Here is a 114,900-nt window from a genome sequence, read left to right as displayed (position 1 = left end):
CAGACCCCTCCTGATCCAGGCGTTCCGCAACTTCGCCCGCAAGACCCGCCGCTATCTCCTGGTCTCGACCGTGTTCGGGTTGATCTGCGCGGCGCTGGACGTGGGCGCCCTGTGGTTCCTCGGCGTGCCGCTCCCCCTGCTCTGGGGAGTCCTGGCGCTGATCACGAACTACATCCCCAACGTCGGTTTCGTCCTGGGCCTCGTCCCTCCTGCCCTGCTCGCCCTCCTGGAGGGAGGGATCCAGACCATGATCTTCGTGATCGTGGCCTACATGGTGATCAATTTCGTGGTGCAGTCCCTGATCCAGCCCAAGTTCCTCGGGGATGCCGTCGGCCTGTCCACCACCGTGACCCTGCTGTCCCTCATCCTGTGGGCGACCCTCCTCGGCCCTCTGGGCGCGCTGCTGGCCATCCCGCTCAGCCTGCTGGTCCGTGCCCTGCTGATCGACAGCGATCCCGACGGCGACTGGGCCGCCGCCCTGGTCTCGGGCGAGGTGCCCGGCGACGGGCGATCGGCCTCCGACGAGGACGAGGGCGGGGACGACGACGAGGACGGGGGGAAGGCCCCCGGCGGGGACGGCGGCACGGACGACGGTCCCGGACGGGAAGGGAAGCCGGCGCCCGTACTCTGAGGGCATGTACCGCGAGTGGGCGCCCGACCAGCGGGTCAGCGGGTGGGTGACCTGCGCGTGGGTCAGCGAGGCGAGCTCCGTCACCACGAAGCTGGTCGTGCCCGACGGCTGCGTGGATCTCATCCTGGGTCCCCGGGGGGTGCAGGTGGCAGGGCCCGACACCGGCCCCAAGCCCGTCTCGATGTCGTCGGACGAGCGTTACGTCGGGCTCCGCTTCCGGCCCGGCTCGGCGGGTGACGTCTTCGGCGTGCCGCTCGCCGACCTGCGTGACCTTCGGCTGCCCCTGCCGGAGCTGGGCCCGCTCACCGGCCTGTCCCCCCTGGAGACGCTCGTCGCCGGGGCCGGGGACCGGTCGCCGACGGCGGTCGCGACGACCATGCAGCGAGCCCTGGCCGTACGGCTGCGTTCGGTGCCCGCGCCCGACCCGGCCGCGCCGGTGATCGCCCGGGCGCTGCTGGCGGGGCGGAGCGTCGCGGAGGTGGCCTGGGACCTGGGACTCGGCGAACGGCAGTTCCTGCGCCGGACGCTGCGGATCTTCGGGTACGGTCCCAAGGTGCTGCAGCGGGTGGTGCGGTTCCAGCGGGCGCTACGGCTCGCCAGGAACGGCATGCCCGCGTCCGAGGTCGCCGCCGTGAGCGGTTACGCCGACCAGTCACACATGGCCAACGAGGTACGGAGGCTGGCGGGGGTGCCGCTGGGCCGGTTGGTCGGCCCCTCCGGCGACGGGGCCGGCTGACGCGACGTCCGGGGACGTGCCGGGAGCGCGGACGAGGCCGGGTCGAGGGCCGGGTTCAGAGAAGCAGCCGGGTGCGACCGAACTCGGCGAACCGGGCGCGCAGCTCCGAGCGCGCCTCCTCGGTCAGCGGTACGAAGGACAGGTCGCGGGCCGGACGCCACCACACCGGGTCGGCGCACTCCCAGCGTTCCCGGCGCAGGCCGTTCCTGTCCACCTTGTTGGTGGCGGTGAGCGGCATCCGCCGTGTCACCCGCACGAAGCGGGGCGCCCACTTGGTGCCGAGGTCGGGCTGGGCGCTCAGGAAGGCGGCGAACCCGTCCGGGTCGAGGCCGCCGCCGAGTTCCAGGGTGGCCATGACCTGGTCGCCGGTACGGGGGTCGGGCACCGCGTAGACGGCGCACATGACCGTGCCGGGGTAGCGGGCCAGGATGCGCTCGACGGGGGCGGCGGCGAAGTTCTCGCTGTCCACCCGGAGCCGGTCGGCGTCCCTGCCCGCGAAGTAGAAGTAGCCGGCCTGGTCGCGGTAGCCGAGGTCGCCGCTCCAGTACAGGCCGTCGCGCAACCGCCGGGCGTCGGCCTCCGGGTCGGCGTAGTAACCCTCGAAGGAGGCGTCACGCCGGACGATCTCACCGATCGCCCGGTCGGCGTTGACCAGTCCTCCGGCCGCGTCGAACAGCGCCCGGGGGCACTCGCGGCCGGTCCCGGGATCGTGGACGGCCACGTCCGCCCCTTCCGGGGGCAGGCCGAGCGCGTCGGGCGGGGTCCCCGGCACCTTGTTGATCGTGATGGCGCCCTCGGACGAGCCGTACCCCTCGATGATCTCGGCGTCGAACCTGCGGGCGAACTCGGCCAGGTCGCGGGCGGAGGCCTCGGTCCCGAACGCGGCCCGCAGCGGGTTGCGGGCGTCGTCCTCACGCTCGGGGGTGGCGAGGATGTACGCGAGGGCGCGGCCGACGTAGTTGAAGTAGGTGACGCCGTGGCGGCGGACGTCTGCGAGGAACTCCGAGGCGCTGAAGCGGCGGCGCATGGCGACCGTGGCTCCGGCGGCGGTGGCCATCGCCAGGTTCGCCATGACGGCGTTGCCGTGGAAGAGCGGCATGGCCAGGTAGGTGACCGCGTCCCGGCCGATCCCGAACGCGCTCCCCCGCGCGGCGATGGCGGCCAGCCGCCCCTGGCCGCAGATCACCGCCTTCGGCCTGCCGGTGGACCCCGAGGTGAAGAGCAGCAGCAGCACGTCCTGCGGGCGGGGGGCCGGCCGGGCGGCGACGATCGCCCCGGCCTCGGCCGCGCAGAGGCGGGCCCGCGCGTCACGGTGGGCGGCGGTGTCGGTGAGCAGGACGCGACCGGCCGGCAGGCCGAGGTCGAGACCGTCGAGCAGCGCGGAGTGCGCGGTGTCGGTGACGATCGACCGGCAGTCGGTGTGCCGGATGTCCGCGGCGAGTTCCCCGCCCCGGCGGGTGGGGTTGATGCCGACCACGGCAGCGCCGGACAGCGCCGCGGCGAAGATCCAGAAGATGTACTCGGGGACGTTCTCCAGCAGGACGCCGAGGTGGAACGGCCGGTCGGGCTCCCGCGTCTCCAGGGCCAGGGCGGCGCGCAGCTCGGCCTCGCGGACGATCCGCGCCCAGCTGTACTCCTGGTCCTCGAAGCGCAGGCCGGGGTGCTCGTCGCCGGCTCGCGCCCGGATCAGGTCCGCGAATGTCGCCACACCCGGATCTTGAGCAAGTGCTTGGTCAAAGTCAAGGGCCCGGTCCCGGCCCTCGGCGGCCCCCGGCTCCGGGAGCGGGAACCGGAGATCGGGGCCGAGAGCCGCTGCCGGACGCCGGAGCCGGGATCAGGACCGGGACCCGGACGCCGGGGCCGGGCGCCTTGGTCAGGCGGTCTCCAGGGCCACCGCTCCGCCGCTCACCCGGCTCCGGCCGTCGGGGTCGGCGATCGAGACCTTCAACGTGCTGGGCCGTCCCATGTCCACCCCCTGCAGGACCGTGAACTCCGCGGAGCCCGTGCCCAGGACCCTCAGGTAGCCGCCGAAGGCCGCGGCCGCGGCTCCGGTGGCCGGGTCCTCCACCACGCCGCCGATCGGGAAGGGGTTGCGGGCGTGGAAGCGCTCGTCGCTCTCCCGCCAGAACAGGTTGACCGTGGTCCAGCCCTCGCGGGTCATCACCGCCTTGAGCCGCTCGAAGTCGTAGTCGAGGCCGGCCAGCCGTTCGCGCGAGGCCGCGGCGAGCACGAGGTGCTGGACGCCGCCGAACGCGACGTGCGGCGGGAAGGCCGGGTCGAGCTCGTCCCGGGACCAGCCCAGGGCGGCGAGGGTCTCCTCCAGCGCCTCCTCCGCGGCGGGAGCAGAGCGCGTGGGAACGCTGGTGAGCGTGGCCCGCAGCGCGTCGTCGACGACCTCGGTGTCCACGGCGATCTCACCGGCACCGGTGTCGAAGAGCAGCCGCCCGGTCCCCAGCCGTTCGGCCAGGGCCACCGCGGTGGCGATGGTGGCGTGCCCGCAGAACGCCACCTCCGCAGTGGGGGCGAAGTACCGGACCTCGAAGGCGCGCCGCTCGTCGTCCCGGGCGGTCACGAACGCCGTCTCGGAGTAGCCGACCTCGGCCGCGACGGCGAGCATCTCGGCGTCGGAGAGGGAAGCCGCCTCCAGGACGATCCCGGCCGGGTTCCCGCCCCCGGGATCATGGGTGAAAGCGGTGTAACGCAGGATTTCCACGGTGTTCTTCACAGACATCGGAACCTACCAGCCCGTCCCGATCGGCCCGGACGGCCCGTCATCCGTGGATGAGGGCCGTCCGGGGCGGAAGGAGCGTCCGAACCCGACGGGGCCGTCCTGACCCACGAGGCCGCGTCCGGGCCGTTCCGGGAGAGGACGCGGGCCGCGTGGCCGGGCGGGATCAGGCGGGGGCGGTGACGGGCTCGCGCGGCGGTGCCCCTCCGGGGGTCCCGGCGGGCCGGGAGACGATGCGCTCCCACGGCATGGCGAGCGCGAGGATCGGCAGGAGCACCACGGAGCACTGCGCCCAGACGGAGTGCAGGTTCCACCAGGTGGTGGTGTCGAACTGGGTCATGTAGAGGTAGCCGTACCCGGCCCACAGCGAGACGCCGATGATGGCGGGCCAGGCGAAGCGGGTGGGCCGGGCGACCAGGAACGGCATGAACCACAGCAGGTACTGCGCGCCGAGCCTGGGGGTGACGACCATGAAGGCCAGCAGCAGCGCGGTGGTGAGGTCGACCGGGTCGGCGCGGCGCCACAGCAGGGCCGTGAGCAGCAGGGTGACGTAGATCAGGCGGGTGCCGAAGGTGGCGATCTCTGGGGACAGGGTCCAGTCCCCGCCGACCAGGATGGCGCTGTAGCCCCACTCCCCGACGATCGGGCGGATGTCCTGGATCACCCTGATGACCTCGGGGATCTGGTTCAGCGAGGTACCGGCGAAGATCGGCAGGGTGACCAGGAAGAAGATCGGCGCGACGGCCGTCGCCACGAGCGCCACCACGCGTGCCCGGACGGTGGGCAGCAGCAGGAGCATGCCGGGGATGAGCCAGATCGGCCAGCTCTTGGCGCAGAGCGCCAGTCCCATCAGCAGCCCGCCGAGCACGGCGCGGCGCAGCACCTGCCGGTCGTCGGGACGCGGCGCGAGCGCCCGCCTGAGCGCGCCCGCGGGGCCGGCGGCGTGCCGTACGGCGCCGCCGAGGCCGCGGAACGCGACGCTTCGGCGGACCAGCCCGACCACGTCCGTCGTCATGCCCGGCCGGTTCGGGTCTCCGGGGCCGCGGGCGACCACGAAGGCGGCGACCCCGAAGACCAGGGCGACCGGCTCGACCTGCCCGTGGACGGAGGCGACGAGGATGGCCAGCGGGTTGCAGGCGTACTGGAAGGCCCGCAGCGAGGCGGCAGGGCCACCGGCGAGCCTGCCGACCAGCGGGATCAGCACGATGTCGGCGACCACGGTGACCAGTCGCCCGCCCACCTCCCACGGGATGCCCAGCCAGAGCAGCAGGCCGTACACGTAGGGGATGGTCGGCAGGAAGTGCCAGCCGCCCTCGCTGCCCAGGACGGGATCCTGCCGGTTCAGGATCGCCTCTCCGGCCGGTTTGAAGCTCTCCATGAAGTCGACCGGTTGCCAGCTGTCCATCGCCGAGGTGCTCATGATGAGCACCCTGAAGACGACTCCGACCGCCAGCACGACGAGGAGGGAGGGCCGCCAGCCCTTCCACTGCGCCACCAGGGCGAGCACGACACCTGAGACGAGGACGAGCCCCGTGAGAATTGCGTAGTCCATGACGGCCCCTAGCCTGCCGGACACCGGAACCTTCCAGCGACCCGGTCCCGGAAACGAGACCACTCTGCCAGCTTTCGCGACCTTCGGAACCGGGACCGTCACGCCGAGCGACCGCGCCGGGACGCGGAGCGGCGGCGTCCGGGTCCACGAGGAACGGACGGCGGAACGCGGGCGGGGGGACGCGGGCGGCGGGACGCGGGCGGGGGTGGGGCCTCGCCGCCGGAAGTCCGTCTCTTCCGGCGGCGAGGGGTTCGTCAGCCCAGGGCGTCGAGGTAGGCCCGGTGGCTGCGGGAGAACTCGAGGGCGTTGTACCTGTCCCAGTTGATCGACCAGGACATCAGGCCGCGGAGGTTCGGATAGACCCCCCTGGGCCGGTACGGGCCGCAGTTCGTCCCCTTCGCCAGGCAGTCGAAGGCCTTCTGGACCTCGGCAGGCGTGGTGAAGCCGTTGCCCGCGAACGCGGCGGCGGGCAGGCCGATGGCGACCTGCTCCTGGCGCAGCGCGGGGAAGACGTTGTTCGGGTTGCCCGCGATCGGGAAGCCCGCCAGCAGCATGTCGGTCATGGCCACGTGGAAGTCGTGCGTGCCCATGGTGTGGTACTGGCCGTCCAGCCCGACGATCGGGCCGGAGTTGTAGTCCTGCACGTGCAGCAGGGTCAGGTCGCCGCGCAGGGCGTGGATGACGGGGAGGTAGGAGGCGGCCCGCCGGTCGGCCGAGCCGTTCGGGCCGGGGCCGTAGAACTGGTGGCCGAGTTGGACGAAGAACGTCTCGGGCGCCATGGTCAGGACGAACCGGGCGCCGTACCTGGCCTTGAGGGTCCGCAGGGCGGAGATCAGGTTGACGATGACCGGGGTGGTGGGGGCGGACAGGTTGGTGTCGCCGGCGTCGAGGTAGAGGGAGTGGCCCTCGAAGTCGATGTCCAGCCCGTCGAGGCCGTACTTGTCGATGACGGCGCCCACCGAGCGGACGAACGCGTCGCGCGCGGCCGTGGTGGCGAGCTGGACCTGGCCGTTCTGGCCGCCGATCGAGATCAGCACCTTCTTGCCCAGGGCCTGCTTGGCGCGGATCCCGGCGATGAACTCGGCCTCGGACTCGACGTTGGGGCACTCGGCGACCGGGCACTGCGTGAAGCGGATGTCCCCGGAGGTGACCGAGGTGGGCTCGCCGAAGGACAGGTTGATGACGTCCCACTCGTTGGGTACGTCGGCCATGCGGATGTAGCCGGAGCCGTTGGCGAAGGAGGCGTGCAGGTAGCCGACCATCACCCGCTTGGGCAGGCCGCCCGCCGGCGGGGTGCCGGTGACCGTGGCGGAGACCTCGCCGGAGCGGGCGGACTCCCCGGCGGCGTTGACGGCGGCGACCCGGTAGACGTGGGTGCCCGCGCCCGGGGTGTCGGTGTGGGAGGTGCCGGTCGGCGTGGCGACCCTGGTTCCGCCGCGGTAGACGGCGTAGCCGGTCGCCCCCGCCGAGGCGGTCCAGCGCAGCGAGACCGTGGCGCCGCTCACCGTGGCGGCCAGGCCCGACGGTACGGGGGGCAGCGGCGGCTGGCCGGTGCCGACCGTCACGGAGACCGTGGCGGACCTGGCCGACTCGCCCGCCGCGTTGGTCGCGCTCACCTGGTAGGCGTGGGTGCCCGTGCCGGGGGTCTCGGAGAAGGTGGTCCCGGTCGCGGTGCCGACCCTGGTGCCGTTGCGGTAGACGTTATAACCGGTCGCCCCCGGGGAGGCGGTCCAGCTCAGCGAGGCGGCGGTGGCGTTGCCGGTGCCGGTGAGCCCGGTGGGCGCGGCGGGGGGCTGTCCCTGGCCGGGGGCGCCGTCCAGCACGACGTCGTCCGCCTGGTAGGCGCCCTGGCCGTACCAGCCGTTGACGTGGATCGTCACCGAGGTCGTGGAGGGGCCGGTGGTGAACGAGGTGGACAGCCGGGTGTAGGCGTTCGGGGAGGAGGCCCACGTGCTGGGGTCGGTCCCGCCGGTGCCGGTCGCGCCGAGGAAGACGTACCCTCCCCTGACCCAGGCCGACAGCGTGTACGCCGAGGACGGCCTGACGGCGACCGTCTGGCCGCAGCGGGCGGTGTCGCTCCCGGCGGGCGTGGCCCGCAGGGCCCGGGTTCCGGCGTGCACCGGCGAGGTGACCGCCTCGGCTCCCGAGGACTGCGTGCAGCTCCAGCCGATCAGTCCGCTCTCGAATCCGGGGTTGACCGCGATGTTGGCGGCGTGGGCGGGCGTCGCGGCGAGCGTCGCGCCGCCGAGCGCCAGCACGACGGCCGCCGCGAGTTTCCTGAGGTTCATCCGATGTACCCCGCAGAGATCATTGGAAGGTGGGGGACGGTCCGCGCCCCGAGGAGGACGCGGACCGTGGGTGGTGCGAGCCGGCCGGTGATCGCCCCGGACCGAGCGGGGACCGGGCGGTCCCGGCCGGGGACCGACCGGGGCCGGACGGGGACCGCCGGGCAGGGCCGGCCGGGATCGGTCAGAAACCGGCGGTGACGCGGGTGAAGTCCCAGTCCGCCTGGGCGATGCCGCTGCAGTTGGAGGTCACACCGCCGCCGGGGCAGGGACGGTCGCGGTTGACCGACCAGTAGGCGAAGCGGGTCAGGCCCTTGGACCTGGCCCAGTCGCGGATCTGGGTCCAGGCCGCCACCGTGGTCAGTTCCTGCTGGTCGGACAGGCCGTTCATGCCCGAGATGCCCATCCGCGCGTACGCCTGCGCGTCGGTCCAGCCGTTGGCGGCCTTGAGCGCGTTCTTCAGGCCCTCGGAGGCGTTGACGGTGTCGGTGTAGATGTTGGAGCTGCCGAAGTCGAACGGCATGATCGTGTAGTTGTCGATCGGCACGGCCAGCGCCTTGGCCTGGTTGATCAGGCGGATGCCGTGGGTGTTCGGGCCGGTGGTCGTGGTGCCGAAGGTGACGGCGATCTTGACGCTCGGGTTGTTCTGCTTGACGATCTTCAGGCCGTTGAGGATGCGGTCCTGGACCGTGTAGTTCTCGAACTCGTCGGAGTTCTCGATGTCGAAGTCCACGACCGCCGGGCCGACGGCGTTGATGACCTGCTGCACGGCTCCGGCGAAGGCGGCCGGGGTGGAGCAGTTCGGGCCGAGCTTGTTGCCCGACCAGCCGCCGAAGGAGATCTGCACGCTGCCGCCCGCGGCCTTGATCTGGTTGATCGCGGTCTGGTCGACGCCTCCGGTCAGCGGACGGTTGCCGTCCCAGGCCGGGGTGCAGCCGCCGCTGGAGAGGATGAACGCCATGGTGAAGGACTTCACGCCGGTCGCGCTCATGACCGCGGCGGGGTTGGGCGGGTTGCCCCAGCCCATGTAGAGGTACGGCGCTCCGGGCATCTTGCCGACCGGGTCGGGGTTGGTGCAGCCGGTGGTGGTGGCGCTCACCGGGCCGCTGGCGGCCGACTCGCCCTGGGCGTTGTAGGCCTTGACGGTGTAGGTGTGCGAGGTGCAGGTGCCCAGAGAGCCGATGGTGGCGCTCGTCCCGGTGACCTGGGCGCGCTGCGTGCCGCCCTCGTAGACGCGGTAGCCCGTGACGGTGCCGCCGGAGGCGCCCCAGGACAGGGAGATCGAGGAGTTGGTGGTGCCGGTCACCGACGGGGTGCCGGGCGTCCCCGGGGTGCCGGGGCCGCTGCCCCCGCCGCAGGGTGTGCCGTTGAGGGTGCAGTTGGACGGGGTGGCGCCGCCGGGGGTGCCGTTGAAGCCGAAGCTGGCGGTGGCGCCGGGGGCGAGGGTGCCGTTCCAGCCGACGTTGGTGAAGGTGAAGCGCTGCCCGCTGCGGCTCAGGGCCGCGTCCCAGGAGGAGCCGATGTTGGCGCCCGCGGGCAGGTCGAAGGCGACCGACCAGCCGTTGACGGTGGTGGTGCCGGCGTTGGTGATCGTGTACTTGCCCTCGAAGCCGCTGCCCCAGTTGGAGACCTTGGTGAAGACGGCGGTGGGGGACGCGGCGAGGGCCGGGGGCGCGACCGTCGACAGGCCGGCGGACATGCCGAGCGCGGCGATGACCGCGATCAGCGTTCGACGAAATCTCATGGCTCTTCCTCGGGTGGGGAGGTGCGGGGGGTGCGAGGTGGGGGCGTCGGGTGAGCGGTACCGGGGTGGGCCCGGGGTGGACCGGGGGTGGGCCCGGGCCGGGATCAGGGCCGGCCCGGGTCGGGAGGTCGAGGGATCAGAAGGGCAAGGAGGTCAGGGGGTCAGGGGGTCAGGGCAGGGTCGCGAGGTGGGGCTTGACGGTCCGCGAGAAGTTCCAGCCGTTGCTGGCGTCCCAGTTGATGGACCAGGTCATGGCGCCGCGGATCCCGGGGTACGCGCGCGGCGGCACGAAGCTGCCGCAGCCGGTCCGGGTGGCCAGGCAGGTGAGGGCCTGGTTCACCAGCGCCGGGGAGACGATCCCGCCGCCCGCCGCGCCGGGTCCGGCCGGCAGGCCGAGCGCCACCTGGTCGGGGCGCAGGCCGTTCTCCAGCTGGATGCAGGCCAGCGCGGTCATGAAGTTGACCGTGCCTTGCGAGTAGGCGGCCATCTGGTCGCAGCCGAGCATGGAACCGGAGTTGTAGAACTGGGTGTGGACGACGGTGAGGATGTCCTTGATGGCCAGCGCCAGCTTGAAGTACTCGGCGCCGGTGGACTGCATGTCGATGGTCTGCGGCGCCATCGTGATGATCAGGTCGGCGCCGGCCTTGGCGCGCAGCTGCCGCAGGGCCTGGCCCATGTAGGTGGCGTTGAGCCCGTTCTCCAGGTCGATGTCGACGCCGTCGAAGCCGTACCTCTGCATCAGGGCGTACACGGTGTCGGCGAAGAGGGTCGCGGCGGCGGCGCTCGCCACCTGGACGCGGCCGGCCTCGCCGCCGACCGAGAGGATGACCTTCTTGCCGCGCGCGTGCAGGGTCTGCACGTCGGCCCTGAACTGGGCGTCGGTGTAGCCGCCCAGGGAGGCGGACAGGCCCGGGTCCACGCCGAAGACGACCTCGCCCGGCGTGGCGGTGGCCTCGCCGAAGGAGACCGCGATCAGGTCGTACTCGTCGGGCACGGCCGAGAGGCGGAGCTCGACGGCCGGGTTGTCGAAGTTGTGCCAGTAGCCGGTCAGGAAGTGCTTGGGCAGCGGGCCGCCGCCGGTGCAGCCGGTCGTGGTGGCGGTCACCGGGTCGCTCTTGGGACCCTCACCGGCGGAGTTGTAGGCCGCGACCGTGTACGTGTGCGCCTCACACGCCCCCAGCCCCGACACCGTCGCGCTCCTGCCCGTCACGGTCGCCCGGACCGACGAGCCCTCGTACACCCGGTACCCCGTCACCGAACCCGACGACGCACCCCACGACAGGGACACACTGCTCGCCGCCGCCGTCGCCGACACCGCACCCGGCTTGCCGGGAACGGTGGGACCGCTGCCGCCGCCGCAGGGCGCGCCGTTGAGGGTGCAGCCGGCCGGGGTGGCGCCGCCGGGGCTCGCGATGAAGCCGAAGCTCACGCTCGCGCCGGGGGCCAGGGTGCCGTTCCAGCCGAGGTTGGTGAAGGTGAAGCGCTGCCCGCTGCGGCTCGACGTCGCGTCCCAGGAGGAGCTGACACTTCCCCCGGCCGGGAGGTCGAAGGCGACCGACCAGCCGTTGACGGTGGTGGTGCCGCCGTTGGTGATCGTGTACTTGCCCTCGAACGCCGAGCCCCATTCCGAGGTCTTGACGAAGACGGCGGTGGCCGAGGCGGCCTGGGCGGGTGGCGCGACCACCATCGCCAGGACGAGGGCCGCCAGGGCGACGAGGGAACGAGCGATGACGCGTGGTTTCACGATGGACCTCATGTGTTCGGTGGGGGGTGACCGTACGGCCGCGCCACGCGGGGGGTGCGCGGGCGCGGACGTGGGCGCGGGCCGTACGGCGAGGTGGGCGCCGGTCCCCCGGCAGGGACCGTGCCGTGGATCAGCGGGGAGCGGCGGACGTCACGGTGGAAACCCTGCCGGGCAGGACGGGCGCGACGGGCGCGGCCGGCACGTCGGGTAGGGCGGCCGGAGCGGGCACGGCCGGAGCGGGCACGGCGAGCACGGGGGCTGGAGCGGTGACCCGGAGAACGGGCGGGGCGGCGACGGCCCGCCGGGCGGTCGTCACGGGGCCCGCCACGGGGCCCGTCACGGGTTTCGTCACCGGGTTCTTCGCGGGACCTGTCGTGGAGCCTGTCACGGGGTCCGTCGCGGGACGTGCCGTGGGACGTGTCGCGTGGCCCGTCGCGTACGGAGCGCGGTGAGGGCTTGCAGCCGATGTCAGGACGAGTAAGGGAAAGGTGCGCCGCATGATCGCTCCCATGGACAGGGGAACCTGGGGGGTGAGGCGTCCGGACGGTCGGACCTTCTGTGGGCGACGGTTGCCGTCACCGGGTTTTCGCAGCTCGCGGTAGGGCCTGAGGAGGCGGTCGGGCCATCTCCCCTCCCATCCGTCACTTCTTTTAGGAAAGTTTCCTAAGAGTTGTCGTGATCGTAGCCTTGACAGGGACCGGCCACAAGGCCCAAAAGCCGCATGACGGATTAATACCAGCAGTAAGGACTCTCGGGCGATACGGTGGTGTCCCCTTTAACAACGCCCCTGGAGCGGCACCATGTTCTTCGGCATCGTCGACATCTGGACCTTTGTGGCCGGCGCCTTCTTCATCGTCCTGTTACCGGGCCCGAATTCGCTGTACATCCTGAGCCTCGCCGCGCAGCACGGGGTGCGGCAGGGGTACCGGGGAGCCATGGGGGTCCTCCTCGGCGACACCGTCCTGATGGTGCTCGTGGCGGCGGGAGCGGCCTCACTACTGAACTCGACGCCACTCCTGTTCAACATCGTCAAGTACGCCGGAGCGGCCTATCTGGTCTGGATCGGGCTCCAGATGCTCCGGTCGGCCTGGCACGCGTGGCGCTCCCCGGCGTCCCCGGCGTCCCCGGCTCCCTCGACCCCTGCGGCCCCGTCCGGGACCGCGGAGGCCGTGGAAGCCGAGGAGACCGTGGAGACCGTGGAGACCGTGGAGACCGTGGAGGCTGGGAAGGCGGCGAGGGCCGTACCGGGTCAGGGGAGCCCCCCGCAGAACCCCTTCTTCAGGGCCCTGCTGATCAGCCTGATGAATCCCAAGGCGATCCTGTTCTTCGTCTCGTTCTTCATCCAGTTCGTGGACCCGGGCTACTCCGCCCCGGCGCTGTCCTTCCTGATCCTGGGCGTGATCTGCCAGGTGTTCAGCGTCCTCTACCTCTCGACCCTCATCTACGGTGGAACGTTCCTGGCGATGCGCCTCCGGGCCCGCCACAGGCTGTCGGCCGGGATGAGGGCGGGCGTGGGCGCGCTGTTCATCGGCTTCGGAGCGAGGCTGGCCAGCGGACCCCTCGGCTGAGAGGCCGGCCGTCGCGGCCACCGTGGCCCTCACTGAACTTGATCGCGACGCTGACCAGCGAGAGGAACAGCTCGGCGTCGGCCCGGCCCTCGATCGTCATCGACACCCACCCGGCGTCGGCGCCGGGGGTGATCCGATGGCAGTCGGTGAGCACCCGGGCCCACCGGTCGATCACCGGGGTGGTCAGGAGCAGCTCGGCGGTGTGGTCACCCCGCATCCTGACGATCTCCCGCCCGTGGGTCCGGAACCCCAGCCCTTTGCGGGTGCGTTTCAGTGCGAGGTCGGGCCAGCCCATGAGCTGGGCCGCCACATTCGCGACGCCCTCGGTGGAACGGCCGGACGCGCGCGTGCGCAGCACTGGCATGCCCCAATCGTCGCGGACCGGCTCGGAGGAGGAAAGCTTCCGTTTCCCAACCGTTATCGACAAAACAATGCTCTTCCTGAATCGTAATGATCTGTACACCTCCCAGATTGCTTGGGGTGATATCAGAGGATTTTCGCGAGGGGATGGGAACGGGTCAGGTACGGTGAGGCGCCGATGAACAACGGAGACCGCCTCCGCGCACGCCTCGCCGCCTGTCTCCGCGACGGACCTGGAGAGCTCGTCGCGTGCCGTGATGGTCGCCAACGTCCAGTGCCCGCCGCCGCACCGTCCCGTGGAGCGTCATGAGCCACCAGCCCATCGTCGTCCTCCCCCGCCTCGCCGCACTGGCCAGACAGGCGGCACCGAAGATCCTGGAGGGCGTCATCGCCCCCCTCGCCGTCTTCTACGCGGCCCTGGCCGTCCTCGGCCTCAAGGGCGCGCTCATCGCGGCGGTCACCTGGGTGTACGCGGGGGTGGGCTGGCGGCTGGTCCGCCGCGTCCCGGTTCCGGGAACCATGATCCTCGCCGTCATCGCGATCACCGTCCGCGCCCTGCTGGGGTTCTGGACCGGAAGCGCGGTGATCTACTTCCTCCAGCCCGAGCTGGGCACCATCTGCATCAGCATGGTCTTCCTCGCCTCGGTGCGGTTGAACCGGCCGCTGGTGCAGAAGCTGACCCTGGACTACATCCACCTGCCCTCGGCGGTGCTGAAGCACGAGCGGGTCCGCCGGTTCTTCGCCCGCATCACCCTGCTGTGGGCCTTCGTGCTGCTGGTCAACTCCTCGGTGAGCATCTGGCTCCTGCTCCACCAGTCGATCGGCACCTACCTGCTGGTCCGCACCGCGACGGTGGCCGCGATCAGCGGTCTGGCGGTGCTCTTCTCGGTGATCGCCTTCCGCCGGGTGCTCGGCCGCCTGCACCAGGACCCGGTCCCCGCCCCGTCGGCCTGACCCCCGCGGCCCGCTCTCCCCGGCCTGACGCGTCCGGCCCGTTCCCTCAGTGATGGCCTGCTGGCTCGATCTCTGCGGCCGGGCCCCTCGTCCCGGCGTTCCCCGGGGGGCGCCGCCCCCGGCGGGGAACCACCGGGCGGTAGAGGCGCGGATGAGGGGGCAGGAGGTCTGTATGGTCATGGCACACCAACACCCGAAACGCTGGGCCGGGCTCCCGGTCTTCATCGTGATCCTCGCCCTGGTGGCTGTGGTGGGATCGCTGGCGGCCGTCAACGCCGGAGGCGAGTACCTGTCGCTGGAGCGGCCTGCCTGGGCGCCTCCGCAGTGGCTGTTCGGCCCCGCCTGGACGGTCCTCTACATCATGATCGCCCTGTCCGGCTGGCTCGCCTGGTCGGCGCGCGGCCTGACGCCGGCGCTGGGCGTGTACGCGGTCCAGCTTGTCCTCAACGCGGCCTGGACACCGCTCTTCTTCGGCGCGGGCCGGTACGGCCTGGCGTTCGCGGAGATCGTCGTCCTCTGGCTCGCGATCGTGCTGAACATCGTGATGTTCCGACGGATCAGCCGCCCGGCCGCCTGGCTCCTGGTGCCCTACCTGCTCTGGGTGACGTACGCGGCCGCGCTGAACTTCGCCATCTGGCAGCTCAACTGACCTCGCCGTCCGCCCGGCTCGACCGAGCCGGGCGGACCCCGGCGGTCCCGGACGGCCTCGGCGACCCCCGGCGGCCTCGGCGGTTCCGAGCGGCCGGCGGCCCCGGGCGGTCCCTCTCGGACGAGGGGCGCCGCCCGCGCCGATCCTTCGGGGCCATCGCCGGAGCGGGCCGGAAGGCCCGCCGCGACGGCACCGCCACGAGCCCTCCGGCCCGGGACGCGGATCTCCTGGTGATCTCAGGGATGTGAGCGGGAACTTCGGGGTTCGTCCCGGATGTGTCCGGGACGACGGGACGCGAGCGTGTTGCGCGAGAGAACTCTCTCCGTGATCACGCCCGTCCCCGACTCCGGAGCCCCCCATGACGCAGACCGTTCTCGACCTTCTGCACGACGTGATGACGTCTCCCTGGATCTACCTGGCGCTGTTCGCGCTGGCGCTGCTCGACGGCTTCTTCCCCGTGGTCCCGGCGGAGACCGCCGTCATCACGGCCGGCGTGTTCGCCGCCGCCACCGGCGCGCCCGACCTGCTCCCGGTGATCGCGGTCTCCGCGCTGGGCGCGTTCGTCGGCGACCATGTCTCGTACCTCATCGGGCGTGGCGCCAATGACCGGCTGCGCAACGGCAGGCGTAGCCGCAGGGCGTTCGTCTGGGCCGAGAGGGCGCTCGCCGAGCGGGGCGGACTGGTCCTGGTGGTGGCCCGCTACATCCCCGGCGGGCGGACCGCCTGCACCCTGACCATGGGCGCGGTCGCCTATCCCCGGCGTTCCTTCGCCTTCTTCGACGCGGTGGCGGTGCTGTCCTGGGCGATCTACTCCGGGCTGATCGGCTACGTGGGCGGCGCCGCGTTCGAGAACGACCCGATCAAGGGCCTCCTGCTCGGCCTGGGCATCGCCGTGACGATCACCGTCATCGTCGAGGTCGTCCGCCACCTGCGGCGCCGCGGCGCCGTGGCGGAGGCGGGGACGGGGACGGGGACGGGGACGGAGGAGAGCCTGGCCGCTCGCCTTCCCCGCTGACCTTCCGCGGGGCGCCCCGGTCACGCGGCCGGTGATCGGCGCCCGGCCTCACGACCTTCGCCAGATCATGGTGTGCCAGCACCCCCGCTCCGAGGCGGCCAGGACCAGGCGGTCGCCGTTGATGTTCAGCTCGCGGACCTGGACCACGCCCGCCATGGACCGGTCGAACGACACCTCGACGTCGTGGGCGATCTGGCCCTCGCGGACCTCGTACCGGCCCGCGTAGGAGTAGAAGGAGGCGGACGCCTCCCCCGGTGCCCCGGCCACCGCCGCCTGCGCCTGCGCCGCCAGGGCCACCACCGGTGTCCTCGTGGGCGCGTCCCGCGAGCTCCCCGAGCTCCCCGAGCTCCGGGAGCTCCGGGTGGGCGACGGGGCGTGTGCGGCCCGCGAGACGGTCATGCTCATGTACCCGTCGGGGGTGTAGCAGAGCAGGCCCACCGCGTCCCTGCCGAAGGGATGCGAGAACGCGCTCCCGGGAGCCCCGATTCGCCACTCGACCAGGCGCCAGGCGCCCACGAGATCCATTCCGCGAAACTACGGCGGGCGGAGCGGGCGGGTCAACAGCCCCGACGCGAAACTCGGGGAATCCCCACGGAAGTCAGGGTGATCCCCTATGGATCCCGTCGCGCGGCCGGGGCACGCTTCCACTGTTCACCACAAGACCTCCGCCGGACGCCTCCGCGAGGTGATCCGGTCATTTCGCCGTGTCTTCATCTGTCTGTGAGGAGTGCGCATGACCGTGCTGGCGGCAGGCCTGGCACTGCTGGGGTCCCTGTTCTTCGCCCTCGGTGCCGCCCTGCAGCAGTTCGAGGCCGCGCGCACCTCACCGGCCGTGCTCACGCGGCTGATCAGGCGTCCCCGCTGGCTGCTGGGCGGCCTGGCCATCGCGGCCGGCACCGCCCTGCACATCGTCGCGTTGAAGTACGGCCCGCTCACCCTGGTCCAGCCGATGGGCGTGGCCAGCCTGCTGTTCGCCCTGCCCTGCGCCGCCGCCCTGCAGCGGCGCAGACCGGCCAGGGGCGAGCTGGTCTCCGCCGCCGTGATCGCCGTCGGCCTGGTCGGCCTGGTGCTGGTCGTGCCCGTCCACGGCGGCGAGCCCCGCCTGACGACCGCTGAGGCGGTGGTCCTGCTCGCCGGGGCGGCGGCCGTCGCCCTGGCGCTGTGCGCCGGCGCCAGGCGCGCCTCGCCCGCCGCGCGGGCCTGCCTGCTCGCGACGGGCGCGGGCGTGCTCTACGGGGCGACCGCCACGCTCACCCGCGTCCTGGTCGACGGCGAGTGGGAGTTCTGGTTCCTGCTCGCCGTCCCGATGCCCGCCCTCATCGCGCTGGTCCTGCTCCAGCGCGCCTACGCCGTCGGCCACTTCGGCGTCGCCTTCGCGGCGCTGCAGGTGGCCGACCCGCTCACGGCCGTCGCCTTCGGCGCCCTGCTGCTCGGCGAACCGCTGCCGACCGGCCCGGTGAGCGTGATCACCGCGCTGGTCGCCGCGGCGCTCACCGCCGCCGGAACCGCCGCGCTGGCCCGTACCACCCCGATGTCCCCGTCGCACGAGGCGACGGCACGATGAACGGAGCACCGATGGTCATGTCACCCCCCGCCCTCGCCTCTGCCCTCGCCCCCGCCCCGGCGCCGCCCCCCGTCGCCACCCGGCCCCGCCGGGTCCTGATCGGGACGGACACCTACCCGCCGGACGTGAACGGCGCCGCCTACTTCACCCACCGGCTGGCCCGGGGGCTGGCCGGGCGCGGCAACGAGGTGCACGTGGTGTGCGCCTCGGACGACGGGCCCGCCAGGACCGAGCGGGTGGAGGGGGTGACCGTGCACCGGCTGCGCTCGGCGCCGGTGCTCGTCCACCCGACCATGCGGATCTCGGTGCCGGCCCGGCTGGACCGGCTGGTCGGCGAGATCGCCCCCGACGTCGTGCACGTGCAGGGACACTTCGTCGTGGGCCGTGCCGCGATCTCCGCCGCCCGCCGCGGCGGCGTCCCCGTGGTGGCGACCAACCACTTCATGCCGGACAACCTCTTCCAGTTCGCGCGCGTCCCCGAGCCGCTCCGGGACCGGGCGGGCGCCCTGGCCTGGAAGGACTTCAACCGCGTCTTCTCCCGGGCCGACCACGTCACCACGCCGACCGGGATCGCGGCGGGCCTGCTCGTCGGCAAGGGCTTCGGCCTGCCCGTGGAGGCCGTCTCCTGCGGCATCGACCTGACGCGGTTCCGGCCGCGCTCCGGGCCGGGCGCGCGGGCGCGGGCGCGGCGGGCCTTCGGGCTGCCCGATCGGGACACGATCCTGTTCGTCGGCAGGCTGGACGAGGAGAAGCGGCTGGACGAGCTCGTCCGCGCCCTGCCGCGCGTGCTGGACGACGCCGACGCGCAGGTCGTGCTGGCGGGCACCGGCGGGCAGCGGGCGGCACTGGCCGCGCTGGCCGACCGGATCGGGGTCGGCGACCGGGTCGTCCTGCCGGGGTTCGTACCCGACGAGACGCTTCCCGAGCTGTACGGGGCCGCCGACGTCTTCGCCATGCCGGGCGTCGCGGAGCTGCAGAGCATCGCCACGCTGGAGGCCATGGCCACCGGCCTGCCGGTCGTCGCCGCGGACGCGATGGCCCTGCCCCACCTGGTACGGCCCGGCCGCAACGGCCGGCTCTTCCAGCCGGGCGACGTGGCGGAACTGGCGTGGCACCTGGGCGGCCTGCTCGCCTCCCCCGAGGCGCGCGCCGCGATGGGCGCGGCGAGCCGGGCCATCGCGATGACCCACGACGACCGGTTCTCCCTGGCCAGGTTCGAGGCGATCTACGAGGGGGTGGAGCGGAACGGCCCGGCGTGACCGGCCGTCTTGCCCACAGGGCTACCAATCGCCCATAGGCTTCCAAAGGTGATATGTCGCCCGTACACGCGCCGGGCCTACCTACGCTAACGTAGGTTACGGTTGCGTAGTCTCTGAGGGAGAAGCCTGATGCGAACGTTCAGTGAGACCGAGCTGCTGCTCGAGCTTGAACCCGTCGTCGCGGGGGAGCTGGATCGGCACCACAGGATGGCCAAGGAGTGGTTCCCGCACGAGTACGTGCCCTGGTCGCAGGGGCGTGACTACGACGGCGTCTTCGGTGGCGAGGCCTGGGCCGAGAGCGACAGCCGCATCCCCGAGGACGCGCGCGTCTCCCTCATCGTCAACCTGCTGACCGAGGACAACCTCCCCAGCTACCACCACGAGATCGCCACCACGCTGGGCCGCGACGCCGCGTGGGGCACGTGGGTGCACCGCTGGACCGCCGAGGAGGGCCGTCACGCCACCGCCATCCGCGACTACCTGACGGTCACCCGGGCGGTCGACCCGGTCGCGCTGGAGCGGGCCCGGATGGTGCACATGGGCGAGGGCTTCACCAACTCCTACGAGGGTGTGCTCGCCTCGGTGGCCTACGTCTCCTTCCAGGAACTCGCCACCCGCATCTCGCACCGCAACACCGGCATGGCCTCCCAGGACCCGGACTGCGAGCGGCTGCTCGCCCGGATCGCCGCCGACGAGAACCTGCACATGCTCTTCTACCGCAACCTGCTCGCCTCGGCCTTCAAGCTCGCCCCCGACCAGACCATGCGCGCCGTGACCGACGTCGTCACCACGTTCCAGATGCCCGGCACCGGCATCGAGGGCTTCACCCGCAAGGCCATGATCATCGCCAACGCGGGGATCTACGACCTCCGCCTGCACCTGGACGACGTGCTCCAGCCGGTCCTGCGCCAGTGGGACGTGTTCGACATCAAGGGTCTCGGCCCCGAGGGCGAGAAGGCCCGCGAGGAGCTCGCCGAGTTCCTGGAGCGCCTGGAGGTCACCGCCTCCCGCTACGTCGAGCGCCGCGAGGCCCGCCGCGCCCGCCAGGCCGCCAACGCCTGAGCCCGTCCTGCCGGGGACCGGAGAACGGTCCCCGGCGGACGGCGGGTCCCGGCCTCGCCCGTGTCGCGGCGGGCCCGCCGCTCGATCCACCGTCCGAGCCCCTGCCTGACCCCACCTGCCCGCCGCCCGGATTCACCCCGGACCCGGCCTGGGATCCCCGCCCCGGACACGGCCCCCGAGTCTCAGGCGGCGCCGACCAGCTCCCGGGCCGGTTCGCGCTCCGCCCCCGGAAGAAGGCGGCGCAGGAAGACCAGCGCGAGCAGCGCGGCCAGACCGGTCGTGACCGGCGGGACGAGGAAGGCGAGGGCCGGGCCGGAGACGTCCACGAGCCGGCCCGCGACGGTCGCCCCGGCGGCGATGCCCAGCCCGATGGCGCCGCTGAGCCAGGTGAAGGCCTCGGTCCTGACCTCGGCCGGGACGAGGCCCTCGACGAGGGTGTAACCGGTGATGACCGCGGGGGCGATGACGAACCCCGCCAGGGCGGCCCCGCCGTACAGCAGCGGGAGGGACCCGGCGAACATCAGGGCGACGGTGGCCGCCGACAGCAGCCCCAGGGTGACGACCAGCCTGACCGGGGCGCCGACCCTCCAGCGGACGACGCCGTACAGGATGCCCCCGACGAAGCTCGCGCCGGAGAAGCTCGCGTAGATCGGCCCCGCCGCGGCGGCCTGCCCGAGGGCGGCGGTGGAGGAGGTGATGCCGACCTGGAGGCTGCCGAAGACGGTGCCCAGGGCGACGAACGCCCCCGCGAGCACGGCCACGCCGCGCAACCTCAGCACGCCGCGCCCCGAGCGGACCCGGACCGGGATCGGCTCGGGGGCGCCCTGGCGGACCCCGGCGAACGCGAGCGTCCCGGCCACGATCATGACCAGGGCCACCAGCAGCGCCCACACCGGTGAGAACCCGGTCGAGACGGCCACCAGGATGACCGGCGCGAGGGTGAAGGTCAGCTCGTCGGTGATGGACTCCAGGGCGAAGGCCGTACCGAGCCTGCCCGACCCGCCGAGGACGTGCGCCCAGCGGGCACGGACCATCGAGCCGATCTGCGGCACCGTGGCCCCGGTCAGCGCCGAGGCGAGCACCAGCCAGACCACCGGCGCGTGCGCCGAGGCGAGCACCAGCAGGGCGCCCAGCGCGGCGGCGTGCACGGCGACCTGCGGGAGGAGCACCCTGGCCTGGCCGTAGCGGTCGGCGAGCCGCCCGGTGCGCGGGCCGATCAGCGCGGACGCCACGGCGGCGGCGGCCGAGGCGACACCGGCCGCGCCGTACGAGCCGGTGGACCAGTGCACGAGCAGCAGCACGCCGAGCTGGAGCATCGCGTTCGGCAGGCGCGCGACGAACGCGGGAACGAGGAAGCGCCAGGCTCCGGGCGACCTGAGCACGGCGAGGTACGACGTCAAGGGATCTCCGTCCATCGTCCAGACGGAGGTTCCGCCCGGTTCGGGGCCCGCCTGGGGTGGCGGGCTTCGACCGGGGTGATACCGCGTGTCGCGGCCGCCGAGCGGTCATGGCATGCGTCCGTTCCGAACGCACCAGCCGGTCAGCTTATGCCATGACGTCCCTTACGTCACATTCGAGGGGCGGGCGTGCCCCGAGGGTCGCGCCGATGCCCGGGGTTCTCCGCGCGGTCATGCCCGTCCACGGCACGGCCGGGCCCGCTTCCCGCCTGGCCGGGCCCGTCCACGGCACGGCCGGGCTCACCCGAAGGCCGGTCCCACGGGGAGCCGGCCCCGACGGCCGCCCGCAGGAGGGGCCAGGCCAGGACCGCGAGGGCGGCGGCCAGGGCGGCCACGGCCGTCATCGCCCCCGGCAGGCCGACCACCTCGGCCCAGTACCCGACGTAGACGGGTCCGGCCAGGAAGCCCAGGTAGGCGACCGTCGTCACCACGGACGTCGCCCTCCCCCGGGCCGCCTCGCCCACGTGCGCCGCGACGACGCTCATCAGCGTGGGGTAGAGCACCGCCGTACCGGCGGCGGCCAGGGCCAGCCCAGGCAGGACCGCCTGAACGGTCGTCGCGACGGCCACCAGCACGGTCCCCGTGGCGGCCGTCACGGAGCCGCAGACGAGCACCGTGACGGCGTACCGGGAGCCGATCGCCCCCGCGCAGAAGCGGGTGAGCGCGACGACGGCGGCGAAGACCGCCGGGCCCGCCGAGGCGAACGCGGGACCCGCGTCGGCCACGTCCAACAGGTAGACCGCGCCCCAGCTCTGGTGGGCGTTCTCGGCGGCGAAGGCCAGCGCGCCCAGGCCACCGACCACGAGCAGCGGGAACAGGCGCACCGGGAGCCTCCGCCGCACGCCGGCCGCGACATCCCGCACGCCGGTCCCGGCGGCCCGCGCGTCGGCCGCGATGCTCAGGGCGGCGCCGGTCGACACCACCGCGACGATCAGGAACGGCACGACGACCGGCAGCCCCAGGGCGGACGACAGTCCGGCGGCGAGGCTTCCGGCCACCACCATCGACGAGAAGGTGCCGTGCGCGCGGGTGATGACGGGCCTGCCGGACCCCCGCTCGGCCGCGCCCGCCGCCGCGTTGATCGCGACGTCGGCCGCCCCCGAGGCCGCGCCCAGCAGCGCCAGGCCCGCCGACAGGCTCCAGACGTCGCGGCTCGCCACGGCCACCAGCGCCCCGGTCGCACCGAGCCCCACCAGCAGGAGCGCCGCCACCCGGAGCCCCCAGCGGTCGACCGCCCTGCCGGTGACCAGCATCGCCGGCAACGCCCCCGCGCCGACGAATAGCAGCGCCGTGCCCAACTGCCCGTCGGTCAGCCCGGCCTGGTCTCGGATCAGGGGCACCGAGGCACCCCACACCCCCCAGAAGGCACCGAACGCCCCGAACCCCGCATAGGCCGTCCGAGCCCGGACGCCCACCTCTCCTGCCGTCATATGTGTAACGATACACAGAATCGCTGTGTATCGATACACAGCTATCCTCTGCCCATGAGCGGACGGGCGGCCAGGCGCCGGGTGACCATGGCGGAGGTCGCCCGCGCGGCCGGGGTGTCCGTGATGACCGTCTCGTACGCCTACGGCAAACCCGGCCGGGTCTCCGACGAGGCACGGGCCAGGGTCAGGGAGGCCGCCGAGCGCCTCGGTTACCCCGGCCCGCACCCGGGCGCCCGGTCGCTGCGCAGTGGGCGCACCGGCAACCTGGGCGTCGTGCTGGGCGAGCACCTCACCTACGCCTTCGACGATCCGCAGGCCACCCGCTTCATGTCCGGCGTCGCCCAGGTCTGCGCCGACCACGGCATGGCGCTCACGCTCGTCCCCGTCACCGGCGGCCCCGCCGACGTCGACCGGGTCACCGAGGCCGCCGTCGACGCCTTCGTGGTCTGGACGACCGCCGACGACGACCCGGTCGTCGACGCCATCGTCGCCACCGGCCTGCCCGCCGTGATCCACGGCGGGCCGCGCCGCGAGGGCCTCTCCTTCGTCGCCGCCGACGACCGGGCCGCCGCCGTCGCCGTCGGCCGCGAGGTCTTCGCGGGGGCCCGGCGCCCGGGGGTGCTGAGCTTCCCGCTCGACCGCGCCCGCGTCTCCCGGATCGCCTTCGGCGCCTCCTCCCCCGATTCCCCCACTTCCCCTCCCGCCACCTCCGCGTCCGCGTCCGTCGATGGGGCCTCCTCCGGAACCGGTCCCCCACCGGCGGGGATCGACCCGGACGCCTCGACCTTCCGGGTCACCCGCCAGCGCCTGCGCGGCTACCGGGACGCCTGGGCCGGGACCGGCGGCGACTGGGCGGCGGTCCGCGTGGCCGTCTGCTCCACCAACAGCGCGTCCGAGGCCGAGGCCCTCGCCGCCGAACTCCTCACCGGCCCGGAAGCCTGCGACGCCGTCGCCGCGATGGGCGACGAACTGGCCCTCGGCGTGCTGCGCGCCGCCGCCCGCCTGGGCCTGACCGTCCCCGGCGACCTCACCCTCTGCGGCTGGGACGACTCGGCCGCCGCCGCGCCCGCCGGGCTCACCACGATCGCCCAGTCCCTGCGCGACCAGGGCGCCCGCTGCGCCCGTACAGCCCTCGGCGTCCTCGCCCCCGGCGACCGCGACACCGAGGTCGCCTGGAGCCTCGTCAGGCGCCAATCCACCGCCAGGTCCTGAACGGGCTTGCCTTGACGCCGGTGACAGGGTTCTAGCGTGGCCGCGACGATGAACGGACGGCGGTGACCGTGGACGGAGGGCGGGGATCGTCGGCGGACGGCGGTATCACCGCGCCTTCGTGGCACCTGCCGCGCGTTCCCGGCACCGGCCGCGCCTTCGCGCCGTCGGCCGCGCGGGACGGCGACCGGCCGCTCATCGCGTCGGCCGACCCGAGGAGTGACGGTGAAGTTCGGAATCAGCTACAGCACGCCCTTCCACGGCATCGACCCCGACGGGATCGTGGCCTACGCCCGGCACGCCGAGGAGTGCGGCTTCGAGTCGCTGTACGTGCCCGAGCACATCGCGCTGTACCCCGGCGCGACGGTCGGCGCCTTCAAGCTCCCGCCGACGTTGCCGTACCTCGACCCGCTCGACTGCCTGAGCTTCGTCGCCGCGGCCACGCGGCGCATCCTCCTCGGGACGGGCGTGCTGCTGCTGCCGTACCACCACCCGGTCGTCCTCGCCAAGCGCCTGGCGACCGTCGACGTCCTGTCCGGGGGGCGGATGCGGTTGCTGACCGTGGGACTCGGCTCCCTGCCCGGTGAGGCGCGGGCGGTGGGCGTCGACTTCGCCACCCGTGGCCGCCGCGCCGACGAGGCGATCGACGTGATGCGGCTGCTGTGGTCCGGCGGCGAGGACGGCGTCGGCTTCGACGGGCACTTCTTCGCCTTCGAGGGCCTGTGCCAGTTCCCGAAGCCCTACGGGACCGACCGGTTGCCGATCCACGTCGGCGGATCGAGCCGGGCCGCCGCGCGCCGCGCCGGACGGCGCGGTGACGGCTACTTCCCCGGCGGCGCGCTCGGCCCGGACGAACGCGCCCTCCAGATGGACATTGCCCGGTCGGCCGCCGCCGAGGCCGGACGCGACCCGGACGCGCTGGAGTACACGCGATCAGGATCGATCGACATGACCCCCGACCAGGTCGAGGCGCTCGCCGCGCAGGGCGTGACGCGCATCGTGGTGAGCGCCACCGCCACCGACCCCGACCGGCAACGCGAGGAGATGTCCGCCTTCGCCCAGCGGTTCGCCCTCCTCGAATCCCTTCCCCACTAGGGTTCGTGCGACATCGGGTCCTCGGCGGGCCGAGGACCCCGGACACATGGAATCGATGTCGTCGACGCCGGATCGGCCGGATACCGGCCTCGTCCCTGCCCGGGCGTGAGCCCCGAGAGCGGTGGGGAGCGCGGTCTCTGGCCGGTGCAGGAGCTTTCCTCGGCCTGGGGGTGGTACGAGACCCCGGCCGGGCGCGTGGTCTGGTTCCAGTTGGGCGGACGATGACGTCCTGATCGGCCGGCCACCGTTCCGATGCGCCTGACCTCGACGGTGGTACGAGCCTTTGGGGCGATCCGTGGACCCACCCCCGGTTCAGGGAGCGAAGGCCTTGAGGGTGACGTCGACGAGCGAGTCGGCGTACGCGGCGGTCAGCGGACCGCTGCGGTGCAGCCACCTCTGGAAGAGGGGGGCGTAGAGCACGTCGAGGACCAGGTCGAGGTCGGCGTTCGCGTCGAGCTGCCCGGCCTTCTGGGCGCTGCGCAGGCGCGCCTTCTTCGCCTCTTCCAGCGGCCGGGCCAGCTTCTCCCGGTACTCGACCGCCAGCGCGGCGTCGTTGGAGATCTCGGTGTTGAGGGCCCGGATCAGCCTGTCGAAGGCCGGGTCCGCGAACTCCTCCGCCGTGGCGCGCATGACGAGCTTGAGGTCGGCCTGCAGGTCGCCCGTGTCCGGCAGGGTGATCGACTGCCCGTCCGCGTCCTCGCTCAGCGCCAGAACGGCCGCGAAGACGATCGCGCTCTTCGACGGCCACCGCCGGTAGATCGTCTGCTTGCCGACGCCGGCGCGGGTGGCGATGGCCTCGATCGTGACCTTCTCGTACGCCTCCTCCGCGACCAGGGCGCGGGTCGCCGCGAGGATCGCCTGCCGGGACCGCTCCTTGCGGCGGGAGTGGTCGGGTCCCTTCTCGGTGGACATCCCGTCAGACTACCCCGGAAACAAAACGAGACGATCCGTATTGCCGAATCAGGATCAATACCCTAGGTTCGAAACGAATCGATACGAGCCGTTTCGTTTACTGAGAGTGAGACACCATGACGAACGCACGAGTCTGGTTCATCACCGGCGCGTCCCGCGGCCTGGGCCGGGCTTTCGCCGAGGCCGCCCTGAAGAGCGGTGACCGCGTGGTGGCCGCCGCCCGCAACGTCGAGCCTTTGAAGGAACTGACGGAGAAGTACCCCGACCACCTGGTCCCGCTCCCCCTGGACGTCACCGACCGCCGGGCCGTGTTCGAGGGGGTGGATCGGGCGGCGGCCGCGTTCGGCGGGCTGGACGTCGTCGTCAACAACGCCGGCCAGATGCTCTACGGCATGGTGGAGGAGGCCACGGAGGAGCAGATCCGGGCGCACCTGGACGTGAACTTCTTCGGTGCCGTGTGGGTGGCCCAGGCGGTCCTTCCCCACCTGCGCGCCCGTGGCGGGGGGCGGCTCCTCCAGGTCACCTCGATGGGCAGCGGCGGCGGCATGGCCACCGTCGGCTTCTACGGCGCGGGCAAGGCCGCGCTGGACTCGCTCAGCGAGGCACTGGCGATGGAGGTCGAGGCGTTCGGCGTCAAGGTCACCGTCGTGCAGATGGGCGGCTACGACACCGGCCTGTTCACCGTCGGCACCACGACCACCGAACCCCTGGCGCGGTACGAGCCCCTGCGCACCGAGATGGAGGCGATGTGGGGCGACGCGGTCCCTCCGGAGCCGGACAGCGCCGCTCCGGTCATCATGGAGCTGGCCGCACTGCCCGACCCGCCCCGGCGGTTGATCGTCGGCGGCCAGTCCTTCGATCACGTGCTGGAGATGAGCCGGGCGCAGGAGAACCTGTACCGGTCCTGGGAGCACCTGAGCCGTATCGCCCCAGGCTGACCGGGTCCGCGCCACGACATACCTGTTCCCGCTGCGCGGTCGCGGGGGTGGGCGTGTGCCGAGAACGTGCTCCACCGAAGTCGTCCCTGGTGAGAACCGGACGAACGGCCAGCACGTACCTCAGGGGAACGACTTCGTCCGGGGGCCTTTCCCTGACGGACGCCACCGGCCGTTCCGTTGTCGATCGAGCCGCGCTACCTGATCTCGCCGAGGTCGAAGGCGACGTCGGCGAGGTTGACCGTCCGCACCTCCGGATCGTCGAGGAGCGGGAGCAGGGCGGGGAGTTTCCAGCGGTCGACGACGAGCCCGTACACGACGCCCTCCTGGGCCACCCCGGTCAGCCAACCCGAGTCCAGTTCGAAATCGCTGAGGTCGTCGTCCTCGTCGAGCAGCCCGACCCACCTGCGGAACGCCGCCAGCGCGATCTGGGGCTCGGTCTCGCACTGGTACTGAGGAGGGATCACGGTGTGCTCCTCGGACAGGTCCCGGTTCCAGACGACCTCGCTCATCGGAGGGTCACCGCTGGAGTCGTCGTACTGGTACGGGGAGTAGACGTAGGAGACGTCCGTCCCTCCGCAGAGCTTGTGGCGCCGGTTGAAGGCGATGAGCCGCTCGGTGGTCATCGCGTGCGTGAACTCCACGACCGCGAGGGCGTCGAGCGTCCTGGGAAGCTTGCCGATGGTCTTCCGGACGTCTTCCTTGGTCTTCTCTGCAGTCTTCTCCCAGCCCTTCCGGACCTCTTCCGGGACCTTCCAGGCACCCTCCGGCGGTTTCGCGTCGATGCGGGAAACCCATTCCACCGAGGAGATCGCATCGGTGAGGCGGGAGCTGTCCGGCCATCCGTGCAGGCGCCGTTCCGGGTTCGCGACGCGAGTGGCCGTGGCGCGTATCTCGGCCGTCCGTTCCTCACCGAAGTCGACGAACACCCGCAGCAGCCCTTCGGCCATGTTCAGGGCCATGAACAGCGCCGCGCTGACGGCCAGGACCTTGAGGAGGGACCTGCCCACGTACGACCAGTCGGGTTCCCTGACGTTCACGGCCGCACGCTCCTGCGATCTAGATCAAATCGGGTACGAGGCACCATAGCTCTCAGGACTCAGCGGGCAGGGAGAGCCCGCCCGTTCCGCCGGACGCCGTCAGGGCTCGGCCCGAGTTCGGCGCCGCAGGCGATGTCGCGAGACGGTCGGCCGCCGGGCCGGGGTTCTCCTCGTGATCGGAAAACGTGGCGATCGGTCGCTAACCTGTCATCTCCACCTGTCGAGGAGGAAGCCCATGAGCCCGGTCACGCCCGAGACGGTCGATCACTACGTACGGATGCTGGCGGACCTGCATCGGGTGGATCCCCACATCAACGACGCGATGTTCTGGATGGTCGTGCGAGGACGCGGGGAACCCCTCACGATCGCCGAGGTGGCCCACCGGCTGGGAGGTGACCCCGACGCGGCGGTTCCCCGCACCGTGCTGGAGGTGGAGGAGGGCCACGCCGTGCTGGAGCAGAGCGACCACGGGGTGATCGTGCTGTCGCGCAACGCCTCCATCGTGGATCCCGACGTCTGGGTCCGCCTGAGCGAGAACGCGCAGGCGTGGGGCCTCTGGTGGCTGGCCAACTCCTTGAACAGCCTGTCCTACGCCGCCGACGGACGACTGGTCACGGAGCTGGACACCCTCCATCCCGAGCCTTCGGAGTGCAAGGGCATGGATCCTCGTGCGCTGGATCCCCACCTTGAAGCCCTGCGCGCTCTCGCCGACCGGAAGAGGGCCGACGACCAGGCCGGCACGAAGCCTTCCGCCCCCTACCCCGAGTGGGAGACCTCCCTGGCGACCATGGAGGCGATGACCGGCGTGCGCCTGGACGTCGACCGGTTCACCCGGAGGCAGCCGTCGGTGCGCGCCCTCGCATTCTGGTGATCTCCCCGGGACGGGACGGGACGGGACGGGACGGGACGCGGCGACCCGGCGGCGGGTCAGCTCACGCAGTCCTGGGTCTTGAGCCCGAGGCCGAACTCCTGGAGCCTGTCCCGTCCGTCGACGCCGAAGTAGTAGTACGCCTTGGGGTTGCCCGGCACGGTGGCGTAGTAGCCGTTCAGTTTTCCCTTGGCGTTCGGGTAGGCCTTCTTGATCTGACGCAGGGTCGAGCCGATGCCGATGCCCCTGGGGGTGCGCATCCCGGCCGTCGCGAAGATGACGGCGACGCCGCGCTTCCTGGAGATGTAGACCCCTCCCGTGTCGCGGGTGCCCCGGTGGGCCTTGTAGGTCCAGTGCGCGCAGTGGCCGGGCTCCTTGAGCACGATCTTGCCGGTGGCCTTGGCCTGCCTGGCGGTCATCCCCAGCCTGACGCCGCCGTAGCCGTACGGGCCGAAGGTGCCCGGCGCGGCCGTGGTCGCGGTCGTCGTCACCGTCGCGGGAGCCTGCGCGGCGGCGACGGCTCCCGTCGGGATCGCGATCACCAGTGCCGCGCTCACGGTCAGAGCCGCCACCGTCGGTCGGATCACCTGCATGCCATCGCCCCGTTCCTGGAACAGTCGTTGAAATCGCTTTTATGACGCCGCCGACCGGAGGAAAGTTCACCACCGAAACCGGAACGTGATCACCGTGCGGGCGGAGCGCGCGGTCCGGGAGAGCCGGGCGCGCGGCGTCGACGACGCGTTGCCCGGCTGTACGCCGGGCCCGGCGACCCGGGCCCTTCCGCGCGTGGGGGCCGTGCCTATCCTGTCCGCATGACGATCACGGACAGGGAACTGGTCCTCGCGGCGGCGCGGTCGGGGGCCGACGTCGTCAGGAGCATGTACGGCACGTCGCTGGAGCGCTTCGACAAGTCCGCGCGTGACTTCGCCACGGCCGCCGACATCGAGGCGGAGAAGGCCATCCTCGGCGTCATCCGCGCCGCCCGGCCGGACGACGCCGTGACGGGCGAGGAGAGCGGGCGTACCGGCTCGTCCGGCTCGGAGCGCATGTGGCTGGTCGACCCCCTGTGCGGCACGCTGAACTACGCCGCGCACACCACGCTGGTCTCGGTGAACGTCGCCCTGCGCGTGGGCCGCGACCTCACGGTGGCGGCCTCGGCCGACCCGTTCACCGGAGAGGTGTTCTGGACGGACGGCGACCACGCCCACGTCCGCCGCGACGGCGTGGACGAGCGCCTCACGCCGTCGTCCGCGTCGCGGCTGGTGGACCTCAACCTCGATCCCCCGTTCCCGAACGCGCCGGGCTTCCAGGCGGCCCGGCTGCTCGCCGACCCCGCCTTCACGGAGCGCTTCGGCCCGCGCGTCGTCTCCACCACCCTGGCGGTGGCCTGGGTGGCCGCCGGCCGGCGGGCCGCGTTCGTCACAGACGGCCCCATGTGGGACAACGTGCATTTCGCGAGCGGGATCGCGGTGTGCCGGGCGGCCGGTTGCGTGGTGACGAACCTCCACGGCGGGCCGCTGTACGACGGTGCGGGCGGGCTGGTCGTGGCGGCCGACCGTGAGACGCACGCCGAGCTGCTGGACCTCGTCGCGGGCCGTTCCCCCTCGGCCCCGTGAGAACGGGACCACGGGGGCCGGGAGGGACCGGCCGGGTGTCGATTTCCCCGACACGATCACATCGTCGTCGATGTTCACCGGTCGCGGGCCCGCCGGGGCGCCGGTGTTCTCGGTGACGGCGGCGCGCGTTTCGGAATCCCACCCGAAACCTCTTTTCGCGTACGGCCGAGGCGCACCCGCGTGTCCGCCGGGAGTTCATGACCACACCATTTCCTTCGGCCGGTCACGGCGTCCGGCCTCTATTTCGGTAAGTGTTTTTCATTTTCGGTCGACGGTCTTTCCTGTTGTGGAACGACTCGGAGCCCGCCGCCCCCCGGACCACGCGGAGAAGCCGTCGGCGGGCCGATCGGCGCTCACGACCTGCGTGAACGTTCCCACCGTGGTCGGCGGGGCCGGGCGGCACCCCGGCACGCACGCCGGGCGACCCGCTCCGACGGGCCGGCGGGACCGGAAGAACCGCCGTTCCCCGCCCTCCCGGCGAACCGATGCGCTTTTGTCCCCGCTGACAACCTCCCGGCCTGTCGAACCGAATTCAAAATGTCATGAAAAACGACCGGCGATATTGAAAGTCCGGTCACGGCGGCACACACTCGGCGGTGAGAACATTCACCCCCAGCGTGTGGAGCGACAATGGACCGAGCCCTGACCACAATTCATGGGCACAGAAAACCGATGTTCCGGCGCATCATGTCCGCCGCCGTCGCGGTGCTCGCCGTGGCGTTCCTCTGCGTGCCGCCCGCGGGCGCCGCGGCGTACCCGACGCCGAAGAGCCTGACCGCCTTCCTCGACCTGGAATGCTTCAGGACCAGCCCGTACCAGCCGCCGGCCACGAGGGTCACCGTGCGGCACATCAACCCGCTGCTCACCAGCCTGCCGACCGAGACCCTCGTGCTCGGCCAGCGTGAGCAACTGTGCGTCCCGGTCGCCAAGAACAACCAGGTGCCGCCGTCGCCCGCGCTCGACTTCATCAGGTACGTCGACCTGTCCTGCTACAAGGTCTCCGGCGTGACGGTGAACACGGGCCTCGTGCTCAGCCATCTCAACCCGCTGTTCCAGACCCTGCCGCGCACGCAGGTCGTCCTGAACACCCCGCAGCAACTGTGCGTGCCGGTCATCAAGAACAACGTCCTCCCGCCCGCCGAGATCCTGTCGCTCGTCCGCCACATCGACCTCAAGTGCTACGGCATCACGCCCAACAACCCGCTGAACCAGCAGGTGAGCCTGCGCCAGCTCAATCCCGTCCTGGTCGGGAAGATCCCCACGCACGGCGCGCAGGTCCTCAACGCCCGCCAGCTGTGCGTCCCGGTGATGAAGGCCGGTGACAACATCCCGGCCGAGGTGTTCAACATCGTCCGCTGGATCGACCTGGAGAAGTTCGACGTCGCCACCCCGACGACCCTGCCGACGGTCACGCTGACCCTGCGGCACATCAACCCCGTCCTGGCCGGCCTCCCGATCGAGCAGGCCGTCCTGTCCGGCGCGAGCCAGCTCGCGCTGCCGGTCGCCAAGAACGGCAACTTCCCGCCGGGCTGATCCCCTGCCCTCGGAGCCCTTCCGCACGTGCCGGCGGAAGGGCTCCCCCGTCTCCGCCGGCACGCCGACGCGAGGACAGGCGCGAGGCGAGGAGAGGCGAAGTGGTGTGAGCCGGTGTGATCGGGCGCGGACGTGGCGCGTGGTGTGATTGCCGCATGGACGAGTCGCAGATCACCCGTTACCTGGAGAGAATCGGCATGCCCCGGCCCCCGGAGCCCGCGGAGCCCGCGGAGCCCGCGGAGCCCGCGGAGCTCGACGTCCGGAGCCTGCGCGCCCTCCAGCTCGCGCACCTGAGAACGGTGCCGTTCGAGAACCTCAGCATCCATCTCGGCGAGCCGATCACGCTCGATCCCGGCGCGCTGTTCGACAAGGTCGTCGGCCGGCGCCGCGGCGGCTTCTGTTACGAGCTGAACGGGCTGTTCGCCGAGCTGCTGACCGGGCTGGGCCACCGGGTGACGCTGCTGGCCGCCCGGGTCTTCGACGACGGCACCCCGGGGCCGCTCTTCGACCACATGGCACTCCGCGTCGATCTCGACGAGCCGTGGCTCGTCGACGTCGCCTTCGGGGACTTCACCGACGGGCCGCTGCGGCTCGACGAGCGCGCGGACCAGCGGGACGCCGCGGGCGTGTTCCGGATCGTACCCGCTCCCGGCGACCACGGCGACCTCGGTGACCTCGACGTCCTGCGCGAGGGCGAGCCGCGCTACCGGCTGACCGCCCGGCCGTACGAGCTGGCGGACTTCGTCCCGACGTGCTGGTGGCAGGAGACCTCGCCGCGGTCGAACTTCACCACGTCACCGGTCTGCTCGATACGCACGGACCAGGGCCGGACCACGATCAGCGATCACAGGCTGGTCCGCACCGTGCGCGGCGAGCGCGTCGAACGCGTCCTGGACGACACCGAGCTCCGCGCCGCCTATCTGGATCACTTCGGGATCGCGCTCGACACGCTCCCGTCGTCCCCCGGGGCGTGACCCGGGGCGCCGCCGGCCCGGCCGCCGAAGGCGGGGTAACCCGGCAGGGGTGCGACGTCCCAGCTCCCGGCGACCTCCCGCAGGAGCAGCCGCATCGTCTCGGCGAAGGCCGGGAACTCCTCCAGGGTGCTCGCCATCTCCCAGCGGTGCCTCATGAGCTGCCGCACGGTCGGGGCCGGGCGGGTACGGTGCACCGGCTTGTCGTCCGCCATGCGCGGGATCAGGATGACGGTGAGGTGCACCGTCCAGAGCGCGATCGCCCGCCGGACCCCGGCCCGCCAGATCTCGTCGGCGGCCAGCTCCGGGTAGGCCCGGACGACCTCGGCGCGGTAGATCCCCTCGATCTCCTCCGCCACGCCGGGGGGCAGGGAGAAGACGCACCAGCAACTGGAGAAGGGCATCCGGCAGTAGGCGGCGGTCAGGAAGACCGGCTGGAAGCACGCCGCCTCGAAGTCGATCAGCCGCAGGCCGCCGGGGGTGATCAGGTTGTTGTCGGGGCAGGTGTCGCCGGGTGTGAAGGCGAGATGGTCGCCCGCGTCGGTGGCCGCGATCCGTGCCAGCTCCCCGGCCAGGTCGCGCGGCACGTCGAGGCCGATCCCGGCGAGAGCCTCGGGGAACTCGGCCGTGCGCCGGACGGTCCAGGGCTCCTCGTCCCAGGAGGGCGCCCCCCTGCCGTAGCGGGCCGACAGCGCGGCCATGTCGGCCCGGCGGTGCACCGACTCGGCCGCCAGCCGTCCGAGCCCGCGCGCCCAGGCCGCCAGCCCGTCCAGGGCGGCCCGGGGGTCGTCGCCGAGCAGCACGTCGGCCAGCGTCGGCGCGGACCCGAGGTCCTCCATCACCAACAGCGGGAGCGAGGGGTGCGCGCCCAGCAGGCCGGGGCCGCCGAGCCCCATCGAGAGCCCGGCCGCCTCGGCGGTGAAGGCGCGCAGCCCCTCGGGGTCCGTGCCGTACCGCTTGACGACGACGCTGCCGCCCGAGGCCGTCCGGCAGCGCAGGACGACGCTGCGCGGGTTGCCCCCGAGGTCGACCGGTTCCGACAGCTCGGTCCCCACCACCTCGCCCGCGGCGCGCAAGATCGCATCCATCCCGGCATTCTGCCACTCGGTGCCGTCGATCCGACATGTCAGGGAAACGTCCTCACCTTCGACGGTTCCCGGCGTGTCTGGACTCGTCCGCGTCCGGCTCACCAGGCGGGCGTCCCGGCTCACGCGCGCGTCGTACGGGCGTGGGAGGGCGTGCGCGGCCACCGGGGCGCGAAGGCCGGGCACCTCCAGCTCACCGGCAGGCGCCAGCGGCCGAAGACGACCTTGCCTCCCCCGGGTGCCGGGTAGTGGCCCCACTCGTCGGTGCACATGCCGACGAGCCGCAGGCCCCGGCCGTTCTCGTCGTCCTCCCCGGGGTCGGCCGGCTCGGGCGTGCCGCCGCAGCCGTCCCACACCTCGGCGAACAGGCCCTCGGCGGTGACCCGCAGCCGCAGCACGATCGGGTACGCCTCGCCGGCCCGCGCGCGCGTGACCGTGATGGCGTTGGTGGTCATCTCCGAGACGACCAGGACGCAGACGTCCGACAGGTCGGCGAGACCCCACCGGGCCAGCCGGACGCGGGTGAACTCGCGGGCCTGGGAGGCCGCCGCCGGCCGCGCCGCCAGCCGCACCTCGTCCGCGTTCAGGGCCGGATGGTCGGGGTCGTCCAGATCGGAATGAAACGGTGAGTACATCGGTCCCGGCCGTTCGACGGGGAGCACGCTCATGGATGGCTCCAGGGAAGGACAACGGAGGTTCGGTCACGTCCCCGGCGCAGGAAGGGACGTCTCGCCCGAGCGGAGACCCCGCGGATCTGACGGCTCCGGCGTTGTTCTCCACCCTGGTGCACGGAGCGTGCTGGAAACAGGTGACGAGGCCGCGTCCGTTCGTCACTTTCCGGAGCCGTACCACTCCCCGAGGTGACGATCTTGCAGACATCGGCGATCCCGTCGCCGATTTCCGCACTCGCCAGTCACGGAACGTGATCGGCAAGTAACGTTCTGCGCGAAGAATCGCCGTCGGGGATCCGCCGGGAGGGGCCGAGCCGATGCCACGTGCACCGCGCAGCGTCAAGCAACAGATGGACGTCTTCAGCGCCGAACTTCGCGAGCGTGGCTGCACCTGGGCCGAGGTCGCCGCGGAGTTCCAGCGACGTTGGCGCCTGAACTCCCGCCAGGGCTTCCGAGAGGCGCATCGCCTGACACAAGCCAAGGTCTGCCATCTATGGAACGAATACTGGCCGAACGAGCCCCTGACGACCCGCAAGCTCGGGTCGTGGGAGGCCTGGCCCGGCCCCACCGGCAACGAACCGCCGATCGCCGGCCTCAACCGGCTGGCCCGCATCTACCAGTGCCGCACCGCCGACCTGGTCGACGGTGAAGACCACCGCGATGCCGACGAGCACAACGTCCTGGCGACCCGGTTCCAGGGACGCCCGCTGGTGGCGGCGGGCGCGGCGGGCAGCCTGGGCCCGGAGGACATCCGGGGAGTGCTGTCGGCCATGCCCGCCCTGGCCACCGGTCCCGTGCCCCCCGGGGTGTCGCGCGACGAGGAGTACGACGCGCTGGTACGGGCGCTCGCCCAGTGGGCGGCGAACATGAAACGGCGCGACGTGCTGGCCCTGATCAGGGCCGCGGCGTCCGCCGCCGCGGCCTCGCCCCTGCTGACCCGGCTCAACGACGAGGAACTCGACCGGCTCACGCTGGTCTCCGCCGAGCCGTCCCGGGTCGACAAGGCGACCGTGGGGCACATCGACGCGGTGCTGCACCACTGCATGCGCCAGGAGGACGCGCTCGGCCCCCAGTCGGTGCTGGGGACCGTGCTGGCCCAGCACCACCTGGTGCGGTCGCTGATCCCCGCGGCGCCGAACGAGGAGGTGCGCGAGCGGCTGCTCTCGCTGCTGGCCAACATCTGCCGGTTCACCGCGTGGGTGCTGTACAACCTCAACGACTTCAACGGGGCGAACCACTACTACGACCAGGCCAAGGTGGCCGCCCACGCGGCCGACGACGACGCGATGAACAGCTTCGTGCTGGCCAACTGGTCGCAGCTCGCGACCTGGCGGGGCGATCCCCGCCAGGGGGTCGAGCACGCGCTCGGAGCGCTGGCCTGGGGGCAGCGGGCCCGGAGCAAGCTGCTGGTGTCGTACGCGTGCGACGTGGGGGCGCGCGCCTACTCGGCGGTGCTGAGCCGCTCGGCCAGGACGGACCGCAAGGACCACGCCCGGTGCATGACCAGCCTGGAGGCGGCCCGCCGCGAGCTCGTGCACGCCGGCGAGGGGGACGTGGGGACGGGCCTGCTCTATTTCTACGGCGACGGGCAGTACCTGTCGACGAAGACCAAGTGCCTGCTGAACATGGGGGACGCGCAGACCGCCGTCGAGGTGGCCGCCCACTCCCTGACCAAGATCGACCCGGCGTTCGTCCGGAACATGGCCTTCAGCCGGCTGGACCTGGCACGCGGGCACCTGCGGCTGCGCGCCATCGACGAGGCGTGCGAGCATATCGGCGAGGCCGCGCGCCTCACCTGCAAGAACACCTCGCCCCGGCTGGCCAGGTCGGTGGTGGAGGTCCGCGAGACGCTCAATCCGTGGGCGAGGACCCGCCAGGTCGCCGACCTGGACGAGAAGCTGCACGCCTTCCAGCTCATCGCCTGACAGGCGGCCGTCCGGCCCCGGGCACGGCGTCCCACGGGTGCCACCTCTCATGGGCACGGCGTCCCACGGGCACGGCGTCCCACGGGCACGACGCGCCACGGGTACGACGCGCACGGCGTCCCACGGGCACGACGTCTCGTCGCGTCTCACGAACGGCGTGCCGGAGGCATCCTCTCCAGCACCAGCACGTCGAAGACCGGGGCGGGGATCGGCGGATCCATCAGCTTGCGGGACACCTTGCGCCAGCCCCACCCGCGGTAGATCTCCTGTGTCCGCGCGGCCGCGGGCTGCACCGACAGGGTGGCCCGCTCGGCACCGGATCCGCCGAGGAGCTCGTCGTGGATCCGGCGCCCGATCCCGGCCCCCCTGCTGCCGGGCAGCACGCCGTAGTCGATGAAGGCGAACGTCCTGGTCCCGGTCTCGGTCGCGAACTCCTCGTCGACCGGGTCGGCCAGGCGGCTCCACCAGCCGGTGTCGGGCGGCAGCAGGTAGCCGTACCCGAACCCGACGAAATCCGGCCCGGAGCGCGCGGTGGTCAGCCGGAAGCCGGGCCGGTCGAGCAGTCCGGGGAAGTAGCGGCGCTGGTTGGCGAACTCCGCGGCGTTCCCGTTGAACGGGGGCAGCGAGAACACCGCCTCGTAGAGATCACAGACCGTCCCGGCCAGGGCGCGTGCCCCCGAGCGGCCGTGCGTCTCGATGACGATCTCCTTGGTGGGGGGTGTGCCGGTCATGTCGCCTCCTCGCCTTCATCGCCACCGCCCTCCCCTGGGAAGACTCCTTACCCGTGGACGGGCGGGGTAGCCGCGATGGCTCCTGCGCGGAGGGGCGACGGGAGCGTGCCTCGCTCACCCGCTCCGCCGGAAGATGGTCACCAGTACGCGCAGCGCCAGGATGGTGCTCACGAGCAGCAGGTTGTAGCCGATGAGCTGGTGGAGCCCGACCTGCGGGGTGACGCGCGGCCCCCCGCCGGCCCCGAGCAGCAGCGCGGCCATGAGACCCGTGGTGGCCGCCATCACGGTGAGCAGCACCTGGTGGAGCATCCCGGTGACGTGCCGCCGGTCGCGTTCGTCGGCGAACAGGCGCACGTTCACGCTGAAGCGGCCGTGCTCGGCCGCGTCGGCGATCCGCTCGATCCGGCGGGGCAGGCGGCGCACCATGGGAAGCAGGCCCAGCGCCTCCTGCATGACCGCCTCCCGTACCCGCCGGGAGTCGGGGACCTCCGTGAGGTGACGGACCGAGAACGCGCGCGCCTCGGTGACGATGTCGAACCCGGGCGCCAGCCTGCCGAGCGTTCCCTCGATCGTCGCCAGCGCCCGGAACACCGCGGCCACCTCGGGCGGCAGGGACAGGCCGTGCGAGGAGACGATCCGGAAGAGCCGGCCGAACATCTGCGCGTCCGGTGCGGCGCCGGCGACCAGGTGCCGGGCCATGAACCGGCCGAGCTCGCGCTCCAGCTCCCGCTCGTCGATCTCGTCCGGCCGCGGCACCACCTCCAGCAGGGCGTCGCTCACCCCGAGCGGGTCCCCCCGGTCCATCGCGCCGAGCAGGCGCCGGAGCGAGTCCCGCAGTGATCCGTCGAGCCGCCCCACCGAGCCGAAGTCGAGCAGGGCCAGCCTGCCGTCGGCCAGGAGCATGAGGTTGCCCGGGTGGGGGTCGGCGTGGAACACCCCGTGCAGCATGATCTGGCGCAGCAGCGTGTCGAGCAGGGTCCTGCCGAGTTCGTGGCCGGCCTTCCCGCCCGGGGCGGCCGATCCCAGCGGGGTGCCGTCCAGCCACTCCATGACGAGCACCCGCCGCCCGGACACCCGCGGGTACGGCACCGGCACGTGGACCGGCTCGCCCTCGGAGGCCGCCGCGACGGCGGCCATGTTGCCGGCCTCGATCCGGAAGTCGAGTTCCTCCCGCAGCGCGTCGGCGAACCCCCGGGACAGGCCGGCGACACCGAAGGAGCGCCCCCAGCGGGTACGCCGCTCCAGCGAGCGGGCGAGACGGTCGATGATGTCGAGATCCTGCTCGACCACGGCGCCGATCCCGGGCCGCTGGACCTTGACGACCACCTCCTGGCCCGTCCGCAGCCGCGCGCGGTAGACCTGCGCGATCGAGGCGGCGGCGAGCGGCTCACGGTCGAGGTGGGCGAACGTCTCCTCCACCGGGCCGCCCAGTTCGGCCACCAGCACCGGCTCGATCTCCGCCCACGGCGCCGAGGCCGCGCCGTCCTGCAGCAGCCGCAGCTCCTCGACGAACTCCACCGGCAGCAGATCGCTCCGGGTGGACAGGATCTGGCCGAGTTTCACGAACGTGACCCCGCCGTCGTCGAGGGCCTCGCGCAGCGACCTGGCCAGCCGGGCCCGGCTGGAGGGCGCGCCGAGGTCGGGATCGCGGCCGCGCAGGTACGGTCCGAGGCCGTGCCGTACGAGGATGCGCGTGATGCGCAGGTAGCGGCGCGAGCGGGTCAGGTGGCGGCGCAGCCTGCCGGCGAGTTCCAGCGGTCCCGGGAGCGATCCCGACGGGATCAGGGCCTCGGCGATCACCAGGGGAACCAGTCCGGCGAGCAGGGAGCAGACCACGGCCAGGATGAAGAACCAGATCGGTGTGACACCGGGATCGTCCGGGTTCACCGTCCCGGCGAACGCCTTCATGAGCGGTCCGGCGACCAGGACGACGACCGTCGCGGCCAGCAGCGTGCGGACGGCTCCGAACCGCAGGTCCAGCAGGCGCCGCGTGGCCACCGTGAACGCGGTCACCGTGACCAGCAGGCCGATCACGAGTCCCGGGATCATTAGGAAATCCACATTCGTTCCGTTCGCTCCGCCGTCGTCCGTCGTCCGTCGTCGTCTTCGCTGCCGCTGTGGTCGTCGTGGGGATGAGGTCTCGGCACGCTCCCGGACCGGAAGGGGTGCCCCGGTCCCACGCGTGCACGACGTGCGGGCCGCGAGGCGGGGCGTGATCGACGGCGAACAGACTAGCCCGGACTTTCCCGGCGAATGCGGATAAGCCAGGAGCAGGAGCCGGACGGCCCGTCCGGTTCCTCACGGACGACGCCGTCCACCTCCCGCTCCGGACGAGACCGGAACGAACACCTCCCGGCACCCCGCGCGGGAGCGGTACGGGACGCGTCCCGCCCCGCCCCCGCGCGGGAGCGGGGGACCCCTGTGGGATCGGAGGAAGGCACGTGGAACCGGGAGGCACGTCAGGCGGCGGGACGCTCCCTCCGGCCCGGTGAGAGCGGAACGGACACGCCCCGCGAACGATGGACCAAAAGGGCGCGAGGGACGTGATCCCGTTACACCGGGAATGCCTCGGGAAACAAATTGTCGCGGGCCGGAAGGAAAACATTCCGGCCCGCTCGGGCGATTTTCCGTACATCGGTAGAGGCATTGATGAATTGCAGGGACGCCGAGCTCATCAAGGCGCTAACGGGCACAACACGGCCGTTCGGCAGGGTGAGGAAATTTTCGTTTACCTTTTTAGAAACACGATCGCCCACCCGCCGAATGGATCGCTTATATATTTTTCCGTGCCGTCAAGATCGCACTGCGGGCGGAAAACGCAATGAGATCCGTCCGTGGCGCGCCGCTTTGATAAGGAGCATGCCGCATGTCATTGAAGAACCGTTTCACCCGGGTCACCGCCGGCTGTGCCTTCGCGGTCGCGGCCGTCCTGACCCTCGGAGCCTTCTCCCCCGTGCCGCCGCCGGCCGGCCCGGACCGCACCTACGCTCCGCAGGCGGCGGAACCCGCCCGCCCCTCCCAGGAGCTCTCCCCCCGGCCCTCGACGCCGCCGTCCCTCGCGCCGAGGGTGCGCGCCCTGTCGGCCGACGAGATCCGCACGAGGGGTCTCGACAGGTACATCGACATGTCCCGCCAGCGCGAGACCTCCCCCACCGTCATCGACGCCTCGCGGAGCGGGTTCGCCGGAGGCGTCCTCGCCCCCGCCAGGAGGCCCGCCGGGTACGGGATGTCCGGCCCGCGGTCGGGGTGCTGGTACCTGACGACCACGTACGGCCCCGCCTCGCTGCGGGGGGCGGCCCACCACACCTGGTGCGGTGACGGCATCCGGGTCACCTACACCTCGGCGGGGTGCGTCGGGAGCACCAGCCTGCCCACCCACATGTACGAGGGCTGCCAGACGGTCCAGAGGTTCGGGAGCGGCTGGAACGCCTGGGACGTCACGGACAGGTGGCGTTTCTGCACCTCCTACCACCCCTACAGCGGCACCTGCTCCGAGCGGATCTACCCGTGGCAGCAGAACCGCTACGGCGCCAACGGCCAGGTCTGGCTCCTGGCCTGGGGCGACTAGGGGTGACACCGCGGCACCGGGCGGGACCTCCCGCCCCGGGCCGCGGTCCGCGTGCCGGCGAGGCCGGTGACGCGAGCAGGACGGGGACGGTCACCGCGCGGCACCCGGATTCCAGGGCACCGGATCCGCGCGATGGCCGTCCACCGTCGTTCCGGCCGGTCCCCACCGCCCCGCCCCTGCCGGTCCGCCCCCCGGTCCGTCCCCGGCCCGTCCCCCGTTTCGTCCCCTCAGGACTCTCGCTCCGGCCCGTCGTCCCGGGTCGTCCCATCGACCCGGAGGCGTTATTTCATCAGTTGTTGATTTATGCGTCGCCGCGGCCTATCGTCGTCGCAGCAGTGGAGCGCTTCGGCGAGGCCCAAGGAGACGCACCGATGCCCACATCACTCGTCGTGACTTTCGATGACCCCCGAGCCCGGTCTCTGCCCCTGGTCGGCGGCAAGGCGGCCAACCTCGCCGTGCTCACCGCCGCGGGGCTGCCGGTTCCCGCGGGCGTGTGCGTGACCACCGAGGCCTACCGCAGGGTGACCGAACGGGCCGGGCTGGAGGGCGTCCTCGGCGCGCTGGCCGCGACGCCCGCCGGGGACGTCGCCGCCCTGAACACACTGGCCGCGAAGGCCCGCGAGCTGGTGCTCGCCGCCCCGGTCCCCGACGACATCGCGGACGCCGTACGGGAGAGCGCGAAGGGCCCGGTCGCGGTGCGCTCGTCGGCGACGGCCGAGGACCTGCCGGACGCCAGCTTCGCGGGCCAGCAGGACACCTACCTCAACGTGATCGGCGCCGACGCCGTGCTGGACGCGGTCCGGCGGTGCTGGGCCTCGCTCTGGACCGACCGGGCCGTCGCCTACCGGGCGGCGAACGGCGTCGACCACGGCTCGGTACGCCTGGCGGTGGTGATCCAGGAGATGGTCCGCTCGCGGGTGGCCGGGGTGATGTTCACCGCCAACCCGGTCACCGGACGGCGGCGCGAGGCGGTGATCGACGCCGCTCCCGGTCTCGGCGAGGCCGTGGTCTCCGGCGCGGTCAACCCGGACCACTTCGTGGTCGACACCGCCACCGGCCGCGTCACCGAGCGCCGCCTGGGCGACAAGCGGCTGGTCGTACGGCCGCTGGCGGGCGGCGGGGTCGAGCACGTGCGGACCGGCGACGGCGACGGCGACGGCGCCGCGAGCGCCTGCGTCACCGACGCGCGGCTGCGGGAGCTGGCCGAGCTCGGCGACCGGGTCGAACGGCACTACGGCGCGCCCCAGGACACCGAGTGGGCGATCGACTCCGGCGGCGTCCTGTGGCTGACCCAGTCGCGCCCCGTCACCACCCTCTACCCGATCCCGCGGCACGCCGAGCCGCCCTCGTGGAACGCGATCACGGCGGGCGTACCGGGCGGGCCGGGCGGGCCGGGCGGTCAGGGCACGTCGAAGCGGCCCGACGGCACCGACGGCACGCGGATCTACTTCTGCTTCAGCCTGGCCCAGGGCCTCTACCGGCCGATCACGCCCATGGGCATGTCGGTCTTCAGGCTGCTGTCGTCGTCGGTGTACCGGATGCTGGGCATCCCGGTGCCCGGCGGACCGGCCGGGGCGCCCCCCGTCGCGGAGGCGGGCGGGCGGCTGTTCTTCGACGTCACCGGCCCGATGCGCGGCCGGGTGGGACGCGCGGTCCTCCCGAGGATCCTCGACGTGATGGAGGCCAGGTCCGCGCAGGTGCTGCGCGGCCTGCTCGACGATCCCCGGTTCGGCGTCGTCCACACCTCGCCGCTGCCGGTCCTGCGCCGCGCGGTCCGGCTCGCGTCCCGCTTCCACATCCCGCGCCGCGCCGCACGGGCGGTGCTCGACCCCGCCTCGACGCACCGGGACGTGAAGCTGGTGACCGCGCGGATCAGGAGCCGGCTGGCGGCACCGCGGGACGCCACCCCGCTGGAGCGCCTCGACCATGTCGAGCGGGTGCTGGGCCGCCACGTCATGCCGTTGCTGCCGACCGTCGCGCCGGCCGTGGCGGCCGGGTTCGTCATGCTCGGCCTGGCCGCCAAGGCGCTGGGAGACCGGGCCCGTCCCGGGGAGCTGCAGACCGTGCTGCGCGGCCTGCCGCACAACGTGACCACCGAGATGGACCTGGCGCTGTGGCGGCTGGCCACCCGCATCCGCCGGGATCCCGAGAGCGCCGCCCTGCTGCTGGGCACCCCGGCCGCCGAACTGGCCGGGCGCTTCCTCGCCGGGTCGCTGCCCGGCGTCGCGGGCGAGGGCCTGGCGGAGTTCCTCTCCGTCTACGGCGACAGGGCCGTCGCCGAGATCGACCTGGGGCTGCCGCGCTGGTCGGAGGACCCGACGCACATCCTCGGCGTCCTCGCCAACTACCTGCGGCTGGAGGATCCGGCGCTGGCGCCCGACGTCCTGTTCGCCAGGGGCGCCGCCGAGGCCACCGTCATGATCAGGACCCTGGGCAGGCGCGCCGGGGGCCTTCGCGGGTGGTTCGTCCGGTTCACCCTGGGCCGGGTCCGCGCGCTGGTGGGGTTGCGCGAGATGCCCAAGTACATCCTGGTGACGGCCCTGGCCGCGATGCGGGCCGAACTGCGCGCCGTCGGAGCCGAGCTGGCCGCCCGCGGCGTGCTCGCCGACGCCGACGACGTCTTCTTCCTGACCGTACGCGAGGCCAGAGCCGCTCTCGCCGTCCGCGCGACCGGGACGGCCCCGACCGGCGCACCGGGCGGAGAGGGCACACCGGACGGCTCGCCGGGCGGAGATGCCACGCCGGCGGATCTCGTGGCGCGGCGGCGCGCGGAGGCCGCCCGCGAGCTGCGCCGCAGGCACGTTCCCCGCGTCCTGCTCTCGGACGGCACCGAGCCGGAGGCCGTCGCCGTACGGGCGCCGGTGGACGGAGCGCTGACCGGCACCCCGGCGTCGGCGGGCACCGTCACCGGCGTCGCCAGGGTCGTCCTCGACCCGGTCGGCGCGCACCTGGAGCCCGGGGAGATCCTGGTCTGCCCCTCCACCGACCCCGGCTGGACCCCGCTGTTCCTGACCGCGGGCGGCCTGGTGATGGAGATGGGCGGCGCCAACTCGCACGGCGCCGTGGTGGCCCGCGAGTACGGCATCCCGGCCGTCGTGGGAGTGGGCGGCGCGACCGAGCACATCGCCACCGGCCGGCGGATCACCGTCGACGGCACCTCGGGCGGCGTCCTCACCGACACCGAGGCCGTCCGCGGGACCACCTGAGGGTCCACGCTCCCGCCACGACCACGACCACGACCGGACCGCGGTCGCGGCCCCGATCGTCCGGCGAGCCGGCCGAGTCAATCAGAACCAGACAAACCATCCCATCGGAAGGACATCGGACGTTCATCTCCGGTTCCGGTTTTCCCCTCCGACGTGGGTAGGGGGCCCGGCATGCGATATCACGTTCTGGCATGTGACTACGACGGGACCCTCGCCACCGACGGCCGGGTCGACGACGACACCTTGGCCGCCCTCGAACGTCTCATCCGCACCGGACGACGGCCGGTCCTGGTGACCGGCAGGGAGGTCGAGTCGCTCATCGCGGACTTCCCCCGCCTCGACCTGTTCGACCTGGTGGTCGCCGAGAACGGGGCCGTGCTGTACCGGCCCGAGGAGCAGGAGACCACCTCCCTCGCCGAGGCGCCGCCCGAGGCCTTCGTCGAGCGCCTGCGCGAGCTGGGCGTGGAGCCGCTCAGCGTCGGCTCGGTGGTCGTGGCCACCTGGGAACCGCACGCCGAGACCGTGCTCAAGGCCATCCGCGAGCTGGGCCTGGAGATGCAGGTGATCTTCAACAAGGGCGCGGTCATGGTCCTGCCCTCCGGTGTCAACAAGGCGAGCGGCCTGGCCGCGGCCCTGGCCGAGCTCGGCGTGTCCGAGCACAGCACGATCGGCGTGGGCGACGCCGAGAACGACCACGCGTTCCTGGACGCCTGCGAGTGCGCGGTCGCGGTCGCCAACGCGCTGCCCGCCGTCAAGGAGCGCTGTGACCTGGTGACCGAGCACGAGCGGGGCGCCGGGGTGATCGAGCTGATCGACCGGCTCGTCGAGAACGACCTGGACGACGTGGACGTCACGCGCCGCCACCTGCTGCTGGGCACCGTGGGCGAGGAGGAGGAGAAGGAGGAGGTCCGGTTCCCCCCGTACGGGATGCGCATGCTGATCGCCGGGCCCTCGCACAGCGGCAAGTCCACCGTCACCGCCGCGCTGCTGGAGCGGATCACCAAGGCTGGCTACCGGTTCTGCCTGATCGACCCCGAGGGTGACTACACCGAGGGGATCGAGGGCGCCTCCGTGCTCGGCGACGTCAAGCGCGCCCCCACCGAGGAGGAGATCCTCCAGGTGATCGGGGACGCCGGGCAGAGCGTGGTGGTCAACCTGCTGGGCGTGCCCATCGACGACCGGCCCGGTTTCTTCCAGGACTTCCTGCCCCGCCTGTCGGCGCTGCCGGCCCGTCAGGGGCATCCCCACTGGCTGGTGGTCGACGAGGCCCACCACATGATGCCCGACGGGTTCGGGCTGCAGTCGGTGGAGCTGCTGCGCGAGATCGGCGGGCTGCTGCTGGTCACCGTGCATCCCGACGCGGTCAGCGAGCCGGTCGTGCAGACCCTGAACGCGGTCGCCGTGGTGGGCGACGGTCCCGGCGAGGTGCTGGAGGCGTTCGCCGGTGCCGCCGGCATCGACGCTCCCGACGGCGACTTCTCCGACCTGCCGACCGGGGACCTGCTGTTCTGGCGGGTCGAGGACGAGCCGATCCGGATGCGGCTCGCCCCGCCCGAGGAGGAGCGCCAGAGGCACCGCCGCAAGTACGCGGCCGGCGAGCTCGGCGAGGAGAGCAGCTTCTTCTTCCGCGGCCCCGAGAACGCGCTGAACCTGCGGGCCGGCAACCTGACGTCGTTCTGCCGCATGGCCGAGGGCGTCGACGAGGGGACGTGGAACTACCACCTGGGCCGGGGGGACTACTCGCAGTGGCTGGCCGGGAGCGTCAAGGACGAGGAACTGGCGGCCGAGGTGGCCGAGGTCGAGCAGAACCCCGGCGACTCCGCCGACGAGACCAGGCGGCGGGTACGTGAGCTCATCGAGGCCCGCTACACCGCCCCCGCCGAGCCGAGCGGGCTTGTCTGACCTGACGTCCGGACCGCGGGACCGGCGTTCCGGCCTCCGGCCCGGCGCCCCGGGCGGGGCGCCGGGCGGGGCGCCGGGCCGGAGAGGGATCTCGACCGGGAGACCCCGGAAGAGCATGATGGCCTGATGTCCTACGCCGACGCCTTCGCCCGCAGCATCGCCGATCCCGAGGACTTCTGGGCCGAGGCCGCCGAGGCGGTCGACTGGAGCAGGCCCCCGCGCGAGATCCTGGACGCCGGGGCGCCGCCCTTCTACCGCTGGTTCCCCGACGGGGAGCTGAACACCTGCCACAACGCGCTGGACCGGCACGTCGAGGCGGGTCACGGCGACCGGCTCGCGCTGGTGTACGACAGCCCGGTGACCGGGGCCGGCGGGCGGTACACCTACGCCGCCCTGCGCGACGAGGTCGCGAGGTTCGCCGGGGTGCTGCGCTCCCTCGGCGTGGAGCAGGGCGACCGCGTGGTGGTCTACATGCCGATGGTGCCCGAGGCGGTGATCGCGATGCTGGCGTGCGCGCGGCTGGGGGCGGTCCACTCGGTGGTGTTCGGCGGGTTCGCGCCCAAGGAGCTGGCTGCCAGGATCGACGACGCGCGGCCCAGGGTGGTGGTCTCGGCCTCCTGCGGGATCGAGCCCTCGCGCGTGGTGCCGTACAAGCCGATGCTCGACGTCGCGCTGGAGCTGGCCGGGCACGCGCCCGCGCACTGCGTGATCCTCCGGCGCGAGCAGGCGCCCGCCGAGCTCGTGCCGGGTCGCGACGTCGACTGGGCGGACGCGATGACGAGGGCCGAACCGGCCGGGTGCGTGCCGGTCAAGGCGACCGACCCGCTGTACATCCTCTACACCAGCGGCACCACCGGGACGCCCAAGGGCGTGGTGCGCGACAACGGCGGGCACGCGGTGGCGCTGCTGTGGAGCATGGCCAACGTCTACGACGTCGCGCCGGGCGACGTGTTCTGGGCGGCCTCCGACGTCGGCTGGGTGGTCGGGCACTCCTACATCGTGTACGGCCCGCTGCTGCGCGGCGCCACGACCGTGCTGTACGAGGGCAAGCCGGTCGGCACCCCCGACGCGGGCGCGTTCTGGCGGGTGATCGCCGAGCACCGGGTGAACGCGCTGTTCACCGCTCCGACCGCGTTCCGGGCGATCCGCCGGGCCGACCCGGAGGCGCTGCTGCTGCGCGACCACGACGTCTCGTCGCTGCGGACGCTGTTCCTGGCCGGGGAGCGCCTGGACCCCGACACCTACCACTGGGCGGCGGACAGGCTCGGCGTCCCGGTCGTCGACCACTGGTGGCAGACCGAGACCGGCTGGCCCGTCGCGGCCGGCCTGCGCGGCCTGGACCCCATGCCGATCAAGCCGGGCTCCCCCGGCGTGCCCGTTCCCGGCTACGACGTGCGCGTGCTGCGTGCCTCGGGCGAGGAGTGCGCCCCGGGCGAGGAGGGGGCGATCTGCGTCCGGCTGCCGCTGCCGCCCGGAACGCTCCCCACGCTCTGGCAGGACGACGAGCGCTACGTGAGGTCCTACCTGTCGGCCTTCCCCGGCCACTACCTGACCGGCGACGGCGGCCACCGCGACGAGGACGGCTACCTGTACGTGATGGGACGCACGGACGACGTGATCAACGTGGCCGGTCACCGGCTGTCCACCGGGTCCATGGAGGCGGTGCTCGCCGCGCACCCGGCGGTGGCCGAGTGCGCGGTGATCGGGGTGGCCGACGAGCTCAAGGGGCAGGTCCCGCGCGGCTTCGTGGTGCTCAAGAGCGGGGCGGCGATCACCCCGGAGACCCTGCGCGCCGAACTGGTCTCCGCCGTACGCGACCAGGTGGGCGCGGTGGCGGCCTTCCGGCAGGTGGACGTGGTCCCGGCGCTGCCGAAGACCCGGTCGGGGAAGATCCTGCGCAAGACCATGCGCGGCATCGCCGAGGGCGCCGACGAGCCCGTCCCCTCGACCATCGAGGACCCGGCCGTGCTGGACGCGCTGCGCCCGATCATCGGACGCCGCCGCCCCGCCGAGGACGGGCGGCCGCGGTGACCCGCCCGCCGCCCGCACGCGGCGGCTCGGGGGGCGCCCCGCATCGGCACGGTCACGATCGGTTCCGTACCGTCCCTGCCGGGGCCGTACCGTCATTAGGGTCTTGTCGTGGCGAATGACACCGGAAGGCTGGTCGCCGGACGATACCGGCTGGTGGAGGTGCTCGGCCGCGGCGGGATGGGCACGGTGTGGCGCGCGAGGGACGAGAGCCTGCACCGCGAGGTGGCGATCAAGCAGCTCACCCTCCCCGACCACCTGGACCGTGCGGAACGCGAGACCCTGCACAAACGGGTGCAACGCGAGGCGCGGGCCGCGGCGCGGCTGAAACATCCGGCGATCATCACCGTTCACGACCACGTCGTCGAGGCCGACGGCAGCCCCTGGATCGTGACGGAGATCGTCCACGGGCCGTCGCTGGAGGCGGTCCTGAGGACCCGCGGGCGCCTGCCGCCGGCGGAGGTGGCGGAGATCGGGACGCGGCTCCTCGCGGCGCTGAGGGTCGCGCACGCCACCGGGATCACCCACCGCGACATCAAGCCCGCCAACGTCCTGCTCGAAGGCGAACGGGTCGTGCTGACCGACTTCGGCATCGCCGCCGTCGAGGGGGACGCCACCCTCACCGCCGCGGGCGCCACCCTGGGCACCCCGGCCTTCATCTCCCCCGAGCAGATCAACGGCCATCCGGCCACCGCCGCGTCGGACCTGTGGTCGCTGGGCGCCACCCTGTACACCGCGGTCGAGGGCCGCCGGCCGTTCGCCGGTGCGACGCTCGCGTCGATATACGTCTCGATCGTCACCCGGCCGCCCGACCCGCCCGTGCACGCCGGTCCCCTCGCCCCCCTCCTGGAGGGGCTGCTGCGCAAGGAGCCCGCCCGGCGTCTCACCGGTTCCCAGGCCGCCGAGATGCTCGCCGGGATCGCCGCCGTCCCGGTGTCCGGCGTGCCCTCCGCCGGGCACCGGGACGACGGGGAGCCCTCCGCCGGGGCGGGACCGCGTCACGACGACGCCCCGGTCACCGCCCTCCTCGTCTCCGGCGCGTCGGTCCCTCCGGCCTCGGCCGATCCGGCCCCCCTCCCGCTGGCCGAGGCGCCCGCTCCCCCGCCGCCCGGCGCGACACCACCCACCCGCGCGGGCGGGCGGCTCGGCGGGAGCGCCTCCCGGCGCAGGTTCCGCCCCGTGATCGTCGCGGCGGCCGTGGTGGTCCTGGCCGTGGCGACCTCGGTCTACCTGCTCCGGTCCGCGACGGGCGCCGTGACGGTGACGGCCGTCGCCCACCTCAAGGGTCACACCGAGACGGTGAACGCGGTGGCGTTCAGCCCGGACGGCAGGGTCCTGGCCAGCGGGGGCGGCGACGGCGCGGTGATCATCTGGGACGCGGCGACCCGGCGCCCGGTCGGCACCCCGCTCACCGGCCACACCCGGGCGGTGGAGGCGGTGGCGTTCAGCCCGGACGGCAGGGTCCTGGCCGCCGGCGGCAACAACGGGAAGGGGACCGACCCCGGTGACCACACGCTGGTCATGTGGGACACGGCGACCTGGCGGCCCGTCGGCGGCCCGCTCACCGGCCACACCGGCTGGATACGGTCGGTGGCCTTCAACCCCGACGGCACCACGTTCGCCACCGGAAGCGCCGACAACACGGTGATCGTGTGGGAGGCGGCGACCCGGCAGGCGCTCGGCGAGCCCCTCGCCCTGCACGACAACTGGGTGCAGTCGGTGGCGTTCAGCCCGGACGGCAAGACCCTCGCCACCGGGGGCGACGACCGGACGGCGATCCTGTGGGACGCGGCGACCCGGGAGTCGGTCGGCGACTCGCTCATGGGTCACACCGGGCCGGTGCGGTCACTGACCTTCAGCCCCGACGGGAAGACTCTGGCCACCGGGGGCGACGACAGGACGGTGGTCGTCTGGGACGTGGCGACCCGCCGCCCGGTCGGCGCCGCGCTCACCGGCCATCCGGGGGAGATCCACTCCCTCGCGTTCAGCCCGGACGGCGGCACCCTGGCCGTGGGCACCGGCTCCGTCGTCCGGCTGTGGGACGCGCGCACCCGGCGGGCCGTCGGCGACCCGCTCACCGGCCACACCGGCTCGGTGTGGTCGGTGGCCTTCAGCCCGGACGGGAGGACCCTCGCCACCGCGGGCGAGGACCGCCAGGTGATCCTGTGGAAGGTCTCCTGACCGGCCGGCGCGGGCCCGCCGGGCGCGGAGCGTCGCGTCACCGGCCGGCGGGAACCCGCTCGTTCCCGTCGGAGCCCTTCGAGCGCCTCTGGGGCGCCAGGTAGGCCCACTGCCAGAGCGCCTCGACCGGGCCTCGCTCGAAGCGCCGCAGCCAGAGCGTGGACAGCGTCATGAAGAGCGCGCAGATGCCCAGCCAGGCCACCGGTACCCACCAGGGCCGCAGGTCGGCGAAGCGCGCGGCCAGGCCGAGTCCCCAGCCGTAGCAGAGCGCGGAGGCGACCAGGTTCTGAAGGATGTAGCAGCTCAGCGCGGTACGGCCGACGTTGTTCAGCCCTCGCCGCAGCACGCCGGGGGCGCCGGTCATCCGCAGCGCGACGGTCACGACGAGGCCGAGCAGGCCCAGCGCCACCAGCGGGGGCAGCAGGTAGCGGTCCACCAGGAACCAGCCGGGTCCGGCGAAGGAGGTGAGCAGGTTCAGCGGCAGGCCCACGGCCAGCCCGGCGACCATGAGCCTCCGGCGGAGCGCGGTGCCGCGCGCGGAGTCCTCGAACACCCCGGCGCGCATCAGCCGGGAGCCGAGCAGGAACAGCACGATGCCCAGCGGGACGATGACGACGATCTCCATGCGGTAGAAGCCCATCGACTGGAGCCGGGCGGCGACCTGCTCGGGGTAGCTCCCGTCGGAGAAGAGCGTGGAGGGCGCCGAGGGCGTGCCCGTGTCCGTCCCGGCGGCGAGCATGCCGGCGGTGAGCAGGCCCGTCAGCACGGTGAACACCGACCCCACCGTGACCATCCACACCGTGATCACCCGGTCGCTCCTGCCGATCAGGTACGCCACGATGACGGAGGTCAGCGCGTACCCCATGAGCACGTCGAACTCGAAGATCAGCAGATAGTGGATCAGGCCCTCGACGAACAGCAGCCCGGCCCGCCAGAGGTACCAGCCCGGCCAGGGCGCGTTCCGGCGCGCGGCCGAGCGGTACTGCAGTTCCAGCCCGACCCCGAAGAGCAGGGTGAGCAGCGCCAGGAACTTGCCGTTGGTGAGGAAGCGGAGGAGGGTCTCCGCCGTCCCGGTCGAGCCCAGCGCGTTCAGGACCTCCGCAGGGCCCCCGGGATCGGTGAAGATCCAGATGTTCGTGCCCAGGGTGCCTGCGATGGCGAGGCCCCGGAGCAGGTCGAGCACTTCTATACGGCGTCGTGTCACCCTTCCACGATCGCGGGCGACGGGGGCCGGGACATCGTCGCGCAGACCCATCCGGGGCGTACATCGATGTATGTACGCGGGCGCGGGTTCCGCTCGGCCCTCCCCCCTCCCGCCCCGCCCCGCAGCCCGTCCGGTCCGCGCGGCGCCTATCGGCCGGAGACGACGCGGGCGTGCAGCAGCGCCGCGGTCGCCCGGTCCCAGCCGAACGCCTCCCGCCCGGCCAGCCACGCCGCGGCCCCGGCGCCGTCGCCCGCCCGCACCACCCCGGCGCCCAGCCTCTCCCGTACGGCGGCGCCGACCGGCCCGTCCGCGGCCAGCACGCCACCGGCCAGCACGACCGGGCCGGTGGCGTCCGCGGGGCGCACCTCGGCCACCGTCTCGCAGAGCAGCCGGGCGGCGGTGGAGACGATCTCCAGGGCGGCCGGGTCGCCCTCGGTCGCCGCCCGCGTGACGAGCGGGGCGAGCCGGGCCAGTTCCAGCGGGGGGCGCGACTGGGCACGGACCACCAGCCTGATCGCCAGCGTCCGCATCTCCCCTCCCGCACCGCCGCCCAGCTCACCGGCCGCCCCTTCCGGAACGGCCGCCCACGGATCCGCCGTCCCCGCGGCGGACGTCTTCGGGTCCGTCGCCTCCGGGCCGGTCGCCTCCGGGCCGGTCGCCTCCGGGCCGGTCGCCTCCGGGCCGGTCACCCCCGGGACGAACGTCTCCGGGTCGGTCGCCTCCGGAGGGGGCGGCGCGTCGTCCAGCAGGGCGTCCATGACCAGGCGGGTCAGCGTCCCGCCCGCGTCGCCCCGGCCGAGGGCACGGGCCGCGGCGCGGGCCGCCCGCCTGCCCAGCCAGAATCCCGACCCCTGGTCGCCCAGCAGCCAGCCGAGCCCGTCGGCCACGGCCACCGGCTCGCCGTCCTCGATCCAGGCGGCGATCGCCCCGGTCCCGGCGATCAGCACGGTGCCGTGCGGCTCCGCCGTACCGGCGGCGAAGGCGATGCCGAGGTCGCCCACGAGACGGGGCCGGGCGCGCAGCCCCGTCGCGGCCCACATGCGGTCGAACACGGGCCGGTCCAGCGCGCCGGCGCCCGCCAGCCCGACGACCGCCCCGGTCACCAGGGCCGGGTCCGTCCCGCGCAGGGCGGACTCCAGGGCCAGGCCGATGTTGGCGACGGCGGCGGCGTTGCCGTGGGCCGCGGGATTGCCGCCCGGGGCGTGGCCGTACCCGGCCCGCCGCCCGGAGGCGTCCAGCAGCAGCGCCCGCGAGGACGTCCCGCCGACGTCCAGCCCCAGGACGTACACGGCGTTCAGAGGTGCTCGCCGAAGAACGCGGCGACGGCCTCGACCGCCCGGGTGACGTGCGGCTCGGAGTCGTAGAGGTCGATGTGGACCTTGCTGTCCAGCCAGACGATCCTCTTGGGCTCGTCCATCCGCCGGTAGGCCTCCTCGGCGCCCTCCGGGGAGCAGAACCGGTCGACCACGCCGTGCACGATCAGGCCGGGCGTGGGCGACAGGAAGTCGGCGCCCGTCATGTTGTCCATGGTGACCAGCTCGCGGATCGAGGCCCTGGTCACCGTGTTGCGCCAGTGCTCCGAGGCGCCGCGCGAGGTGCCGTAGTAGGCCCACGGCTCGTCGCCGGGCATGGCCGCCTCCCCCTCCTCGGCCACCGCGGGCAGGTACTCCGTCCCGCCGCCCACGTCCTGGCGTTCCAGCACCTCGGTGAGGGAGGCCAGCGTCCGCCGGTACCCGTCGGGCGACATCCCGGCCCGCATGCCGTAGGGGTTGTTGTACGCCCCGGCGACACCCGCGAACGCCCTCACCCGGGGGTCGAACGCGGCGAACCTCAGCGCGTAGCCCCCGCCGAGGCAGATCCCGACCGCGCCGATCCTGGCGCCGTCCACCTCGGGCCGCGAGCGCAGCAGCGACACGGCGGCCCGCAGGTCCTCCAGCTTGCCCTGCGGGTCCTCGTGGCAGCGCGGCTCGCCGCCCGACGCCCCCCAGTTGCGGTGGTCGAAGGCCAGCGTCGCGTAGCCGGCCTCGGCCAGCCGGGCGGCGTACCGGCCGGTCACCTGGTCGCGGGTGCCGGTGAACGGCCCGGTGAGGACCAGGGCGGGATGCGGTCCCGGCGCCGCCGGGACCCTCAGGTCTCCGACGAGCTCGACCCCTCCGACGGTGAACGTCACCTGTTCCGACATGGGGCAAGTCTGTACGGCCCGCGGGGCGGACGCCAACACGTCCCCGCCGGTCACGGCGGGGACGGGCATCACCGGGGGACGGGCATCATCGGGGACGTCACCGGGGCACGGGCACCGCAGGCACCGCAGGCACCGCAGGCACGGGCACCGCGGCACGGGCCGCGGCGAGGCGGTGTCCCGGCCCCGGCCGGGGCCGGGCTCCGGGACACCGTCCGGCGACCGCGTCCGGCGGCGCTAGGAGTCGAACCCCAGGCCCATCCGGTCCAGGGTGCGCAGCCACAGGTTGCGCCGGCCCTGGTGCAGGTCGGCCTGGGCGATCGACCAGCGCGTCATCTGGATCCCGGCCGAGCGGACCGGCTCGGGCGGGAACGGCACGGGCTTCTCCTTCACCATCCGCAGCTCGGTCCGCTCGGTCCGCTCTCCGGCGAGCAGGTCGAGCATGACGTTGGCCCCGAACCGGGTCGCGCCGACCCCCATGCCGGTGTACCCGGCGGCGTAGGCGACCCGCCCGCCGTGCGACCGGCCGTAGAAGGCGCTGAACCGGCTGCAGGTGTCGATCACCCCGCCCCACCGGTGGGTGAAGCGCACCCCGTCGAGCTGGGGGAACGTGGTGGCGAAGTGCTCGGCCAGCGTGACGAAGGTCTCGTCGCGCTGCTCGTACTCGGGCTTGATCATGCCGCCGTTGTAGTAGACCGCGTCGTAGCCGCCCCACAGGATCCGGTCGTCGTCGGTGAGCCGGTAGTAGTGGAACTGGTTGGCCGCGTCCCCGACGCCCTGCCGGTTGTGCCAGCCCACCGAGGCGAGCCGGTCGGCCGAGAGCGGCTCGGTCACCAGCGCGTAGTCGTAGACCGGCACCAGGAAGTGCCGCAGCCGCCGCAGCAGCGGCTGGAACACCCCGGTGCCCAGGGCGACCTTGCGCGCCCTGACGGTGCCGTGCGGGGTGATCAGGTCCATGCTCGTCGGGGTGTCCTTCATCGCCCGTACCGGCGTGCGCTCGAAGACGCGCACGCCCAGCGAGAGGCAGACCTGCCGGAGCCCCCAGGCCAGCCGGGCGGGGTCGATCATGGCGCAGCCGTCGCGCTCCCAGTGGCCGCCGATGTAGGTGGGCGAGTTCACCTCCGCCCGGACCTGCTCGGTGTCCAGGACGTCGACGCGGGAGCCCATCTCGCGGGCGATCTCGACGTGCCGGTTCATCTCCTCCAGCTGCCACGGCTCGGTGGCCACGTGCAGCTCGCCGGTGCGCCGGTAGCCGCAGTCGATGCCGTACCGTTCGACGGCCTCGCCGATCTCGTCGAGGTTGTCGACGCCGAGGCGTTCCAGCGTGGCGATCTCCTCGGGCCAGCGCTCCAGCCCGTTGGCGATGCCGTGGGTGAGCGTGGCCATCGCGAAGCCGCCGTTGCGGCCCGACGCCGCCCATCCGACCCGGCGCCCCTCCAGCAGGACGACGTCCAGCGACGGGTCGCGTTCCTTGGCCATCAGGGCCGCCCAGAGCCCCGAGAAGCCTCCGCCGACCACCGCCAGGTCGGCCGTCGTGTCACCGAGGAGCCGCGGCAGCGGCTCCGGTTTCGCCGTACTGTCGAGCCAGTACGGCTTGCGCTCCGCGTCAGCAAGAGCCTTCAGCGGATCCACAGATCTCACTTCCCTACGTGAGTCAGTATGTCTTTAGGTGTGTCGCGTGGTCGCGGGGACCACGCGCGGGTTCCCCCCGCCTGAATCCGATCTCGCCTCCCTGTTCCGTGCCGGGGACTCCCTCGCGGGAGCACGTGTACACCGAGGCCCCGTGCCGTCCGGTGGGGGCACGGGGCTCGACGTCCGTCAGGTGCGGCGGCGCGCGGTGACCGAGTTGATCACAGCGATGGCGACGCCTACCGCGAATATAAGCGTTCCGACGATGTTGACCTGCGGGGGAACCCCGTTTCTGGTGGCACCGAAGATCCACAGCGGGAACGTCTGGAGCGCGCCGTTGGTGAACTGGGTGATCACGAAGTCGTCGATGGAGAGCGCGAAGGCCAGCAGCGCGCCGGCCACGACGCCGGGCAGGATCATCGGGAAGGTGATCCGCCAGAACGTCGTCCAGGTGGACGCGCCCAGGTCGCGCGCGGCCTCCTCGATCGACCGGTCCAGCCCGATCACCCGGGCGCGCACGGTGATCGCCACGAAGGACAGCGAGAACAGCACGTGCGCGACGACGACGGTCGCGAAGCCGGTCTTCACGCCCGCGCTGATGAACAGCGACAGCAGCGAGGCGCCCATGACGATCTCGGGTGAGGCGATCGCGGCGAACATCGCCAGGTTGGTGGCGCCCTGCCCGCGGAACCGGTAGCGGCCCAGGGCCAGGCCCAGGAGCGTGCCGATCACCGTCGTGATCAGTGTGACGAGCGCGGCGACCTGCAGGGAGTTGACGACCGACTCGATCATCTGCGGGTACTCGTCCAGTCGGCCCCACCACCTGAGGGTGAAGCCCTGCCAGGTCACGTTGGACTTGCTGCGGGTGTCGTTGAAGCCGAAGACGACCATGACGGCGATCGGCACGAACAGCCAGGCGAGGATCAGCCAGACGTAGGCCTTGAGCAGGCGGTCGCCGAGCCGCGACCGGCCGCGCGCGGCGGGACGGGCGTTCGTCCCCGCGATCGCCGGCGCGCTCATCGGGCCGCCGCCTCGAGGACGTTCTCGGTGCCGAGCGCCCTGGCGTAGGCGAAGATGCCGATCAGCATCGCCGCCATCAGCGCGAACGACAGCGCCGCGGCGGTCGGGTAGTCGCCGTTGGTCAGGTACTCGACCTGGATGATGTTGCCGATCATGGTGTTGTCCGGGCCGCCGAGGATGCTGGCGTTGACGTAGTCGGCGGTCATCGGGACGAACGTCATCAGCACCCCGGCGAACACGCCCGGCAGCGAGAGCGGCAGCACGATCCTGGTGAACGCCTGCCTCCTCGCCGCGTACAGGTCCTGGGCGGCCTCGATCACCTTGGGATCGACCCGCTCCAGCGCGACGTAGATCGGCAGGATCATGAACGGCAGGTAGTTGTAGACGAGGCCGCCGACCACCGCGGTGGTCGTCTGGAGCACGTGGAAGTCGTCGGGCAGCAGCCCCGCCGACTTCAGCGGGGCCAGCACCATGCCGTCGTCGGCCAGCAGGAACTTCCACGACACCGTGCGCAGCACGAACGAGACGAAGAACGGCAGCAGCACCAGCAGCAGGTAGGTGGACTTGCGCTCGCCCCCCTTGAACGCGATCCAGTAGGCCATCGGGTAGGCCAGCACGACGGCGATCAGCGTGCCGATCAGGCCGTACCCGGCCGAGCGCAGGAACTGCGTGCGGTACTGGGCCAGCACGTCGCCGTAGATGCCGACGTTGAAGGTCTGGACGAACCCGTTGAGCGAGTCGCCCTCCTGCAGGGAGACCGAGGCCATGAAGACCATCGGCACCACCAGGAAGATCGCCAGCCACAGACCGCCCGGCAGGATGAGGAGGTAGGGGGTGAGACGTTTCACGGGCGGGCCTCCGTCAGCCCTGCGTGATCGGCTGGAAGATGTCCTGGAAGACCTTCTCCTGCGCCGTGGTCAGCGTCTTGTACGAGCGCAGCTTGGCCATGTCCGCCTCGGAGGGGAAGATCAGCGGGCTCTCGGCGATCTGCTTCAGCGACGCCTTCTTCTCGCCCGTGGCCTTGTCGGCGTCGGCCAGGACCAGTTCCCTGGTCGCGGTGACCGGGGTGATGTAGTTGATGTACTCCACCAGCATCGTGGCGATCTTGGGCTGGTAGACGTAGTCCATCAGCGTCAGCGCGTCGACCGGGTTCTGCGCGGTCTTGGGGATGCACATGTTGTCGGTCCAGATCGTGCCGCCCTCCTCGGGCACCACGAACCTGAGGTCCTTGCCCTCGGCGACCTGCTGGAAGATGTCGCCCGACCAGGCCATCGTGATCCAGATGTCGCCCCGGGCGAGGGCGTCGACGTAGTCGTTCTCGTAGTACTTGCGCACCAGGCCCGCGTCGCGCTGCTCCTTGAGCTTGGCCCCGGCCTTCTTCCAGTCGGCCTCGGTGGAGGCGTCGGGGTCGATGCCCAGGGCGAACATGCCGAAGTTGGCGGCCTCCTGGGTGTCGAGCATCATGCCGATCTTGCCCTTGTACCTGGGGTTCCACAGGTCGGCCATGCTCGTGACCTTGTCCACGTACTTGGGGTTGTAGGCGATGCCCGTCACACCGACCGTCCAGGGGATCGTGTGGGTGTTGTTCGGGTCCCAGGCCGGGTCCTTGACCGCGGAGCTCGCGTTGGCGGCGAAGTTGGGCAGTTTGGAGTGGTCCAGCGGCACCAGGTAGCCCAGCGCGATGGCCCGGTTGAGCTGGAAGCCGTTGGTCAGCACCATCAGGTCGTAGCCGATGTCGTTCCCGGCGGCCAGCAGCGGCTGGACCTTGCCGAAGAACGTGCCGACGTCCTGGATGGCCTCCTGGTAGGTCACCTTGATGCCGGTGTCGGCGGTGAACATCTCCAGCGACGGGTACCGCTTGCCGTCCTTGTCGATGTAGAGCGGCCAGTTGGCGAAGCGCAGCGTCCCGTTCTTCCTCTTGGAGGCCCAGTACTCCGCGACGGCGTCCCGCGCGGGCGGTGCCACCCTCTTGCCCTCCACCCCGCAGGCGGCGAGGGCGAGGCCGGCGGCCGACAGCCCGCCCAGGCGGAGGGCGTCACGGCGGGTGACGGAGCGGCTCTGCGTCATGCCTCGCAGGAAGGCGGGGTTCGTGCGGGGGTCCATAACAGGCTCAACTTCCGATCGCGTACGAGTGGTGCGGCTGCCACGACAGCCAGACGGAGTCGCCACGCTCCGCCGTACTCGCGCTGTCGAGGGCGTTCTGCTGGAACACGGTCACCTCTGCCCCGTGGGCCAGGCGGACCGTGTAGCTGGTGTAGAGGCCGAGGTAGACCACCTCCGAGACGACGCCCCGGACCACGCTCAGGTCCCCGGCGGGCCTGCCGGTGGCGATCGTGATCTTCTCCGGGCGCACCGTGATCGCGATCGGCTCCCCGGCGTGGAACGATCCGGCCTCGGCGAGCACGTGGTCGTCCTCCCCCAGCCTCAGGACCGCGAAACCGTCCCGCAGGACGTCCACGGTGCCGCCGAGCAGGTTGGACGTTCCGATGAACCCGGCCACGAATGCCGTGGCGGGACGCTCGTAGATCTCCCGGGGGGTGCCGAGCTGTTCGACCGCGCCGTCGTTCATGACCGCGATGCGGTCGCTCATCGTGAGCGCCTCGCTCTGGTCGTGGGTGACGTACACGAACGTGATGCCGACCTCGCGCTGGATGCGCTTGAGCTCGATCTGCATGGCCTGGCGCAGCTTGAGGTCCAGCGCGCCCAGCGGCTCGTCCAGCAGCAGCGCCCGGGGCCGGTTGACCAGGGCGCGGGCCAGCGCGACCCGCTGCTGCTGGCCGCCGGACAGCTCCCTGGGCCGGCGCCTCTCCCGGCCGGTGAGGTCCACGATCTCCAGGATCTCGCCGACCCGGTGCTTGATCTCGGGGGCGGGGACGCGCTTGCGCCGCAGCCCGAAGGCGACGTTCTCCCAGACGTTCATGTGCGGGAACAGCGCGTAGGACTGGAAGACCATGTTGACGTCGCGCCGGTTGGGCGGCACCCCGGTGACGTCCTGGCCGTGCAGCCGCACGGTGCCGCGCGAGGGGTCCTCGAACCCGGCGATCATGCGCATGGTGGTGGTCTTGCCACAGCCCGAGGGGCCGAGGAGGGAGAAGAACTCCCCCTCGACGATGCTCAGGGTGACGCCGCCGACCGCCTGGACGACCTCGCCGCGGGAGACGTACTCCTTGACGACCCCGTCGAGCTCGATCGCGGGCACGGTGGGCGGGCCGGGGGCGGCCTCGGCCGCCCCCGTGCCCGCCTGAGTTTCGGTCATTCCAGGCTTATCCCTCTGTTCACGGCTATTCGCCGATGTAGTGCATCACATGCTTGACGCGAAGGTAGTCGTGCAGACCGAAAACCGACAGGTCCTTGCCGTAACCGGAGTGCTTGAAACCGCCGTGCGGCATCTCCGAGACGAACGGGATGTGGGTGTTGACCCACACCACGCCGAAGTCCAGCCGGTTCGACACCCGCATCGCCCGGCCGTGGTCGGAGGTCCACACCGAGCCCGACAGGCCGTAGCGGACCCCGTTGGCCTTGGCGATCGCGTCGGCCTCGTCGGAGAAGGTCTGCACGGTGATGACCGGCCCGAACACCTCGTCCTGCACCATCTCGTCGTCCTGCCGCAGGCCGTCGACGACGGTGGGGGCGAAGAAGTAGCCCTTCTCGCCGACCCGGGAGCCGCCGGTCAGGACCTTGGCGTGGCCCGGGACGCGCTCCAGGAAGCCGCTGACCTTCGCGAGCTGGTCGGCGTTGTTGAGCGGCCCGTACAGCGCCTCCTCGTCACCGAGGTCGCCGGTCACGGTGCCCGCCGCGGCCTCGACGAGCGCGGCCGTGAACTCGTCGTGGACGCTCTCGTGGACCAGCACGCGGCAGGCCGCGGTGCAGTCCTGGCCCGCGTTGTACAGCCCCGCGGTGGCGATCGTCCCGGCGGCGGCCTTGAGGTCCTTGACGTCGTCGAACACCACGACGGGGGCCTTGCCGCCCAGCTCCAGGTGGACCCGCTTGACGTCCTCGGCGGCGCTGCGGGCCACGGCCATGCCGGCGCCGACCGAGCCGGTGATCGCGACCATCGACGCGGCCGGGTGGCCGACGACCAGCGCGCCGGTCTCCCGGTCGCCGACGACGACGTTGAACACGCCCTTCGGCAGGACCTCACCGATGATCTCGGCCAGCTTGACGGTGGAGACCGGGGTGGTGTCGGAGGGCTTGAGCACCACGGTGTTGCCCGCGGCCAGCGCCGGGGCGATCTTCCACACCGCCATCATCATCGGGTAGTTCCACGGCGTGACCTGGCCCACCACCCCGATCGGCTCGTGCCTGATCACGGAGGTGTGGTCGGCGAGGAACTCGCCCGAGGTGGGGCCCTCCAGGGTGCGCGCGGCACCCGCGAAGAAGCGGAAGTGGTCGGCGGCGACCGGGGTCTCGTCCTCGGCCATCCGGGCGCGCGGCTTGCCGGTGTTGCGGCACTCGGCCTCGTTCAGCTCCTCCGCCCGCGCCTCGACGGCGTCGGCCACCTTCAGCAGCAGGTTGGCGCGCTCGCCCGGGGTGATGCGGCTCCACCCCTCGAAAGCGGCGGACGCGGCGGCGTAGGCGGCGTCCACGTCCTCCTGCCCCGAGACGGGGGCCCGGAGGTACGCCTCTCCGGTGCAGGGGTCGATGACGTCGGAGAATCGGCCGCTCCTGGACTCCACGAGCTCGCCGTCGATGTGATTCCGCAGGCGGGGCAGATCAACCGGGGTGGACACCGTCGGCCTCCTAGTGATCGGGGCTGATTCGTCGCGACTCTTACAGAGAAGAAAAGGCCGCGACAAGGGATTTCGTTGTTAAGATACCAAATTGCTACGAAATCCCTTGACAGAAGTGCCGGAACTGGCACCATGTCGCATCGGAGCCGCAACGTGGCGGCAACAGGCCAGCACCATGACGCCAGGGAGCTCGGATGACGACGCCGCCCAAGGTACGCCGCGAGAACGACGCACGGCCAGGCCCCGTCGTCCTCGACGAGCTGTCCAAGCGGATCATCGAGGAGCTCCAGGCCGACGGGCGCAAGGCGTACGCCGCCATCGGCAAGGCCGTGGGGCTCTCCGAGGCCGCCGTACGCCAGCGCGTCCAGCGCCTCCTGGACGCGGGGGTCATGCAGATCGTCGCGGTGACCGACCCGCTCACCCTCGGCTTCTCCCGCCAGGCGATGATCGGCATCAAGTGCGAGGGCGACCTGGAGACGGTCGCCGACGAGCTGTCGGCGATCAAGGAGATCGACTACGTCGTGCTGACCGCCGGGTCGCTCGACGTCATGGTCGAGGTGGTCTGCGAGAGCGACCAGCACCTCCTGGAGATCCTCGGCAAGATCCGCGCCATCCCCACGGTGCGCGCCACCGAGACCTTCGTCTACCTCAAGCTGCACAAGCAGACCTATTCCTGGGGCACCCGCTGACCTTCCGGGGCCCTCCCTCTCCGGCGACCCGGACGGTGCCCGCGCCCGCCGGTCCGCGCCGACCGGCTCACACCGACCGGCACGCGTCCACCGGCTCGTTCCCGCCGGCTCGCGCTCACCGGCCGATGTGGTTGTCCATGACACCGGCCAGGTCGGCCAGGAACTCGTCGACCTCGGCGACCGCGTACCCCGGCCTCAGCATCACCGTGGCGAACCTGGCCTCGCGCACGTCATCGGCGCTGAGGGGACGGTCGGTGGTGCCGCGCAGGGTGGCCACGACCCGGTCGAGGAAGGCGTCGACCTCCTCCTCCCGGTAGCCCATGCCGAGACGTCCCGGCCGGAACGCGGCCCGCTCGATCCGGGCGGCGTGCTCCTCGGCGTCACCCGGCCCGGTGACCTCCGGCGGCTTCTCGTCCCCCGGGTGCTCGACGGCATCCGGATGTCCGACCGGCTCGGCGTATCCGCCGGGCTCGGCGTACGCGCCGGGCTCGGCGTATCCGACCGGCTCCCGAGGCGCGGCCGACCCCGGATACCCGCCGGGCTCCGGGCTCCACCCCTCCTGCTCCGGGTCATGCCCGACCGGCTTCTGCGGCCACCTGGCCGGCTCCCGCTGCGACGGCTCCGGATACCACCCGCCGGGCTCCCGTTCGACCGGTCCGACCGGTCCGGTACCCCGGCCGACGGGCACCCGCCCGACCGGGCCCTCGTGCCTCTCCACGCGAACCGGCCCCTGTGCGTCCTGAACCGTCTGAGCGGCCGGGGAAACCCGGGCGGCCCGGGAGGTCTGTCGCGTCTCGATCGCGACGATGAACGCCTCAAGCGCGAAATCGACGGCGACCTCGTTGTAGCCGCCCAGCTTCGTGCGGAAACGGGCGTCGCGGATCTCGTCCGCGGTGATCGGCTCCCCTTCCAGGGAGCCCCTGCCGAGGGTGCCCTCGATCCGGCGGATCAGCAGATCCACCTGATCGGGGTCGTATCCCGTACGCACTCCGAGAACCCGTGGAAAGCGGTTCAATCCCGCACCCTTTCGCCTCTCACCCGATGGCTTCCATTCTGGAGGGGATCGCCCGGTAAAAGCGAGTGATCACCAAAAGGGAAGGATTCCTGCGACGAAGAAACGATCCGGATAAAGTGGTCACCCATGCGGCTCTCCCGGGTGTCCTTCCGATACTCACGCCGAGGTCCCTGGATCCTGAAGGACGTCGAGCTCGACCTCCGGCCGGGTTCCGTGATCGAGGTCACGGGCCGTAACGGTGCCGGGAAGTCGACCCTGCTGCGGCTGCTCGCCGGGTTCGTCCCGCCGTCCCGGGGGACGATCGCCGAGCGCCCCGGTGTCGTCGGCTACGCCCCCGACGTCTTCCCCGTCGACCAGCCGTTCATCGTCGCCGACTACCTGGCGCACATGTCGAGGATCCGGGGCGTCCCCGCCGGTTCCGCCGTGAACCTGGCGGGGCGGTTGAACGCGGCCCACCTGCTCGGCCAGCCGCTCGGCGACCTGTCCAAGGGCAGCGCGCAGAAGGTCGGGATCATCCAGTCGCTGCTGGCACCGCCGGATCTGCTGATCCTGGACGAACCCTTCGCCGGACTGGACGAGCAGACCCGCACCGAGCTCCCCATGATCATCAAGGAGATCGCCGGACGCGGCGGGACGGTCGTGGTCAGCGACCACCAGAAACAACTGACGGACTTCCCCGGCGCCGAGCACTGGCTCGTCGCGGACAGCGAGGTCACGACCGGCCAGATCACGACCGGCAGGGTGACGACCGACGGGATCACGGCTGACAGGGGCACGGCTTGCGAGATCGCGGCCGGAGCCCGGGAGGCCGTCCGGGAGACCTCCCCGGGCCCGACCCGGCAGGTGATCATCGAGGTGATCGTGGACGTGGACGACGCCGACGAGATCGAGCAGAAACTCCGCGCCGACGGCCACACCGTCAGGCGGTCCGGCGAGCACACCGTCAGGCGGTCGTCGTGATCCACCTCGTACGCTTCAAGCTCGCGGCCTACGCCCGGTCGCACCGGCTGCTCCAGCCGATGATCGGGCTGTTCGCGATGCTGGTGATCTTCTACTCCACGCTCACCCCGCCCGGCAAGGAGCTCGCCGCCTACGCCGACTCGGCCGGGCTGCTCATCCTCGTCTTCGCCTGGGCCGCCCGGGGACTGCTCGACACCGAGCCCCCGACCCAGCGGCTGATCTCCATGACGGCCGCCGGGAGACCCGGCCGCGAGATCGGCGCCGGACTGCTCGCCGCGCTGATCGTCAACCTCGGCCTCGCGGCGATCGCGGTCGGCCTCCCCCTGATCCACGGCTTCGCCGTCATGCCGGTGTCCGCCGACCTGGCGGGCGGCATCGCGCTGCACCTGCTCGGCCTGAGCACCGGGACGGCCCTGGGTGCCCTGACCAGCCGTCCGATCCTGGCGTCCCCGGCCGTCTCGATGCTCGTCCTGTTCGGGGGCTACGTCGCGCTCCTGCTGATCAGCCTCACCCCGGTGGGCCGGCTCGCGGTGCCGATCATGCCCTGGATGCGCGCCGCCAACTCCGGCCTGCTCGGCACCGTCCTGCTGCCCATCTCCGCGGCCACCCTCTTCTGGACCGTCGCGAGCCTCGCCCTGTACGCGCGCCTCCGCCGCCTGAACCCCTGAGCGAACCCGTGGGCGTCCGACACGGACGCCGAGAGGGTCGTCGACCCGCTATGAACGGATCGGCCGGGCGCTCACCCGCGCGGAGCGGCGACCTCCCACAGGGCGCTCACCGGCATCGCTCGCATCCGGTCGCCGAACGGGAGCGTCCGCGTTCCCGTGTAGAGGACGATCCCCACCGCGAAGTCGTCGCCGAGGCGGGCCGCCAGATGCCGCAACCCCTTGAAATCGTCCGGCCGCACCGTCGACGACGCCTTCACCTCTATGCCAACCACCAGCCCCCGGCGGTTCTCCAGGACGGCGTCGACCTCCACCTTGTCCTTGGTCCGGTAGTGGAACAGTTCCACGCGCTCGTCCGACCAGGTGAGCTGGCGAGCCAGCTCCATCAGGACGAAGCCCTCCAGAAGCGGACCGAAGACACCCTCGGGACGCACCAGGCTCCTGGCGTCGGCGGCCAGGAGGTTGGCCGCGATACCGGAATCGACGAAGGCCGTCTTGGACGTCCCGATCGCACGTCCCCCGAGATTGCGCGACCAGGCGGGAATCCGTTTGATCAGGAAGACCTCCTCCAGCAGCCCCAGGTATCGATGGATCGTGCTCACGGAGAGCCCGATCCCGCTGCCCAGGGATCCCGGGACCAGTAACTGGCCTGACCTGGCGGCCAGCAGCCGGATCAGGGCCCGCATCTCCGCCGTCCGCTCGATCTCCGCCAACCGGCTCACGTCACGCGCGATGAGATCCGCGACGTACGCGTCGAGGAACCGCTTCCGCCTGCGGGCGTTGGAGCGGGAGACCTCCTCGGGGAAACCGCCCCGGACCAGTCGTTCCGCATACTCGATGCGGCTGAGATCGGACGTGTGACGAAGATCGTCGCGCTCAGCGAAGAGCGCGTCCACGAATCCGTCGGCCCCTCCGTCGATCTCCCCCTGCGAGAACGGCCACAGCTCAATGGTCTCCATCCGGCCGGGCAGGGCGTCGGGAAGCGTCCGGAGCCCGAGTACACGCGCCGATCCTGTCAGCAGGTAGCGGCCGGGCCTCGGATCGGTGTCCACCTGCTCCTTGATGGCGAGCAGCAATTCCGGGGCACGCTGGATCTCGTCGATGACCATGAGTTCGGGGAACTCCACAAAACCGGTGGGGTCAGTGATCGCGGCCTGACGGACAGCGGGGGCGTCGAGGTGCGCCACTCTCCCGCGCGCTCCTTGGCCAGGGGCCGGACCAGGGTGCTCTTGCCGCACTGGCGTGCCCCCGTCACGAGGGTGACACGGGTGTCGGCCAGAGCCTCCTCGACGGCCTGCTCCGTGCGTCGCGGAAGGACCCTCCCGAGAGGCGTCCGTGAGTCGCTGACCATGGGGCAAGCATGACACACCGCGGGTTCGCCGACAGAACGGTCGCCGGGTCGCCGACAGAACGGTCGCGGGCCGGCTGACAGGATGGCCGCTTCGTGGCCGATTCCCTGACGCCAGGTCAGCGAGGACGTGCCCTGGAAGGTCCAGGATTCTCGATGGCCCCACGACCTTATATCCTGTTCAACAGGATATAGTGCGCCCATGAGCCAACGGACGATGACGGAACCGGCGTTCCTCGTCCTCACCGCACTGGTCGACGCACCACTGCACGGTTACGGGATCGTGCAGGAGGTCGGGAAGCTGTCAGGAGGACGGGTGGAGTTGAAGATCGGCACCCTGTACGGGGTGCTGGACCGGCTGGCCGCCGAGGAGCTGGTGGCGCTGGACCGGGAGGAGGCCCGGCAGGGGCGGCTGCGCCGCTACTACCGGCTCACCGAGTCCGGGGCACGGGCCCTGGAGGCGGAGGCCGCCCGGCTGGCCGAGAACGTCAGGAGCGCGCGCGAGCGGCTGCGCGTCCGGCACGCGGGGGGGATGGCGTGAGCCTTCTGGAGGATCGCTACCGGAACGTGCTGCGCCTGCTGCCCGCCTCCTACCGCGCCGGGCGGGAGGAGGAGATGGTCGGCGCCTTCCTGGAGGGGTCGTCCGGTCTCTCCGACGCCGACAACCCCCGGCCGCGCTGGTCGGAGATCGCCAGCGTGGCCGCCCTGTCGCTGCGGGTACGGCTGGGCGGTGCGGGCGCGGCGCCCCGCTTCATCGCCTGGGGCCGGGCGGTCCGCCTGGTGGCCGTGCTCGGGCTGCTCTTCCACGCGACGGTGAGCTGCGCCTGGCTCCTGTACGCCGTGCTGGATTCCTGGAGCACCGGCCGGCCGGTCGTCGGCGGCGAGATCTGGTCCGCGGAGTGGGTCTCGCAGGCCGCGTGGACGATCGGCCACCTGCTGTGGATCGCGGTCTTCGTCACGCTCGCGCGCGGCCGCCCGCGCGCCGCGAAGGTCCTGGCCCTGCTCGCCCTCGCGTCGTTCTACGCCCCCCTCCTCCAGGGCGGGCCGGGGACCGGCGACGCCGTCGTGCACGGTCTGTTGTTCGCGGTGCCCGCCCTGGCCCTGGTGGCCGGGTTCCACCGCGACGCGCCGCCCCCACGCCTCCCCCGGTGGGCGGCCGCCCTGCCCGTCGTCACCGGCGTCCCCCTATACGTGATCACGAGCGCCCTCGGCTCACTGGGAATGTCGGAGAGCGTCGACTGGCGACTGTGGTCATGGGTGTGGCCGTGGCTGAGCAACTCGGGAACGGCCTGCCTGGCCTTCCTGGTCGCGAGCGCGATCTGCCTGGGAAGGCGCCCGCGGGTCCCGGGCGGGCGTGACCCCTCGCCGCCTCTGGCACTGGCCATCCTGTCGGTGCCGGTGACGCTCGCCCACGTCGCCTACCTGACCATCGACACCGTCGATCCGGCCACCCGCACCATGGCGGCGGTCAGCCTCGGCCAGCTCGTCGCGGTGCTGCTGTGCGGCCTGGCGCTTACCCGCGTGTCGGTCAGAGCCCTGCCCGCCCCGCCCTGCCCGCCCTGCCCGAAACGGCCCCGCCGGCCGCGTAGCACATGACCCGCCGGGCCAGGCGGCACCCGGAACTACTCGGCGGCGGCGAGCTGGCCGCAGGCGCCGTCGATCTCGCGGCCCCGGGTGTCGCGGACCGTCACCGGCACCCCGTGGGACTCCAGGCGCCGGACGAAGGCCCGCTCGTCCTCCGGGCGGGAGGCCGTCCACTTCGAACCCGGGGTCGGGTTGAGCGGGATCAGATTGACGTGCACCAGCTTGTTCTTGATCAGCTTGCCGAGCAGGTCGGCCCGCCACTCCTGGTCGTTGATGTCCTTGATCAGCGCGTACTCGATGGAGACCCGCCGCTTGGTCCTCGCCGCGTAGTCCCAGGCCGCGTCGAGGACCTCGGCGACCTTCCAGCGGGTGTTGATCGGCACCAGGGTGTCGCGCAGCTCGTCGTCGGGGGCGTGCAGCGAGAGCGCCAGCGTGACCGGCAGGCCCTCCGCGGCGAGTTTGCCGATCGCCGGGACCAGGCCGACCGTGGAGACGGTGACGCCGCGGGCGGAGATGCCCAGGCCGTCGGGAGCGGGCTCGACCATCCGGCGGACGGCCCCGATCACCGCCTTGTAGTTGGCCAGCGGCTCGCCCATGCCCATGAACACCACGTTGCTGACCCGTCCGGGGCCGCCGGGGACCTCACCGGCCGCGAGCGCCCGTGCTCCGGCGACGACCTGCTCGACGATCTCGGCGGTGGTCATGTTGCGGGTCAGGCCCGCCTGCCCGGTGGCGCAGAACGGGCAGTTCATGCCGCAGCCCGCCTGCGAGGACACGCACATGGTCGTACGGTCGGTGTAGCGCATCAGGACCGACTCGACCAGCGCGCCGTCGAAGAGCCGCCACAGCGTCTTGCGGGTGGTGCCCGCGTCGGTGGTCATCTCCCGGACCGGGGTCAGCAGGGTGGGGAAGAACGCCGCGGCGAACTTCTCCCTGGCCGCGGCCGGCAGGTCCGTCATCAGCTCCGGGTCGCCGGTGAGCCTCTCGAAGTAGTGCCGGGAGAGCTGGTCGGCCCGGAAGGGCTTCTCACCCAGCTCGGCGACGGCCGCCCGGCGCTCGGCCATGGTCAGATCGGCCAGGTGGCGGGCGGGCTTGGCCCGGCGCGGCGCCACGAAGGTGAGCTGGCCGGGTACGGGGGTCCCGGACGGGCTGACACTCGACAAGTCCAACGCCTTCTCTCCACGATTACGCGAACACTCGAAGCGGGCCCGACCGTGATCTAAAGTCCGAAGATATGGCGACAAACCGCCCTACGGGAGAGCGGGGAGACGGCGTCGAGGTCATACTCACCGACGTCAATCCCTACGGGAGCCGCACCCTGGTGGTCGAACGCGACGACACTTCCTCGGTAGCTTACCTGTGCGGGCCGCGCGGAACGGTGCACGGAGCCGTCTGGCTGGCCAACCACGGCCCGGCCCCGGACACGATCGATTCGGCCCGCCTGACCTCCGGGCTGTCCCCGGTCGTCCCCCGGGCCCACACCCGCCACCCCGGCGGCAGAGGCCCCCTGGGCGCGCTGCGGGCCCTGTGGTTCGAGGAGGGCGACGGCGTCGCCCTGTACGAGAACGACGACCTGCTCGCGGTCATTCCGGGCTGGGCGGACATGAGCAGGGGGATGCCCGGCTACGCCAGGGACGCCCTCGGCGAGTCCCCGTTCGCCTGGTCCCTGCAGGAGGCCCACGACGGCCTGGCCCCCCGGATCGCCCAGGCCCGCTCCTACTGGGAGTGGCGCGGCGGCGACGGCGCCTGGGCCACCTTCCAGCAGTTCGTGATGGGCCACCTGGACCGCGCGGTCGGCACGGCCGGCAGGTTCTGGGACGCCGGAGGAGAGCGGATGCCCACCGTGGGGATCACCGAACGCCCGCCCGAACGGGGCAGGGGGCACACGATCCTGTCCACGGTCGGGATGAGCTGCCAGCGGATGCCCACCGTGGAGCAGTACGTCGACCGGCCCGACGCCCGTGCCCGGGTGGAGCTCGCCGTCGCCACCCCCGGGGACGCCCGCGACGCCGCCCGGCTCTTCCTGTGGCTGGGGCAGTATCCCTGGCACGCGGTCACCTGGCTGGGCCACGGCCACACCGCCCGGTGGTACCACCGGCCCGAGACGTTCCCGCTCGGCTCCGCCTACGGTGGCGTCATCATGCTCGACGACCTGCCCGGCTTGCCCGACATGTCGGGCTTCTCGTTCGGCGGGGACCCCGTGCGGTGGCTCTGGCTCGTCCCCCTCACCCCCGGCGAGCTGGACCTGGTCTCGGCCGAGGGGCACCGGGCGGTGCTCGGCGGGCTGTCCGCGACCCGGCTCACCGGCCCCGGCTGACCCGCCGCCCCGCGAGGCTCACACCAGCAGCGTGAGCAGCACCCACACGGGGATCAGCGCGGCCACCATCGAGTCGAGGCGGTCCATCATGCCGCCGTGGCCGGGCAGCACGCTGCCCATGTCCTTCACGCCGAGATCACGCTTGATCACCGACTCGACCAGGTCGCCGAGGGTCGCGAAGACCACCACCACCGCGCCGATCAGGACGCCCTTCCAGATCTCCTCCTGCAGGAGCCACGACACCAGCCACCCGCCCACCGCCATGCAGGCGAGCGCCGACCCGGCGAAGCCCTCCCAGGTCTTCTTGGGGCTGATCACCCGTGCCATCGGGTGCCTGCCCAGCGATATCCCTGCGAAGTAGCCGCCGATGTCGCTCGCGGCCGTGGTGGCGATGAAGACCACCACCCGCCCCGGGCCGTCGTCCGGGTCGGCCAGCAGCAGCGCGACGAACCCGGCCAGCAGCGAGGGATAGACGACGACCAGGATCGTCGCGGTGATGTCGCGGACGTAGTTCTCGGTGCCCTTGAACATCCGCCAGATCATCAGCACCAGCACGGCCATCGCGAAGACGCCGACCAGGAAGGCGGCCCCGCCCCAGGGGGAGCCGGTCAGCTCCGCGCCCCAGTACGCGGCGACCAGCATGGCGGCCATGGCGCCCAGCACGGGGACCAGCGGCACGGTGATGCCCCTGACCTCGAACGACCGGACCAGCTCGGTCACACCGATGCCCACCGCCGCGATCACCACCGCGAGGAAGAGCACCTTTACGAAGTAGAGGGAGAGGATGATGACCGCCGCCAGAGCGAGTCCCACCGCCACCGCGACGGGGAGGTTCCGGCCGGTACGGCTACTGCCCGCCACGGGTTCCACAGGGGTCCTACTTTCCTACACGCACAAAATCCCTGTCCCGCACGGACGGCCCGCGCGGGACAAGGACCATGGCTCAGACCTCGAGAAGCTCGGCTTCCTTGTGCTTGAGCAGCTCATCGATCTTGGCGACGTGCTTCTGGGTCAGGTCGTCGAGTTCCTTCTCGGCCCGCCGGACCTCGTCCTCGCCGGCCTCGGCGTCCTTGACCATCTTGTCCAGGGTCTCCTTGGCGCTGCGACGGATGTTGCGGACCGAGACCTTGGACTGCTCCGCCTTGTTCCTGGCGACCTTGATGTACTCCTTGCGGCGCTCCTCCGACAGCTCGGGGAAGGCGACCCGGATCACGGCTCCGTCGTTGCCGGGGTTCACCCCCAGGTCGGAGTTGCGGATCGCCTTCTCGATCGCGGCCATCGAGCTCTTGTCGAACGGCTGGATGATGACCATGCGCGCCTCGGGCACGTGGAACGAGGCGAGCTGCTGAATGGGGGTGGGCGTCCCGTAGTACTCAGCGCTGATCTTGTTGAACATCGACGGGGTGACGCGGCCCGTGCGGATGGCCGCGAAGTCGTCCTTCGCCACCGAAACGGCCTTGTCCATCTTTTCCTCGGCTTCGAGGAGGGTTTCGTCGATCACAGCGGCTCCCTGTCTTCTCGGTCACTCCCCATCCTCACGCACTTCGCGGGACGCCATCACCGCGACGGCCCCTCCCGGGGCCCTCACGGCTCGCGTACCACTCCGCTCGCTGCGTCAGGTTCGCATCCTGTCTTCTCGCTCACCACTCCGGCTCACGCCGCTCCGCCCGCCCTCGGGGCTCGCTACCGCGCCGGGCTCACCAGCGTGCCGATCTTCTCACCGCGCACCGCCCGCAGGATGTTGCCCTCGCCCATGAGGTCGAAGACCACGATGGGCAGGCTGTTGTCCATGCACAGGCTGATCGCGGTCGCGTCCATGACCCCGAGACCGCGGGTCAGCACCTCACCGTATTCGAGGTGGTCGAACCGGACGGCGTCGGGGTTCTTGCGAGGGTCGGCGTCGTAGACGCCGTCCACCTGGGTGCCCTTGAGCAGCGCCTCGGCGCCGATCTCCAGCGCCCGCTGCGCGGCGCAGGTGTCGGTGGAGAAGAACGGTGAGCCGAGCCCCGCCCCGAAGATGACCACGCGGCCCTTCTCCAGGTGGCGGATGGCCCGGCGGGGCAGGAACGGCTCGGCGACCTGCTGCATGGTGATCGCCGTCTGGACGCGGGTGTCGACGCCCCGCTTCTCCAGGAAGTCCTGGAGGGCCAGGCAGTTGATGACCGTGCCGAGCATGCCCATGTAGTCGGCTCTCGCGCGGTCCATGCCGCGCTCGGCCATGGCGGCGCCGCGGAACATGTTCCCGCCGCCCACCACCACCGAGACCTGGACGCCACCGCGCACGGCCTCGGCGATCGAGTCGGCGAGGTGCCCGACGACGCCCGGGTCGATGCCCAGCGGCTCGCCGCCGGCGAACGCCTCACCCGACAGCTTCAACATCACCCGCTTCCAGCGGAGCGGGTCCGGATACGAAGAAACCGCCGGCGTAGCGGGTCCTGGATTCTCCTGCACGACGGCGGCCTCCTCGTTCGGGCTCCTGTGAGAGCGGATGTCGGGGACCTGTCAGGACCCCTCTGGGACTAGGCCTGGCCGACCTTGAAACGGACGAAGGCCTGGACCTTCACGCCGCTCTCGTCCGCGAACTTCGCCACGGACTTCTTGCTGTCCTTGACGAAGGACTGCTCCAGGAGGGTGAAGTCCTTGTACCAGCCGTTGATCCGGCCGTCGACGATCTTGCCGATGGCGGCCTCGGGCTTGCCCTCGTCGCGCGTCATCTCCTCGAAGAGCGCGCGCTCCTTCTCGACGACGTCGGCCGGGACCTCGGCGGGGCTGAGGTACTTGGGGGCCATCGCGGCGGCGTGCTGCGCGATGTCCTTGGCGACGTCGGCGCTGGCGGTGTCGAGCTGCACGAGCACACCGACCGCCGGGGGGAGCTGGGGGTCGGTCTTGTGCATGTAGGAGCCGATGAAGCCGCCCTCGAGCACGGCGAACCGGCGGATCTCGATCTTCTCACCGAGCGCGGCGTTGGCCTCGTCCAGGTGCGCCTTGACGGTCCTGCCGTCGAGGTCGGACTCGAGCAGCGCGGGCACGTCGGCCGGACGGGAGGCCAGGACGTGCGCCACGACCTGGGCCGCGAGCTCCTGGAAACGCTCGCCCTTGGCGACGAAGTCGGTCTCGCAGTTGAGCTCCAGCAGCGCCGCGGCGGAGTCGCCGTCCTGCTTGAGGGCGACCAGGCCGTTGGAGGCGGTGCGGGCCTCACGCTTGCCGACGTCCTTGGCTCCCTTGAGACGGAGGAGCTCGACCGCGCGGTCGAAGTCGCCCTCGGACTCCTCGAGAGCCTTCTTGCAGTCCATCATGCCGGCGGCGGTCAGCTCACGAAGCCGCTTGACGTCGGCCATGTTCACGGAAGCCATTGTCTTTTCCTCGTGGGAATCGTCGTGGATCGGGTGGGTGCCCCCGACTGGGCGGCACCCACCCGGAAGGGTCGTGCGGGTCGTACGGCCACCGGGGCCGTACGAGGAGGAACTAGGCCTGCTTCTCGGTGTTCTCGGCACCGTCGGCGTCGCCCTCGGCGGCCGGGGTGGCCTCGGCGGGGGTCTCGGCGGTCTCCGCGGGGGCCTCGTCGGTCCCGGCGGGGGCCTCGGTGCTCTCGGGAGCCTCGTCGGTCCCGGCCTCGGCGGCCGGGGCCGTCTCGGCGGGGGCGCTCTCGTCGCTGCGGGTCAGCAGCTCCTGCTCCCACTCGGCCAGCGGCTCGGCGCCACCGGCGACGGCCGGCTTGTCGTCGCCGCCGCGGTTCGCGCCGGCGCGGGCCATCAGGCCGGCGGCGACGGCGTCTGCGACGACGCGGGTCAGCAGGCCGACGGCGCGGATGGCGTCGTCGTTACCCGGGATCGGGTAGTCGACCTCGTCGGGGTCGCAGTTGGTGTCGAGGATGGCCACGACCGGGATGTGGAGCTTGCGGGCCTCGCTGATCCCGATGTGCTCCTTCTTGGTGTCGACGACCCACACCGCGCTGGGGATCCGGGACATGTCGCGGATGCCGCCCAGGGTGCGCTCGAGCTTCTCCTTCTCCCGGCGGCGCATGAGGAGCTCCTTCTTCGTGAGCCCGGAGGCGGCCACGTTGTCGAAGTCGAGCTCCTCCAGCTCCTTCAGGCGCTGGAGCCTCTTGTGCACGGTGGAGAAGTTGGTGAGCATGCCACCCAGCCAGCGCTGGTTGACGTAGGGCATCCCGACGCGGGCGGCCTGCTCGGCGATGGCCTCCTGGGCCTGCTTCTTCGTGCCGATGAACATGATCGTGCCGCCGTGCGCGACGGTCTCCTTGACGAAGTCGTAGGCCCGGTCGATGAAGGCCAGCGACTTCTGAAGGTCGATGATGTAGATGCCGTTGCGCTCGGTGAAGATGAAGCGCTTCATCTTCGGGTTCCAGCGCCGGGTCTGGTGGCCGAAGTGCACGCCGCTCTCGAGCAGCTGTCGCATGGTGACGACGGGGGTGGACATGTGATTGTCCTCCAGGTCGGGGCGCCCATCGCTGGGCGCGGTTCTCGGTTGGACGCGACGGCCAGCGGCCGTCGCCCTGATGCCCCGCACCGGACCCGCCCGGGTTCTCACCCGGACCGAAGGGACCGCGGTTCTCGACGGGGCATGCGAAGTCGGCCCGTGACTCACAGGCCATCAAAAAGTGTACCCGCAACCGGGCCTCCCCCTGACCCGTGACCTCCGGGCCGGCCCGGCCCGCGCGGGTGACGCCCGAGCGGGCCCGATCCCCGGGAACAGGCCGTACGTGCCCCCGGGCGGCTCGGGGAGGCCGCGCGCGGGTGCGGGGCCCTCCGGGAGGCGCACGGCGGACCGGGCGTCACCGGACATACGGCGCGTGCCGCGCGGGCAGGGTCAGGCGTCCCTGGGGATGCCGTGCGGGCGCCGCCGGGCGCGCGGGAAGAGGCTGACCTGAGCCTCGGCGACCCTGGCGCCGGCGGGGGCGTCCGCCCGGTCCCTGACCGCGGTCTTGTAGGGGGCGAGCAGCTCGTCGATCCGCTCGTTCAGCCGCCTCAGCTCCTCGGCGTCGACCAGCAGGACGGCTCGGTTGAACAACGCGGCCTCCCGCCACTCCCTGGAGTCCCGCTCCAGGGCCTCCAGCCCCCGGGTGGCCTCGTCCGCCGCCTGGTCCCGGAACGCCTTGATGAGGAACTCCTTGGCGGCCCGGACGTCCGGTCCGTCGTCGGGGTCGGGGCTGACGCTCAGGCCCGACCCGCTGGAGCGCCACAGGCGCTCCCTGCCGTCACCGCGATCGGGCGCGTCCTCGACGAAGCCGTACTTGGCGAGCATCCGCAGGTGGTAACTGGCCGCGCTGGGCGTGACCCCGACCACCTCGGCCATCTCGGTCGCGGTGCAGGGCCCCTCGGCCTGGAGGCGGTTCAGGATCGCGAGCCGCGCGGGATGCGCCAGCGCGCGCATCGCCGTGGGGTCGGTGAGGGACTTGCGCTTCGGCACCTCGGTCATGTGCAGACCGTACCCACTCCAGATGTGAAGGGTTGTCTTCACAACTATGAAGGATTACCTTCACAGTTATGAAGCATTTCCTTCAGACATTCCGGCGGGTCTCCCGGAGCCCGGAGGACCCCGCGCCCCCCGCCGGCCGCCCCGTACCGCTCAGGAGGCAGCGCGACTACCGGCTGCTGTTCACCGCCCGCGCCGTCACCGAGACCGGCACCGAGATCTCCCGCCTGGCCGTGCCGCTGACCGCCGCCGCCCTGCTGGGCGCCTCCCCGGCCCAGATGGGCGTGCTCACCGCCGCGACCTCGCTGCCCCACCTGCTGTTCGGTCTCCAGGCCGGGGCCCTCGCCGACCGGCTGAGACGGCACCGCCCGGTCATGGTCGGCTGCGACCTGGTCTCCGCGCTCGCCATGGCGACCGTTCCGGCGGCCTGGGCCGTGGGCGTGCTGACCGTCCCCTGGCTGGTCGCGGTGGCGTTCGTCGTCGGCACCTGCTCGGCGATCTTCAGGGCGGCCGGCTTCCCGCACCTGGCCACGGTGGTGCCCGAAGGTCAGCGGACCGAGGCGCTCGCGGGCTTCCAGTCCGCCTTCGCCGTGGCCACCGTCGGCGGCCCCGGCCTGGCCGGCCTGCTCGTCCAGCTGATCACCGCGCCGTTCGCCCTCCTGGTCGACGCGCTCTCGTTCCTGGCCTCGGCGTTCCTGATCCGGTCGATCGCGACACCGGAGAACCACGTCCCGGCTCCCCCGCGCGGCCTGTGGACCGAGATCCGCGAGGGTCTGGGCGCGGTGGCCCGCAACCCGGTACTGCGCGCGCTATGCGGCGCCGGGGTCACGATCAACTTCTTCGGCGGCGCCTTCATGGCGCTGTTCGTGATCTACTCCCTCACCGTGGTGCACCTGCCGGCGGGGCTGATCGGCGCGGTCACCGTCTGTTTCGGCGTCGGCGGCCTGCTGGGCGCGGCCGTCGTACCGCGACTGACCAGGCGGTTCGGCGAGAACGCCGTCGTGACCGGTGCAGCGCTGCTCTTCCCGATCGACTTCGCGACCACCGCCCTGGTCTCGGGGCCGCCCTTGCGCAGTTTCCTGTTCCTGGCCGCCAGCGCGGTGATCTCCGGCCTCGGCGTCGTGGCCTTCTCCATCTGCATGGGCACCATCACCCTGCGCGAGGCCCCCGCCGAGCTGCGCGGCCGGGTCAACGCCACGCAGTCGTTCATGATCCAGGGAGTCGTCACCCTGGGAGGGCTCGGCGGTGGCCTGGCCGGCGAGGTGCTGGGGCTGCGCCCGGTGTTCTGGATCTCCGCGGCCGGGGTGCTGACCGCGACCGGCTGGATCCTGCTCTCCCCGCTCCGCCACTTCTCGGCACCGCGCGTGCCGTGACCTCCCGGCGTCCCCGACGGTGTGGGCGCCCCCTTCCGGGCCGGGACGGGGCCGGTGGAAGCGGCGGGTCACATCCGGCCGCCCCGACGCGAGCCCATCCCGGCGCGAGCCCATCCCGGCGCGAGCCCGCCCCGGCGGACGTGACGGACGCGCCACCCCGGTCGGCTCACCACCAGGCGGGCGGGTGCTCTCCCTGCCGGGGTGGCGGGCTCGACCAGTACGGCGACCTCCCCCCGACCGTCCCCGGGGGCCGCAGGCCGGTGAGGCGGCCGAAGACGCTCTCCGTCTCCTGCAGCAGATCGGTGACGTCCGGCTCGGGTGTGGCCGCGCCGTCGACGCGGCCCAGACCGTCCAGCCAGTGCGCGGTCCGGGCCAGGGAGAGCTCCACCCGCCAGGATCCTCCCTCGGCGGAGCGGCGGATCAGCGCGGCCACCGCGCCGAAGGCCGCCAGGTATCCGGTGGCGTGGTCGAGGACCTGGGCGGGCAGCGGGCACGGCCGCGAGCCGTCACCACCCTCGTGGGCGATACCGCAGGCCATCTGCACCAGGCTGTCGAACCCGCGCCTGCCCGCCCACGGACCCTGCCGCCCGTACGCCGAGATGTCCACGCAAACGATCCCGGGTCTGATCCCCGCCAGTTCCCGGTGGCCGAACCCGAGCGCCTCCAGCGCTCCCGGCCGGTACGACTGCACGAACACGTCCGCCCCGGCCACCAGGGCACGCAACCCCGCCCTTCCCTCCCGCGTCCTGAGGTCCAGGTGACAGGAGCGCTTGCCGAAGGCGGAACCGATCACCGCCCCGGGCACCTCGGGAAGGTGCCCGGCCCCGACCCTGAGCACCCGGGCCCCGTACGAGGCCAGCACCCGCGTCGCGTAGGGCCCGGAGAGCACCCTCGTCAGGTCGAGCACCCGGACCCCCTCCAGCGCCCGTTCACCCCTGTTCCTCGCCCCGCTCCCGTCTCCCACCCCGCTCCCGTCTCTCGCCCCGGCCCTCCTCTCGGCCCGTGTCTCGGCCCGTGTCTCGGCCCGTGTCTCGGCCTGTGTCTCGGTCCCACCTTCGGGTCGGGCCCCGCCCCTCACGGCGGCCCCGTCCCTCATCTCGCCTCCATCGGGACCGGCGATGCGGGTCAGCCGGACGAGTGGCGACGCGGCCACCGCCCGGGACTGCGGATGCCTCCGCCACCCGGCGCGGTCGCGCATGGCCGCTGCGCATCCTCCCGCCGCCGTCACCGCCTCCTCGATATCGACGGCGCCACGACCGGCGCAGGCGCCAGCGACGGCATCGGTGTCCGCGCCGGCCGGTAGGGCCAGTGCCGCCAGGGCGGCGTCACGATGATGATCGAAATTGCAGTGCAGCCGGACCCAGCCGTCCGCGGTCCGGTAGTCGCCCGACAGGGGAGCCCACATATCCACGGCCACCCCGTCGATCCTGAGATGGCGCTCGTCCCGGAAGGCCACCGCCGCCTCCCGCACGTCCACCGCGGCCTCGCTCCCGTCACCCCGGAGGGCCGCGACCGCCGCCGTGGCGGCTCCGACCGCGATGGCGGCGGCCGTCCCCACCCGGAAGACCGAGGGCAGCACCGGATCGTCCCCGCTCACCCGGAGGGGTGACACCGTGATCCCCAGCTCGGCGGCCAGCTCACGAACATGGTCTTGAATCACGAACCCCTCCTTGCGGCGGCCTGTCCACAGAACCGCGTTCGGTGCCGCCCTTCCCGCGTGGAATCCCCATGCTCACATCCATGAGATCCGTCCACACCGTGGGACTGCCGGTCCTGCTGTGCCCACTGCTCCTGGCATCGGCATCGGCATCGGCATCGGCATCCACAGCAGCAGCAGCAGCAGTGACAGCGACAGCGACGGTCGCGACCGCCCGCGCCCACTCACCGGCCGTCCGGATCGGTGCCCACCGCACCGGCGCGTCGACAGGCTCCAGCCTGATGAACGCCCGGGCCCGTGCCCACCACAGGAGGGCCTCGGGAACGACCCGCCCGGATCGGGGCCCCGGCCTCGCCTCACCCTGGAGATGGCCACTGGCCGGGCGGCCACGGGTGCCGCGCGGGTTCGCGCCACCGCCGCGACCGTGGCTGGCGGGTCACCGGGGCGTCGATCTCACCGCCTCCCCCGGCGCCGAGGTGCGCGCCGCGGGGCCGGGAACGATCGGTTACGCGGGGCCGCTCGCCGGGCGGGGAGTGGTGACGGTGCTCCACCGCTCCGGTCTGCGGACGACCTACCTGCCGGTCCGCCCCACGGTCCGGCGCGGGCAGACGGTCGGCGCGGGGGAGGTCATCGGTGTCCTCCAGGACGTCCCGGGTCACTGTGCCACCGCCTGCCTGCACTGGGGCCTGCTCCGTGGCCGGGCCTACCTTGACCCCCTGCTCCTCCTCGGCCACGGGCAGGTCCGCCTCCTCCCCCTCGGGCCCGTCTCTCTCGGGCCCGTCTCTCTCGGGCCCGTCTCTCTCGGGCCCGCTCGTCGGCCGCCCTCCGGGGGCGTGCCGCGCTGAAGCGGGCCCGAGCTCCCGGGGAAGGACTATCCGCCGACGGGACGATCGGGGCGGAGACGCCAGCCCCGGGAGACGCGTTCGACGTAGCCCGCCGCGGCCAGCCCGCCCAGGCAGGAGAGCGCGGTGTCCAGGTCGACCCCGGCGGCGACCGCGATCGTGGCCGGTCCCACGCCGACCCGGGTGGGCATGACCTCCACGACCCTGCGGCTCTCCGGATCGAGTCCGTCGCGGGGAAGCACCGGCCCGCGTGGCTCGGGAGCCAGATCCGTGCCCATCGCGCCGATGAGCTCGATCACCTCCTCGGGACCGGTGACGCAGGTGGCCCTGCCCTGACGGATCAGCCGGTGGCACCCGATCGAGGCCTCCGAGGTCACCGGGCCGGGCACGGCGGCCAGGTGGCGGTTGAGCGCGACCGCGTGCCCGGCGGTGTTGAGGGCCCCGCTGCGCACGGCCGCCTCGACGATCACGGTGCCCCGGGACAGGGCCGCGATGAGACGGTTCCTGACCAGGAACCTCGGCCGGGTCGGGTGGGCGCCCAGGGGGGACTCGCTGACCAGCACCCCTCGCGCGCGAATGGCGGCGAAGAGCTGCTGGTGCGCGCTGGGATAGGCGACGTCGGCCCCGCAGGCGAGCACGGCGACGGTCGGCGCCTCACAGGCGAGGGCACCACGGTGAGCCGCGCCATCGATACCGTGCGCGCCACCGGAGACCACGCCCACCCCCTTCTCGCTCAGCCCGGCCCCGAACTCCGACGCGACGTGCGCGCCGTACGGGGTGGCCGCGCGGGACCCCACCACCGCGACGGATCGCAGGCAGGAGAACCGCAGGTCGGCGTCCCCGTACACCCAGAGGGCGTAGGGACGGAAGGCCCCCAGGTCGTCCAGCTGGGTGGGCCACTCGGCGTCGCCGGGGATCACCAGCCTCGCCCCTATCCGTTCCCCCTCGGCCAGGTCCCGTTCGGGATCGGCCGTCCTCAGCCGGGCCGCCCAGGAGGTGATCGTCCGATCGAGCCGTGCCGCCCTGGCCGCGAACCGCCCGTCTCGCCCCGGCCCCGAGCCGCCTCCTCCGCCCGCCGAGGCGGAGGAGGGCCGCATGCCCTGCCGGGATGCCCGCGTGTCCTGCCGGGACGGCTCGTTGCCGCGGGAGCCGGCCTCCGGGTCGTGGGGATGGGGCGCACCGTCGATCAGCCGGTGAGCGAGCTCCGCGTCCACCGCCCCCTCCCCGACCAGGGCGACGGCCCCCTCCGGGCCGCGTGAGGCGACCAGCGCGCCCATGGCGGCGTCCCCGGGCTCGGCCAGGCGCATCAGGACGAGCCGTGCGAGCCTCTCGTTCACCGGTCCTCCCCAAGCCAGAGCCCGAGCGCGGTGTTGGTCTCGTGGAGCTCCGGCCGGTCCTTTCCGGCGAGATCGGCCAGGGTCCAGGCCACCTTGATGATCCTGTCGAGCCCCCGGGCGCTCAACCGGCCGCTGTCGAGATGCCTGAGCAGGGGAGACACGGCCGTGGCCGACGGCCGGTACTCGGTGTGCAGGAGCCGGGCCGGGACCTCGGCGTTGCACCGCCACGGGGTGTTCGCGAACCGCTTGGCGGCGCGCTCACGGGCCAGCCGCACCCGCTCGGCCACCACCCTGCTCGGTTCGACGAACCTGCGGTCGGCCAGGAGCTCGCGCCTGGTCGACCGCAACAGGCTGACCTTGACGTCGATACGGTCGAGCAGAGGACCGGAGAGCCTGGCGAGGTAGCGGCGGCGGGCGGCGGGAGCGCACGAGCACGGGTCGTCCGGGGTGGAGGGCCGCGCGCAGGGACACCTGTTGGCCGCCAGCACCAGCGCGAACCGGGCGGGGAAGGTCACCGACCCCAGCGCCCTCGCGACCGTCACCTGGCCCGATTCGAGCGGCTGCCTGAGCGCGTCGAGAACGCCGGCCGGGAACTCCGGGGCCTCGTCCAGGAAGAGCACTCCCCGATGGGCCAGCGAGACCGCTCCGGGACGGATCGTCCCGCTGCCCCCGCCGATCATCGAGGCGACGGTCGCGGTGTGGTGGGGCGCCACGAAGGGCGGCCGGACCAACAGGGGACGGTCGGCGGGCAGCGCACCGGCGACCGAGTGGATGGCGGTCACCTCCAGCGCCTGCTCCCACTCCAGGGCCGGGAGCAGCGTCGGCAGCCGCTCGGCGAGCATGGTCTTGCCCGTGCCCGGTGGCCCGAGCATCCACAGGTTGTGGCCTCCGGCGGCGCAGACCTCCAGGGCCCGGCGGGCGAGAGGCTGACCGGCGACGTCTCCCAGGTCGGGACCGCCCTCGGGATCCTCCCCCGAACCGTCCCAGGAGCCCGAGCCCCCTCCTGGCTCGCCTCCCCGCTCGCGAGGCCCGGCCCGGCCGGGCACCCGCCCCGCCCCCGGGACGACCTCCCCCGGGCGAGCCGGGTTCTCCGGGTCGGACGGGTCGTCCGCCCCTGGGAGGACTCCCGGGCCGTGGAGATCCCCCGGGCCGGGGAAGGGCTCGTCACCCCGCAGGCGGCTCATCAGGGCGGCCAGGCTGGTCACCGGGACCACGGTCACGTCCGGCACCAGAGCGGCCTCGGCGGCGTTGCCCGCCGGGACGACCACGACGCGGGCACCGGCGGCGACGGCGGCCAGCACGGCAGGGAGGACACCGCGGACCGGTCTGACGGAGCCGTCGAGACCCAGCTCCCCCAGGAAGAACGGTTCGGCGACCTTCGCCGGTGGCACGAATCCGGCCGCCGCGAGCAGTGCCACGGCGATGGCGAGATCAAACAAACTGCCCCTTTTGGGCAGGCTGGCGGGGAACAGGCTGACGGTGATCCGGGCGTCGGGCCACGCGTACCGGCTGTTGACCAGGGCGGAGCGGACCCGGTCGCGGGCCTCGCTCAGCGCGGTGTCGAGCATGCCGATGAGATGCAGGCCCGCGACGCCGCTGCCGACGTCGGCCTCCACCTCGACCAGGCGGCCGGTGACCCCGACCAGGGCGACACAGCGGGTGCGTGCGACGGCCACTCAGCCCACCCCCCGGGGCGAGCGGACGATCCAGGACAGGCCGGCAGGCATCAGCAGACCCCCCGCTCGTGACGGATGGCGAAGTCCCCGGCGAACCGCTCCAGGGCGACGACGTCGACCCGGATGGCGTCGAACCGCTCGTGCCTGTCGGCGAGCCATCTGCCCGCGAGCCGGCGCAGACGGGCGATCTTGGCATCGGTGACCGCCTCGAAGGCGGTGCCGTGACTGCGGCCGGAGCGGGTCTTCACCTCCACCGCGACGAGCGTGCGCCCCTCACGGGCGACGACGTCGATCTCCCCTTCCCGGCACCGCCAGTTACGGTCCAGGATCTGCAGGTCGTGGGCGAGCAGATACTCCACGGCGATCTGTTCGCCGTGTCTGCCGAGTGTGTCTTTCGCGGCCATGGAACCACCTCCGGTTCCAGACCTTCGCCCAGCCCACGGCCTCCCCGAGGGACCGAACCGGATTCTGTGGATACCCCGGCCGGCCATCGGGATCCCTGTGGACGGAGCGGAGACCTCCGTGGACAAGACCGTCCCGGCCCGCCGGGCCCGCCCGCGGGGCCACCAGGACGGCCCTCACCGGCGGGCGCGGGAGACGCTCAGGAGGAGAAGCCCTCCTTGGGCATCTCCAGGTCGGGCTTGGCGAGCTCCTCCACGTTGACGTCCTTGAACGTCACCACCCGTACGTTCTTGACGAACCTCGCGGGCCGGTACATGTCCCAGACCCAGGCGTCCTGCATCTTCACGTCGAAGAACACGTCACCGTTCTCGGCGGTGCGCACGTCGAGATCGACGGAATTGGTGAGATAGAAGCGGCGCTCGGTCTCCACGACGTAGGCGAACAGGCCGACGACATCGCGGTACTCACGGTAAAGCTGCAGCTCCATCTCGGTTTCGTACTTTTCGAGATCCTCTGCGCTCATACCGGTCCTCCTGTCGAACACCCACCCCGAACCGTCCGGTCAGACGGCCCCGGCCCCCACTTCATTCTCACTCATCACCTCGCCCGCTCCTGACCGCGCCACCGTCGAGAACGAGAAGCGGTGGTCCGGACACGGGCCGTAGGCGCTGAGAGCCCTTCGATGATCGGCGGTGCCGTACCCCTTGTGCACGGCGAACCCGTACCGGGGGTGGCGCTCGTGCAACGCGATCATCATCTCGTCCCGCGTCACCTTGGCCACGATCGAGGCCGCCGCGACACAGGCCGCCACCTGGTCCCCCTTCCACACGCCCAGCGACGGCGCGGGCAGGCCCGGGACGGGAAACCCGTCGGTGAGCACGTAGCCGGGGTCACAGGGTAACCGCGCCACGGCCCTGCGCATTCCGTCGATGTTGGACCTGTGCAGGCCACGGCGGTCGATCTCCCCAGGAGGGATCACCACCACCGCCACCGCCCGCGCGGTGGCCGCGATCCGCTCGTACAGCGACTCGCGCCGGGAGGCCGTCAGCAGCTTGGAGTCGCCCAGACCGTCGATCCGGCCGCCCAGCACCACGGCGGCGACCACCAGGGGCCCCGCGCAGGCGCCCCGGCCCGCCTCGTCGACCCCGGCCACGGGGCCGAGCCCACGGCGGCCCAGGGCCCGTTCGTAGCCGTAGAGCCCCGCATCCCGCCGGACCACACTGGGTCTGGGGCGGAACACCACCGTCATGGCACCACGGGCGACACAGCGAACATGAGCAGAGAGTACGCCCCCTTCAGGGTATTCGGTACTGCTATCTCACCTTGAGGAAGCTCTCCGGCCGGGACAGGACGGCGGCCCTGGAGAACGGCCAGTAGATCACGATGGCGCGCCCGATGACGTCCTCCTCGGCGACCGTGCCCTCCCCCAGCCGCTCCTCCTGGGCGCGCGAGTCGGCCGAGGCGGTGCGATGGTCCCCCATGACCCACAGGCGGCCCTCGGGCACGACCTTCTCGAACTCGTCGCCCGAGGGGAAGTCCTCGGAGTACAGGTAGGAGCCCTCGTTCAGCGGCACGCCGTTGACCGTGATACGGCGCTTGGCGTCACAGCACTTCACGGTGTCCCCGCCGACCCCGATGACCCTCTTGATGGTGTCCTGGTTGTTCCAGCCCCTGAAGACCACGATGTCGCCGCGCTCGGAGGCGCCGTGCAGCTTGTTGACGACCACCCGGTCGCCCTCGCGCAGGGTGCTCTCCATCGACTCCGACGGGATGTAGAACGACTGGAAGACGAAGACCTGCAGCAGCAGGGCCACCACGACCCCGCACACCAGCAGGAACAGCGACTCGCGCAGGCCGCCGCCCTTGCCGCGCCTCTTGCCCTTCTCGACCTCGGGTTCGGTCGTCATGGGCCGCCTCACCGCTCCGAGAGGCGACGACGGCGCCACAGCACCAGCGGCACGGCGCCCGCGAAGCCCGCCAGGAGCGGGGTCGCCCCGCCGGCGATCGCGGCGACCTTGAGCGCCTGCTGGCCGAACGTGTCGGGGATGGGGAGGGTGGTGGCCCTGGAGAACGGCCACACGATCACGAAGGCCCGTCCGATCACCTTGTCCACCGGGATCGTCCCCCCTCCGGGGTCGCCCAGATGGGACCGGGAGTCCAGGGAGACCACGCGGTGGTCACCCATCACCCACAGGCGCCCCTCGCCGACCTTGGCCTCGAAGGGCTGCTGGGAGGGCAGGTCCCCGGGATAGAGGTAGCCCTTCTCGTCGATGGGGACCCCGTTGACCGTCACCCGGCCCTGGGCGTCGCAGCACTTGACCGTGTCCCCGCTGACGCCGATGACCCGCTTGATGTAGTCCTTCTCGCCGGGCACCACGCCGAAGGCGGTGCCGACCCAGCGGAAGAACCCGACGAACGCGTTGGAGGGCTCCTCCAGGTCGATCTCCGGGTCCCAGGAGTCGACCCCGGAGAAGACCACCACGTCACCGCGCTCGATGTCGCGGACGCGGTAGACGAGCTTGTTGACCAGGACGCGGTCGTTGGTGAGGAGAGTGTTCTCCATCGACTCCGACGGGATGTAGAACGCCTGGATCACGAAGGTCTTGATTATGAGGGCGAGCACCAGGGCCACGACGATCAGGACGGGCAACTCCTTCCAGAAGGAGCCCTTCTTCTTGTCCTTGTCACCCGTGGTGTTCTTCTGGGTGTCTTCGGCGACCACGTCCACCTCGTCCTCGACAGGTCGACGCGAGACTGCGCCGTACTCCCGGTCTTCGCTAGTCATCGCAGACGAGCCTAGATGATGGGCGGCACCATGTGGTCGAGCGACCGGGTACCGCCTAGCCTGCTTATCGCCACAGGATCCCAAACCCCGTCACATGCCACTGGCCCGCTCCCCGCGTTCCAGGGGTGAGCGGGCCAGTACGGCGAGGCCGGACGCCTAGCGGGCTTCGCGCTTCTCGCGGATGCGGGCGGCCTTGCCCCGCAGGTCACGCATGTAGTAGAGCTTGGCGCGGCGGACGTCGCCCCGGGTCACGAGGTTGATCTTCTCGATGACCGGGCTGTGCACCGGGAAGGTCCGCTCGACGCCGACGCTGTAGCTGACCTTGCGGACGGTGAAGGTCTCGCGGGCGCCACCGCCCTGGCGGCGCAGGACGAAGCCCTTGAAGACCTGGACACGGGACCGGCTGCCCTCGATGACCCGGACGTGGACCTCGAGCGTGTCACCGGGCCGGAAGTCCGGGACGTCGGTGCGGAGCGCGGACTTCTCGAGCTCGCTGATCAGCGTGTGCATGGCAGTTGGTACCTCGTCTGTCAAAGGCGCGCGGAGGTCCGCCCGGCCGCGACGGAGCGGCGTCGTGACGGACACGCGTGCTGGAATGGACTGTGTCTGGGAGCCGGAACCGTCTGGCCGGCGACGCGCGCCGGCCCGAAGTCGACCGGCGGCAACGCTTCAGTCTGCCATATCCTCCCGACCGATCGGAAATCAACCGGTCAGGAGGTCGGCTTTCCCGGGCCGGCGGCGGAGCCGGAGGAGCCGGAGGCGTGATCCGGTACGGGATCGACCTCGGGGCCGTGATCCGGTACGGGATCGGCCGCCCGCACGGACTCCGCGGGGACGGGCTCCGTCGCGGGACCACCGGCCGGGTCGCGGGCGGGCCCCGGTACGGGATCGTCGGCCTGGCCGGAGGCGACCCGGTCAGAGGCGGCCGGACCCGAGGCGGCCGGACCGGAGACGGCCGGACCCGAGGCGACCTGACCCGAGGCGGTGAGGCCCGAGGCGGTGAGGCCCGGTTCCGCCAGGACCTCCCGGTCACGGCGGTCCAGGCCCCCGGGGCCGAACAGGGTCAGCAGCTCGGGCCTGTTCACGGCCGTACGGCGCAACGCCTCGTCCCGCCGCCACCGGGCGATCCTGCCGTGGTGCCCGGAGAGCAGGACCTCGGGCACCTCGTGCCCCCGCCACTCGGGCGGTTTGGTGTAGACGGGTCCTTCGAGGAGGTTCTCCATCGCTCCCGGGGCGAACGAGTCGTCCACCGCCGAACGGGCGTTGCCCAGCACTCCCGGCAGCAGCCGCCCGACGGCCTCGATCATCACCAGCACGGCGACCTCGCCCCCGGCCAGGACGTAGTCGCCGATGCTGACCTCGTCAACCCGCAGGCGGGCGCCGTACTCGGCCGTCACCCTGGAGTCGATGCCCTCGTAGCGGGCCGGGGTGAACAGCAGCCACGGCTCGGCGGCGTACTCCATCGCCAGCCTCTGGGTGAAGGGCACCCCGCTCGGGGTGGGGACGATCATCCGCGGCCGGGCGTCCGGCTCCTCCGCCAGGACCGCGTCGATGGCCTCCCCCCAGGGGCCGGGCTTCATGACCATTCCGGGGCCGCCGCCGTAGGGGGTGTCGTCCACGGTGCGGTGCACGTCGTGGGCGCGGTCGCGGAGCTGGTGGAGGCGGACGTCGAGGATGCCGCGCTCGCGGGCCTTGCCGATCAGGGAGACCTCGAGGGGGGCGAAGTACTCGGGGAAGATCGAGATGATGTCGACGCGCATGTCAGACGATCTCGTCCGGGTCGAGCAGGCCGGGCGGGCCGTCCACGACGAGCAGGCCCCTGTCCAGGTCGACCACGGGGACGAGGGCCTTGACGAACGGCACGTAGACCTCGGCGGCCTTCGCGCCTCCGGCCGTGCCCGCCGCCGGGGCGGCCCGCCGGACGACGAGCAGGTCCTGGCCGTGGTGGAGGACGTCGGAGACCTCGCCCACCGCCTCTCCGCCGGGTGTGACGACGGTCAGGCCGATGAGCTGGTGGTCGTAGAACTCGTCCGGGTCCTCGGGCGGCGGGATGTCTCCTGAGTCGATGACGAGCATGGTCCCGCGGAGCTCCTCGGCGCGGTCGCGGCCGGTCACCCCCTCGAACCTGACCAGCAGGATCCCCGAGTGCCAGCGACGGGACTCGACGACCAGGGGGCCGGCCGAGGCCGGGTCGGTGGCCAGGGCGGTGCCCGGGGCGAAACGCCTGTCCGGCTCGTCGGTGCGCACCTCCACGGACACGTCCCCGCGGAGTCCGTGCGGGCGGCCGATCCGCCCTACGACGAGCTGCACGCCCGCCTCCTCACGTCATGGTGCCGGGCAACCCCGGAGAAATGGGAAAAGCAGACGGGCCACCCACTCTGGGCGGGTGGCCCGTTCGCTCGATGGGACGCTTCTCGGCGCCTAGCGGGCCTCGTTCAGGTCGAGCAGGTCGACCCGGACGTACTTGCCGTCACCGAGGGCGTTCACGACGGTGCGGAGCGCCTTGGCCGTACGGCCGCCACGGCCGATGACCTTACCCAGGTCCTCGGGATGGACCCGAACCTCGAGCACACGCCCGCTGCGGATGCGGCGAGCGTGGACCTGGACGTCGTCCGGATACTCGACGATGCCCTTCACCAGGTGCTCGAGGGCCTCCTCAAGCACCTCAGGCCTCGCCTTCCGGCTTCTTCTCCTCGGCGGCCGCGGTGGGCTCGGCCGGGGTCTCGGCGGCGGCCTCGACCTCGGGGGCGGCCTCGGTCTTCGGAGCCGCCTCCTCAGCCTTGGGAGCGGCTTCCTCAGCCTTGGGAGCCGACTTGCGGGTCGACTTCTTCGGCGTGGTGGCGGCCTCCAGGGAGAGCGCCTCCTTGGCCGCGGCCTCGTACACGGCGTGACGGTCGCTCTTGGGCTCGGCGACCAGGAGCGGGGCCGGAGCCGGCTCGCCCTTGAACTTCTGCCAGTCGCCGGTCAGCTTGAGGAGCTTGAGCACGGGCTCGGTCGGCTGCGCGCCGACGCCCAGCCAGTAGGCCGCCCGGTCGGAGTCGACCTCGATGCGCGAGGGGTTCTCCTTCGGGTGGTACAGGCCGATCTCCTCGATCGCCCGGCCGTCACGCTTGGTGCGGCTGTCGGCGATGACGATGCGGTACTGCGGGTTGCGGATCATACCGAGCCGCTTGAGCTTGATCTTGACTGCCACTGGTGTGGTCTCTCCTGCATTAGAGCGTGGGTGAGCGGTGTCTCATCGAGTGGGGCACGAGGAGAGGACCGTTCGAGGGACAGGCATGGCACGCGGGAGTGAGAGGGCAACCACGTGTCACGATGTTCCAACATGTCATTGTGCCAGACGTCAGGGGGTCCCCGGTCGCCCCGCGGCCATCCGGCGGGGTGGGCGAAGGGCAAATCTCGGTAATCCACGTGTGTCCGGGGCCGCGCGCGGGCCGGGGCGCTGCGCTAAATGGCCGCCGTGCCGACCACCCTCAGATCCCTGCTGCTGACCGCGACCGGATCCATCGCCGTGCTGGGCGCGGTGCTGGCCATCAGGGCGGCCCCGGCGGGGCAGGCCGACGTGGCCCCTGCGGGCCCGCCGCCCGCGCCGTCCCCCACCGTCGCCGCCCCCACGGCCCCCACGGGCTCCGTCGTTCCCGGGGGCGTCCCGGAGATCGTCCTGAGGAGCGTCCGGGGAGACCTCCCGGCGTTCTCCCGCGCCGTCCCGCACCGTGGCCCCGCGGGCCTTCCGGCGCCGGCGTCCGGGACGCCGGAGACGCCGGCGTCACGGGTGGCGCCGGCGCCCCGGGGGACGGCGGCGTCCGTGGGAACGCCGGCGCCCTCACGGACGCCGGTGCTCCCCGGGGAGCCGCTGGTGCCGCTCACGCCCGCGGGAACGGGAACGCCCTAGGCGGGGCGCACCCCGGCCAGCTCCAGCACGGCCACCAGGATGAAGCCCGCCACGATGACCACCCAGATCCACCGCGTACGCGCGTAGAAACGGTCGTCGCTCATTTCTGTCCCGGGAACTTGAAGGTGGAGGGGTCGAAGCCGGGGGGCAGCTCCAGGCCCGGCGGCAGCTGCTGCCGGGAGCCCAGCTTGCCGAGCAGCCCGTTCCCGCCGGGGGCGGCGGCGTCACCGGCCTTGTCCGGGGCGGCCTTGCCGAGCGCCGCCTTGCGCGGGTCGCCGCTGACCCTGCGCCCCTTGGCCGCCTTCTTCTGGGCCGCCTTGCCGGCCTTGCGGCCGCCCGGCATGCCGGGGATGCCCATCCCGCCGGCCATCTTCTTCATCATCTTCTGCGCGTCGAAGAACCGGGTCACCAGGCCGCTGACCTCGGTCACCGACACGCCCGAGCCCTTGGCGATGCGGGCGCGGCGGGAACCGTCGATCATCTTCGGGTTCTGCCGCTCGCCCGGCGTCATCGAGCGGATGATGGCGGCGATGCGGTCGAGGTCGCGGTCGTCGACCTGGTTGAGCTGCTCGCGCATCTGCCCCATGCCGGGCATCATGCCGAGCAGGTTCTTGATGGGGCCCATCTTCTGGACCATCATCATCTGCTCGAGGAAGTCCTCCAGCGTGAAGCCCTCGCCCGAGGTGAGCTTGCTCGCCATCTTGGCGGTCTCGGCCTCGTCGAAGGTCTTCTGGGCCTGCTCGATCAGGGTGAGGATGTCACCCATGTCGAGGATCCGTGAGGCCATCCGGTCCGGGTGGAAGGCGTCGAAGTCCTCGAGCTTCTCACCGGTGGAGGCGAACATGATCGGCTTGCCGGTGATGTGGCGGACCGAGAGCGCGGCACCGCCTCGGGCGTCGCCGTCGAGCTTGGTCAGCACCACGCCGTCGAAGCCGACGCCCTCCATGAAGGCCTGGGCCGTGGTGACGGCGTCCTGGCCGATCATGGCGTCCACCACGAAGAGGACCTCGTCGGGCGAGACCGCGTCGCGGATGTCGGCGGCCTGCCTCATCAGCTCCTGGTCGATGCCCAGGCGGCCGGCGGTGTCGATGATGACGATGTCGTGCTGCTGCCGCTTGGCGTGGTCGATGGACCTGCGGGCCACCTCGACCGGGTCCCCGACGCCGTTGCCTGGCTCGGGCGCGTAGACCGCGACGCCCGCGCGCTCGGCCACGACCGAGAGCTGCTGGACCGCGTTGGGCCTCTGCAGGTCCGCGGCGACCAGCAGCGGCGCGTGGTTCTGCTCGCGCAGCCAGCGGGCGAGCTTGCCGGCCAGGGTCGTCTTGCCCGCGCCCTGGAGGCCGGCGAGCATGACGACGGTCGGCGGGTTCTTGGCGTACCGGAGCCGCCGGGTCTCGCCGCCGAGGATCTCGATGAGCTCGTCGTTGACGATCTTGACGACCTGCTGCGCCGGGTTCAGCGCCTGGGAGACCTCGACGCCGCGGGCCCGCTCCTTGACCTGGGCGACGAACGCCTTGACCACGGGCAGCGCGACGTCGGCCTCGAGCAGCGCGATACGGATCTCGCGGCAGGTCGCGTCGATGTCGGCCTCGGACAGCCGACCCTTGGATCGAAGGGAGGAGAAGACCGATGTCAGCCGGTCGGAAAGCGTCTCGAACACGTGATTGGCCAGCCTCTGCGCTACAGGTCTGCGACTCGACCTCCCAGCCTATCCGCTGGGAGGTACGACTGACGCCCTCGTGGGGTCAGCGGCCCCAGCCGGGGACGGCCATCCGCACGGTGAGCGCGTGCTCGACCAGCGTGATGAGCGTGGCCTTGACCGCGTCGCGGGAGCGCGCGTCCGTACGGGAGATGGGGATGTGCGGGGCCAGCGTCAGCGCCTCGCGCACCTCCTCCTCACCGTGCAGATAGGTGCCGTCCCACCCGTTGACCGCCACGACGAAGGGGAGCTTGGCCTCCTCGAAGTAGTCGATCGCGGGGAAACTGTCGGCCAGCCGCCGCGTGTCGACCAGCACGATCGCGCCGATCGCGCCGCGGACCAGGTCGTCCCACATGAACCAGAACCGGTGCTGGCCGGGCGTGCCGAACAGGTAGAGGATCAGGTCGCGGTCCAGCGAGACGCGGCCGAAGTCCATCGCCACCGTCGTGGTGGTCTTGTTCGGCGTCAGCCCCAGGTCGTCGATCCCGGCGCTGGCGTCGGTCATGACCGCCTCGGTGGTCAGCGGCAGGATCTCCGAGACCGCTCCCACGAACGTGGTCTTGCCGACGCCGAACCCCCCCGCGACGACGATTTTCGTCGATGTCAGGCCGCCGCCGCGGCTAGAGCCTGCGAAGTCCACTGAGCACCCTTTCCAGCAGGTTGAGATCCGGCTTGCCCGCGTCCAGCTGCGGCTGATGCAACTGGACCAGATGCTCGGCGGCCATGTCGGCCACCAGGATCCGGGTCACGCCGAGCGGGATGCGGAGCATCGCGGAGATCTCAGCGACCGAACGCACTTGCCGGCACAGCGCGCTGATCGCCTGATACTCCGGGGTGCGGGTGGATAGATCGTGATGTACGGACGTCGCCGAGGAGACCAGGGCCTCCAGGGCGAGCTGGGTCCGGGGGGCGGTACGCCCCCCGGTCACCGCGTACGGGCGGACCAGAGAGCTCTGTTCCACCGGTGCCGGCTGCATGAGGTGTGAAGGACCGCCCTGATGCCGGTGGGGGTCGTCCATTGATTGATAGGGGAACCCGCCGTGCGGGTCGCCCTCACCGGTCCAGCCGCGGCCTGCCACGGCAGCCTCCTAGCGTCGTCACCGTCACCGCGAATGGGAAGACTGTAGTTCCGCGCGCACGGCCGGGGTCAACACCTGGCCGGCCCGCTCGACGAGCAGGGTCATCTGGTAGGCCACCAGGCCCATGTCGCAGTCGGCCGCGGCCAGCACGGCGAGACAGGAGCCGTCGCTGATCGACATGATGAGGAGCAGGCCTCGCTGCATCTCCACCACGGTCTGGGTGACCGCGCCACCCTCGAACACCCGTGAGGCGCCCTGGGTCAGGCTGATCAGACCGGCCGCGACCGCGGCGAGCTGGTCGGCCCTGTCACGGGGGAAACCGTCGGAATACGCCAACGGCAGACCGTCCGCCGACACCACGACCGTGTGCGCCACACCTGGGACGTTGTTCACAAAGTCGGTGATCAGCCAATTGACCCCCCGGGCGGCCTGGCTCATTTCGCGCACGTGTCATCCTCCTTGGCGACCATGATGAGCTCGCTCACCGGCCCTCCTTGTTTCCTTCGACGTCCCGGGTGAAGTCGGGATACGGCCGCCCGTCTCCGGCGGCCCCGCCCCTGGCGGCCGCCCGGCCCTGCCGTACTCCCTGCTGGAAGCTGGCCAGCCTGTCGCGCACCGCCTCTGGGGAGACGGCCGGCCTCAGGACGGGAGCTTGGGGGGCCGCGCCCGGGTCGGGTGCGGCCGTACCGGGTACCAGGTTCGCCTTGGGCACCCGCTTGGGCAGCCCGGAACCGGTGACCCCGCCCAGCGAGGGCTCGCTGGCGGCCTTGGCCGCCTGCCAGCCGGCGTCGGCGGGCGAGGACCAGCCGCCCGGCTGCGCCGGGGCCGCCGGCTGGGCGTGCTGGAGGGTCTCCTGCGCCGACGCCGCCGATGCCACGGGCGAGGGCGCCGCCTCGGGGGCCTGGGCCGAGGCGGCCTCGGGGAGGCGCTCGTGGACGGCGGTGACCGGCTCGACCTTCTTGAACCAGTCGGACTCGACGGCCGCGAAGATCGGCAGGAACTCCTCCCTGGCCTCCTCCATGGGCGAGGAGTCGGGCACCACCGGCAGCGGGCCGGTGTTGTCGACCGTGTCGAAGGCGCGGCGCCCGAACGGCTCGGGGTCGCCGGTGGAGGGCCACCCTCCGGAGCCGCCGCCGCGCAGGGAGGAGGTCGACCAGACGTCGGAGCCGTCGTCCCTGCTCTGTCCGCCGGGCCAGACCGGGGCGTCACCGCGTACCGGCGCGCTCGGGCCGGACGGCCATCCGCCGGAGTCGGCGCGGGGGACGCCCTGTCCCTGCCCCTGCCCGTGTCCCTGTCCGTGTCCCTGTCGCCAGGCCGACGGGTCGGGCTGGGAGACCTCGGGCCAGCCCGGGGCCGGTCCGGCTCCGGGCGGCGGGGCCTGTCCAGGCCACGGGGTGTCGACGGGCGCCTGGCCGAACTGGCCCCCGCCGAAGGGGGGCTGCTGCGCGGCCTCGAAGGAGTTGAACTGCTGTCCCAGGTCGAGGGAGGCGAACGAGTTCTGGTGGGCGGCCTCGAACGAGGCGAAGGACGGCATCGGGGGGGCCGTGGGGCTGGCCATCACCGGCGCGCGGTCCATCGAGCCCATCGAGCCCATGGAGGCGCCCCAGTCGCCGCCCTGCGCCATGCCGGCGGGGGCGCCGGGGCGGGCGGTGACGGCGAGCAGGTTCTCCGGGAGCAGGACCATGGCGGTCAGCCCGCCGCTGTCCTGCTGCCTGAGCTGGACGCGGATGCCGTGCCGCAGGGCGAGACGGCCGACCACGAACAGGCCCATGCGGCGGGACACCGAGACGTCCACCACCGGCGGGTTGGCCAGGCGCCAGTTGGCCTGGGCGAGTTCCTCGGCGGTCATGCCGATGCCGATGTCGGTCACCGAGACCATCACGCCGCCGCCGTCGATGCGGTTGCTGGAGACGATGACCTTGGTCTCCCGGGGGGAGAAGGAGATCGCGTTCTCCACGAGCTCGGCGATCAGGTGCACGACGTCGTTGACGGAGGTACCGGCCACCGACACGCCCGCGGAGAGCTGCAGGTCGACCCGCTCGTAGTTCTCGACCTCCGACAGCGAGGCGCGGACCACGTCGATGAGCGGGACCGGCTGGCTCCACCGGCGCGCGGGTTCCTGGCCGGCGAGGACCAGGAGGTTCTCGGAGTTGCGGCGCATGCGGGTGGCGAGGTGGTCCAGGCGGAAGAGGCTGCCGAGCCGCGCCTCGTCCTGCTCGCCCTGCTCGAGGTTCTCGATGAGGGAGAGCTGGCGCTCGACCAGGGTCTGGCTGCGCCGGGAGAGGTTGACGAACATCGCGTTGACGTTGCTCCGCAGCGTGGCCTCCTGGCCCGCCAGCCGGACGGCCTCGCGGTGGACCTCGTCGAAGGCGCGGGCGACCTCACCGATCTCGTCGTCGGAGGTCACCCCGATGGGGGCAACGTCCGCGTGCGTGTTCTCACCGCCCTCGCGCATGCTCTGCACGGTCTCGGGGAGACGCTGGCCGGCGATGGACAGGGCCTCGGTGCGCAGCGTGCGCAGCGGCCTGACCAGCGATCGGGCCATGACGGTGGTGATCAGCAGGACGACGAGGAGCAGGGCGACGACCGCGCCGGCGGCCACCAGGCCGTTCCGCTGCTCGCGGTCACGCAGCTCGGCGCTGCGGGTGACGATGGCGTCGGCGATCTGCTGCTCGACGGTCCTCATCCGCCTGAGGGTGTCGGTGGCGGCGTCGAACCACCGGCTCGCCTCGCTTCCGCGTCCCGTCGAGATGTTCCTGAGCGCCTGTCCCTCCGCGCCGAGCACCAGTGCCCGGGCGCGGGTGAACTCCGCGCTGTCGACCTTCCTGCCGGTGACGGTGTCGTCGTAGAGCTGGCGCCGGGCCGGGGAGGCCTCGGCCCGGAAGGCGCTGAGCTCGCTGTCGCGCTGCGCGCGGGCGGCGGTCATCGCCTCCATGCCCGCCGCGGTGAACACGCCGGTCTGCAGGGCGACGGCCAGCGTCGCCCGCTCCTTGGACGCCTCGTTCTTGGCGTGGGCCAGGGTACGCAGCAGGACGGCGTCCTTCAGGAGCACGCTGTCGGACTCACCCTGGGTGATGTTGTCGTGCAGGGAGAGCAGGTCGGCGATGGAGCGGGAGTAGGTGTCGATGGTCGGCTGCGGCTGCAGGCTCGTCTCGACGACGGCCCTGCGGAGCGCGGAGATCTCCTTGAGCCGGTTGTCGATGCGCTGGAACTCCTCGGTGGAGATCTGGTCCAGGCTGCCCTTGGTCAGCTCCAGGCTCGTCGTGGCCTGGGAGACGGCCTCTTCGACCACGCCCTGCTGCTTGCGCAGCGGGGGAAGCCCGTCTCCCCTGCGCCCGCCCGCGACGAACCTCGCCGACAGGTCCCGTTCGTGGGAGAGCTCGTGCGCCAGCGTGGAGAGGCGGCTGACCAGTGTCGCGGCCTCGTTGAGCTGCCCGTAGCGGTCGGCGCTGCGCAGGGAGGACATCACACTCCCGGCGCCCAGCGCGATGCCCACGACGGTGGGGACGAGGACCAGCGCGATCAGACGCGTGCGGACCCGCCAGTTCTTCAGCGCGAACCGCCGACCGGCCCGGGGCGGTACGCCTCCGTCGTCGGAGCTGCGGGGCATCGCGCTGGATTCACGGTCGTCCCTGGCTAATTCAGTGGTCACTGGCCTGGGCTACCTCTCACCGGACTTCGGGGCATCAAGGGCAGGGCTTGGAACATGAGGCGGGGGGCGCCTGAGCAACGCCGGTTAAGCGTGGCCTATTTGAGCATAGCGACACCAATGTTGCGAATAAGACTGAAGTGACATACTGCCTGACCGCGTATAGGCATAAAACAGACAATCATATATAAAACACACATTTCTTGCCTTGTACGCCCATATCATGATATAGGCGACATCTCTATGCTCGTCGATCACCGATCCGCTAGGCTGACGCGCCGTCACGCCGCGCCATCCCCGGGCATGAGGTCCTGCCATCGGCCAGGGTGCGGCTCCCCCCATTTAAGGAGACTCCATGAGGATCGGACGTCCTGTCCGCAATTCCCTCATCGGCCTTGTCGCGGCTCTCGCGCTCGCCGCGTGCGGCACCTCCGGTACCGACACCGGCAAGCCCGCCAACAGCGCCGGCCTGGAGAAGACCGAGCTCAACATCGGTGTCGTCCCGGTACCCTCGTCGGCCCCCCTGTTCATCGCGCAGGAGAAGGGCTTCTTCAAGGCCGAGGGCCTGACCATCAAGACCGAGACCATCCAGGCGCCCCAGGCCGTGATGCCGAAGATCCTCAACGGCAGCATCGACACCTTCCTCACCAGCTACGTCTCGCTGATCACGATCAGTGACTCCGGCGCGGCCAAGCTGAAGATGCTCGCGGAGTCCCAGCAGGGCGCCCCGGGCATCAACGGCGTCGTGGTCGTCAAGGACTCTCCCATCAAGGAGCCCAAGGACCTCAAGGGCAAGAAGATCGCGGTGAACGTGCTCAAGGCCCTGGGCGAGGTGACCGTCAGCGCGCAGCTGAAGGTCCACGGCCTGGCCCCGGCCGACGTCAGCTTCGTCGCGGTGCCCTTCGCCGACCAGCTCGCCCAGCTCAAGGCGGGCACCGTCGACGCGGCGTGGATGGCCGAGCCGTACATCTCCGCGGCGCAGAAGGACCTCGGCGGCCGCGTGATCATCGACACCCTCTCCGGGCCGACCGAGGGACTGCCGCTGGACGGCTGGGCGACCACCGCCGACTGGCTGGCCAAGTACCCGAAGACGGCCGCGGCCTTCCAGCGCGCGATCGGCAAGGCGCAGCAGATCGCCGCCACCGACCGTCAGGAGCTCAACAAGGTCATCCCGACCTTCACGCAGATTCCCGCCGACGTGGCCTCGACGATGGCGATGGGAACCTTCTCCACCTCGCTGAACACGACGCGCATCCAGCGCGTGGCCGACCTGCTCGCCGAGTTCCAGATCACCAAGACCAAGATCGACGCCGCTACCCTCGTGGCCGAATCGCCGAAATGATCAATAAAAAGGCACTCCGCGGCGCCGTCGGCGCCGCGGGGTTCCTCCTCATCCTCGAGATCCTCGGCAGGGTGGGGGTGATCGACCCCTACACGCTTCCGTTCCCCTCCTCGATCCTGGTCAGCGCGGCCGGGCTGCTGGCGAACGGCGAATTCCTCCTCGACGTCGGGGTGACCCTCTCCTCCTGCCTGATCGGCCTGCTGCTGGCCGTGGTCACGGCCGTGCCGGCCGGGCTGGTGATGGGCACGCTCCCCGCGGTCGAGCGCGCCGTCCGGCCGCTGGTGGAGTTCCTCCGCCCCATCCCCTCGGTGGCGCTGCTCCCGCTGGCCATGTTCCTCTTCACGGTGAGCGAGCAGGGAAAGATCGCGCTCATCGTCTACACGGCCTGCTGGCCATTGATCATCAACACGCTCTACGGCATGCACGACGTCGACCCGCTGGCCAAGGAGACGCTGCGCAGCTTCGGCTTCGGCCCCTACGACGTCGTACGGCTCGTGTCGCTGCCGAGCGCGGCGCCCTTCATCAGCACGGGCGTACGGATCTCCGCCTCGGTCGCCCTCATCGTCGCGGTGAGCGTGGAGCTGGTGGCGGGCGGCGAGGGCATCGGGACCTTCGTGACCGACGCGGCCTCGGGGAACCGCAGGGACCTCATGATCGCGGCGACCGCGTGGACGGGCGTCATCGGCCTGCTGATCAATTCACTGCTGGCCGGCGCCGAGCGGCGGATCTTCCGCTGGCACCGCGCCCAGGCCGGAGAGGAGCTGGTGAGGTGACACGGATCGCCGTGCGCGTCGCTCAATTGTGGATCATCCCCGTCACCTTCCTGGTGTGGGAGCTGACCACCAGGGTGGCCGAGGCCATCTACTTCCCGCCCCCCTCCACGATCCTGGTGCACCTGTACGAACAGTGGTTCTCCGGGCCCCTCGTCCACCTGTTCCTCACCCAGGACGCGTTCGACCACCTGCTGCCCAGCCTGGGCCGGCTGATCCTGGGATGGGCCGCGGCCTGCGCCGTCGCGATCGTCGTGGGGGTCACCCTGGGACGGCTGGCGGTGCTCGCCGACTTCGTCAACCCGCTCATCCACTTCTTCCGCTCGGTCCCCCCTCCCCTGCTCATCCCGATCTTCATGACCCTGACCGGGGTCGGGACGCCGCTGCAGCTCGCCGGGATCGTCTTCGGGGTCGTCTGGCCGGTGCTGATCAACTCCCTGGACGGCGCCCGCTACGTGGACCGGGGGTACCTGGAGACGTGCGAGGTGTTCGGGCTCTCCCGCGTCCAGCGGCTGACCAGGGTCGTCCTCCCCTCCGCGGCACCCAAGATCTTCGCCGGACTGCGGCTCAGCGTCGCCCTGGCCCTGATCATGATGATCATCTCCGAGTACATCGGCAGTACCGAGGGAATCGGCTACCGCATGCTGGTCGCGCAGAGCCAGGTGGACATCCCCTCCATGTGGACCGCCATCGTGATCCTGGGGGTGCTGGGACTGGTGCTCAACGCCGCCTTCCTGCGCTTCGAGCGGCATGTGCTCACCTGGCACCGCGGCGCGCGCAAGACCGACTGACGAGACGAGAAGGTAACCAGAATGCTGGAGATCAGCGACCTCACCCATTCCTACGGCGAGTTCCGTGCGCTCGGCGGGGTGAACCTCACCGTCGCGGCCGGCGAGCTGGTCTGCATCGTCGGGCCTTCGGGATGCGGCAAGTCGACGCTGCTGCGGTCGATCGGCGGGCTGCTGCGCCCGACCGGCGGCCGCATCCTCGTCCAGGGACGCCCGGTCCAGGGCACCCCCGACGACCTGGCCATCGTCTTCCAGGACTACAGCCGCTCCCTGTTCCCCTGGATGACCGTGGCCGACAACGTGTCGCTCCCGCTGCGCCGCAAGATCTCGGACCGGAAGCGGCGCGCCGCGGCCGCGAGGGAGGCGCTGGAGCAGGTCGGCCTGCCCGCCGCGGGCGGCAAGTACCCCTGGGAGCTGTCCGGCGGCATGCAGCAGCGCGTGTCCATCGCCCGCGCCCTGGCCTACCAGCCCGCCCTCATGCTGATGGACGAGCCCTTCGGCTCCGTCGACGCGCAGACCAGGGAGGACCTGGAGGATCTCGTGCTCCAGGTGCGCAGGACCTACGGGATGACGATCGTGCTGATCACGCACGACATCGACGAGAGCGTGTACGTGGGCGACCGCGTCGTGGTCCTGTCGAAGTCCCCCGCCACGGTCGTCGGCGACCTGCGGGTCGAGGTCCCCGAGCCGCGCGACCAGATCTCCACCCGCGAGCACCCCGACTTCGTGCACCTGCGCGCCGAGGTGGGCCGCCTGGTGCGCGGCGTGCGGAGCCCGTCGGCCTCGGCTCCCTGACCCCGGCCCCCCGGCCTCCCGACCTCGCCCCCTGCGGGCACCCCGCCCCGCCCTCCGCCATCCCTCCTGAACGGACGTGCAGACACCCCGGCCGTTCCGTCCGGCCGGGAACAGGTGGTCGGCGGCGCCGGACGATCCCTCACCGGGGCCGCTCCTGAAGATCGACCTCCCCTGTCACCGGCGGCCTCTCCCGGCGGGGGTCCCGCCGGCGTGACGGTCCGCCGAGGGTGACGCCGGCGGGCCTCCCCGCGCCCCGTCCGGCGACCGCGACGACCACCGGCGCGAGATCGCCGGAACGGATGAGCGTGGTCTGACGAATCTCCCGGGACCGCGCGGCGGGGAAAGGCCGCGCGGTCACAAAGAAGTGATCTTCAAAAGGGGAGGACGGGGGCTTTGGCGCACGGACATGGCCACGACACGCTCTCGCCGCCCCGTTCCTGCATTTCGATTCAAAACAGGTCTCACCAGAAACAGCAAGGCGATATAAAACAGACATAACGCATTAGGCGGTATAAGAGCCGCCCGGTTCCGCGTCTGTTCCGGTGAATGGCGCCCGGAAGAGGCGCCGTGCCCGAGCTCCCCGGCTTCACCCGCGTACACGGGAGCGGTGAGGCGCGCGGCCGCGGTGGCGGTACGGGGCCCACCGGTCGAGGCGGGCCCCGCGCCGCGGTTTCAGACCCTGAGCGTGAGAACGTGCTCGACCAAGGTGATCAGGGTCGACTTCACGGCGTCGCGGGACCGGGCGTCGGTCCGGACGATGGGGATGTGCGGGGAGATCGTCAGGGCCTCCCGGACCTCCTCCTCGCCGTGGACGTGCGATCCGCCGAACCCGTTGAGGGCCACGACGAACGGCAGGCCGGCCTCCTCGAAGTAGTCGATCGCCGGGAAGCTGTCGGCCAGCCGCCGCGTGTCGACCAGCACGATCGCCCCGATCGCGCCCTTGACGAGGTCGTCCCACATGAACCAGAAGCGGTGCTGCCCCGGCGTACCGAACAGGTACAGGATCAGGTCGCGGTCCAGTGAGACGCGGCCGAAGTCCATGGCGACCGTGGTGGTCCGCTTCGACGGGATGTGCGAGAGGTCGTCGACATCCGCACTCGCCTCCGTCATCACCGCTTCCGTGGTCAGCGGCATGATCTCGGAGACCGCACCGACGAAGGTCGTCTTGCCGACACCGAACCCGCCGGCGACGACGATCTTCGTCGACGTCATTCCGGCGTCAGAGCCTGCGAAGCCCACTGAGCACCCTTTCAAGCAAATTGAGATCCGGTTTACCCGCATCCAGTGACGGCTGGTGGATCTGCACCAGGCCCTCGGCCGCCATGTCCGCGATCAGCACCCGGGTCACGCCGAGCGGCATGCGCAACAGGGCCGAGAGCTCGGCGACCGAGCGCACCTGCCGGGACAGTGTAATGATCGCCTGGTATTCCGTGGAGAGCATGGAGAGCGAAGCGGGATCCATGCTCGCGAACGTCGCCGAGGAGACCAGAGCCTCGAGAGCGAGCTGCACCCGGGGGGCCGTCCGGCCCCCCGTCACAGCGTACGGGCGGATCAGACGATCCCGCCCGCTCTTGGCCTGGGGCGTGGTCATGGGGTCCTCCCCCGGTCCGCGCCAGCCTGGTGCGTCCATATCACCCCCCTATCGCTGTACCGACTGCAGCTCGGCGCGGAGAGCAGGCGTGAGCGCCTGACCGGCACGTTCTGCGAGCAAGGTCATCTGGTAGGCCACGAGGCCCATGTCGCAGTCCGGCGAGGCCAGCACGGCCAGCGCGGAACCGTCGCTGATGGACATCGTCAGCAGCAGGCCCCGCTGCATCTCGATCACCGTCTGTGCCACGGGGCCGCCCTCGAAGACGCGCGAGGCGCCCTGGGTGAGGCTGATCAGACCGGCCGTGATCGCGGCGAGCTGGTCCGCCCGGTCCCGGGGAAAGCCCTGGGAGTAGGCCAGTGGAAGCCCGTCCGCGGAGACGATCACCGCGTGCGCCACCCCCGGCATCTCCTTGACGAACTCGGTGATCAGCCAGTTGAAGCCGCGGGCGGCCTGGCTGAGTTGGTTGTTCACTGCTGGTTCTCTCCCTCGACGGCGTTGGCGCGCTCACTCATCTCGGCGCGTCCCTGCCGTACGCCTTGCTGGAAACTGGACAGACGACTGCGCACCCGTTCGGCCGAGATCGGCGGCATCGGCGCGGCGGGCGCCGGCGCGGCCGTCGAGGCGGAACCGGGGACGAGGTTCGCCTTGGGCACCCGCTTGGGCAGCCCGGCTCCGGTCACGCCGCCCTCCACGGGCTTCTTGGCGACCTCGGCGGCGGCCCACCCCTGGTCGGAGGGGCTGCTCCACGGCTGCCTGTCGGCGGGCGCGGCCGCCCTGAGCGGCTCCGGCTGCCGCGGAGCCTGCGGCGCGCCCTGCGACGGCTGCTGGAGCTGCCTGGGCTGACGCTGCGGAAGCGGCTGCGACGCCGAAGACACCGAGGACGGGGACGGGTGCGAGATCTGCGGGAAGTTCTGGGTCTCGAGTCCCTGCGGGCCTCGCCTGACCCGCTGCTCCAGCGGCCGCGGCCTGCCCTCGCCGACGGACTGGGCGCCCTGTCCGGACGTCTGTCCGGACGTCTGCCCGGACGTCTGCCCGGCGGCCTGCTCGGTGACGGGTCCGCCGGACGCCTCCTGCCCGTGGGCCCGTCCCGGCTCGGCGTCGTGGTCCTGCTCCGCCTCGGGGACGGCGGGCGCGGGGGTGCGGAACCAGTCGGATCCCACCGCCGCGAAGATCGGCAGGAACTCCTCGGGCTCGGGCTCGGTCGACGAGAAGTCCACCGCGGGCAGGGCCTGGGTGCTGTCCAGCGGTTCGGGCCGCCGCGCCGCCCACGGATCGGACGGGGACGGCTCCGGCCAGGCCGAGGGGAACGACGGGGCGGACGGGGGCGGGGCCGCCGTCAGCGGCGCCGACCACATGTCCTCCACCGCCGAGGCCGAGGCCGTCGGCCCCGACCAGAGGTCGGCGGAGGCCTGGCCGAACGCCGGCGAGGGCTGCCCGTTCCCGTCCGGGGGCCGGCCGGCGTTCCCGGCGCCGAACGCACCGGAACCGGGCGCGGAGGCGAACGGGTCGGCGCCGGGCGCCGAGGCGAACGGATCACCGCCGGGCGCGGAGGCGAACGGGTCGGGCCGCTGCGGCGCGCCGAACGTGCCGGAACCGGGGACCGAGGCGAACGGGTCGGGGTTCTGGTCCGGACCGGGCGCGCCGAACGTGCCGGCGGCGGGGACCGGGGCGAACGGGTCGGGCCTGCGCGCCGAGCCGAACGCGTCGGACCGTCCGGCCGTGCCGAACGGGTCGGGGTTCATCGAGGCGAACGGGTCGGCGACGGGCGCGGACCCGAACGGGATGCCGGACCCGCCGAAGGAGCCGGACGGCCCGCCCTGCCCCGCCATGGCCATCTCCGGCATCGCGGTGGCCTGGGCCACCACCTGCGCGGGCAGCAGCACGACGGCGCTCAGCCCGCCGGTCTCCGGCCGCCTGAGCTGGACCCTGATGCCGTGGCGCATGGCCAGGCGGCCGACCACGAACAGGCCCATCCGCCGGGAGACCGACAGGTCCACCGCGGGGGGCTCGGCCAGCCGCCGGTTGGCCTCGGCCAGTTCCTCGTCGCTCATGCCGATGCCGGAGTCGGTGACCGCCAGGATGACGGCGCCCGTCTCGTTGCCGTTGCTGGTCACCGTGACCTTGGTGTCCTGCGGCGAGAAGAAGATCGCGTTCTCCACCAGCTCCGCGATCAGGTGGACGATGTCGTTGACGGCCTGGCCGATGATCGAGGTGCCCGACTCGACCCGGAGGTTGACCCGCTCGTAGTTCTCGACCTCCGACAGCGAGGCGCGGACCACGTCGCTCAGCGGGACCGGCTCGCTCCAGCGGCGGCTCTGTTCCTGACCGGCGAGGACCAGCAGGTTCTCGGAGTTGCGGCGCATGCGGGTGGCCAGGTGGTCCAGCTTGAAGAGGCTGCCCAGCCGGCCCTCGTCCTGCTCGCCCTGCTCCAGGTCGTCGATGAGGTCGATCTGGCGTTCCACCAGCGACTGGGTGCGCCGGGAGAGGTTGACGAACATCGAGTTGATGTTGCTGCGCAGCCGGGCCTCGTCGCCCGCCAGCCGGATGGCCTCGCGGTGGACCTCGTCGAAGGCGCGGGCCACTTCCCCGATCTCGTCGCGGGAGGCCACCCCGATGGAGGGCACCTCGACGTCCGGGGCGTGGTCGCCCGACTCCCGCAGCACGCGGACGGTCTCGGGGAGCCGGCTGCCGGCCACCTCGAGCGCCTCGCTGCGCAGCTTGCGCAGCGGCCGCACGAGCGTGCCGGCCACCCAGGCGGTGATGAGCAGGATCAGCACGAGCAGGACCAGGATCGAGGCGCCGGAGATGATGGCGCTGCGCTGCTCGGCGCTCTCCAGCGCCTGGCTGCGGGCGACCACCGAGGCGGCCAGGCCGCGCTCGACGGTCCGCATGCCGTTCACCTCGGCGGAGACGGCGTTGTACCAGACGTCGGCGCTGCGCAGCCAGCTCGGGCCGATGCGCTCCAGCGGCTTGTTCTCCCGCATGAGCGACATGACCAGGGTGCGCATGCTGTTGGCCTGGATGACCTGCGTGCCGCCGACCACCGTGCCGAGCTGCTGGATCTGACCGGTGGCGGCGGTCGCCCGGAAGGCGTTCTCCTCGCTCTGCTGGCTGCGGTACGCGCCCAGCAGGTCGGCCGGGTCGTCGAAGTCGAACTTGCGGTCCAGGAAGCTGACCAGCAGGGTGCCGCGCTGCCGGGCGACCTGCTCCTTGGCGCGGCTCAGCGCGCCCAGCGCGAGCGCGTCGCCGATGAGGCGCTCGTCGCCGCCGCTGCGGCCCAGGTCGTCGTGGAGGGTGATGAAGTCGGTGATCATCCGGCTGTACATGCCGAGGGCCGCGCGGGGCAGCACGCTGCCGTCGGTCATCAGCCTGCGCAGGCCGGGGAGGCCGTTCAGCCAGCGGCGCACCTGGGCGGCCTCGAGGCGGATGCGGGCCGCCTGGGACTGCTCCAGGGCGTCGATGGCGTCCTTCACCTGCTCGCTGGTCCGGTCGACCACCGCGCGCTGCTCCCTGACGTTGGCGAGCCGGGCGCGGGTGCTGCTGGCGACGTACCAGGCGGTCAGGTCGCGTTCCTCGGCCATCTCGTGGGAGAGGGTGCCGAGCGACTCGACGAGCGAGGCGACCTCGGTCATCCGGCGGTACTCGCCGGCCGTGGACAGGGCGGTGGTGAGCTGCAGGCCGGTGAGCAGTACGGCGGCGGCGGTCGGGAGCAGGATCAGCGCGACCAGGCGGGGCCGCACACGCCAGTTCGCCGGCAGGAGACGGCTGCCCATTCCCGACGCCCGGTGGTTCCGGTGGTCTTGTGTCTTCACTGGCCTACGTAACCCCTCGCCGGACTGGGAAGCGGCGGAAGCAATTTGAGCACATCCTTTATGTCACTTCGAATGGAGTAAGCACCGACGGACACCCGTAAAAGGGACCCACCGTATCAAAGATTTCAGGCTGGTCGAAAGGAATCCCTCACCTCCGGCGCCTGGTGTTTGATCATCAGGTGGCGGGTCACCGAGTACTCCCCGACCGCCTCCTGGCTCATGTCCTTGCCGAAACCGCTGCCCTTGACCCCGCCGTGCGGCGCCTCCGAGGCGATGGGCAGGTGGTCGTTGACCCAGGTCACGCCGACGTCCAGGCGGTGCGAGACGCGCAGCGCCCTGGAGACGTCACCGGACCAGACCGAGGAGGCGAGCCCGTAGGGGGTGTCGTTGGCGAGCCGTACCGCCTCGTCCTCCCCGTCGAAGGGCAGGGCGACCAGCACCGGGCCGAAGAGCTCGCCCTGGACGACCTCGCTGTCCTGGGCGGCCCCGGCCACCAGCGTGGGCGGGTAGTAGAAGCCGGGTCCCTCCAGGGGCGCGCCGCCGCACAGCACCGAGGCGCCCCGCGCGACCGCGCGCTCGACGAACCCGTGCACGCGCTCACGGTGACCGGCCGAGATCAGCGGCCCGATGTCGGAGGCCGGGTCCCAGGGGTCGCCGGGCCGGACGCGCTCCAGCGTCGCGCGCAACGCCTCGACCGCCTCGTCGTACACCCCGCGCGAGATGTAGACGCGCGTCGCGGCCGTGCAGTCCTGGCCGGTGTTGTAGGTGGCGCCCATCGCCACGCCCGTGGCCATCGCGGCCAGGTCGGCGTCGTCGAAGACCAGCGCCGGGGCCTTGCCGCCGAGTTCCAGGTGGACCCGCTTCAGCGAGCCCGTCGCGCCGCGCATCACGGCGCGGCCGGTCTCGGTGGAGCCGGTGACGCTCACCATGTCCACGCCCGGGTCGGTGACGAGCGCCTGGCCCACCTCGGCGTCGCCCAGCACGACCTGCAGCAGCCCCTCGGGGGCGCCGGCGCGGGCGAACAGCTCCGCCAGCCGCAGCGTGGTGCCCGGCGTCTGCGGCGCGGGCTTGATCACCACGGCGTTCCCGGCGGCGAGCGCCGGGCCGACCTTCCACACCGCCATCACCAGGGGGAAGTTCCACGGGGCGATCGAGCCCACGACGCCGACCGGGCGGCGCACCATGACCGAGGTGTAGCCGGCGCTGAACACGCCCGCCCCGGTGCCGTCCAGCGAACGGGCCGCCCCGGCGAAGAAGCGGAGGTTGTCCGCGGCGAACGGCAGCTCGCCGTCGCGGAAGACCGCGGCGGGCTTGCCCGTCTCGGCGACCTCCAGCCGGGTGAGCTCCTCGGCGTCGGCCTCGACGAGGTCGGCCAGGCGCAGCAGCACCCTGGCCCGCTCGGCCGGGATCAGCGCGCCCCACTCCTCGAACGCGGCGCGTGCCCGCCGCACCGCGGCGGCCACCCCGGCGACCGGGGTGTCGGCCGCGCGCGGCAGGGACTCGCCGGTCGCGGGGTTGATCAACGTACCCATGGGGCCTCTTCCGTGGTGATGGGGTGAGGGGCCGTCAGGCGCCGGCCCGCTCGATCAGGTCGGCGGCCCTGCGCAGGCCGTCGCGCCCGCGGATCTCCGCGCCCGCGGCGGCCAGGCGCTCGCGCAGCGCGGTGTCGCCCAGCAGGCGCTCCAGCGCGCCGGTCAGCTCCTCGTCGGCGAAGGCGTAGGTGGCCAGCCGCACGCCGTAGCCGAGCTCGTGGACGCGCTGGGCGTTGTCGTACTGGTCCCAGAAGAGCGGCAGCAGGATCATCGGCTTGCCGAAGTGCAGCGCCTCGGTCACGGTGTTGTTGCCGCCGTGCGTGATGACCAGGTCGACCATGGGGATGATCGTGGTCTGCGGCACGAACTCGGCCCCCCACATGTTGCCGGCGAGCTTGATCTCCTCGTGCAGCGGGCCCATCGAGACGATGAAGCGGTACGGGGTGCCGGCCAGCACGTCGATCACCCGCTGCATCAGGGAGACGTCCGCCGAGCCGAGCGAGCCCAGCGAGAAGTAGACGAGCGCGCCTTCACGGGCGGCCAGCGAGGCGGGCAGCTCGAACTCCCCCTCGGTCTCGCGGACCGAGGAGTCCAGCCGGTGCCAGGTGTCGCCCAGCGGGCGGGCGTCCGTGTAGTCGAGGAGCTCGGGGAAGACGTACAGGTTGAGGTCGCCCTCGTGGATGAAGTCCAGGTCGGGCAGGGGCGGGGCGCCCTGGGCGACGACCCACTCGTTGAAGGCGGTCCAGATCTCACGGTGGGTGCGGTCGTACTCGGCGCCGAAGGCCTCCCACTCCGAGCGGTCGGCGGCGGGCAGCCCGGAGAAGACCGGGGGGACGCCCTCGCCGCGCACCTCCAGCGGGTTGCACGAGACGATGCGCACGAACGGCTTCCCGGCCGTCAGCAGCGCCGGGAACGTGATGACGTTGTCCTCGACGATGACGTCCGGGCGGACGCGCTCGATGATCTCCCTCAACCGAGGCTCGCTGTACCTGGCGCCGTCGATGAGGGCGTCCCAGATCGGCTTGGTGACGGTCTCGAGTTGTTCCCGCGTGGACTTGCGGTATTCCGGGGCGGTGTCCCTGATGAAGTCCTTCCAGAACTGCCCGGCGTCCTGCTCCTCCTCGGAGGGGGGCGCGAGATCGACCAGGTCCTCCTCGAATCCGAGCGCCTCCAGTTTCCCCTTCCAGGAGGCCTCGGCGGCGAAGACGACCCGGTGCCCGCGCCGGCGAAGAATGTCACCGATGCCGATGCAATTGTTCGTCGGCCCGTAGGCACTCTCCGGCATGAACAGGATCGTGAGAGACATCACGCCTCCTTGCGTCTAGGGGGTTACGGCTTTTGAAAAACGGTGTAAATCGCGGCTGGTAAAAACGCTGGGAAAGGGTCACTATGGACCCCGGCACAGAGCGTGCTCTTCGAAGAGCGGGGAAGCATGACGCGCAAGGGACGGGCGGACAGACGCCTGGATCTCATCGCGGCCGCACACCGCGCGATCATCAGGCACGGCACCGAGGGAGTGCACCTCAACCACGTCGCCGAGGAGGCCGGGCTCACCTCCGGGGCCGTCCTCTACCACTACCCCCGTCTCAGCGAGCTGCTGGTCGACGCCCACCACGCCGGGATGGAGCGCTTCTACGAGCAGAGGCTCAAGCGGATCGCCGGGATGCGCGACCCCGCGGAGAAGCTGGTGGTCACCGTCCGCTCCGGGCTGCCCCACGGCCCGGACGACCCGGACGTGCGGCTGCTCAACGAGCTCGGCGGCGCCGCGCCCCGCAACAGGATGTACGCGCTGCTGCTGACCACCCTCTACGACCGGCAGGTCTCGCTCTACCAGAGCATCCTGGACACCGGCGCCGCCCTGGGGGCCTTCACGCTCTCCGGCGACTGCCTGACCGTCGCCCGCAACCTGGTCGCGCTCGAGGACGCGTACGGCTACCGCATAACGGCCCGCCACCCGGTGATCGGCCCGCAGGAGGCGGCGGACCTCATCCTCGACTACGCCAGGACCGCGACGGGTCACCCGCTCAAGTCGTCTCATTGAGGGACCAGCACCCCGTCCGCGTCCGCCCAGCCGAGCGCCACCGGCGAGCCCGCCCGGACCCGCGTGGCCCCCTGCACGGCCACCAGGACCGGCGCCGGACGTCCGGCGACCAGGACCGACACGTGCGAGACGCCGCCGTAGAAGCTCACGTCGACGACCTCGCCGCGCAGCACGCCCTCGGCGCCGAGCCTCAGGCGCTCGGGACGCACGGCGAGCAGCGCGGGCGTGCCGTCGGGCATCGTGGACACGCCGGGCAGGACGCCGAGGCCGTCCGCGGCCAGGCCCACCGAGCAGGCCCGGCCGGCGAAGAGGTTGTTGGCGCCGACGAAACCGGCGACGAACGGGGTGCGCGGGCGCTCGTACAGCTCGACGGGGGCGTCCACCTGCTCGACGCGCCCGGTGTCGAAGACCGCGATCCGGTCGGCCAGCGACATGGCCTCCTCCTGGTCGTGGGTGACCACGACGAAGGTGATGCCGACCTCGTCCTGCAGCCGCTTGAGCTCCAGCTGCATCTCCGCGCGGACCTTCTTGTCCAGCGCCGACAGGGGCTCGTCCAGCAGCAGCAGGCGCGGGCGCTTGACGATCGCGCGGGCCAGCGCGACCCGTTGCCGCTGACCGCCCGACAGCTGCTGCGGCCTGCGCCCGGCCATCGCGCCGAGGCCGACCTTCTCCAGCACCTCGCCGACCCGGCGGCGCACCTCGGAGCGGTCCAGCCGCTCCCGCTCCAGGCCGTAGGCGACGTTCTTGGCCACGGTCATGTGCGGGAACAGCGCGTAGGACTGGAACATCAGGTTGACCGGGCGGCGGTGGGCCGGCCTGGCGAGCAGGTCCTCGCCGTCGAGCGTGACGGTGCCCTCGTCGGGCGACTCGAAGCCCGCCAGGATCCGCAGCAGCGTCGTCTTGCCGCACCCGCTGGGGCCCAGCAGCGCGAAGAACTCGCCCTGCCGGATCTCCAGGGAGACGTCCGACAGCGCCGTGACGTCGCCGAACCGGCGGCTGACTCCCGTGATCTTCAGCATCAGGACAGGGACTCCGTCAGTCGGGTCATCCGCTGGGCCACGATCACCACGGTGAAGCTCACGAGCAGCAGCAGCGTGGCCAGCGCGTTGATCTCAGGGGTGACCCCGAAGCGGACCATTGAGTAGATGACGATGGGCAGGGTCGGCGTGGTGGGGGCCGACGTGAAGAACGCGATGACGAACTCGTCGATGGACAGCGTGAACGCCAGCAGCGCCCCGGCCACGATGCCCGGCGCGAGCTGAGGCAGCGTGACGCGGGCGAACGTGGTCAGCGGGGTCGCGCCCAGGTCCCTGGACGCCTCCTCCAGGGAGGTGTCGGCGTGGGTGAGGCGGGTGCGGACCACCGCGGTGACGAACGCCGTGCCGAACACGGTGTGCGCCAGCAGCACCGAGTGCAGGCCCAGGGTCGAGCGGATCGTGGCGTAGAAGACCAGCAGGCCGATGCCGAGCACCAGGTCCGGCAGGATCGCCGGCAGCATGCCGACCGCGTCCAGCGTCCGCGACCGGGTGTGGCGGACCAGGCCCACGGCCAGCAGGGTGCCCAGCACCGTGGCCAGCGCGGTGGAGCCCACGGCCACGATCAGCGTGTTGACCAGGCCCTCGCGGATCCTCTCGTTCTGGGCGAGCACGCCGTACCAGTCGAGGCTGAACCCCTCGTGGACGTAAGGGGACTCGCCGGCGTTGAACGACATCGCCACCAGCACGACGATCGGCGTGTACAGGAAGACGTACGACACCCAGAAGGGCACGTACAGCAGGCGGGATCTACGCACGTCGGGCACTCCAGGCCTGCAGCAGCAGCAGGACGACCAGCACGGCCAGCAGCGCCAGCACCAGGGTGGACCCGAACGGCCAGTCGCGCGCCTTGAGGAACTGGTCCCTGATCAGGTTGCCGACCATGATGGAACGGCCGCCGCCGAGCAGCTCGGGGATGATGAAGTTGCCGAAACTCGGCACGAACACGAACAGGCAGCCGGTGAGGACGCCCGGCAGGGTCAGCGGCAGCGTCACCGACGCGAACGTGCGCGCCGGCGAGGCGCCGAGGTTGGCCGAGGCCTCGCGGAGCTGGGGGTCCAGCCGCTCGATCGCCGCGTACAGCGGCAGCACCATCAGCGGCAGGTAGGAGTAGACCAGGCCGACGACGATCGTGCCCTGGTTGTAGAGCAGCTCCAGCGGCTTGTCGATCAGCCCCATGTCCAGCAGCGCGCTGTTGACCAGGCCGGGACCGCTCAGCAGCACGATCCAGGCGTAGATGCGGATCAGGAAGTTCGTCCAGAACGGCAGCACGATCGCGACCAGCGCGATCGTCTTCCACTTCCCGGGCAACCGGGCGATCAGGTAGGCCGTCGGGTAGCCGATCAGCAGGGTGATCAGCGTCGCGAGGCCGGCCAGCTTCACCGAGCCGACCAGCACCTCCAGGTAGAGCGGGTCCAACAGCCGGGTGAAGTTCTCCCCGGTCACCTCGTAGACGACACCGCCGAAACGGCCCCTGCGGAACAGCGTGAAGCCGATCAGCAGCACCAGCGGGATCAGCATCAGGACGATCAGGTACGTCAGGCCGGGCCCCAGGAAGACGAGTCTTCCCAGGGCGCGCGAACGGCGCGCCCGTGATCTCACGGACGCGCCGGAAACGGTGGAACGCGTCACTGCTTGGTCGCGACCTCGGTCGCGAGCCTGGTGAACTTCACCGAGTCCTCGCCCAGGTCGATGATCGACTCACCCTTGAGCAGGTCGGACGGGGTCATCTGGAGCGGGGCGTTGGCGGCCTTGAGCTTGGCGTCCATGGCGTCCATGGCGGCCTTGTTCGGGACCTTGTAGAGGATGTTCTCCGCGGCCCAGCCGTGCACCTTCGGGTCCAGGATGTAGTTGATGAAGGCGTGCGCCGCCTCCTTGTTCTTGGAGGACTTCAGCACGACCATGGTGTCCACCCACAGGTCGCTGCCCTCCTTGGGCACCGCGAACTTGATGTTCTTCTCGGTGGTCGGGCACCAGCCGTCCCACGCCTCGACCATCACGGCCTCGCCGCTCTTGAGCTTGTCGCCGAACGTCGTGTCGTCGTAGCCCAGCAGCTTCGGCTTGGCCTCCAGCAGCTTGGCCTTCACCTTGGCGATCTCGTCGTCGCTCCTGGTGTTGACCGAGTAGCCCAGCGCCTTGATGGCGGGCAGGGCCAGCCAGCGCTCGGTGGTCATCATGGTGACCTTCTTGAGCGCCTCGGCGGGCGGGTCGAGCAGATCGTTCCAACTCGTGGGGGCATTCTTCACCAGGTCGGTCCGGTAGCAGATACCGGTGGTGCCCCAGGTGTAGGGGACCGAGAAGACGTTGCCCTTGTCGTAGGAGAGTTCCTTGGCCTCGGGGTAGAGGTTCGCGAGGTTGGGGATCAGCTCGGGGTGCAGCGGCTCCAGCAGGCCGGCCTCGTTGAGGGCCTGGGCGTACTGGCCGGAGACGAAGGCCACGTCGAGACCGGTGTCGGCCCCGCTGGTCAGCTTCGCCATGGCCGCCTCGTTGGTGTCGTGCAACGTCACCTTGAGGTCGGTCTTGAGCTTGGCCTTGACCTCGGTGGCCAGTTCCTTGGGGGTGTAGCCGTCCCAGACGGTGACCGTGACGCTCTGCTTGGACAGGTCGGCGTTCGGGTCGAGCTGCGCCGAGGAGGCTTCCGCGGCGGGAGCGGCGGCGGTGTCGGGGGACTCCCCGCCACAGGCCGAGATCGCGAGCGCGAGACCGGCGGCCAGGGCGGCGGCCGGGAGACGACGGATGTGAGTGCGGGGCACGGCCGCTACTCCTTAAGAAATCAGGTAAGTGGGGTAGACCGGCCGTGAGGGGACACGGCAGACCAAAGCAGGAGTGTTGCAGTCAACATTAACTTGAGCAAGACTGCCCCCGACATCACCCCTGGAAAGTTTGGTCCGCTTGTTAAATCCATGTTCAATCTGGGACAAGTTGGACACGGTTCCCGAGGCCGGCGACGGACGGACCGCCGCCCTGCTCACCGCTCTGACCTGCGAGAAGACCGGTCCGTTCGCCGTGCGGCACTTCCGGCCGCTCCCCGACGCGATCCACGAGCGTCTTTCAATCGACACTCAATCGTCATCGTCACCCCAGGCCCCCGGGGCCCCCGGAGCGGCCGAGCGTGGCTTCGACGTCGATCAGACCAACCGCTCCGTGGTCGTCGGCGAGCGGGTGGTGGTCAAGTGGCTCACCCCGCCCGCGCCGTTCCCCCAGCCCGCGCCCGAGGTGTTCGCCCACCTGACGGCGACCGGCTTCACCGCGACCGCCACCCCGTACGCGTCCGTCTCGCGCCGCGCCGCCGACGGCTCCGAGTCGCTGGTGGCCCTGGTCACCGCCTACCTGCCCGGCGCCCGGGACGGCTGGGAGTGGTGCGTGGACGAGGCCGTCGCGGGCACCACCGCCTTCGCCGCGGACCTGGGCGCCCTCGCCGCCGACCTGCACGCGGCCATGGCGACCCCCTCACCCGTCCTCCCCGACCCGGTGCGCCGCGCCGCGCCCGTACCCGCCGCCGGGCAGAGCCCCTGGTGGCTCCGGGCGGAGGAGGCGCTGCGGGAGGCGCTCGCCCTGACCGGCGGCGAGGACGGCGACTGGCTGGCCGCCCGCGCCGGCACGCTCCGCGCGGCCCTGGCCCCGCTGAGCTCCCCGGGCCCCGTCCCGCTGATCCGCATCCACGGCGACCTGCACGTCGGCCAGGTGCTCCGCTGGCGGGACGGGTACGCGGTGATCGACTTCGACGGGAACCCGACCGTCACCGGCGCCGACCCCTTCCAGCCCGCCGCCCGCGACCTCGCCCAGCTCACCACGAGCCTCGAACACGTCGGCCAGGTCGCGATCCTGCGCCGCGGCGCCTCCCCCTCGGAGATCGCCGGATGGGCCGCCGCGTCCCGCGCCGCCCTGGAGGGCGCCTACCGGGAGCGCCTGACCGCGCTGGGGCACGCCGCCCCGCTGGACCGTTCCCTGCTGGGCGCCTTCGAGATCGAACAGGAGTGCCGCGAGCTGGTCTACGCCGCCCGGCACCTGCCCCGCTGGCGCTACGCCCCGATGGGCGTGCTGCGCTCCCGATACCCGTGACCCCCTCCCCCGGCGCCACCGGCGCCCCCGCCCCCCTCGGTGCCTTCACCGCCCCCGGTTCCCCCGCCGCCCCCGCCGTCCCCCGGTCCCGGCCGGTGCCCGCGCCCGCGTTCCCGACGAAGGAGAGCACGTGATCCCCGACCTCTACCTCGCCGACCTGGAGGCCAAGCCCACGGCGCTGGCCCGCCTGGCCGACGCCCTGGCGGAGGGCGACCCGTTCCCGTCGATCCCCGCGCCGGTCCGGCGGGTGCTCCTGCTGGGCATGGGCAGCTCCCGCTACGCCGCCCGGGTGGCCGCGCTGCGGCTGCGGGCGGCGGGGGTGGACGCGGTGGCCGAGTACGCCTCCGCCGCGTCGTCCTACCCGCCCGGTCCCGGGACCCTGGTGGTCGCGATCTCCGCCACCGGCGGCAGCCGGGAGACCCTGGACGCGGTCGCCCGCCACCGGGGCCGCTCCCTCGTGCTCGCGCTGACCAACGCCCCGGACTCCCCCGTCACCGAGGGCGCCGACCTGGTGGTGCCGATGCTCGCGGGCGAGGAGCGCGGCGGCGTGTCCTGCCGGACCTTCCAGCACACCCTGGCCCTGCTGCTGGCGCTCACCGCGCGCCTCACCGGCTCCGTCCTGGACGTGCCCGGCCTGCTGCTGCGTACCGCCGAGGCCACCGCCGACCTGCTGGACCGGCGCGGGGAGTGGCTGGAGGACGCGGCGGCCCTGCTCGACGGCCCGCACGGCGTCTACACGATCGCCCCGGCCGAGCGCCTGTCCTCCGCCGAGCAGTCGGCCCTGATGTTCCGCGAGGGCCCGCGCAGGCCCGCCGACGCCTGCGAGACCGGCGACTGGGCCCACGTGGACGTCTACCTCACCAAGACCCTCGACTACCGCGCCGTCCTGTTCCCCGGTTCCCGGTACGACGAGCAGGCCATGGACTGGATCCGGCAGCGGAATTCGACCGTCCTGACCGTCGGCGGCGACCTGCCCGGTGCCGCGGCCTCGATCCGCTACCGGCACGACGACGACCCCGACGTCGCGCTGCTGACCGAGACGCTGGTGCCCGAACTCGTCGCGGCCCGCTGGTGGCTCACCCCCGAGCCGACGAACTGACGCACCGGCGCGGCCGGGCGCGAACCGCCGGCGGGCCCGCGCGACCGCCGGACCCGGCCGAGGCCGCCCCGCCCGCGGGTCCTACACCGAGGTCCCGTACGCCGTGCGGACCCGCAGCACGTGCTCGACCAGGGTGATCAGCGTGCCCTTGACGGACTCCCGGGAACGGGCGTCGGTCCGCACGACCGGGACGTGCGGGGCCAGCGTCAGCGCCTCGCGCACCTCCTCCTCGTCGTGGGGGAACTCCCCGTTCCAGCCGTTGATGCCGACGACGAAGGGGAGCCTGGCCTCCTCGAAGTAGTCGATCGCGGGGAAGCCGTCGGCCAGCCGCCGCGTGTCGATCAGGACCACCGCGCCGATCGCGCCGCGGACCAGGTCGTCCCACATGAACCAGAACCGGTGCTGGCCGGGCGTGCCGAACAGGTACAGGATCAGGTCGCGATCCAGCGACAGCCGGCCGAAGTCCATCGCCACCGTCGTGGTGGTCTTGTGCGGCGTCAGCCCCAGGTCGTCGACCCCGGCGCTGGCGTCGGTCATGACCGCCTCGGTGGTCAGCGGCACGATCTCCGACACCGACCCGACGAACGTGGTCTTGCCGACGCCGAACCCACCCGCGACAACGATCTTTGTCGACGTCAGGCCGCCCTGGCTAGAGC

Annotated in this window: 101 protein-coding genes and 2 pseudogenes (3 of these 103 only partly in view); 38 read left to right on the top strand and 65 right to left on the bottom strand. The window is 72.0% G+C overall.

The window, feature by feature from the left end:
- Positions 1-631, top strand: partial view of an AI-2E family transporter gene (locus AB0G16_RS01455; RefSeq protein ID WP_362797131.1) — the 3' portion only. The gene continues 536 nt to the left of window position 1, outside the view; the window shows 631 of its 1,167 coding nt (coding positions 537-1,167); its start codon lies off the left edge, out of view; its stop codon occupies positions 629-631.
- 4 nt (positions 632-635) lie between these two features.
- The gene (locus tag AB0G16_RS01450) at positions 636-1,367 is read left to right on the top strand and encodes an AraC family transcriptional regulator (protein ID WP_362797129.1); all 732 of its coding nucleotides are present in this window, start codon (positions 636-638) and stop codon (positions 1,365-1,367) included.
- 55 nt (positions 1,368-1,422) lie between these two features.
- Here AB0G16_RS01450 and AB0G16_RS01445 read toward each other — a convergent pair whose 3' ends face one another.
- From AB0G16_RS01445 to AB0G16_RS01420, 6 genes are all read right to left on the bottom strand, one after another.
- The gene (locus tag AB0G16_RS01445; RefSeq protein WP_362797127.1) at positions 1,423-3,075 is read right to left on the bottom strand and encodes an AMP-binding protein; all 1,653 of its coding nucleotides are present in this window, start codon (positions 3,073-3,075) and stop codon (positions 1,423-1,425) included.
- Between the two features lie 165 nt (positions 3,076-3,240).
- Positions 3,241-4,080, bottom strand: coding sequence for a PhzF family phenazine biosynthesis isomerase (locus AB0G16_RS01440; protein ID WP_362797125.1), 840 nt, complete (start codon positions 4,078-4,080; stop codon positions 3,241-3,243).
- A 181-nt stretch (positions 4,081-4,261) separates the two neighbouring features.
- The gene (locus tag AB0G16_RS01435) at positions 4,262-5,647 is read right to left on the bottom strand and encodes a hypothetical protein (protein WP_362797123.1); all 1,386 of its coding nucleotides are present in this window, start codon (positions 5,645-5,647) and stop codon (positions 4,262-4,264) included.
- A 254-nt stretch (positions 5,648-5,901) separates the two neighbouring features.
- Positions 5,902-7,935 (bottom strand): glycosyl hydrolase family 18 protein, encoded by a 2,034-nt coding sequence (locus AB0G16_RS01430; RefSeq protein ID WP_362797121.1) that lies wholly within the window; start codon positions 7,933-7,935, stop codon positions 5,902-5,904.
- A 181-nt stretch (positions 7,936-8,116) separates the two neighbouring features.
- Entirely contained in the window at positions 8,117-9,676 is a 1,560-nt protein-coding gene (locus tag AB0G16_RS01425) for a cellulose binding domain-containing protein (RefSeq protein WP_362797119.1), read from the bottom strand.
- A gap of 169 nt (positions 9,677-9,845) precedes the next feature.
- Positions 9,846-11,420 carry a cellulose binding domain-containing protein gene (locus AB0G16_RS01420; protein ID WP_362797117.1) on the bottom strand — a complete coding sequence of 525 codons (1,575 nt, stop codon included), beginning with the start codon at positions 11,418-11,420 and terminating at the stop codon, positions 9,846-9,848.
- 800 nt (positions 11,421-12,220) lie between these two features.
- Between AB0G16_RS01420 and leuE the strand changes: the two genes are divergently transcribed.
- Entirely contained in the window at positions 12,221-12,988 is a 768-nt protein-coding gene (gene leuE / locus AB0G16_RS01415; RefSeq protein WP_362797115.1) for a leucine efflux protein LeuE, read from the top strand.
- Here leuE and AB0G16_RS01410 read toward each other — a convergent pair.
- The gene (locus AB0G16_RS01410) at positions 12,945-13,352 is read right to left on the bottom strand and encodes a luciferase family protein (RefSeq protein ID WP_362797114.1); all 408 of its coding nucleotides are present in this window, start codon (positions 13,350-13,352) and stop codon (positions 12,945-12,947) included. The two genes, leuE and AB0G16_RS01410, sit on opposite strands and share 44 nt — an antisense overlap.
- Positions 13,353-13,654: 302 nt before the next feature.
- Here AB0G16_RS01410 and AB0G16_RS01405 point away from each other — a divergent pair, with 302 nt between their 5' ends.
- From AB0G16_RS01405 to AB0G16_RS01395, 3 genes are all read left to right on the top strand, one after another.
- Entirely contained in the window at positions 13,655-14,302 is a 648-nt protein-coding gene (locus AB0G16_RS01405) for a VC0807 family protein (protein ID WP_362797113.1), read from the top strand.
- A 178-nt stretch (positions 14,303-14,480) separates the two neighbouring features.
- Positions 14,481-14,951, top strand: coding sequence for a TspO/MBR family protein (locus tag AB0G16_RS01400; RefSeq protein ID WP_362797112.1), 471 nt, complete (start codon positions 14,481-14,483; stop codon positions 14,949-14,951).
- A 358-nt stretch (positions 14,952-15,309) separates the two neighbouring features.
- Positions 15,310-15,966, top strand: coding sequence for a VTT domain-containing protein (locus tag AB0G16_RS01395; protein WP_362797111.1), 657 nt, complete (start codon positions 15,310-15,312; stop codon positions 15,964-15,966).
- Between the two features lie 48 nt (positions 15,967-16,014).
- On the opposite strand, the gene AB0G16_RS01390 is transcribed toward AB0G16_RS01395, so the two are convergent.
- Positions 16,015-16,491, bottom strand: a complete 477-nt coding sequence (locus AB0G16_RS01390; protein WP_362797110.1) for a lipocalin-like domain-containing protein — start codon at positions 16,489-16,491, stop codon at positions 16,015-16,017.
- Positions 16,492-16,699: 208 nt separating this feature from the next.
- Between AB0G16_RS01390 and AB0G16_RS01385 the strand changes: the two genes are divergently transcribed.
- The 3 genes from AB0G16_RS01385 (at position 16,700) to AB0G16_RS01375 (ending at position 19,851) form a co-directional block, all read left to right on the top strand.
- Entirely contained in the window at positions 16,700-17,530 is an 831-nt protein-coding gene (locus AB0G16_RS01385) for a DMT family transporter (protein ID WP_362797109.1), read from the top strand.
- Between the two features lie 11 nt (positions 17,531-17,541).
- A complete protein-coding gene (locus AB0G16_RS01380; protein ID WP_362797108.1) occupies positions 17,542-18,789 on the top strand; it encodes a glycosyltransferase in 1,248 nt (415 codons plus the stop codon).
- A gap of 129 nt (positions 18,790-18,918) precedes the next feature.
- Entirely contained in the window at positions 18,919-19,851 is a 933-nt protein-coding gene (locus tag AB0G16_RS01375; RefSeq protein WP_362797107.1) for an acyl-ACP desaturase, read from the top strand.
- A gap of 182 nt (positions 19,852-20,033) precedes the next feature.
- Here AB0G16_RS01375 and AB0G16_RS01370 read toward each other — a convergent pair whose 3' ends face one another.
- Complete coding sequence (locus tag AB0G16_RS01370; RefSeq protein ID WP_362797106.1) at positions 20,034-21,251, bottom strand: MFS transporter; 1,218 nt, start codon at positions 21,249-21,251, stop codon at positions 20,034-20,036.
- A 167-nt stretch (positions 21,252-21,418) separates the two neighbouring features.
- Positions 21,419-22,648, bottom strand: coding sequence for an MFS transporter (locus AB0G16_RS01365; RefSeq protein WP_362797105.1), 1,230 nt, complete (start codon positions 22,646-22,648; stop codon positions 21,419-21,421).
- A 144-nt stretch (positions 22,649-22,792) separates the two neighbouring features.
- Here AB0G16_RS01365 and AB0G16_RS01360 point away from each other — a divergent pair, with 144 nt between their 5' ends.
- Together AB0G16_RS01360 and AB0G16_RS01355 are read left to right on the top strand one after the other, a co-directional pair.
- Positions 22,793-23,950, top strand: a complete 1,158-nt coding sequence (locus AB0G16_RS01360; RefSeq protein WP_362797104.1) for a LacI family DNA-binding transcriptional regulator — start codon at positions 22,793-22,795, stop codon at positions 23,948-23,950.
- 222 nt (positions 23,951-24,172) lie between these two features.
- On the top strand, positions 24,173-25,042 hold the full coding sequence (locus AB0G16_RS01355) for a TIGR03619 family F420-dependent LLM class oxidoreductase (protein WP_362797103.1): 870 nt from the start codon (positions 24,173-24,175) through the stop codon (positions 25,040-25,042).
- 312 nt (positions 25,043-25,354) lie between these two features.
- Here the strand turns inward: AB0G16_RS01355 and AB0G16_RS01350 are convergent, their stop codons facing one another.
- Positions 25,355-25,954, bottom strand: a complete 600-nt coding sequence (locus tag AB0G16_RS01350; RefSeq protein WP_362797102.1) for a TetR/AcrR family transcriptional regulator — start codon at positions 25,952-25,954, stop codon at positions 25,355-25,357.
- Between the two features lie 116 nt (positions 25,955-26,070).
- Between AB0G16_RS01350 and AB0G16_RS01345 the strand changes: the two genes are divergently transcribed.
- Positions 26,071-26,892 carry an SDR family NAD(P)-dependent oxidoreductase gene (locus AB0G16_RS01345; RefSeq protein ID WP_362797101.1) on the top strand — a complete coding sequence of 274 codons (822 nt, stop codon included), beginning with the start codon at positions 26,071-26,073 and terminating at the stop codon, positions 26,890-26,892.
- 194 nt (positions 26,893-27,086) lie between these two features.
- Here AB0G16_RS01345 and AB0G16_RS01340 read toward each other — a convergent pair whose 3' ends face one another.
- Positions 27,087-27,929 (bottom strand): hypothetical protein, encoded by an 843-nt coding sequence (locus AB0G16_RS01340; protein WP_362797100.1) that lies wholly within the window; start codon positions 27,927-27,929, stop codon positions 27,087-27,089.
- 235 nt (positions 27,930-28,164) lie between these two features.
- On the opposite strand from AB0G16_RS01340, the gene AB0G16_RS01335 reads away from it, so the two are divergent.
- A complete protein-coding gene (locus AB0G16_RS01335) occupies positions 28,165-28,800 on the top strand; it encodes a hypothetical protein (RefSeq protein ID WP_362797099.1) in 636 nt (211 codons plus the stop codon).
- A 56-nt stretch (positions 28,801-28,856) separates the two neighbouring features.
- On the opposite strand, the gene AB0G16_RS01330 is transcribed toward AB0G16_RS01335, so the two are convergent.
- Positions 28,857-29,390, bottom strand: coding sequence for a hypothetical protein (locus tag AB0G16_RS01330; RefSeq protein WP_362797098.1), 534 nt, complete (start codon positions 29,388-29,390; stop codon positions 28,857-28,859).
- A gap of 219 nt (positions 29,391-29,609) precedes the next feature.
- Here AB0G16_RS01330 and AB0G16_RS01325 point away from each other — a divergent pair, with 219 nt between their 5' ends.
- From AB0G16_RS01325 to AB0G16_RS01315, 3 genes are all read left to right on the top strand, one after another.
- Positions 29,610-30,413: an inositol monophosphatase family protein gene (locus AB0G16_RS01325; RefSeq protein WP_362797097.1), complete on the top strand. Its 804-nt coding sequence runs from the start codon at positions 29,610-29,612 to the stop codon at positions 30,411-30,413.
- 672 nt (positions 30,414-31,085) lie between these two features.
- Positions 31,086-31,946, top strand: coding sequence for a hypothetical protein (locus AB0G16_RS01320; RefSeq protein WP_362797096.1), 861 nt, complete (start codon positions 31,086-31,088; stop codon positions 31,944-31,946).
- 155 nt (positions 31,947-32,101) lie between these two features.
- A complete protein-coding gene (locus AB0G16_RS01315) occupies positions 32,102-32,920 on the top strand; it encodes an arylamine N-acetyltransferase (RefSeq protein ID WP_362797095.1) in 819 nt (272 codons plus the stop codon).
- Here the strand turns inward: AB0G16_RS01315 and AB0G16_RS01310 are convergent.
- Positions 32,872-34,005, bottom strand: coding sequence for a hypothetical protein (locus AB0G16_RS01310; protein WP_362797094.1), 1,134 nt, complete (start codon positions 34,003-34,005; stop codon positions 32,872-32,874). The genes AB0G16_RS01315 and AB0G16_RS01310 overlap by 49 nt on opposite strands.
- Before the next feature lie 119 nt (positions 34,006-34,124).
- Positions 34,125-34,670, bottom strand: a complete 546-nt coding sequence (locus AB0G16_RS01305; RefSeq protein WP_362797093.1) for an ATP-binding protein — start codon at positions 34,668-34,670, stop codon at positions 34,125-34,127.
- 320 nt (positions 34,671-34,990) lie between these two features.
- Here AB0G16_RS01305 and AB0G16_RS01300 point away from each other — a divergent pair, with 320 nt between their 5' ends.
- Entirely contained in the window at positions 34,991-36,598 is a 1,608-nt protein-coding gene (locus AB0G16_RS01300) for a hypothetical protein (RefSeq protein ID WP_362797092.1), read from the top strand.
- A gap of 146 nt (positions 36,599-36,744) precedes the next feature.
- Here AB0G16_RS01300 and AB0G16_RS01295 read toward each other — a convergent pair whose 3' ends face one another.
- Positions 36,745-37,329, bottom strand: a complete 585-nt coding sequence (locus tag AB0G16_RS01295; protein WP_362797091.1) for a GNAT family N-acetyltransferase — start codon at positions 37,327-37,329, stop codon at positions 36,745-36,747.
- Positions 37,330-37,443: 114 nt separating this feature from the next.
- Positions 37,444-39,378, bottom strand: a complete 1,935-nt coding sequence (locus AB0G16_RS01290) for an AarF/UbiB family protein (protein WP_362797090.1) — start codon at positions 39,376-39,378, stop codon at positions 37,444-37,446.
- Between the two features lie 817 nt (positions 39,379-40,195).
- Here AB0G16_RS01290 and AB0G16_RS01285 point away from each other — a divergent pair.
- From AB0G16_RS01285 to AB0G16_RS01265, 5 genes are all read left to right on the top strand, one after another.
- A complete protein-coding gene (locus AB0G16_RS01285; protein WP_362797089.1) occupies positions 40,196-40,897 on the top strand; it encodes a hypothetical protein in 702 nt (233 codons plus the stop codon).
- 371 nt (positions 40,898-41,268) lie between these two features.
- Positions 41,269-44,103 (top strand): PEP/pyruvate-binding domain-containing protein, encoded by a 2,835-nt coding sequence (locus AB0G16_RS01280; protein WP_362797088.1) that lies wholly within the window; start codon positions 41,269-41,271, stop codon positions 44,101-44,103.
- A gap of 171 nt (positions 44,104-44,274) precedes the next feature.
- On the top strand, positions 44,275-46,005 hold the full coding sequence (locus AB0G16_RS01275; protein ID WP_362797087.1) for an HAD-IIB family hydrolase: 1,731 nt from the start codon (positions 44,275-44,277) through the stop codon (positions 46,003-46,005).
- 126 nt (positions 46,006-46,131) lie between these two features.
- Entirely contained in the window at positions 46,132-48,036 is a 1,905-nt protein-coding gene (locus tag AB0G16_RS01270) for a propionyl-CoA synthetase (RefSeq protein WP_362797086.1), read from the top strand.
- Positions 48,037-48,144: 108 nt separating this feature from the next.
- Positions 48,145-50,214 (top strand): serine/threonine-protein kinase, encoded by a 2,070-nt coding sequence (locus tag AB0G16_RS01265; RefSeq protein ID WP_362797085.1) that lies wholly within the window; start codon positions 48,145-48,147, stop codon positions 50,212-50,214.
- A gap of 37 nt (positions 50,215-50,251) precedes the next feature.
- On the opposite strand, the gene AB0G16_RS01260 is transcribed toward AB0G16_RS01265, so the two are convergent.
- The 9 genes from AB0G16_RS01260 to AB0G16_RS01220 all read right to left on the bottom strand — a co-directional run bounded on the left by AB0G16_RS01260 (position 50,252) and on the right by AB0G16_RS01220 (position 60,976).
- Positions 50,252-51,418 carry a DUF418 domain-containing protein gene (locus AB0G16_RS01260; RefSeq protein WP_362797084.1) on the bottom strand — a complete coding sequence of 389 codons (1,167 nt, stop codon included), beginning with the start codon at positions 51,416-51,418 and terminating at the stop codon, positions 50,252-50,254.
- Positions 51,419-51,564: 146 nt separating this feature from the next.
- Positions 51,565-52,707, bottom strand: a complete 1,143-nt coding sequence (locus AB0G16_RS01255; RefSeq protein ID WP_362797083.1) for a BadF/BadG/BcrA/BcrD ATPase family protein — start codon at positions 52,705-52,707, stop codon at positions 51,565-51,567.
- A gap of 5 nt (positions 52,708-52,712) precedes the next feature.
- Positions 52,713-53,600, bottom strand: a complete 888-nt coding sequence (locus tag AB0G16_RS01250) for an alpha/beta hydrolase (RefSeq protein WP_362797082.1) — start codon at positions 53,598-53,600, stop codon at positions 52,713-52,715.
- 234 nt (positions 53,601-53,834) lie between these two features.
- Positions 53,835-55,229 (bottom strand): FAD-dependent oxidoreductase, encoded by a 1,395-nt coding sequence (locus AB0G16_RS01245; protein WP_362797145.1) that lies wholly within the window; start codon positions 55,227-55,229, stop codon positions 53,835-53,837.
- 186 nt (positions 55,230-55,415) lie between these two features.
- Complete coding sequence (locus AB0G16_RS01240; protein WP_362797081.1) at positions 55,416-56,246, bottom strand: ABC transporter permease; 831 nt, start codon at positions 56,244-56,246, stop codon at positions 55,416-55,418.
- Positions 56,243-57,094 carry an ABC transporter permease gene (locus AB0G16_RS01235; protein WP_362797080.1) on the bottom strand — a complete coding sequence of 284 codons (852 nt, stop codon included), beginning with the start codon at positions 57,092-57,094 and terminating at the stop codon, positions 56,243-56,245. Before AB0G16_RS01235 ends, AB0G16_RS01240 begins: the two co-directional genes overlap by 4 nt.
- A 13-nt stretch (positions 57,095-57,107) precedes the next feature.
- Complete coding sequence (locus tag AB0G16_RS01230; protein ID WP_362797079.1) at positions 57,108-58,349, bottom strand: spermidine/putrescine ABC transporter substrate-binding protein; 1,242 nt, start codon at positions 58,347-58,349, stop codon at positions 57,108-57,110.
- 7 nt (positions 58,350-58,356) lie between these two features.
- Positions 58,357-59,502: an ABC transporter ATP-binding protein gene (locus AB0G16_RS01225; protein ID WP_362797078.1), complete on the bottom strand. Its 1,146-nt coding sequence runs from the start codon at positions 59,500-59,502 to the stop codon at positions 58,357-58,359.
- 25 nt (positions 59,503-59,527) lie between these two features.
- Complete coding sequence (locus AB0G16_RS01220) at positions 59,528-60,976, bottom strand: gamma-aminobutyraldehyde dehydrogenase (protein ID WP_362797077.1); 1,449 nt, start codon at positions 60,974-60,976, stop codon at positions 59,528-59,530.
- Between the two features lie 194 nt (positions 60,977-61,170).
- Between AB0G16_RS01220 and AB0G16_RS01215 the strand changes: the two genes are divergently transcribed.
- A complete protein-coding gene (locus AB0G16_RS01215) occupies positions 61,171-61,665 on the top strand; it encodes an Lrp/AsnC family transcriptional regulator (RefSeq protein WP_362797076.1) in 495 nt (164 codons plus the stop codon).
- 115 nt (positions 61,666-61,780) lie between these two features.
- On the opposite strand, the gene AB0G16_RS01210 is transcribed toward AB0G16_RS01215, so the two are convergent.
- Positions 61,781-62,626 carry a DivIVA domain-containing protein gene (locus AB0G16_RS01210; RefSeq protein ID WP_362797075.1) on the bottom strand — a complete coding sequence of 282 codons (846 nt, stop codon included), beginning with the start codon at positions 62,624-62,626 and terminating at the stop codon, positions 61,781-61,783.
- A 180-nt stretch (positions 62,627-62,806) separates the two neighbouring features.
- Between AB0G16_RS01210 and AB0G16_RS01205 the strand changes: the two genes are divergently transcribed.
- Together AB0G16_RS01205 and AB0G16_RS01200 are read left to right on the top strand one after the other, a co-directional pair.
- Entirely contained in the window at positions 62,807-63,640 is an 834-nt protein-coding gene (locus AB0G16_RS01205; protein ID WP_362797074.1) for an ABC transporter ATP-binding protein, read from the top strand.
- Positions 63,637-64,308: a hypothetical protein gene (locus AB0G16_RS01200; RefSeq protein WP_362797073.1), complete on the top strand. Its 672-nt coding sequence runs from the start codon at positions 63,637-63,639 to the stop codon at positions 64,306-64,308. The genes AB0G16_RS01205 and AB0G16_RS01200 overlap by 4 nt, the downstream gene beginning before the upstream one ends.
- 71 nt (positions 64,309-64,379) lie before the next feature.
- On the opposite strand, the gene AB0G16_RS01195 is transcribed toward AB0G16_RS01200, so the two are convergent.
- Complete coding sequence (locus tag AB0G16_RS01195; protein ID WP_362797072.1) at positions 64,380-65,492, bottom strand: ATP-binding protein; 1,113 nt, start codon at positions 65,490-65,492, stop codon at positions 64,380-64,382.
- 363 nt (positions 65,493-65,855) lie between these two features.
- On the opposite strand from AB0G16_RS01195, the gene AB0G16_RS01190 reads away from it, so the two are divergent.
- Positions 65,856-66,194, top strand: coding sequence for a PadR family transcriptional regulator (locus AB0G16_RS01190; RefSeq protein WP_362797071.1), 339 nt, complete (start codon positions 65,856-65,858; stop codon positions 66,192-66,194).
- Positions 66,191-67,249: a hypothetical protein gene (locus AB0G16_RS01185; RefSeq protein ID WP_362797070.1), complete on the top strand. Its 1,059-nt coding sequence runs from the start codon at positions 66,191-66,193 to the stop codon at positions 67,247-67,249. Before AB0G16_RS01190 ends, AB0G16_RS01185 begins: the two co-directional genes overlap by 4 nt.
- A 26-nt stretch (positions 67,250-67,275) precedes the next feature.
- On the opposite strand, the gene rlmN is transcribed toward AB0G16_RS01185, so the two are convergent.
- Positions 67,276-68,400, bottom strand: coding sequence for a 23S rRNA (adenine(2503)-C(2))-methyltransferase RlmN (rlmN, locus tag AB0G16_RS01180; RefSeq protein ID WP_362797069.1), 1,125 nt, complete (start codon positions 68,398-68,400; stop codon positions 67,276-67,278).
- Between the two features lie 71 nt (positions 68,401-68,471).
- Here rlmN and AB0G16_RS01175 point away from each other — a divergent pair, with 71 nt between their 5' ends.
- Entirely contained in the window at positions 68,472-69,554 is a 1,083-nt protein-coding gene (locus AB0G16_RS01175; RefSeq protein WP_362797068.1) for a suppressor of fused domain protein, read from the top strand.
- 18 nt (positions 69,555-69,572) lie between these two features.
- On the opposite strand, the gene AB0G16_RS01170 is transcribed toward AB0G16_RS01175, so the two are convergent.
- The 6 genes from AB0G16_RS01170 to AB0G16_RS01145 form a co-directional block, all read right to left on the bottom strand.
- Positions 69,573-70,424, bottom strand: a complete 852-nt coding sequence (locus AB0G16_RS01170; RefSeq protein WP_362797067.1) for a phosphatidate cytidylyltransferase — start codon at positions 70,422-70,424, stop codon at positions 69,573-69,575.
- Positions 70,425-70,497: 73 nt separating this feature from the next.
- Entirely contained in the window at positions 70,498-71,055 is a 558-nt protein-coding gene (gene frr / locus AB0G16_RS01165) for a ribosome recycling factor (protein WP_362797066.1), read from the bottom strand.
- Between the two features lie 182 nt (positions 71,056-71,237).
- The gene (gene pyrH, locus AB0G16_RS01160) at positions 71,238-71,933 is read right to left on the bottom strand and encodes a UMP kinase (protein ID WP_362797065.1); all 696 of its coding nucleotides are present in this window, start codon (positions 71,931-71,933) and stop codon (positions 71,238-71,240) included.
- A gap of 140 nt (positions 71,934-72,073) precedes the next feature.
- Entirely contained in the window at positions 72,074-72,907 is an 834-nt protein-coding gene (tsf, locus tag AB0G16_RS01155; RefSeq protein WP_362797064.1) for a translation elongation factor Ts, read from the bottom strand.
- A 112-nt stretch (positions 72,908-73,019) separates the two neighbouring features.
- Entirely contained in the window at positions 73,020-73,991 is a 972-nt protein-coding gene (gene rpsB / locus AB0G16_RS01150; RefSeq protein WP_362797063.1) for a 30S ribosomal protein S2, read from the bottom strand.
- A 390-nt stretch (positions 73,992-74,381) separates the two neighbouring features.
- A complete protein-coding gene (locus AB0G16_RS01145) occupies positions 74,382-74,990 on the bottom strand; it encodes a metalloregulator ArsR/SmtB family transcription factor (protein ID WP_362797062.1) in 609 nt (202 codons plus the stop codon).
- A gap of 68 nt (positions 74,991-75,058) precedes the next feature.
- Between AB0G16_RS01145 and AB0G16_RS01140 the strand changes: the two genes are divergently transcribed.
- Positions 75,059-76,360, top strand: coding sequence for an MFS transporter (locus AB0G16_RS01140; protein ID WP_362797061.1), 1,302 nt, complete (start codon positions 75,059-75,061; stop codon positions 76,358-76,360).
- A gap of 166 nt (positions 76,361-76,526) precedes the next feature.
- Here the strand turns inward: AB0G16_RS01140 and AB0G16_RS01135 are convergent, their stop codons facing one another.
- Positions 76,527-78,020: a CoA transferase gene (locus AB0G16_RS01135; RefSeq protein WP_362797060.1), complete on the bottom strand. Its 1,494-nt coding sequence runs from the start codon at positions 78,018-78,020 to the stop codon at positions 76,527-76,529.
- A 182-nt stretch (positions 78,021-78,202) separates the two neighbouring features.
- Between AB0G16_RS01135 and AB0G16_RS01130 the strand changes: the two genes are divergently transcribed.
- On the top strand, positions 78,203-78,862 hold the full coding sequence (locus AB0G16_RS01130; protein ID WP_362797059.1) for a M23 family metallopeptidase: 660 nt from the start codon (positions 78,203-78,205) through the stop codon (positions 78,860-78,862).
- A gap of 26 nt (positions 78,863-78,888) precedes the next feature.
- Here AB0G16_RS01130 and dprA read toward each other — a convergent pair whose 3' ends face one another.
- The 12 genes and pseudogenes from dprA to rpsP form a co-directional block, all read right to left on the bottom strand.
- On the bottom strand, positions 78,889-80,196 hold the full coding sequence (gene dprA / locus AB0G16_RS01125; RefSeq protein ID WP_362797058.1) for a DNA-processing protein DprA: 1,308 nt from the start codon (positions 80,194-80,196) through the stop codon (positions 78,889-78,891).
- Positions 80,193-81,872, bottom strand: a complete 1,680-nt coding sequence (locus tag AB0G16_RS01120; protein WP_362797057.1) for an ATP-binding protein — start codon at positions 81,870-81,872, stop codon at positions 80,193-80,195. Before AB0G16_RS01120 ends, dprA begins: the two co-directional genes overlap by 4 nt.
- 50 nt (positions 81,873-81,922) lie before the next feature.
- Positions 81,923-82,276 carry a YraN family protein gene (locus tag AB0G16_RS01115; RefSeq protein WP_362797056.1) on the bottom strand — a complete coding sequence of 118 codons (354 nt, stop codon included), beginning with the start codon at positions 82,274-82,276 and terminating at the stop codon, positions 81,923-81,925.
- Between the two features lie 197 nt (positions 82,277-82,473).
- Entirely contained in the window at positions 82,474-82,797 is a 324-nt protein-coding gene (locus AB0G16_RS01110; RefSeq protein ID WP_362797055.1) for a DUF2469 domain-containing protein, read from the bottom strand.
- A gap of 39 nt (positions 82,798-82,836) precedes the next feature.
- On the bottom strand, positions 82,837-83,523 hold the full coding sequence (locus tag AB0G16_RS01105; RefSeq protein ID WP_362797054.1) for a ribonuclease HII: 687 nt from the start codon (positions 83,521-83,523) through the stop codon (positions 82,837-82,839).
- Between the two features lie 64 nt (positions 83,524-83,587).
- Positions 83,588-84,181: a signal peptidase I gene (lepB, locus tag AB0G16_RS01100; RefSeq protein ID WP_362797053.1), complete on the bottom strand. Its 594-nt coding sequence runs from the start codon at positions 84,179-84,181 to the stop codon at positions 83,588-83,590.
- Positions 84,182-84,189: 8 nt separating this feature from the next.
- Positions 84,190-85,059 carry a signal peptidase I gene (lepB, locus tag AB0G16_RS01095; protein ID WP_362797052.1) on the bottom strand — a complete coding sequence of 290 codons (870 nt, stop codon included), beginning with the start codon at positions 85,057-85,059 and terminating at the stop codon, positions 84,190-84,192.
- Between the two features lie 156 nt (positions 85,060-85,215).
- On the bottom strand, positions 85,216-85,569 hold the full coding sequence (gene rplS / locus AB0G16_RS01090; protein WP_362797051.1) for a 50S ribosomal protein L19: 354 nt from the start codon (positions 85,567-85,569) through the stop codon (positions 85,216-85,218).
- 491 nt (positions 85,570-86,060) lie between these two features.
- A pseudogene (gene trmD, locus AB0G16_RS01085) lies at positions 86,061-86,819 on the bottom strand (tRNA (guanosine(37)-N1)-methyltransferase TrmD); the annotation flags it as partial.
- Position 86,820: 1 nt separating this feature from the next.
- On the bottom strand, positions 86,821-87,369 hold the full coding sequence (gene rimM / locus AB0G16_RS01080) for a ribosome maturation factor RimM (protein ID WP_362797050.1): 549 nt from the start codon (positions 87,367-87,369) through the stop codon (positions 86,821-86,823).
- Positions 87,370-87,480: 111 nt separating this feature from the next.
- Complete coding sequence (locus AB0G16_RS01075) at positions 87,481-87,723, bottom strand: RNA-binding protein (RefSeq protein ID WP_030906210.1); 243 nt, start codon at positions 87,721-87,723, stop codon at positions 87,481-87,483.
- Position 87,724: 1 nt separating this feature from the next.
- On the bottom strand, positions 87,725-88,252 hold the full coding sequence (gene rpsP, locus AB0G16_RS01070) for a 30S ribosomal protein S16 (RefSeq protein WP_362797049.1): 528 nt from the start codon (positions 88,250-88,252) through the stop codon (positions 87,725-87,727).
- A gap of 267 nt (positions 88,253-88,519) precedes the next feature.
- On the opposite strand from rpsP, the gene AB0G16_RS01065 reads away from it, so the two are divergent.
- Positions 88,520-88,951, top strand: a complete 432-nt coding sequence (locus AB0G16_RS01065) for a hypothetical protein (RefSeq protein WP_362797048.1) — start codon at positions 88,520-88,522, stop codon at positions 88,949-88,951.
- Positions 88,952-89,051: 100 nt separating this feature from the next.
- Here the strand turns inward: AB0G16_RS01065 and ffh are convergent, their stop codons facing one another.
- The 5 genes from ffh to AB0G16_RS01040 form a co-directional block, all read right to left on the bottom strand.
- On the bottom strand, positions 89,052-90,611 hold the full coding sequence (gene ffh / locus AB0G16_RS01060; RefSeq protein ID WP_362797047.1) for a signal recognition particle protein: 1,560 nt from the start codon (positions 90,609-90,611) through the stop codon (positions 89,052-89,054).
- 85 nt (positions 90,612-90,696) lie between these two features.
- Entirely contained in the window at positions 90,697-91,290 is a 594-nt protein-coding gene (locus AB0G16_RS01055) for an ATP/GTP-binding protein (protein WP_350923991.1), read from the bottom strand.
- The gene (locus tag AB0G16_RS01050) at positions 91,271-91,627 is read right to left on the bottom strand and encodes a DUF742 domain-containing protein (RefSeq protein WP_362797143.1); all 357 of its coding nucleotides are present in this window, start codon (positions 91,625-91,627) and stop codon (positions 91,271-91,273) included. Before AB0G16_RS01050 ends, AB0G16_RS01055 begins: the two co-directional genes overlap by 20 nt.
- 126 nt (positions 91,628-91,753) lie before the next feature.
- Positions 91,754-92,167: a roadblock/LC7 domain-containing protein gene (locus AB0G16_RS01045; RefSeq protein ID WP_211263895.1), complete on the bottom strand. Its 414-nt coding sequence runs from the start codon at positions 92,165-92,167 to the stop codon at positions 91,754-91,756.
- Positions 92,168-92,210: 43 nt separating this feature from the next.
- Positions 92,211-95,381 carry a nitrate- and nitrite sensing domain-containing protein gene (locus AB0G16_RS01040; RefSeq protein ID WP_362797046.1) on the bottom strand — a complete coding sequence of 1,057 codons (3,171 nt, stop codon included), beginning with the start codon at positions 95,379-95,381 and terminating at the stop codon, positions 92,211-92,213.
- Positions 95,382-95,733: 352 nt separating this feature from the next.
- Here AB0G16_RS01040 and AB0G16_RS01035 point away from each other — a divergent pair, with 352 nt between their 5' ends.
- The 4 genes from AB0G16_RS01035 to AB0G16_RS01020 are packed head-to-tail and all read left to right on the top strand — an operon-like array spanning position 95,734 to position 99,073.
- The gene (locus tag AB0G16_RS01035; RefSeq protein ID WP_362797045.1) at positions 95,734-96,720 is read left to right on the top strand and encodes an ABC transporter substrate-binding protein; all 987 of its coding nucleotides are present in this window, start codon (positions 95,734-95,736) and stop codon (positions 96,718-96,720) included.
- Entirely contained in the window at positions 96,717-97,493 is a 777-nt protein-coding gene (locus AB0G16_RS01030) for an ABC transporter permease (protein ID WP_362797044.1), read from the top strand. Before AB0G16_RS01035 ends, AB0G16_RS01030 begins: the two co-directional genes overlap by 4 nt.
- Positions 97,490-98,281, top strand: a complete 792-nt coding sequence (locus AB0G16_RS01025) for an ABC transporter permease (protein ID WP_362797043.1) — start codon at positions 97,490-97,492, stop codon at positions 98,279-98,281. The genes AB0G16_RS01030 and AB0G16_RS01025 overlap by 4 nt, the downstream gene beginning before the upstream one ends.
- A gap of 21 nt (positions 98,282-98,302) precedes the next feature.
- Positions 98,303-99,073 (top strand): ABC transporter ATP-binding protein, encoded by a 771-nt coding sequence (locus AB0G16_RS01020; protein WP_362797042.1) that lies wholly within the window; start codon positions 98,303-98,305, stop codon positions 99,071-99,073.
- A 672-nt stretch (positions 99,074-99,745) separates the two neighbouring features.
- On the opposite strand, the gene AB0G16_RS01015 is transcribed toward AB0G16_RS01020, so the two are convergent.
- The 6 genes and pseudogenes from AB0G16_RS01015 to AB0G16_RS00990 all read right to left on the bottom strand — a co-directional run bounded on the left by AB0G16_RS01015 (position 99,746) and on the right by AB0G16_RS00990 (position 107,314).
- Positions 99,746-100,285: an ATP/GTP-binding protein gene (locus AB0G16_RS01015; RefSeq protein WP_362797041.1), complete on the bottom strand. Its 540-nt coding sequence runs from the start codon at positions 100,283-100,285 to the stop codon at positions 99,746-99,748.
- A 7-nt stretch (positions 100,286-100,292) separates the two neighbouring features.
- Entirely contained in the window at positions 100,293-100,664 is a 372-nt protein-coding gene (locus AB0G16_RS01010; RefSeq protein ID WP_362797040.1) for a DUF742 domain-containing protein, read from the bottom strand.
- Positions 100,665-100,712: 48 nt separating this feature from the next.
- Positions 100,713-101,135: a roadblock/LC7 domain-containing protein gene (locus tag AB0G16_RS01005; RefSeq protein ID WP_307562194.1), complete on the bottom strand. Its 423-nt coding sequence runs from the start codon at positions 101,133-101,135 to the stop codon at positions 100,713-100,715.
- Positions 101,132-104,437: a nitrate- and nitrite sensing domain-containing protein gene (locus AB0G16_RS01000; RefSeq protein WP_362797039.1), complete on the bottom strand. Its 3,306-nt coding sequence runs from the start codon at positions 104,435-104,437 to the stop codon at positions 101,132-101,134. Before AB0G16_RS01000 ends, AB0G16_RS01005 begins: the two co-directional genes overlap by 4 nt.
- Positions 104,438-104,601: 164 nt before the next feature.
- Positions 104,602-106,011, bottom strand: a pseudogene (locus AB0G16_RS00995) (aminobutyraldehyde dehydrogenase); the annotation flags it as partial.
- Between the two features lie 31 nt (positions 106,012-106,042).
- Positions 106,043-107,314 carry a glycosyltransferase gene (locus tag AB0G16_RS00990; RefSeq protein WP_362797038.1) on the bottom strand — a complete coding sequence of 424 codons (1,272 nt, stop codon included), beginning with the start codon at positions 107,312-107,314 and terminating at the stop codon, positions 106,043-106,045.
- Positions 107,315-107,440: 126 nt separating this feature from the next.
- On the opposite strand from AB0G16_RS00990, the gene AB0G16_RS00985 reads away from it, so the two are divergent.
- Positions 107,441-108,049: a TetR family transcriptional regulator gene (locus AB0G16_RS00985; protein WP_362797037.1), complete on the top strand. Its 609-nt coding sequence runs from the start codon at positions 107,441-107,443 to the stop codon at positions 108,047-108,049.
- On the opposite strand, the gene AB0G16_RS00980 is transcribed toward AB0G16_RS00985, so the two are convergent.
- Genes AB0G16_RS00980 through AB0G16_RS00965 form a run of 4 tightly spaced genes read right to left on the bottom strand, consistent with a single transcriptional unit; the run spans position 108,043 to position 111,836 of the window.
- Positions 108,043-109,068, bottom strand: coding sequence for an ABC transporter ATP-binding protein (locus tag AB0G16_RS00980; protein WP_362797036.1), 1,026 nt, complete (start codon positions 109,066-109,068; stop codon positions 108,043-108,045). The genes AB0G16_RS00985 and AB0G16_RS00980 overlap by 7 nt on opposite strands.
- Complete coding sequence (locus AB0G16_RS00975; protein ID WP_362797035.1) at positions 109,068-109,841, bottom strand: ABC transporter permease; 774 nt, start codon at positions 109,839-109,841, stop codon at positions 109,068-109,070. Before AB0G16_RS00975 ends, AB0G16_RS00980 begins: the two co-directional genes overlap by 1 nt.
- Positions 109,834-110,685 carry an ABC transporter permease gene (locus tag AB0G16_RS00970; RefSeq protein ID WP_362797034.1) on the bottom strand — a complete coding sequence of 284 codons (852 nt, stop codon included), beginning with the start codon at positions 110,683-110,685 and terminating at the stop codon, positions 109,834-109,836. The genes AB0G16_RS00975 and AB0G16_RS00970 overlap by 8 nt, the downstream gene beginning before the upstream one ends.
- 26 nt (positions 110,686-110,711) lie before the next feature.
- Positions 110,712-111,836, bottom strand: coding sequence for a spermidine/putrescine ABC transporter substrate-binding protein (locus AB0G16_RS00965; protein WP_362797033.1), 1,125 nt, complete (start codon positions 111,834-111,836; stop codon positions 110,712-110,714).
- Between the two features lie 169 nt (positions 111,837-112,005).
- On the opposite strand from AB0G16_RS00965, the gene AB0G16_RS00960 reads away from it, so the two are divergent.
- Together AB0G16_RS00960 and AB0G16_RS00955 are read left to right on the top strand one after the other, a co-directional pair.
- A complete protein-coding gene (locus AB0G16_RS00960) occupies positions 112,006-113,145 on the top strand; it encodes a hypothetical protein (protein WP_362797032.1) in 1,140 nt (379 codons plus the stop codon).
- Between the two features lie 130 nt (positions 113,146-113,275).
- Entirely contained in the window at positions 113,276-114,244 is a 969-nt protein-coding gene (locus AB0G16_RS00955; protein ID WP_362797031.1) for an SIS domain-containing protein, read from the top strand.
- 81 nt (positions 114,245-114,325) lie between these two features.
- Here AB0G16_RS00955 and AB0G16_RS00950 read toward each other — a convergent pair whose 3' ends face one another.
- Positions 114,326-114,900, bottom strand: the 3' portion of a protein-coding gene (locus AB0G16_RS00950) for an ATP/GTP-binding protein (protein WP_362797030.1). It continues 13 nt past the right edge of the window; 575 of the gene's 588 nt are visible here — the last part of the coding sequence; the start codon falls outside the window, past its right edge; the stop codon is at positions 114,326-114,328.
- On the bottom strand, positions 114,894-114,900 hold the end of the coding sequence (locus AB0G16_RS00945) for a DUF742 domain-containing protein (protein WP_362797029.1). It continues 356 nt past the right edge of the window; only the last 7 of its 363 coding nucleotides appear in the window; its start codon lies off the right edge, out of view — the gene reads right to left on this strand; it ends in the stop codon at positions 114,894-114,896. The genes AB0G16_RS00950 and AB0G16_RS00945 overlap by 20 nt, the downstream gene beginning before the upstream one ends.

Source organism: Streptosporangium sp. NPDC023615 (assembly GCF_040640155.1).
Classification (GTDB): Bacteria; Actinomycetota; Actinomycetes; order Streptosporangiales; family Streptosporangiaceae; genus Streptosporangium.
This window is presented reverse-complemented; position numbering and strand designations above follow the sequence as displayed.

Coding starts and splice junctions, on each gene's coding strand:
- AB0G16_RS01450 (WP_362797129.1), top strand. CDS start 636: ATGTACCGCGAGTGGGCGCCCGACCAGCGGGTCAGCGGGTGGGTGACC.
- AB0G16_RS01435 (WP_362797123.1), bottom strand. CDS start 5,647: ATGGACTACGCAATTCTCACGGGGCTCGTCCTCGTCTCAGGTGTCGTG.
- AB0G16_RS01430 (WP_362797121.1), bottom strand. CDS start 7,935: ATGAACCTCAGGAAACTCGCGGCGGCCGTCGTGCTGGCGCTCGGCGGC.
- AB0G16_RS01425 (WP_362797119.1), bottom strand. CDS start 9,676: ATGAGATTTCGTCGAACGCTGATCGCGGTCATCGCCGCGCTCGGCATG.
- leuE (WP_362797115.1), top strand. CDS start 12,221: ATGTTCTTCGGCATCGTCGACATCTGGACCTTTGTGGCCGGCGCCTTC.
- AB0G16_RS01410 (WP_362797114.1), bottom strand. CDS start 13,352: ATGCCAGTGCTGCGCACGCGCGCGTCCGGCCGTTCCACCGAGGGCGTC.
- AB0G16_RS01405 (WP_362797113.1), top strand. CDS start 13,655: ATGAGCCACCAGCCCATCGTCGTCCTCCCCCGCCTCGCCGCACTGGCC.
- AB0G16_RS01400 (WP_362797112.1), top strand. CDS start 14,481: ATGGCACACCAACACCCGAAACGCTGGGCCGGGCTCCCGGTCTTCATC.
- AB0G16_RS01395 (WP_362797111.1), top strand. CDS start 15,310: ATGACGCAGACCGTTCTCGACCTTCTGCACGACGTGATGACGTCTCCC.
- AB0G16_RS01390 (WP_362797110.1), bottom strand. CDS start 16,491: ATGGATCTCGTGGGCGCCTGGCGCCTGGTCGAGTGGCGAATCGGGGCT.
- AB0G16_RS01385 (WP_362797109.1), top strand. CDS start 16,700: ATGACCGTGCTGGCGGCAGGCCTGGCACTGCTGGGGTCCCTGTTCTTC.
- AB0G16_RS01380 (WP_362797108.1), top strand. CDS start 17,542: ATGGTCATGTCACCCCCCGCCCTCGCCTCTGCCCTCGCCCCCGCCCCG.
- AB0G16_RS01375 (WP_362797107.1), top strand. CDS start 18,919: ATGCGAACGTTCAGTGAGACCGAGCTGCTGCTCGAGCTTGAACCCGTC.
- AB0G16_RS01360 (WP_362797104.1), top strand. CDS start 22,793: ATGAGCGGACGGGCGGCCAGGCGCCGGGTGACCATGGCGGAGGTCGCC.
- AB0G16_RS01350 (WP_362797102.1), bottom strand. CDS start 25,954: ATGTCCACCGAGAAGGGACCCGACCACTCCCGCCGCAAGGAGCGGTCC.
- AB0G16_RS01345 (WP_362797101.1), top strand. CDS start 26,071: ATGACGAACGCACGAGTCTGGTTCATCACCGGCGCGTCCCGCGGCCTG.
- AB0G16_RS01335 (WP_362797099.1), top strand. CDS start 28,165: ATGAGCCCGGTCACGCCCGAGACGGTCGATCACTACGTACGGATGCTG.
- AB0G16_RS01330 (WP_362797098.1), bottom strand. CDS start 29,390: ATGCAGGTGATCCGACCGACGGTGGCGGCTCTGACCGTGAGCGCGGCA.
- AB0G16_RS01325 (WP_362797097.1), top strand. CDS start 29,610: ATGACGATCACGGACAGGGAACTGGTCCTCGCGGCGGCGCGGTCGGGG.
- AB0G16_RS01320 (WP_362797096.1), top strand. CDS start 31,086: ATGTTCCGGCGCATCATGTCCGCCGCCGTCGCGGTGCTCGCCGTGGCG.
- AB0G16_RS01315 (WP_362797095.1), top strand. CDS start 32,102: ATGGACGAGTCGCAGATCACCCGTTACCTGGAGAGAATCGGCATGCCC.
- AB0G16_RS01310 (WP_362797094.1), bottom strand. CDS start 34,005: ATGGATGCGATCTTGCGCGCCGCGGGCGAGGTGGTGGGGACCGAGCTG.
- AB0G16_RS01305 (WP_362797093.1), bottom strand. CDS start 34,670: ATGAGCGTGCTCCCCGTCGAACGGCCGGGACCGATGTACTCACCGTTT.
- AB0G16_RS01300 (WP_362797092.1), top strand. CDS start 34,991: ATGCCACGTGCACCGCGCAGCGTCAAGCAACAGATGGACGTCTTCAGC.
- AB0G16_RS01295 (WP_362797091.1), bottom strand. CDS start 37,329: ATGACCGGCACACCCCCCACCAAGGAGATCGTCATCGAGACGCACGGC.
- AB0G16_RS01290 (WP_362797090.1), bottom strand. CDS start 39,378: ATGATCCCGGGACTCGTGATCGGCCTGCTGGTCACGGTGACCGCGTTC.
- AB0G16_RS01285 (WP_362797089.1), top strand. CDS start 40,196: ATGTCATTGAAGAACCGTTTCACCCGGGTCACCGCCGGCTGTGCCTTC.
- AB0G16_RS01280 (WP_362797088.1), top strand. CDS start 41,269: ATGCCCACATCACTCGTCGTGACTTTCGATGACCCCCGAGCCCGGTCT.
- AB0G16_RS01275 (WP_362797087.1), top strand. CDS start 44,275: ATGCGATATCACGTTCTGGCATGTGACTACGACGGGACCCTCGCCACC.
- AB0G16_RS01270 (WP_362797086.1), top strand. CDS start 46,132: ATGTCCTACGCCGACGCCTTCGCCCGCAGCATCGCCGATCCCGAGGAC.
- AB0G16_RS01250 (WP_362797082.1), bottom strand. CDS start 53,600: ATGTCGGAACAGGTGACGTTCACCGTCGGAGGGGTCGAGCTCGTCGGA.
- AB0G16_RS01240 (WP_362797081.1), bottom strand. CDS start 56,246: ATGAGCGCGCCGGCGATCGCGGGGACGAACGCCCGTCCCGCCGCGCGC.
- AB0G16_RS01230 (WP_362797079.1), bottom strand. CDS start 58,349: ATGGACCCCCGCACGAACCCCGCCTTCCTGCGAGGCATGACGCAGAGC.
- AB0G16_RS01225 (WP_362797078.1), bottom strand. CDS start 59,502: ATGACCGAAACTCAGGCGGGCACGGGGGCGGCCGAGGCCGCCCCCGGC.
- AB0G16_RS01215 (WP_362797076.1), top strand. CDS start 61,171: ATGACGACGCCGCCCAAGGTACGCCGCGAGAACGACGCACGGCCAGGC.
- AB0G16_RS01205 (WP_362797074.1), top strand. CDS start 62,807: ATGCGGCTCTCCCGGGTGTCCTTCCGATACTCACGCCGAGGTCCCTGG.
- AB0G16_RS01190 (WP_362797071.1), top strand. CDS start 65,856: ATGAGCCAACGGACGATGACGGAACCGGCGTTCCTCGTCCTCACCGCA.
- AB0G16_RS01175 (WP_362797068.1), top strand. CDS start 68,472: ATGGCGACAAACCGCCCTACGGGAGAGCGGGGAGACGGCGTCGAGGTC.
- pyrH (WP_362797065.1), bottom strand. CDS start 71,933: ATGTTGAAGCTGTCGGGTGAGGCGTTCGCCGGCGGCGAGCCGCTGGGC.
- tsf (WP_362797064.1), bottom strand. CDS start 72,907: ATGGCTTCCGTGAACATGGCCGACGTCAAGCGGCTTCGTGAGCTGACC.
- rpsB (WP_362797063.1), bottom strand. CDS start 73,991: ATGTCCACCCCCGTCGTCACCATGCGACAGCTGCTCGAGAGCGGCGTG.
- AB0G16_RS01145 (WP_362797062.1), bottom strand. CDS start 74,990: ATGACCGAGGTGCCGAAGCGCAAGTCCCTCACCGACCCCACGGCGATG.
- AB0G16_RS01140 (WP_362797061.1), top strand. CDS start 75,059: ATGAAGCATTTCCTTCAGACATTCCGGCGGGTCTCCCGGAGCCCGGAG.
- AB0G16_RS01115 (WP_362797056.1), bottom strand. CDS start 82,276: ATGGCCGCGAAAGACACACTCGGCAGACACGGCGAACAGATCGCCGTG.
- AB0G16_RS01110 (WP_362797055.1), bottom strand. CDS start 82,797: ATGAGCGCAGAGGATCTCGAAAAGTACGAAACCGAGATGGAGCTGCAG.
- AB0G16_RS01105 (WP_362797054.1), bottom strand. CDS start 83,523: ATGACGGTGGTGTTCCGCCCCAGACCCAGTGTGGTCCGGCGGGATGCG.
- lepB (WP_362797053.1), bottom strand. CDS start 84,181: ATGACGACCGAACCCGAGGTCGAGAAGGGCAAGAGGCGCGGCAAGGGC.
- lepB (WP_362797052.1), bottom strand. CDS start 85,059: ATGACTAGCGAAGACCGGGAGTACGGCGCAGTCTCGCGTCGACCTGTC.
- rplS (WP_362797051.1), bottom strand. CDS start 85,569: ATGCACACGCTGATCAGCGAGCTCGAGAAGTCCGCGCTCCGCACCGAC.
- AB0G16_RS01050 (WP_362797143.1), bottom strand. CDS start 91,627: ATGCAGCCGGCACCGGTGGAACAGAGCTCTCTGGTCCGCCCGTACGCG.
- AB0G16_RS01045 (WP_211263895.1), bottom strand. CDS start 92,167: ATGAGCCAGGCCGCCCGGGGGGTCAATTGGCTGATCACCGACTTTGTG.
- AB0G16_RS01035 (WP_362797045.1), top strand. CDS start 95,734: ATGAGGATCGGACGTCCTGTCCGCAATTCCCTCATCGGCCTTGTCGCG.
- AB0G16_RS01030 (WP_362797044.1), top strand. CDS start 96,717: ATGATCAATAAAAAGGCACTCCGCGGCGCCGTCGGCGCCGCGGGGTTC.
- AB0G16_RS01020 (WP_362797042.1), top strand. CDS start 98,303: ATGCTGGAGATCAGCGACCTCACCCATTCCTACGGCGAGTTCCGTGCG.
- AB0G16_RS01015 (WP_362797041.1), bottom strand. CDS start 100,285: ATGACGTCGACGAAGATCGTCGTCGCCGGCGGGTTCGGTGTCGGCAAG.
- AB0G16_RS01010 (WP_362797040.1), bottom strand. CDS start 100,664: ATGACCACGCCCCAGGCCAAGAGCGGGCGGGATCGTCTGATCCGCCCG.
- AB0G16_RS01000 (WP_362797039.1), bottom strand. CDS start 104,437: ATGGGCAGCCGTCTCCTGCCGGCGAACTGGCGTGTGCGGCCCCGCCTG.
- AB0G16_RS00990 (WP_362797038.1), bottom strand. CDS start 107,314: ATGTCTCTCACGATCCTGTTCATGCCGGAGAGTGCCTACGGGCCGACG.
- AB0G16_RS00985 (WP_362797037.1), top strand. CDS start 107,441: ATGACGCGCAAGGGACGGGCGGACAGACGCCTGGATCTCATCGCGGCC.
- AB0G16_RS00980 (WP_362797036.1), bottom strand. CDS start 109,068: ATGCTGAAGATCACGGGAGTCAGCCGCCGGTTCGGCGACGTCACGGCG.